At 68.9% G+C, this 112,299-nt stretch carries 109 protein-coding genes, 2 tRNA genes and 2 CRISPR repeat arrays (2 of these 113 only partly in view); of the genes, 60 read left to right on the top strand and 51 right to left on the bottom strand.

Annotation, left to right across the window (positions count from 1 at the left end; all coding sequences use genetic code 11):
* A protein-coding gene (metZ, locus tag RIC31_RS23695) for an O-succinylhomoserine sulfhydrylase (RefSeq protein ID WP_350113951.1) crosses the window boundary here: on the top strand, nt 1-860 show its 3' portion. 331 nt of this gene lie to the left of the window's left edge; 860 of the gene's 1,191 nt are visible here — the last part of the coding sequence; its start codon lies off the left edge, out of view; its stop codon occupies nt 858-860.
* A gap of 24 nt (nt 861-884) precedes the next feature.
* On the opposite strand, the gene RIC31_RS23700 is transcribed toward metZ, so the two are convergent.
* From RIC31_RS23700 to RIC31_RS23720, 5 genes are read right to left on the bottom strand one after another with little or no spacing between them, the layout of a single operon-like run.
* Entirely contained in the window at nt 885-1,325 is a 441-nt protein-coding gene (locus tag RIC31_RS23700) for an RT0821/Lpp0805 family surface protein (RefSeq protein ID WP_350113954.1), read from the bottom strand.
* A 27-nt stretch (nt 1,326-1,352) separates the two neighbouring features.
* On the bottom strand, nt 1,353-1,832 hold the full coding sequence (locus RIC31_RS23705; RefSeq protein WP_350113957.1) for a periplasmic heavy metal sensor: 480 nt from the start codon (nt 1,830-1,832) through the stop codon (nt 1,353-1,355).
* Entirely contained in the window at nt 1,829-2,293 is a 465-nt protein-coding gene (locus RIC31_RS23710; RefSeq protein ID WP_350113960.1) for a hypothetical protein, read from the bottom strand. The genes RIC31_RS23705 and RIC31_RS23710 overlap by 4 nt, the downstream gene beginning before the upstream one ends.
* Nucleotides 2,290-2,862, bottom strand: coding sequence for an RNA polymerase sigma factor (locus tag RIC31_RS23715; protein WP_350113963.1), 573 nt, complete (start codon nt 2,860-2,862; stop codon nt 2,290-2,292). Before RIC31_RS23715 ends, RIC31_RS23710 begins: the two co-directional genes overlap by 4 nt.
* 18 nt (nt 2,863-2,880) lie before the next feature.
* Nucleotides 2,881-3,393, bottom strand: coding sequence for an EF-hand domain-containing protein (locus tag RIC31_RS23720; protein ID WP_350113966.1), 513 nt, complete (start codon nt 3,391-3,393; stop codon nt 2,881-2,883).
* Nucleotides 3,394-3,789: 396 nt separating this feature from the next.
* On the opposite strand from RIC31_RS23720, the gene kce reads away from it, so the two are divergent.
* The 12 genes from kce (at nt 3,790) to RIC31_RS23780 (ending at nt 15,474) form a co-directional block, all read left to right on the top strand.
* Complete coding sequence (kce, locus tag RIC31_RS23725; RefSeq protein ID WP_350113969.1) at nt 3,790-4,725, top strand: 3,5-dioxohexanoate:acetyl-CoA acetone transferase; 936 nt, start codon at nt 3,790-3,792, stop codon at nt 4,723-4,725.
* Between the two features lie 4 nt (nt 4,726-4,729).
* Nucleotides 4,730-5,575, top strand: a complete 846-nt coding sequence (locus tag RIC31_RS23730; protein WP_350113972.1) for a shikimate dehydrogenase family protein — start codon at nt 4,730-4,732, stop codon at nt 5,573-5,575.
* An 89-nt stretch (nt 5,576-5,664) separates the two neighbouring features.
* Nucleotides 5,665-6,075: a GNAT family N-acetyltransferase gene (locus tag RIC31_RS23735; RefSeq protein ID WP_350113975.1), complete on the top strand. Its 411-nt coding sequence runs from the start codon at nt 5,665-5,667 to the stop codon at nt 6,073-6,075.
* Between the two features lie 103 nt (nt 6,076-6,178).
* Nucleotides 6,179-7,087, top strand: a complete 909-nt coding sequence (locus RIC31_RS23740) for a penicillin-binding transpeptidase domain-containing protein (protein WP_350113978.1) — start codon at nt 6,179-6,181, stop codon at nt 7,085-7,087.
* Between the two features lie 197 nt (nt 7,088-7,284).
* On the top strand, nt 7,285-7,677 hold the full coding sequence (locus RIC31_RS23745; protein ID WP_350113981.1) for a GcrA family cell cycle regulator: 393 nt from the start codon (nt 7,285-7,287) through the stop codon (nt 7,675-7,677).
* Nucleotides 7,678-7,690: 13 nt separating this feature from the next.
* Nucleotides 7,691-8,461, top strand: coding sequence for an SDR family NAD(P)-dependent oxidoreductase (locus tag RIC31_RS23750; protein ID WP_350113984.1), 771 nt, complete (start codon nt 7,691-7,693; stop codon nt 8,459-8,461).
* Between the two features lie 36 nt (nt 8,462-8,497).
* Complete coding sequence (pepN, locus tag RIC31_RS23755; RefSeq protein ID WP_350113987.1) at nt 8,498-11,194, top strand: aminopeptidase N; 2,697 nt, start codon at nt 8,498-8,500, stop codon at nt 11,192-11,194.
* A 10-nt stretch (nt 11,195-11,204) separates the two neighbouring features.
* Nucleotides 11,205-11,888, top strand: a complete 684-nt coding sequence (locus tag RIC31_RS23760; RefSeq protein ID WP_350113990.1) for an aspartate/glutamate racemase family protein — start codon at nt 11,205-11,207, stop codon at nt 11,886-11,888.
* Nucleotides 11,889-11,908: 20 nt separating this feature from the next.
* Nucleotides 11,909-12,787, top strand: a complete 879-nt coding sequence (locus RIC31_RS23765) for a polysaccharide deacetylase family protein (RefSeq protein ID WP_350113992.1) — start codon at nt 11,909-11,911, stop codon at nt 12,785-12,787.
* A 102-nt stretch (nt 12,788-12,889) separates the two neighbouring features.
* A complete protein-coding gene (locus RIC31_RS23770; RefSeq protein ID WP_350113994.1) occupies nt 12,890-13,492 on the top strand; it encodes a PAS domain-containing protein in 603 nt (200 codons plus the stop codon).
* 97 nt (nt 13,493-13,589) lie between these two features.
* Nucleotides 13,590-15,251: an FAD-dependent oxidoreductase gene (locus RIC31_RS23775; protein ID WP_350113997.1), complete on the top strand. Its 1,662-nt coding sequence runs from the start codon at nt 13,590-13,592 to the stop codon at nt 15,249-15,251.
* Between the two features lie 4 nt (nt 15,252-15,255).
* Nucleotides 15,256-15,474, top strand: coding sequence for a DUF2783 domain-containing protein (locus RIC31_RS23780; RefSeq protein ID WP_350114000.1), 219 nt, complete (start codon nt 15,256-15,258; stop codon nt 15,472-15,474).
* Here RIC31_RS23780 and RIC31_RS23785 read toward each other — a convergent pair.
* The 3 genes from RIC31_RS23785 to RIC31_RS23795 all read right to left on the bottom strand — a co-directional run bounded on the left by RIC31_RS23785 (nt 15,458) and on the right by RIC31_RS23795 (nt 18,632).
* On the bottom strand, nt 15,458-15,700 hold the full coding sequence (locus RIC31_RS23785; protein ID WP_350114003.1) for an Lrp/AsnC ligand binding domain-containing protein: 243 nt from the start codon (nt 15,698-15,700) through the stop codon (nt 15,458-15,460). The genes RIC31_RS23780 and RIC31_RS23785 overlap by 17 nt on opposite strands.
* 101 nt (nt 15,701-15,801) lie before the next feature.
* Nucleotides 15,802-17,361 carry a DEAD/DEAH box helicase gene (locus tag RIC31_RS23790; RefSeq protein ID WP_350114006.1) on the bottom strand — a complete coding sequence of 520 codons (1,560 nt, stop codon included), beginning with the start codon at nt 17,359-17,361 and terminating at the stop codon, nt 15,802-15,804.
* 191 nt (nt 17,362-17,552) lie between these two features.
* Nucleotides 17,553-18,632, bottom strand: a complete 1,080-nt coding sequence (locus RIC31_RS23795) for a mandelate racemase/muconate lactonizing enzyme family protein (protein ID WP_350114009.1) — start codon at nt 18,630-18,632, stop codon at nt 17,553-17,555.
* Between the two features lie 93 nt (nt 18,633-18,725).
* On the opposite strand from RIC31_RS23795, the gene RIC31_RS23800 reads away from it, so the two are divergent.
* Nucleotides 18,726-19,424, top strand: coding sequence for an alpha/beta fold hydrolase (locus RIC31_RS23800; protein WP_350114012.1), 699 nt, complete (start codon nt 18,726-18,728; stop codon nt 19,422-19,424).
* 2 nt (nt 19,425-19,426) lie between these two features.
* On the top strand, nt 19,427-20,353 hold the full coding sequence (locus RIC31_RS23805; protein WP_350114016.1) for a glycosyltransferase family 4 protein: 927 nt from the start codon (nt 19,427-19,429) through the stop codon (nt 20,351-20,353).
* Nucleotides 20,354-20,370: 17 nt separating this feature from the next.
* On the opposite strand, the gene parE is transcribed toward RIC31_RS23805, so the two are convergent.
* Complete coding sequence (gene parE / locus RIC31_RS23810; RefSeq protein WP_350114019.1) at nt 20,371-22,380, bottom strand: DNA topoisomerase IV subunit B; 2,010 nt, start codon at nt 22,378-22,380, stop codon at nt 20,371-20,373.
* Nucleotides 22,381-22,477: 97 nt separating this feature from the next.
* Here parE and RIC31_RS23815 point away from each other — a divergent pair, with 97 nt between their 5' ends.
* Together RIC31_RS23815 and RIC31_RS23820 are read left to right on the top strand one after the other, a co-directional pair.
* A complete protein-coding gene (locus RIC31_RS23815; RefSeq protein WP_350114022.1) occupies nt 22,478-22,885 on the top strand; it encodes an acyl-CoA thioesterase in 408 nt (135 codons plus the stop codon).
* A gap of 106 nt (nt 22,886-22,991) precedes the next feature.
* Entirely contained in the window at nt 22,992-23,372 is a 381-nt protein-coding gene (locus RIC31_RS23820) for a hypothetical protein (protein WP_350114025.1), read from the top strand.
* 84 nt (nt 23,373-23,456) lie between these two features.
* Here the strand turns inward: RIC31_RS23820 and glnA are convergent, their stop codons facing one another.
* The 3 genes from glnA to RIC31_RS23835 all read right to left on the bottom strand — a co-directional run bounded on the left by glnA (nt 23,457) and on the right by RIC31_RS23835 (nt 26,695).
* Nucleotides 23,457-24,869 (bottom strand): type I glutamate--ammonia ligase, encoded by a 1,413-nt coding sequence (glnA, locus tag RIC31_RS23825; RefSeq protein ID WP_350114028.1) that lies wholly within the window; start codon nt 24,867-24,869, stop codon nt 23,457-23,459.
* Nucleotides 24,870-24,988: 119 nt separating this feature from the next.
* The gene (locus RIC31_RS23830) at nt 24,989-25,327 is read right to left on the bottom strand and encodes a P-II family nitrogen regulator (protein WP_350114031.1); all 339 of its coding nucleotides are present in this window, start codon (nt 25,325-25,327) and stop codon (nt 24,989-24,991) included.
* A 201-nt stretch (nt 25,328-25,528) separates the two neighbouring features.
* Nucleotides 25,529-26,695, bottom strand: coding sequence for a pyridoxal phosphate-dependent aminotransferase (locus RIC31_RS23835; protein ID WP_350114034.1), 1,167 nt, complete (start codon nt 26,693-26,695; stop codon nt 25,529-25,531).
* A 212-nt stretch (nt 26,696-26,907) separates the two neighbouring features.
* Between RIC31_RS23835 and RIC31_RS23840 the strand changes: the two genes are divergently transcribed.
* Entirely contained in the window at nt 26,908-28,074 is a 1,167-nt protein-coding gene (locus tag RIC31_RS23840) for an aminotransferase (protein ID WP_350114037.1), read from the top strand.
* Between the two features lie 98 nt (nt 28,075-28,172).
* Nucleotides 28,173-28,249: transfer RNA gene (locus RIC31_RS23845), tRNA-His, on the top strand.
* Between the two features lie 54 nt (nt 28,250-28,303).
* Here the strand turns inward: RIC31_RS23845 and RIC31_RS23850 are convergent.
* Nucleotides 28,304-29,635: a DUF1186 domain-containing protein gene (locus RIC31_RS23850; protein ID WP_350114040.1), complete on the bottom strand. Its 1,332-nt coding sequence runs from the start codon at nt 29,633-29,635 to the stop codon at nt 28,304-28,306.
* A 152-nt stretch (nt 29,636-29,787) separates the two neighbouring features.
* Between RIC31_RS23850 and RIC31_RS23855 the strand changes: the two genes are divergently transcribed.
* Together RIC31_RS23855 and RIC31_RS23860 are read left to right on the top strand one after the other, a co-directional pair.
* Nucleotides 29,788-31,335, top strand: a complete 1,548-nt coding sequence (locus tag RIC31_RS23855) for an NAD(P)H-hydrate dehydratase (protein ID WP_350114043.1) — start codon at nt 29,788-29,790, stop codon at nt 31,333-31,335.
* Nucleotides 31,336-31,586: 251 nt separating this feature from the next.
* Nucleotides 31,587-32,063 carry a PAS domain-containing protein gene (locus tag RIC31_RS23860; protein ID WP_350114046.1) on the top strand — a complete coding sequence of 159 codons (477 nt, stop codon included), beginning with the start codon at nt 31,587-31,589 and terminating at the stop codon, nt 32,061-32,063.
* Between the two features lie 24 nt (nt 32,064-32,087).
* Here RIC31_RS23860 and RIC31_RS23865 read toward each other — a convergent pair whose 3' ends face one another.
* The 5 genes from RIC31_RS23865 to RIC31_RS23885 are packed head-to-tail and all read right to left on the bottom strand — an operon-like array spanning nt 32,088 to nt 38,740.
* Complete coding sequence (locus RIC31_RS23865) at nt 32,088-32,597, bottom strand: gluconokinase (protein ID WP_350114049.1); 510 nt, start codon at nt 32,595-32,597, stop codon at nt 32,088-32,090.
* Complete coding sequence (gene gnd, locus RIC31_RS23870) at nt 32,594-33,985, bottom strand: NADP-dependent phosphogluconate dehydrogenase (RefSeq protein WP_350114052.1); 1,392 nt, start codon at nt 33,983-33,985, stop codon at nt 32,594-32,596. Before gnd ends, RIC31_RS23865 begins: the two co-directional genes overlap by 4 nt.
* The gene (locus RIC31_RS23875) at nt 33,972-35,975 is read right to left on the bottom strand and encodes a CocE/NonD family hydrolase (protein ID WP_350114055.1); all 2,004 of its coding nucleotides are present in this window, start codon (nt 35,973-35,975) and stop codon (nt 33,972-33,974) included. The genes gnd and RIC31_RS23875 overlap by 14 nt, the downstream gene beginning before the upstream one ends.
* Entirely contained in the window at nt 35,975-37,261 is a 1,287-nt protein-coding gene (locus tag RIC31_RS23880) for an NAD(P)/FAD-dependent oxidoreductase (RefSeq protein WP_350114058.1), read from the bottom strand. The genes RIC31_RS23875 and RIC31_RS23880 overlap by 1 nt, the downstream gene beginning before the upstream one ends.
* Before the next feature lie 12 nt (nt 37,262-37,273).
* Nucleotides 37,274-38,740, bottom strand: coding sequence for an NAD(P)-binding domain-containing protein (locus RIC31_RS23885; protein WP_350114061.1), 1,467 nt, complete (start codon nt 38,738-38,740; stop codon nt 37,274-37,276).
* 230 nt (nt 38,741-38,970) lie between these two features.
* On the opposite strand from RIC31_RS23885, the gene RIC31_RS23890 reads away from it, so the two are divergent.
* The gene (locus RIC31_RS23890) at nt 38,971-40,215 is read left to right on the top strand and encodes a pentapeptide repeat-containing protein (protein WP_350114064.1); all 1,245 of its coding nucleotides are present in this window, start codon (nt 38,971-38,973) and stop codon (nt 40,213-40,215) included.
* A 124-nt stretch (nt 40,216-40,339) separates the two neighbouring features.
* Here the strand turns inward: RIC31_RS23890 and RIC31_RS23895 are convergent, their stop codons facing one another.
* Nucleotides 40,340-40,993 (bottom strand): tetratricopeptide repeat protein, encoded by a 654-nt coding sequence (locus RIC31_RS23895; RefSeq protein WP_350114066.1) that lies wholly within the window; start codon nt 40,991-40,993, stop codon nt 40,340-40,342.
* 209 nt (nt 40,994-41,202) lie between these two features.
* On the opposite strand from RIC31_RS23895, the gene RIC31_RS23900 reads away from it, so the two are divergent.
* Both RIC31_RS23900 and RIC31_RS23905 read left to right on the top strand, forming a co-directional pair.
* The gene (locus tag RIC31_RS23900; protein WP_350114069.1) at nt 41,203-42,123 is read left to right on the top strand and encodes a ketopantoate reductase family protein; all 921 of its coding nucleotides are present in this window, start codon (nt 41,203-41,205) and stop codon (nt 42,121-42,123) included.
* Between the two features lie 82 nt (nt 42,124-42,205).
* Entirely contained in the window at nt 42,206-42,400 is a 195-nt protein-coding gene (locus tag RIC31_RS23905) for a hypothetical protein (protein ID WP_350114072.1), read from the top strand.
* Nucleotides 42,401-42,406: 6 nt separating this feature from the next.
* Here RIC31_RS23905 and RIC31_RS23910 read toward each other — a convergent pair whose 3' ends face one another.
* The gene (locus RIC31_RS23910) at nt 42,407-42,592 is read right to left on the bottom strand and encodes a hypothetical protein (protein ID WP_350114075.1); all 186 of its coding nucleotides are present in this window, start codon (nt 42,590-42,592) and stop codon (nt 42,407-42,409) included.
* 178 nt (nt 42,593-42,770) lie between these two features.
* On the opposite strand from RIC31_RS23910, the gene RIC31_RS23915 reads away from it, so the two are divergent.
* A complete protein-coding gene (locus tag RIC31_RS23915; RefSeq protein WP_350114078.1) occupies nt 42,771-44,333 on the top strand; it encodes an OpgD/OpgG family glucan biosynthesis protein in 1,563 nt (520 codons plus the stop codon).
* Nucleotides 44,334-44,445: 112 nt separating this feature from the next.
* Here the strand turns inward: RIC31_RS23915 and RIC31_RS23920 are convergent, their stop codons facing one another.
* Nucleotides 44,446-45,321 (bottom strand): DUF6655 family protein, encoded by an 876-nt coding sequence (locus tag RIC31_RS23920; RefSeq protein ID WP_350114081.1) that lies wholly within the window; start codon nt 45,319-45,321, stop codon nt 44,446-44,448.
* On the opposite strand from RIC31_RS23920, the gene mdoH reads away from it, so the two are divergent.
* Nucleotides 45,272-47,110, top strand: a complete 1,839-nt coding sequence (gene mdoH, locus RIC31_RS23925) for a glucans biosynthesis glucosyltransferase MdoH (RefSeq protein ID WP_350114084.1) — start codon at nt 45,272-45,274, stop codon at nt 47,108-47,110. The genes RIC31_RS23920 and mdoH overlap by 50 nt on opposite strands.
* Before the next feature lie 15 nt (nt 47,111-47,125).
* Here the strand turns inward: mdoH and RIC31_RS23930 are convergent, their stop codons facing one another.
* From RIC31_RS23930 to RIC31_RS23975, 10 genes are all read right to left on the bottom strand, one after another.
* Nucleotides 47,126-47,680, bottom strand: a complete 555-nt coding sequence (locus RIC31_RS23930; protein WP_350114086.1) for a hypothetical protein — start codon at nt 47,678-47,680, stop codon at nt 47,126-47,128.
* A gap of 45 nt (nt 47,681-47,725) precedes the next feature.
* Nucleotides 47,726-48,307, bottom strand: a complete 582-nt coding sequence (locus RIC31_RS23935) for a hypothetical protein (protein ID WP_350114089.1) — start codon at nt 48,305-48,307, stop codon at nt 47,726-47,728.
* An 83-nt stretch (nt 48,308-48,390) separates the two neighbouring features.
* Nucleotides 48,391-49,278 carry a YghX family hydrolase gene (gene yghX / locus RIC31_RS23940; protein WP_350114092.1) on the bottom strand — a complete coding sequence of 296 codons (888 nt, stop codon included), beginning with the start codon at nt 49,276-49,278 and terminating at the stop codon, nt 48,391-48,393.
* A gap of 162 nt (nt 49,279-49,440) precedes the next feature.
* On the bottom strand, nt 49,441-49,938 hold the full coding sequence (locus tag RIC31_RS23945) for a PAS domain-containing protein (RefSeq protein WP_350114095.1): 498 nt from the start codon (nt 49,936-49,938) through the stop codon (nt 49,441-49,443).
* Nucleotides 49,939-50,067: 129 nt separating this feature from the next.
* Nucleotides 50,068-50,460 carry a carboxymuconolactone decarboxylase family protein gene (locus RIC31_RS23950; protein WP_350114098.1) on the bottom strand — a complete coding sequence of 131 codons (393 nt, stop codon included), beginning with the start codon at nt 50,458-50,460 and terminating at the stop codon, nt 50,068-50,070.
* Nucleotides 50,461-50,896: 436 nt separating this feature from the next.
* Nucleotides 50,897-51,997 carry an isocitrate/isopropylmalate dehydrogenase family protein gene (locus RIC31_RS23955; RefSeq protein WP_350114101.1) on the bottom strand — a complete coding sequence of 367 codons (1,101 nt, stop codon included), beginning with the start codon at nt 51,995-51,997 and terminating at the stop codon, nt 50,897-50,899.
* 112 nt (nt 51,998-52,109) lie between these two features.
* Entirely contained in the window at nt 52,110-53,045 is a 936-nt protein-coding gene (locus RIC31_RS23960) for a carbohydrate ABC transporter permease (RefSeq protein WP_350114104.1), read from the bottom strand.
* Nucleotides 53,038-53,997 carry a carbohydrate ABC transporter permease gene (locus RIC31_RS23965; RefSeq protein WP_350114107.1) on the bottom strand — a complete coding sequence of 320 codons (960 nt, stop codon included), beginning with the start codon at nt 53,995-53,997 and terminating at the stop codon, nt 53,038-53,040. The genes RIC31_RS23960 and RIC31_RS23965 overlap by 8 nt, the downstream gene beginning before the upstream one ends.
* Before the next feature lie 123 nt (nt 53,998-54,120).
* A complete protein-coding gene (locus RIC31_RS23970; RefSeq protein WP_350114110.1) occupies nt 54,121-55,449 on the bottom strand; it encodes an ABC transporter substrate-binding protein in 1,329 nt (442 codons plus the stop codon).
* A 69-nt stretch (nt 55,450-55,518) separates the two neighbouring features.
* A complete protein-coding gene (locus RIC31_RS23975) occupies nt 55,519-56,580 on the bottom strand; it encodes an ABC transporter ATP-binding protein (protein WP_350114113.1) in 1,062 nt (353 codons plus the stop codon).
* A gap of 311 nt (nt 56,581-56,891) precedes the next feature.
* Between RIC31_RS23975 and RIC31_RS23980 the strand changes: the two genes are divergently transcribed.
* The 5 genes from RIC31_RS23980 (at nt 56,892) to RIC31_RS24000 (ending at nt 61,577) form a co-directional block, all read left to right on the top strand.
* Nucleotides 56,892-57,557 carry a GntR family transcriptional regulator gene (locus tag RIC31_RS23980; RefSeq protein WP_350114116.1) on the top strand — a complete coding sequence of 222 codons (666 nt, stop codon included), beginning with the start codon at nt 56,892-56,894 and terminating at the stop codon, nt 57,555-57,557.
* A 423-nt stretch (nt 57,558-57,980) separates the two neighbouring features.
* Nucleotides 57,981-59,141, top strand: a complete 1,161-nt coding sequence (locus RIC31_RS23985) for a tyrosine-type recombinase/integrase (RefSeq protein ID WP_350114119.1) — start codon at nt 57,981-57,983, stop codon at nt 59,139-59,141.
* Between the two features lie 98 nt (nt 59,142-59,239).
* Complete coding sequence (locus RIC31_RS23990) at nt 59,240-60,469, top strand: hypothetical protein (protein WP_350114122.1); 1,230 nt, start codon at nt 59,240-59,242, stop codon at nt 60,467-60,469.
* Nucleotides 60,466-61,353: a hypothetical protein gene (locus RIC31_RS23995; RefSeq protein WP_350114125.1), complete on the top strand. Its 888-nt coding sequence runs from the start codon at nt 60,466-60,468 to the stop codon at nt 61,351-61,353. Before RIC31_RS23990 ends, RIC31_RS23995 begins: the two co-directional genes overlap by 4 nt.
* Before the next feature lie 41 nt (nt 61,354-61,394).
* Complete coding sequence (locus tag RIC31_RS24000) at nt 61,395-61,577, top strand: hypothetical protein (RefSeq protein WP_350114128.1); 183 nt, start codon at nt 61,395-61,397, stop codon at nt 61,575-61,577.
* A gap of 161 nt (nt 61,578-61,738) precedes the next feature.
* Here RIC31_RS24000 and qhpG read toward each other — a convergent pair whose 3' ends face one another.
* From qhpG to RIC31_RS24020, 4 genes are all read right to left on the bottom strand, one after another.
* Nucleotides 61,739-63,193: a flavin-dependent monooxygenase QhpG gene (gene qhpG / locus RIC31_RS24005; RefSeq protein ID WP_350114131.1), complete on the bottom strand. Its 1,455-nt coding sequence runs from the start codon at nt 63,191-63,193 to the stop codon at nt 61,739-61,741.
* Entirely contained in the window at nt 63,183-64,595 is a 1,413-nt protein-coding gene (locus RIC31_RS24010; RefSeq protein WP_350114134.1) for a radical SAM/SPASM domain-containing protein, read from the bottom strand. Before RIC31_RS24010 ends, qhpG begins: the two co-directional genes overlap by 11 nt.
* 29 nt (nt 64,596-64,624) lie before the next feature.
* Nucleotides 64,625-65,803, bottom strand: a complete 1,179-nt coding sequence (locus tag RIC31_RS24015; RefSeq protein ID WP_350114138.1) for a LodA/GoxA family CTQ-dependent oxidase — start codon at nt 65,801-65,803, stop codon at nt 64,625-64,627.
* Nucleotides 65,804-65,893: 90 nt separating this feature from the next.
* The gene (locus RIC31_RS24020) at nt 65,894-66,931 is read right to left on the bottom strand and encodes a hypothetical protein (RefSeq protein ID WP_350114141.1); all 1,038 of its coding nucleotides are present in this window, start codon (nt 66,929-66,931) and stop codon (nt 65,894-65,896) included.
* A 290-nt stretch (nt 66,932-67,221) separates the two neighbouring features.
* On the opposite strand from RIC31_RS24020, the gene RIC31_RS24025 reads away from it, so the two are divergent.
* Complete coding sequence (locus RIC31_RS24025; protein ID WP_350114144.1) at nt 67,222-67,764, top strand: I78 family peptidase inhibitor; 543 nt, start codon at nt 67,222-67,224, stop codon at nt 67,762-67,764.
* Here the strand turns inward: RIC31_RS24025 and RIC31_RS24030 are convergent.
* On the bottom strand, nt 67,724-68,062 hold the full coding sequence (locus tag RIC31_RS24030) for an integrase core domain-containing protein (RefSeq protein WP_350114147.1): 339 nt from the start codon (nt 68,060-68,062) through the stop codon (nt 67,724-67,726). The two genes, RIC31_RS24025 and RIC31_RS24030, sit on opposite strands and share 41 nt — an antisense overlap.
* A gap of 201 nt (nt 68,063-68,263) precedes the next feature.
* Nucleotides 68,264-68,455, bottom strand: a complete 192-nt coding sequence (locus tag RIC31_RS24035; RefSeq protein ID WP_350114150.1) for a hypothetical protein — start codon at nt 68,453-68,455, stop codon at nt 68,264-68,266.
* Nucleotides 68,456-68,577: 122 nt separating this feature from the next.
* Here RIC31_RS24035 and RIC31_RS24040 point away from each other — a divergent pair, with 122 nt between their 5' ends.
* From RIC31_RS24040 to RIC31_RS24065, 6 genes are read left to right on the top strand one after another with little or no spacing between them, the layout of a single operon-like run.
* On the top strand, nt 68,578-68,787 hold the full coding sequence (locus RIC31_RS24040; RefSeq protein ID WP_350114153.1) for a helix-turn-helix domain-containing protein: 210 nt from the start codon (nt 68,578-68,580) through the stop codon (nt 68,785-68,787).
* Entirely contained in the window at nt 68,787-69,677 is an 891-nt protein-coding gene (locus RIC31_RS24045) for a DUF7146 domain-containing protein (RefSeq protein WP_350114156.1), read from the top strand. Before RIC31_RS24040 ends, RIC31_RS24045 begins: the two co-directional genes overlap by 1 nt.
* A complete protein-coding gene (locus RIC31_RS24050) occupies nt 69,674-71,434 on the top strand; it encodes a hypothetical protein (protein ID WP_350114159.1) in 1,761 nt (586 codons plus the stop codon). Before RIC31_RS24045 ends, RIC31_RS24050 begins: the two co-directional genes overlap by 4 nt.
* Entirely contained in the window at nt 71,431-71,979 is a 549-nt protein-coding gene (locus RIC31_RS24055; protein WP_350114162.1) for a hypothetical protein, read from the top strand. Before RIC31_RS24050 ends, RIC31_RS24055 begins: the two co-directional genes overlap by 4 nt.
* Nucleotides 71,979-72,659 (top strand): hypothetical protein, encoded by a 681-nt coding sequence (locus RIC31_RS24060; RefSeq protein ID WP_350114164.1) that lies wholly within the window; start codon nt 71,979-71,981, stop codon nt 72,657-72,659. The genes RIC31_RS24055 and RIC31_RS24060 overlap by 1 nt, the downstream gene beginning before the upstream one ends.
* The gene (locus RIC31_RS24065; protein WP_350114167.1) at nt 72,656-73,465 is read left to right on the top strand and encodes a hypothetical protein; all 810 of its coding nucleotides are present in this window, start codon (nt 72,656-72,658) and stop codon (nt 73,463-73,465) included. Before RIC31_RS24060 ends, RIC31_RS24065 begins: the two co-directional genes overlap by 4 nt.
* A 260-nt stretch (nt 73,466-73,725) precedes the next feature.
* Nucleotides 73,726-74,529: direct repeats of the CRISPR family, unit length 37 nt; unit sequence GTTGTTGCCGGTCCCGCTGAAGGAAGCGGATTGAGAC.
* 8 nt (nt 74,530-74,537) lie between these two features.
* Here RIC31_RS24065 and cas6 read toward each other — a convergent pair.
* From cas6 to cas1, 3 genes are read right to left on the bottom strand one after another with little or no spacing between them, the layout of a single operon-like run.
* Entirely contained in the window at nt 74,538-75,440 is a 903-nt protein-coding gene (gene cas6, locus RIC31_RS24070; RefSeq protein WP_350114170.1) for a CRISPR system precrRNA processing endoribonuclease RAMP protein Cas6, read from the bottom strand.
* Between the two features lie 20 nt (nt 75,441-75,460).
* Nucleotides 75,461-75,748 carry a CRISPR-associated endonuclease Cas2 gene (cas2, locus tag RIC31_RS24075; protein WP_350114173.1) on the bottom strand — a complete coding sequence of 96 codons (288 nt, stop codon included), beginning with the start codon at nt 75,746-75,748 and terminating at the stop codon, nt 75,461-75,463.
* A 2-nt stretch (nt 75,749-75,750) separates the two neighbouring features.
* Nucleotides 75,751-77,820: a CRISPR-associated endonuclease Cas1 gene (gene cas1, locus RIC31_RS24080; RefSeq protein WP_350114176.1), complete on the bottom strand. Its 2,070-nt coding sequence runs from the start codon at nt 77,818-77,820 to the stop codon at nt 75,751-75,753.
* A gap of 170 nt (nt 77,821-77,990) precedes the next feature.
* Nucleotides 77,991-78,824: direct repeats of the CRISPR family, unit length 37 nt; unit sequence GTCGACCGTGCTGCCGCTGAAGGAAGCGGATTGAGAC.
* Nucleotides 78,825-78,959: 135 nt separating this feature from the next.
* On the opposite strand from cas1, the gene RIC31_RS24085 reads away from it, so the two are divergent.
* Nucleotides 78,960-79,895 (top strand): hypothetical protein, encoded by a 936-nt coding sequence (locus RIC31_RS24085; RefSeq protein ID WP_350114179.1) that lies wholly within the window; start codon nt 78,960-78,962, stop codon nt 79,893-79,895.
* A gap of 481 nt (nt 79,896-80,376) precedes the next feature.
* On the opposite strand, the gene csx16 is transcribed toward RIC31_RS24085, so the two are convergent.
* Nucleotides 80,377-80,724: a CRISPR-associated protein Csx16 gene (gene csx16 / locus RIC31_RS24090; RefSeq protein WP_350114182.1), complete on the bottom strand. Its 348-nt coding sequence runs from the start codon at nt 80,722-80,724 to the stop codon at nt 80,377-80,379.
* Nucleotides 80,725-80,858: 134 nt separating this feature from the next.
* Here csx16 and RIC31_RS24095 point away from each other — a divergent pair, with 134 nt between their 5' ends.
* From RIC31_RS24095 to RIC31_RS24125, 7 genes are all read left to right on the top strand, one after another.
* A complete protein-coding gene (locus tag RIC31_RS24095) occupies nt 80,859-82,610 on the top strand; it encodes a Cas10/Cmr2 second palm domain-containing protein (protein ID WP_350114185.1) in 1,752 nt (583 codons plus the stop codon).
* Entirely contained in the window at nt 82,607-83,257 is a 651-nt protein-coding gene (locus RIC31_RS24100) for an RAMP superfamily CRISPR-associated protein (protein ID WP_350114188.1), read from the top strand. The genes RIC31_RS24095 and RIC31_RS24100 overlap by 4 nt, the downstream gene beginning before the upstream one ends.
* Nucleotides 83,258-83,274: 17 nt before the next feature.
* On the top strand, nt 83,275-84,816 hold the full coding sequence (locus RIC31_RS24105; RefSeq protein ID WP_350114191.1) for a hypothetical protein: 1,542 nt from the start codon (nt 83,275-83,277) through the stop codon (nt 84,814-84,816).
* Entirely contained in the window at nt 84,813-86,312 is a 1,500-nt protein-coding gene (locus tag RIC31_RS24110; protein WP_350114194.1) for an RAMP superfamily CRISPR-associated protein, read from the top strand. The genes RIC31_RS24105 and RIC31_RS24110 overlap by 4 nt, the downstream gene beginning before the upstream one ends.
* On the top strand, nt 86,309-86,827 hold the full coding sequence (locus RIC31_RS24115) for a hypothetical protein (protein WP_350114197.1): 519 nt from the start codon (nt 86,309-86,311) through the stop codon (nt 86,825-86,827). The genes RIC31_RS24110 and RIC31_RS24115 overlap by 4 nt, the downstream gene beginning before the upstream one ends.
* Nucleotides 86,817-89,129 carry a TIGR03986 family type III CRISPR-associated RAMP protein gene (locus RIC31_RS24120; RefSeq protein WP_350114199.1) on the top strand — a complete coding sequence of 771 codons (2,313 nt, stop codon included), beginning with the start codon at nt 86,817-86,819 and terminating at the stop codon, nt 89,127-89,129. The genes RIC31_RS24115 and RIC31_RS24120 overlap by 11 nt, the downstream gene beginning before the upstream one ends.
* A 67-nt stretch (nt 89,130-89,196) precedes the next feature.
* Nucleotides 89,197-90,552 carry a pentapeptide repeat-containing protein gene (locus RIC31_RS24125; protein WP_350114202.1) on the top strand — a complete coding sequence of 452 codons (1,356 nt, stop codon included), beginning with the start codon at nt 89,197-89,199 and terminating at the stop codon, nt 90,550-90,552.
* A 171-nt stretch (nt 90,553-90,723) separates the two neighbouring features.
* Here RIC31_RS24125 and RIC31_RS24130 read toward each other — a convergent pair.
* A tRNA-Ser gene (locus RIC31_RS24130) sits at nt 90,724-90,813 on the bottom strand.
* Nucleotides 90,814-91,047: 234 nt separating this feature from the next.
* Here RIC31_RS24130 and RIC31_RS24135 point away from each other — a divergent pair.
* The 10 genes from RIC31_RS24135 to RIC31_RS24180 all read left to right on the top strand — a co-directional run bounded on the left by RIC31_RS24135 (nt 91,048) and on the right by RIC31_RS24180 (nt 100,397).
* Nucleotides 91,048-91,524 (top strand): PAS domain-containing protein, encoded by a 477-nt coding sequence (locus tag RIC31_RS24135; protein WP_350114205.1) that lies wholly within the window; start codon nt 91,048-91,050, stop codon nt 91,522-91,524.
* Between the two features lie 96 nt (nt 91,525-91,620).
* Complete coding sequence (locus RIC31_RS24140; protein ID WP_350114208.1) at nt 91,621-92,625, top strand: lytic murein transglycosylase; 1,005 nt, start codon at nt 91,621-91,623, stop codon at nt 92,623-92,625.
* A 61-nt stretch (nt 92,626-92,686) separates the two neighbouring features.
* A complete protein-coding gene (locus RIC31_RS24145; protein WP_350114211.1) occupies nt 92,687-93,682 on the top strand; it encodes a septal ring lytic transglycosylase RlpA family protein in 996 nt (331 codons plus the stop codon).
* Nucleotides 93,683-93,762: 80 nt separating this feature from the next.
* Nucleotides 93,763-94,908: a D-alanyl-D-alanine carboxypeptidase family protein gene (locus RIC31_RS24150; protein ID WP_350114214.1), complete on the top strand. Its 1,146-nt coding sequence runs from the start codon at nt 93,763-93,765 to the stop codon at nt 94,906-94,908.
* A complete protein-coding gene (gene tmk / locus RIC31_RS24155) occupies nt 94,901-95,551 on the top strand; it encodes a dTMP kinase (RefSeq protein ID WP_350114217.1) in 651 nt (216 codons plus the stop codon). Before RIC31_RS24150 ends, tmk begins: the two co-directional genes overlap by 8 nt.
* The gene (locus RIC31_RS24160) at nt 95,548-96,699 is read left to right on the top strand and encodes a DNA polymerase III subunit delta' (RefSeq protein ID WP_350114219.1); all 1,152 of its coding nucleotides are present in this window, start codon (nt 95,548-95,550) and stop codon (nt 96,697-96,699) included. Before tmk ends, RIC31_RS24160 begins: the two co-directional genes overlap by 4 nt.
* Before the next feature lie 29 nt (nt 96,700-96,728).
* On the top strand, nt 96,729-98,288 hold the full coding sequence (metG, locus tag RIC31_RS24165) for a methionine--tRNA ligase (protein WP_350114221.1): 1,560 nt from the start codon (nt 96,729-96,731) through the stop codon (nt 98,286-98,288).
* Nucleotides 98,285-99,106 (top strand): TatD family hydrolase, encoded by an 822-nt coding sequence (locus RIC31_RS24170; RefSeq protein ID WP_350114224.1) that lies wholly within the window; start codon nt 98,285-98,287, stop codon nt 99,104-99,106. The genes metG and RIC31_RS24170 overlap by 4 nt, the downstream gene beginning before the upstream one ends.
* A gap of 11 nt (nt 99,107-99,117) precedes the next feature.
* The gene (locus tag RIC31_RS24175) at nt 99,118-99,903 is read left to right on the top strand and encodes an MBL fold metallo-hydrolase (RefSeq protein ID WP_350114227.1); all 786 of its coding nucleotides are present in this window, start codon (nt 99,118-99,120) and stop codon (nt 99,901-99,903) included.
* Nucleotides 99,900-100,397, top strand: coding sequence for a GNAT family N-acetyltransferase (locus RIC31_RS24180; protein ID WP_350114229.1), 498 nt, complete (start codon nt 99,900-99,902; stop codon nt 100,395-100,397). Before RIC31_RS24175 ends, RIC31_RS24180 begins: the two co-directional genes overlap by 4 nt.
* A 458-nt stretch (nt 100,398-100,855) precedes the next feature.
* Here RIC31_RS24180 and RIC31_RS24185 read toward each other — a convergent pair whose 3' ends face one another.
* A complete protein-coding gene (locus tag RIC31_RS24185; protein ID WP_350114232.1) occupies nt 100,856-101,644 on the bottom strand; it encodes a hypothetical protein in 789 nt (262 codons plus the stop codon).
* Nucleotides 101,645-101,758: 114 nt separating this feature from the next.
* The gene (locus RIC31_RS24190) at nt 101,759-102,367 is read right to left on the bottom strand and encodes a hypothetical protein (protein WP_350114235.1); all 609 of its coding nucleotides are present in this window, start codon (nt 102,365-102,367) and stop codon (nt 101,759-101,761) included.
* 33 nt (nt 102,368-102,400) lie between these two features.
* Between RIC31_RS24190 and RIC31_RS24195 the strand changes: the two genes are divergently transcribed.
* Together RIC31_RS24195 and RIC31_RS24200 are read left to right on the top strand one after the other, a co-directional pair.
* Nucleotides 102,401-102,649, top strand: a complete 249-nt coding sequence (locus tag RIC31_RS24195) for a hypothetical protein (RefSeq protein ID WP_350114237.1) — start codon at nt 102,401-102,403, stop codon at nt 102,647-102,649.
* Nucleotides 102,646-103,134, top strand: a complete 489-nt coding sequence (locus RIC31_RS24200; RefSeq protein WP_350114240.1) for a GNAT family N-acetyltransferase — start codon at nt 102,646-102,648, stop codon at nt 103,132-103,134. The genes RIC31_RS24195 and RIC31_RS24200 overlap by 4 nt, the downstream gene beginning before the upstream one ends.
* A 78-nt stretch (nt 103,135-103,212) precedes the next feature.
* Here RIC31_RS24200 and RIC31_RS24205 read toward each other — a convergent pair whose 3' ends face one another.
* A complete protein-coding gene (locus RIC31_RS24205) occupies nt 103,213-104,475 on the bottom strand; it encodes an OmpA family protein (RefSeq protein ID WP_350114243.1) in 1,263 nt (420 codons plus the stop codon).
* A 483-nt stretch (nt 104,476-104,958) separates the two neighbouring features.
* Between RIC31_RS24205 and mazG the strand changes: the two genes are divergently transcribed.
* Both mazG and argC read left to right on the top strand, forming a co-directional pair.
* Complete coding sequence (mazG, locus tag RIC31_RS24210; RefSeq protein WP_502990146.1) at nt 104,959-105,813, top strand: nucleoside triphosphate pyrophosphohydrolase; 855 nt, start codon at nt 104,959-104,961, stop codon at nt 105,811-105,813.
* Nucleotides 105,814-105,987: 174 nt separating this feature from the next.
* On the top strand, nt 105,988-106,953 hold the full coding sequence (gene argC, locus RIC31_RS24215; RefSeq protein ID WP_350114246.1) for an N-acetyl-gamma-glutamyl-phosphate reductase: 966 nt from the start codon (nt 105,988-105,990) through the stop codon (nt 106,951-106,953).
* Between the two features lie 9 nt (nt 106,954-106,962).
* On the opposite strand, the gene RIC31_RS24220 is transcribed toward argC, so the two are convergent.
* The 6 genes from RIC31_RS24220 to RIC31_RS24245 all read right to left on the bottom strand — a co-directional run.
* On the bottom strand, nt 106,963-107,799 hold the full coding sequence (locus tag RIC31_RS24220) for an inositol monophosphatase family protein (protein ID WP_350114249.1): 837 nt from the start codon (nt 107,797-107,799) through the stop codon (nt 106,963-106,965).
* A gap of 97 nt (nt 107,800-107,896) precedes the next feature.
* Complete coding sequence (gene groL / locus RIC31_RS24225) at nt 107,897-109,555, bottom strand: chaperonin GroEL (protein WP_350114252.1); 1,659 nt, start codon at nt 109,553-109,555, stop codon at nt 107,897-107,899.
* Between the two features lie 51 nt (nt 109,556-109,606).
* Nucleotides 109,607-109,894, bottom strand: coding sequence for a co-chaperone GroES (locus RIC31_RS24230; protein ID WP_350114255.1), 288 nt, complete (start codon nt 109,892-109,894; stop codon nt 109,607-109,609).
* 158 nt (nt 109,895-110,052) lie between these two features.
* On the bottom strand, nt 110,053-111,363 hold the full coding sequence (gene hflX / locus RIC31_RS24235; protein ID WP_350114258.1) for a GTPase HflX: 1,311 nt from the start codon (nt 111,361-111,363) through the stop codon (nt 110,053-110,055).
* A gap of 10 nt (nt 111,364-111,373) precedes the next feature.
* On the bottom strand, nt 111,374-111,622 hold the full coding sequence (hfq, locus tag RIC31_RS24240) for an RNA chaperone Hfq (RefSeq protein ID WP_350114261.1): 249 nt from the start codon (nt 111,620-111,622) through the stop codon (nt 111,374-111,376).
* A 122-nt stretch (nt 111,623-111,744) separates the two neighbouring features.
* Nucleotides 111,745-112,299: the 3' portion of an HAD family hydrolase gene (locus RIC31_RS24245; protein ID WP_350114264.1), read on the bottom strand. 99 nt of this gene lie beyond the right edge of the window; only the last 555 of its 654 coding nucleotides appear in the window; the start codon falls outside the window, past its right edge; the stop codon is at nt 111,745-111,747.

The raw sequence follows: 112,299 nt of genomic DNA on the forward strand, positions 1-112,299 counted from the left end.
TGTTCGGCTCCTGCCACTACATCGTCTCGAAGCTGCTGCCGCGCTGGGGCGTGGAGATCGAGTTCGTGAAGGGTACCGACCTCGGCGCCTGGGACAAGGCGCTGTCGCGGCCGGCGACGGTGACCTTCCTGGAGAGCCCGTCGAACCCGATGCTCGACCTGGTCGACATCCAGGCGGTCGCCGAGCTGTCGCACCGGGCCGGCGCCCGGCTGATGGTCGACAACGTGTTCTCGACGCCGATGTACCAGCGGCCGCTGGAACTCGGCGCCGATATCGTCGTGTATTCGGCGACCAAGCACATCGACGGGCAGGGGCGCTGCCTGGGCGGCGCGGTGCTGGGGTCCAAGGACTTCATCGACGAGGTGTTCCAGCCGTTCTACCGGAACACCGGACCGTCGATGAGCCCGTTCAACGCCTGGGTCATGCTGAAGTCGCTGGAGACCCTGGAGCTGCGGGTCGAGCGCCACACCCGCAACGCCGCCGGGATCGCCGAGTGGCTGCAGGGGCGGCGCGACGTCAGCCAGGTCCGCTATCCCGGCCTGCCGAGCCACCCGCAGCACGCGCTGGCGAAGCGCCAGATGTCCGGCTACGGCAGTCTGGTTACCCTGGAGTTGCCGGGCGGCAAGGCGGCGGCGTTCCGGTTCCTCGACGCCCTGCAGCTGATCGACATCTCCAACAACCTCGGGGACGCCAAGTCGCTGGTCTGCCATCCGGCGACCACCACCCATTCGCGGCTGACCGAGCAGGAGCGCGCCGCCATCGGCGTGACGCCCGGCGTGGTCCGGCTGTCGATCGGCCTGGAGGATCCCCAGGACCTGCTGGAGGACATCGAGCGGGCGCTGGCGGCGGCCGCCGGCTGACCGGCCGGCGCCGCCACGGCCCCGTCAGTTCATGCTGACGATCCGCCAGGACCCGTCCGGCTGCATGCAGGCGGTGCCGTAGGTCTCGACCGGCCGGCCGCCGACCATCATCGTCGTGGTGTATTCGCGGCAGTATGCCTGCGGCGGGGCCCGGTACACCACCGGCGGCGGCGCCTGGTACAGCACGGGCGGCGGCGCCTGGTAGATCACCGGTGGCGGCTGCACGTAGACCCGTCGTGGCGGTGGGGGCGGCGGGCCGAAATCGAAGACGAACAGCCCGGAAAGTCCGCTCCCGTGATACCGGCGGTGACGGTGATGGCGGTCGTAGTGGCGATGGTGGTCGTGACGGCGGCCGTACCAGTCGTCGTGCCGTCGGCCGGCCGCCGCCGGATCGGCCGCGACGACCAGCGGGCCCGACAGCGCAGCGGCAAGGATCAGGCGGCAGAACCACCCAAGGCGTGACATCGGTCTCTCCTTCGCACCGGGCCCGCTCTATTCACGACCGGCCTTGCGGCGCTCCCATTCCCGACCGCGTTCGACCACCTGCCGGCGCTGTTCGGGCGTCAGCCGCGTGACCACCTCGGTCATAACCTCGTTGATGATCGGATAAAGGCGGCTGCGCAGGTCCTGCATCTCCTGCAGCGCCACGGCATAGGCCTGGGGGTCGAACGGCTCGGCCTCCATCGCCGCCCCGACCGCGTCGCGCGAGCGGTCGAGGGCCTCGCGGATCGGCTCGATCTCGGCGGCGCGCGACCGCCAGGTCTCGTCCAGCATCGGGCCGGCCTCCGGGCCGAGGGCCCGCCGCATCCAGCCCGGCGCCGCGCCCTCGCGCTCGGCACGCTCCATGTGCGGGCGCGGTCCGTGCGGCGGCGGGTGGTCGAGCAGGCGGCCGGCCATCAGACCGCCGAGGAACAGGTTGAGCGCCAGCGAGGCGAACAGCAGGAGCGACACCAGTCGCAGGCGGTTGCTCATCGCAGGGTCTCCAGCGAACCGGCCCCGGACGCCACGGCGGCGACGGATGCGATCGGGTCGTCGTCATAGGTGAAGGCGGTCGCGACCGCGGAATCGGCGGTGGTCGGCTCCGGGGTGGCGATGCCGACGACGATGCCCAGCACCGCCGCCGCCACCAGCCCGGCGGCCGGGCGCCAGGGCGCGCCAAACGGCCACAGCCACGCCAGCGGCGCCGACCAGTCGAACCGCGCGCGGTCCGGGATATCCTTCAGCGCGACCCGCAGGGCCCGGCTCGGGGCCGGGGCCGGCAGTTCGTCGAGCAGGTTGTCGAAGGCGCGCGCCTCGGCGAGTTCGGCGGCCAGCGCCTGATCCTCGGCCAGCAGGCGTTCGGCCGCCGCCCGCTCGGCCGCCGGCCAGCGCCCGGTATCGGCGCCGTAGGCTGCGAGCAGGGCGCGCACCCGGTCCGTGGTCATGTCAGTCATGGCTCACCTCCGATCAGATCGGCGCGCCGGCCCTCCAGGGCTGCACGCAGGGCCCGCCGACCACGGGCCAGCAGCGATTCCAGCGCCTCGACCGAGACGCCGAGGATGTCTGCCGCCTCGCTGCCGGAGCGCCGCTCATAATGCACCAGCACGATCGCGGCCCGCTGCCGTTCCGGCAAGGCGTCGATGGCCCGGCGGACGGCGGCGCTGGTCTGGCTGCGCGACAGGCCGCGTTCCGGGCCGTCGGCGGGATCGATCAGGGTCACCATCTCCGGGTCCACGGTCGGTCGTCGGCGGCGCAGCCGGTCGAGCGCGGCGTTGCGGGCGATCCGGTACAGCCAGGTCGAGACCTTGGCGGCCGGGGTCCAGCGCGCCGCCGTGCGCCAGACCGCCAGATAGGCGTCCTGCACCACGTCCTCGGCGCTGGCCCGGTCGCCGACCAGTCGCTCGGCGAAAGCGAGCAACCGGTCGGCGTGACGGTCCACCAGCGCCCGGTAGGCGAGCGGGTCGCCCTCGGCGATGCGCGGCATGAGCGACGCATCCGGGTCGTCCTCGGGCGTTCCCGTCATCGGCTGGCCTGGGGCCGGTCAGTTCTTCGGCCGGTCCTGGTCCGGGGCGCCGTGGCCGCCGTGATGGCCGCCCTTGCCGTGGCGGTAGCGCTTGCCGGCCTCACGCATCTCCTCCTGCGACAGGGCGCCGTCGCCGTCGCGGTCCATGCGCGAGAGCATGTGGCCCCGGCGCGGATCGAACTCGTCGACCGACAGCATGCCGTCGCCGTCGGCGTCGAGCCAGACCACCATGCGGTTCAGGCGCTCCATGCGCTCGGCCTTGCGGGCCTCGTCGAGTTCGTCGACCGACAGCTTGCCGTCGCCGTTGGCGTCGGCCTTGGCGAAACGGGCCTTGTGGGCCGCCTGCATCTCGGCGGCGGTCAGCTTGCCGTCGCCGTCGGCGTCGGCGGCGGCGAAACGCTGCTCCATGCGCTCGCCGCGCATCGTCATGCCGTCCTTGCCGTGGGCGAAGGCGCCCTCGCTGGCGGCGACGGCGATGCCGGCGGCGGCCAGGGTCAGGGCGGCGGCCAGGGTGACTCGGGTACGGGTCATTTCGGAAGTCTCCGTTGGGGGGCGGAAGCGGCCGGCACCTGCCGACCTCATCAGCTTCAACGGGGCACCGGGGGAGTTCCGTCGCGGCTTTCATCAGAATGGTGTTGAGGTCGGCAGCCCGTCGCTTCGTGGCTCCCGGAGCCGCCCGCTGACGCGGACTCTCCGGGATGACGATGGAAAGGGCGGAGCAAGTCACTGCAGTCGGCGGGTTCCCCCCACTCTCGTCATTCCGGAGGGGGCGCGGGAGCGCCCGGCTCCGAAACCCACCCGCCGCTCCTATGCTTCACCCGATTGCCTTGCGGTTTTATTCCCGCCGTCTTTTCATCCTGTCGCCGAACCGGCTAGGCTCACGCCGACGGCAAATCGGCGAACAAGCCCATCCGGAGGAAACGAGTCATGGCTGCCCCCCAGAACAAGGTCATCATCACCTGCGCGGTCACCGGCTCGATCCATACGCCGACCATGAGCCCGTACCTGCCGATCACCGGCGACGAGGTCGCCGAGCAGGCGATCGGCGCGGCCGAGGCGGGCGCGTCGATCCTGCACCTGCACGCCCGCAATCCCGACGGCAGCCCGACGCCGGACCCCAAGGCGTTCATGGAGTTCCTGCCGCGCATCAAGCAGAACACCGACGCGGTGGTGAACATCACCACCGGCGGCGGCCACGGCATGAGCCTGGAGGAGCGGCTGGCGGCGGCGGTCGCGGCCAGCCCGGAGATGACCTCGCTGAACATGGGGTCGATGAACTTCGGGCTGTTCCCGATCCTGGACAAGATGAAGGACTTCCAGCACGACTGGGAGCCGAAGTTCCTGGAAAACTCCCGCGATTTCATTTTCCGCAACACGTTCAAGGATATCGAGTACGTCCTTAAGGAGTTGGGCGAGGGTCATGGCGTGCGCTTCGAGTACGAGTGCTACGACGTCGGCCACCTCTACACCCTGGCGCACTTCCTGGAACGCGGCCTGGTGAAGCCGCCGCTGTTCGTGCAGACCATCTTCGGGATCCTCGGCGGCATCGGCGCCGACACCGAGAACCTGATGCACATGAAGCGGATCGCCGACAAGCTGTTCGGCGACAAGTACCACTGGAGCGTCCTGGCGGCCGGCCGCCACCAGATGGCGTTCACCACCATGGCCGCGCTGAACGGCGGCAACGTCCGGGTCGGGCTCGAGGACAGCCTGTTCCTCGGCAAGGGCCAGCTGGCCAAGAGCAACGCCGAGCAGGTCTCGAAGATCCGCCGGATCATCGAGGACATGAGCCTGGAGGTCGCGTCGCCGACCGAGGCCCGCCAGATGCTGGCCCTCAAGGGCGGCGACCTGGTGAAGTTCTGAGCCGATGCCCAGCCTGACGATCACCGGCACGACCCGCGTGTTCGGCACGCTGGCGCACCCGATCGACCATGTCCGGGTGCCCAGCGTGATGAACCCGCTGTACGAGAAGCACGGGATCGACGCCGTCATGGTGCCGATCCACGTGCTGCCGGAGGATCTGGAGGATGCGGTCCGCGGCATGCGGGCCAACCGCAGCCTGGGCGGGCTGTGCGTGACCGTGCCGCACAAGGTGACGATCGCCGCGTTCTGCGAGGAGGTCGGGGCCAGCGGGCGGCGGGTCGGGGCGGTCAACGCCGTGCGCTTCGACGCGGAGCGCCGCATGCACGGCGACAACTTCGACGGCCAGGGCTATGTCGCCGGCATGAGGGCAGGCGGCTTCGATTTCGCCGGCAAGCACGTCCTGCAGCTCGGTGCAGGCGGTGCCGGCATGGCGATCGCCTTCGCGGTCGCCGAGGCCGGGGCCGCCAGCCTCAGCATCGCCAACCGCACGCTCGCCCGCGGCGAGGAACTGGCGCACCGGGTGCACAAGGCGTTCCCCGGCTGCATCACCCGCGGGGTCGCGGCCGACGCCGACCCGGCCGGCTACGACGTGGCGATCAACACCACGTCGCTCGGCCTGCACGCCGGCGACCCGCTGCCGGTCGACGTCGGGCGCCTGGACCCGGCCACCGTGGTCAGCGAGATCATCATGATCCCGGAGGAGACCGCGCTGCTGAAGGCCGCCCGGGCGCGCGGCCATGCGGTGCATTACGGCCGGCCGATGCTGGAGGAGCAGATCAAGCTGATCGCGGCCTTCATCGGCACCCCGTTTCCCTCCTTCGAGGCCTGCTCCGCAGGCACCTCAGGATGATGGCCGGGGCGGCACGGTCGCCCCATTCTCTATCGCCCTGAGGTGCCGCGCGGCGCGCGGCCGCGAAGGGCCGGCAAGGATTGGACCAGGTGACCGACTTCGTGCTCCGCGAGACCAAGGACCTGGCGCGCGCCGACGTGCTGGGGCTTTACCGGGCCAACAAGTGGTCGTCGGCGGCCAAGCCGGACCTGCTGATGACCGCGCTTGCCAACAGCGACACCGTGGTGACGGCCTGGGCCGACGACGCCCTCGTCGGCCTCGGCAACGCGCTGTCTGACGGCGCCCTGGTGGTCTACTACCCGCATCTGCTGGTGCACCCGGACTGGCACGGCAAGGGGGTGGGGCGGGCGATCATCCGGCACCTGCAGGCGCGCTACGCCGGCTTCCACCAGCACGCCCTGATCGCCGACGCGCCGGCGGTCGGCTTCTACGAGCGCTGCGGCTTCACCCGGGCCGGCGACTGCCAGCCCATGTGGATCTACGCCGGCGGCGACGGATAGCGCCGCCGCCCCGTTCATTCCCGGATCCTGCCCTTTCCCGACCGTAATTCCCGGCCAGCGTCGCCTCCGTAGCGTGTGGAAGTGGACGCAGGAGGTCGAGACGATGACGGTGCATCGCAACCCGGCGGAACGCCGGCGGGCCCGCTGGATGGGGCCGGTGATGGTGGTGCTCGCCGGGATGGCCGCGGGAACGCCGGCCGCCGCCGACGTCGTGGAGATCCCGGAGTGGCGCAATGCCTTCGCCGCCCAGGGCGTGTCCGGCACCGTCGCGGTGCGGCGCCTGGGCGACGCGCGCAGCTTCGTGTCCGACCTGGACGGCGCCGGGCGCGGGCTGACCCCGGCCTCGACCTTCAAGATTCCGCATCTGCTGATCGCGCTGGAGACCGGGGTGGTGCGCGACCTGGGCCAGGTCTACCGCTGGGACGGGCAGCCGCGGCCGATCGCCGCCTGGAACGGCGACCACAGCGTGCGCCGGGCGGTCGAGATCTCGTCGGTGCCGGTGTTCCAGACGATCGCCCGCGAGATCGGCGAAGAGCGCATGGCGACGTGGCTCGGCAGGCTGGGCTACGGCAACGCCTCGGTCGCCGGCGGGATCGACCGGTTCTGGCTGGACGGCGGGCTCAAGGTGTCCCCGGTCCAGCAGATCGACTTCGTCGAGCGCCTGCTGCTCGGCACCCTGCCGGCCAGCACCCGGGCGCAGACGGTGGCGCGCGACGCGGTGCCGGCCGAGCGGCTGGGCTGCGGCGTCGTGCTGCGCGGCAAGTCGGGCTGGGCGCACCCGCATGGCGACGAGGGCCCGGACGTCGGCTGGTGGGTCGGGTGGATCGAGCGGCCGCGCGAAGTCTGGCTGTTCGCGGCGGCGGTCGAGGGACACCCCGAACGGATCCGCGAGGCCCGGCGCGCCGTCACCCTGAACGTGCTGGACCGGCTGGCGATCGGCCACGACGCGTCCCGCGGGGCGATCGCCGCGGCGCTGCCGGTCACCCGTGTGGCGGTGTCCCGACCGGAATAGGCCCGGCGGCGACTCGCGGTGCCCGCGCGAGTCGCAGGGATCCGGGGGCTTGTTGTGTTATCCACAACAAAATCCGCGACATGTTGTGGTGCGACTTGCCGGTTCGGTCCATATCCCGTAGCCTCTTGCCATCCGAACACTAGATGTGGGTGACAACGAGTCGGTCGCCCACCGAACCGGATCGATGGAGGCTAACCATGTCGGACATCCAGCCGAGCGTGTGGACCGAAGATCGCCTGACCGACCTGACCAGGCTGTGGGGCGAAGGGCTTTCGATCACCCAGATCGGCCTGGTGCTCGGGGTATCGCGGAACGCGGTGGTCGGCAAGGTGCATCGCATGGGTCTGCCGAAGCGGCAGTCGCCGATCGTCAAGTCGGACAAGCCGCGGATGCCCAAGGCGCCGATCCAGCGCCGCCGTGCCGTGCCGCTGTCGCTCGAGCAGTGGGACCGCAACACCTGCAGCTGGCCGACCGGCGACCCGAAGACCGACAACTTCAGCTTCTGCGGCGACACCGTGGAGCCGGGCCGGCCGTACTGCACCGCGCATTGCGCCAAGGCCTACACCACCCAGCGCGAGCACGCCGCCTGAACGGCCGCGGTTCGTGCGCCTGAAGGGCCGGACCGCGGTCGTCACCGGAGCCGCGTCGGGCATCGGCAAGGCGATCGCGCTCCGGCTGGCCGCCGAGGGCGCCTTCGTCGTGGTGGCCGACCTGACCGAGACCCCGCGCGAGGGCGGCACCGGCACGGTCGAGGCCATCCGTGCGGCCGGCGGGGCGGCGGTGTTCCGGTCCTGCGACGTCACCCGGGCCGACGACCTGGCGGCCGCCGTCGCGGCGGCGGCCGAGCCGACCGGCCGGCTCGACGTCATGGTCAACAACGCCGCCATCGGCACCGACACCCCCCTGCACGAGACCTCCGAGGCCGACTGGGACCGGGTCATGGCGGTCAACGCCAAGGGCGTGTTCCTGGGCTGTCGCGAGGCGGTGCGCCGGATGCTGGGGCAGGACCCGCTCGGCGAGGTACGGGGGCGGATCGTCAACATCTCGTCGCAGCACGGCATGATCCGGGCGCCGAACGACTTCGCCTACGGCGTCGGCAAGGCGGCGGTGGTCTACATGACCCGGCAGATCGCCGGCGACTATGCGGCCGATGGAATCGTCTGCAACGCGGTGGCGCCCGGGAAGGTTCTCACCGGCAAGACCGGCCGCGCGGTCGATCCGGAGATGCTGGCCTACTCGCGGGCCAGGACCCCCTGGCCACGCCTCGGCAGGCCCGAGGACGTCGCCAACGCAGTGTTGTTTCTCGCCAGCGACGAGGCGAGCTATATCACGGGCGAGAATCTGATGGTCGACGGCGGCTGGATGGCCAACTGACACCGTCAGGACCCGCGACTTGAAAGGACTTCCCCGATGGACCGCGCCGCCGCAGAGGCCTTGCCGCAGCCCGTCCGCCTGCAGGACTACGCGCCGCCCGCCCACCTGATCGACACCGTCGACCTGACGGTCGAACTGGGCGACGACTGGACCAGGGTGACCGCCGTGCTGTCCGGCCGTCGCAATCCGGCCGCCGGCTCCGGCCCGGCGCCGATCGTGCTGGACGGCCAGGACCAGCAACTGCTGTCGGTCACCCTGGACGGTCGCCGGCTCTCCGAGGCGGACTACCGGCTGGAGGCCGAGCGGCTGGTCCTGCCGGCGGTCGACGGCGAGTTCGTGGCGGTGATCGAGGGCCGGATCCGGCCGCAGGACAACACCGCGCTCGAGGGGCTCTACCGGTCCGGCGACCTGTACTGCACCCAGTGCGAGGCCGAGGGCTTCCGGCGCATCACCTATTATCCGGACCGGCCGGACGTGATGGCCGTGTTCACGGTCCGCATCGAGGCCGAGAAGGAGCGGTTCCCGGTGCTGCTGGCGAACGGCAACTGCGTCGAGACCGGGGACCTGCCGTTCGACCGGCACTTCGCGGTCTGGCACGACCCGTTCCGCAAGCCGGCCTACCTGTTCGCCATGGTCGCCGGCAACCTCGGCTGGCGCGAGGACAGCTTCACGACCCGCTCCGGCCGCGAGGTCGCGCTGCGGATCTACGTCGATCCCGGCAACGAGGACCGCACCGGTCACGCCATGGAGTCGCTCAAGCGCTCGATGCGCTGGGACGAGGAGGTGTACGGCTTCGAGTACGACCTGGACATCTTCATGATCGTCGCGGTCTCGGCGTTCAACATGGGGGCGATGGAGAACAAGGGCCTCAACATCTTCAACGACAAGTTCATCCTGGCCGACCCGGCGAGCGCCACCGACGGCGATTTCCAGCGCATCGAGGGCATCGTCGCGCACGAGTACTTCCACAACTGGACCGGCAACCGCATCACCTGCCGCGACTGGTTCCAGCTGTCGCTGAAGGAGGGCCTGACGGTCTTCCGCGACCAGGAGTTCTCGGCCGACATGCACGATCGCGGGGTCAAGCGGGTGGCCGACGCCCGGCTGCTGCGCACCGTGCAGTTTCCGGAGGACGCCGGCCCGACCGCGCATCCGGTCCGCCCCGAGACCTATATCGAGATCAACAACTTCTACACCGTCACGGTCTATGAGAAGGGCTCCGAGGTGGTGCGGATGATCCACACCCTTCTTGGCCCGGAGAACTACCGCAAGGGCATCGACCTGTATGTCGAGCGCCATGACGGCCAGGCGGTGACCTGCGACGACTTCGTGGCCGCCATGGAGGATGCCTCGGGCGTCGACCTGACGCGCTTCCGGCTGTGGTACTCGCAGGCCGGCACGCCGACCGTGAAGGCGCGCTGGCAGCACGATCCGGCCAGCCGGCGCCTGGAGCTGACGCTGTCGCAGTCCGTGCCGTCGACCCCGGGGCAGGCGTCCAAGCTGCCGATGCCGATCCCGGTGCGAACCGCGCTGATCGGCCGGAACGGCGAGCCGGTGCCGCTGCGGCTGGACGGCGAGGCCGGGGCCGGCGACACCGAGCGCGTGCTGCTGCTCGAGCAGGCGTCCGAGACCGTGACCTTCGCCGATGTGCCGCCGGGAACCGTGCCGTCGCTGCTGCGCGGCTTCAGCGCCCCGGTGAAGCTCGACGCGAGCTGGAGCGAGGCGGACCTGGCGTTCCTGGCCGGCGCCGACAGCGACCCGTTCGGCCGCTGGGAGGCGCTGCAGTCGCTGTCGACGCGGGCCCTGCTGGCCATGGTCTCCGCGTTGCGCGAGGGCAGGGCGGCCGGGTTCGACCCGCGGGTGGTCGCGGCCTTCCGGACGAGCCTGGCCGACGACCGGCTGGAGCCGGCATTCCTGGCCGAGCTGCTGTCGCTGCCCGGCGAGTCGCTGCTCGGCCAGGCGCTCGACACCTGGCATGTCGACGAAGTCCATGCGGCCCGCCGGGAGGCGCGCCGAACCCTCGGCGAGGCCCTGTTCGACCTGTGGACCGGGCTTTACGACCGGCTGTCGGCGGCCGAGCCGGCCGGCGGCGAGGTCGACCTGTCGACCGCCGCGATGGGGCGCCGGGCGCTCGCCAACGCGGCACTCGGCTACCTGGTCGCCAGCGGCCGCGAGGCGGGGATCGCACGGGCGGTCGCCCAGGCCCGCCCGGACGGCACCATGACCCGGGTGATGGGGGCGCTGGTCGCGCTCAACGACCTGGAGCGCGGCGAGCGCGACCAGGCGCTGGCGGCCTTCCACGACCGCTGGCAGCACGACCCGCTGGTGCTCGACAAGTGGTTCGCGCTGAAGGCCGGCTCGTCGCGGCGCGGGACGCTCGACGAGGTCAGGGCGCTGTTCGACCACCCGGGCTTCAGCCTGCGCAACCCGAACCGGGTGCGGGCCCTGATCGGCGGCTTCACCGCCGGCAACCCGGTGCGGTTCCACGAGGCCGACGGGTCCGGCTATGCCTTCCTGGCCGACCAGGTGCTGGCGCTCGACCCGATCAACCCGCAGGTGGCGGCGCGGATGACCCAGCCGCTGGTGCGCTGGCGCAAGTTCGACCGCGGCCGTGCCCAGGCGATGACGGACGCCTTGCGCCGGATCGTGGCCCAGCCCACTCTGTCGAAGGACGTCTACGAGATCGCGTCCAAGGCGCTGTCATCGGCGCCGGACAGCCCGCAGTCAGGCTAAGGAGACCGCGTTGACCGGCCGTATCGTCGTCATCAATCCGAACTCGACCGAGGCGGTGACCGCCGCCATGGACCGGGCGCTCGACCCGCTGCGCATCCCCGGCGGGCCGGAGATCGTCAGCGTGACCAACCCGGACGGCCCGCCGGGCATCGAATGCCAGGCGCATGTCGACGACGTCTCGGCGCATATCCGCGGAATCGTCCGGGCGCACGACGCCTCCGCCTCGGCCTATGTGATCGCCTGTTTCTCCGATCCCGGCATCCACGCCGCGCGCGAGAGCACGACCAGGCCGGTGTTCGGGATCGCCGAGAGCGGCCTGCTGACCGCGCTGGCGCTCGGCAACAAGGCCGGGATCATCGCGATCCTCAGCCGGTCGGTGCCGCGCCACCTGCGCTACGTCCGTTCCCTCGGCCTGGAGGCCCGGCTGGCCGGCGACCGGGCGATCGAGCTGGGGGTGGTCGAGCTGTCGGACGAGGCCAAGACCTTCGGCCGCATGGTCGAGGTCGGCAAGACCCTGCGCGACCGCGACGGCGCCGACGTGCTGGTGATGGGCTGCGCCGGCATGGCCCGCTACCGCGACCGCCTGGCTGACGCCGTCGGCGCGCCGGTGGTCGATCCGACCCAGGCGGCGGTCGGCATGGCGATCACGGCGATCCGCCTGGCGCGCCCGGCGCAGCAGATGGCGGCGGAATGAGCCGGTGAGGGGGTGACCCTGTGAGCCTGGCCGGTCACGGGCGCTACCCGTACAGCCCGATCGAGGACCGGTCGGCCGGCGAGTGGCCGGGCGGCAGGCGGCTGGCGGTGTATATCGCGCTGAACGTCGAGGTGTTCGCCTTCGGCGAGGGGCTGGGGGCCGAGCTGGCGCCGGGCGGCCCGCAGCCCGACGTGCTGAACTACGCGTGGCGCGACTACGGCAACCGGGTCGGGGTGTGGCGGCTGCTCGAGGAGTTCTACCGGCTCGAGCTGCCGGTCACGGTGCTGGCCAACGCCGCTGCCTATGACGAGTGCCCGGCGGTGATGGAGGCGTTCCGCCGGCGCGGCGACGAGGTCGTCGGGCACGGCCGGACCAACTCGGAGCGCCAGGGCATGCTCGACGAGGCCGGCGAGCGGGCGCTGATCGCCGAGACCACGGACGTCATCGCGCAGGCAGAGGGACGCCGGCCGCAGGGCTGGCTCGGGCCCTGGATCTCGCAGAGCCGGCACACGCCGGACCTGCTGGCCGAGGCCGGCTACGGCTACCTGCTCGACTGGTGCCACGACGACCAGCCGGTCCGGATGGCCACGCGCGGCGGCGGCGGCATCCTGTCGGTACCGTATCCCCAGGAACTCAACGACATTCCGGCGGTGATCGCGCGCAAGGTCGAGGGCCGGGCGTTCGCCGAGATGATCGTCGACGGCTTCGACGAGCAGCTGGCGCAGGCGACCCGGCAGCCCCTGGTGTTCGGCATCGCCCTGCATCCCTACATCGTCGGCCAGCCGCACCGCCTCAGGCCGCTGCGGCAGGCGCTGGAGCATATCGCGGCGCACCGCGACCAGGTGTGGCTTTGCCATGCCGGCGAGATTGCCCGGCACTGGACCGGCAGCGACTCTTAACGGTTCGTTAAGAGGCTCCGTCTACGGTTTCTCGATGTGGCGCGCGATCGCAGATTCGCTGTCTGCTCTCCCGCAAGCGTTCCGAAATTGTCGGCGAGAGCGATGGCGCGTGAGTCCGAACCAGGGATCGTCGGTCGGCTCGCCGAGAGCCTGATCGCTGCCGATCTGGATCCGGTCCATCAGTTCTTCCAAATCAACGGGGTGGCGCCACCGCTGGTGACCTGGGACCCGACCGGCGGCGACATGAGCTCGAAGTCGTTCGACTTCCTCATCGACCACTGGCGCCGGACTCTCGGTGACCGTTCCTGGCCGTCGGAAGACTGCATCGACCCGGTCGATCTGCGACCGGCCCTCGGCAACCTGCTGGTCTGCGAGCCGCTCGAGGACCTGAGCGACTTCCGGATCCGGCTGTATGGCAGTCGTCTGGCCCTCGAGATGGGCCGCGACCTCACCGGCTCCTATATCTCCGACGTCGACCCCGGATCCTATGTCACTACCTTCTACCTGGCCTGCTATCGGGCCGTGGCGATCCGGGGACGGCCGCTGTTCACCCGGCATCTCCCATCCTCGAGATCATTTGCGACGGACATCAGGCGGCTGCTGCTGCCGTTCGGGTCCGGATCGAGGGTGACCCGGATCCTGGTCGGCGTGGAATCGATTCCCCGGCGCCCGCTTGGGCGCCCGAACTGGACCCGCAGAAACTGAGGCGGGTCGCGGGCGTCCCCGGCGCTTGCTTTTGGTTTCACTTGAAACTAATTTCCGCCTGGACGATGGTCCGAGGAGCTGAGTGGGGACTGAGACGATGTCCGAGGCGCGCCCCCGGTTTCGCTACCGCCGGCCGGTGGAGTTGGACCGGACCGAGATCCGCCGGGTGCCGATCGTCATCGTCGGTGCCGGGCCGGTGGGGCTGACCGCCGCCGCCGAACTCGCCGTCCTCGGGCACGAGAGCGTCCTGCTGGACGAGGACGACACCGTCTCGGTCGGCAGCCGGGCGATCTGCTGGGCCAAGCGCACGCTGGAGATCTTCGACCGGATCGGCGCCGGTGACCGCATGGTTGCCAAGGGCGTGGTGTGGAACCGCGGCCGCCTGTTCCATCGCGACCGCGAGGTCTACGGCTTCGACCTGCTGCCGGAGCCGGGGCACCAGCGCCCGGCCTTCATCAACCTCCAGCAGTACTATGTCGAGGAATACCTGGTCGACCGGGTGGTCGCGCTCGGCCGCACCGACCTGCGCTGGCGCAACCGGGTGACCGGCATCGAGGTGCTGCCCGGCGGCGGCGCCCGGCTGACGGTGGAGACTCCCGACGGGAGCTATCGCCTGGACGCCGACCACGTACTGGCGGCCGACGGGGTGCGCAGCCCGATCCGCCGGATGATGGGGCTCGACTTCAAGGGCAAGGTGTTCGAGGACCGTTTCCTGATCGCCGACGTCGTCATGAAGGCGGATTTCCCGAGCGAGCGCTGGTTCTGGTTCGAGCCGCCGTTCCACACCGGCCAGTCGGTGCTGCTGCACCGCCAGCCGGACGACGTGTACCGCATCGACTTCCAGCTCGACCCGAGCGCCGATCCGGACGAAGAGCGCAAGCCCGCCAACGTGATCCCGCGGCTGCAGCAGATGCTCGGCCCGGATGCCGAATTCGACCTGGAATGGGTCAGTGTCTACACCTTCACCTGCCGGCGGATGGACCGTTTCCGGCACGGCCCGGTGTTCTTCGTCGGCGACAGCGCCCATGTGGTCAGCCCGTTCGGCGCGCGCGGCGGCAACGGCGGCATCCAGGACGTCGACGCGCTGTGCTGGAAGCTGGCCGCCGTGCTCGACGGTACGGCCCCGGCAACACTGCTGGACAGCTACGACGCCGAACGGGTGCCGGCGGCCGACGAGAACCTGCTGAACTCGACCCGGTCGACCGACTTCATGACCCCCAAGACCGAGGCCAGCATCGCGTTCCGCGAAGCCGCCCTCGACATGGCCGCCGACCTGCCGTTCGCGCGGCGTATCGTGAATTCCGGGCGCCTGTCGCTGCCGCACCGCTATGCCGCTACCCCGCTGTCCACGCCGGACTGCGATGCCTGGCCGGGCGGCCCGCCGCCGGGCGCGCCGGCGATCGACGCGCCGGTCCGGGTTGCGGATGGCGAACCGTGGCTGCTGCGGCGGCTGGGAGGCGGCTTCACCCTGCTGCGGTTCGAAGCGGATGCCGGTGCTGCCACGATCGGTCTGCCCGCCGGGATCGCGACGCTGACCGTCATGCGGCGGGGAGAGCCCGGCGCCGACACCGTGGTCGACCCGGACGGCACGGCATTCCGACGCTGGGCGGCCGAGCCGGGCGCCGCCTACCTGATCCGGCCGGACCAGCATGTGGCGGCGCGCTGGATGGCGCCGCAGGCGTCGGCGGTGCGTGCCGCGCATGCCCGCGCTCTCGGTTGCGCGCCGGGGGCGGATGAGCTTCGCGCGGCGGGAGGGTGAGGCGATGAGCGTTCTGAACACCGAGCCGAACCTGGCCGACGCCGACGGCTTCTACGAGCGGCTGATCGAGGCGCATCGCGGGCTCGACGGACCGGCCAGCCGGCGCCTGAACGCCAAGCTGATCCTGCTGCTGGCCAACCATGTCGGCGATCCGCAGGTACTGGAGGAGGCGCTCCGGATCGCCCGCGGGGACACCGCGGGCGAGGCTATCCGAACGCCTTGAACGTTATCAGGGTGAAGGTGTCCTTGACGCCCGGCAGGGTCTGCACGCGCTCGGTCACGAAATGGCCGATGTCGGCGGCGTCCGGCAGGTAGCACTTCATCAGCAGGTCGTACTGGCCCGAGGTCGAGTAGACCTCGGAGACTTCCTCGACCCCCAGGACCGCCTGGTCGGCGACCTCGTAGGCCTTGCCGAGATCGCATTTGACCTGGATGAAGATGGTCTGCATGGCCTCACCGGGGGTGTCGTCGGAGCGTCCGCATGGTCCCGCACAGGGCGCCGGAAATCAACCGGCCGGAATGCGGCCGGTCCGAACTCCGTTGACGGAAGTCAGCCGGTCGCCTTCTTCGGAACCGGACGCAGCAGGAAGGCAGGCACCTCGTCGCCGAACCCGGTCACCCGCGGTCCGCCGTCGTCGCGATCGCGCCGGCCGCGTCCGCGGCGGTTCTCGTCGCGATCCGGGAAGCGCTCGACCACGCCACCGCCGGTCAGCGAAGGCTCGCGCTCGACGGCCTCGGCGATCGGCTCGGCGCTATCGGCCTCGACCGGGCGCTTCTCGCCCCGCTTGCGCTCGGGGCGGCGCGACCGCTCGGCCGGCGCTGCGGCGGGTTCCTCGGAACGTGCCGGCTTGTCGGCTGGCTTGTCGGCCGGCTTCGGCCCCCGGCCACGGCCGCCACGGCGCCCGCGCTTCTCGCCGGCATCCGCTTCGACCTCGGCCTTCTCGGGGGCCGCGGACTCGACTGGGTCGCCGTCGATCCTCCCGCTCAGGTCCAGGACCGGGATCTTCTTGCCGATCAGCCGCTCGACGGCGGCCACCAGCTTCGAATCTTCGGGTGTCGACAGGGTGAAGGCGCGACCGCTCAGCCCGGCGCGGCCGGTGCGGCCGATACGGTGCACGTAGTCCTCGGCATGGCTCGGCACGTCGAAATTGAAGACGTGGCTGAGCCCCTTGATGTCGAGGCCCCGGGCGGCGACGTCGCTGCACACCACCATGCGCGCCTCGCCATTCTTGAACTTCTGCAGGGTCTCGGTACGGGCCGGCTGCGACATGTCGCCGTGCAACTGGACGGCATCGAAACCGTGGCGCTGCAGCGACCGGTGCAGCACGCCGATGTCGCGCTTGCGGTTGCAGAAGATCAGCGCGCTGTCGACGGTCTCGCTGTTCAGCAGCGAGCGCAGCGCCGCGCGCTTGTCCTTGCCGGAGCAGCGGATGAGGTGCTGGGCGACGGTCTCGGCCGGCGACGCCGGCGGCGCCACCGAGACCTCTTTCGGGTTCATCAGGAACTTCTCGGCCAGCCGCCGGATCTCCGGCGCCATGGTGGCCGAGAAGAACAGGGTCTGCCGGATGGTCGGGAGCAGCGACACGATGCGCTCAACGTCGGGGATGAACCCCATGTCGAGCATCCGGTCGGCCTCGTCGATCACCAGGATCTTGACGTCGTTCAGCAGCACCTTGCCGCGCTCGATATGGTCGAGCAGGCGGCCGGGCGTGGCGATCAGGACGTCGACGCCGCGGTCCAGCTTGGTCTCCTGATCGTCGAACGACACGCCGCCGATCAGCAGCGCCATCGTCAGCCGGGTGTTCTTCCCGTAGGTGACGAAGTTCTCGGAGACCTGTGCGGCGAGTTCGCGGGTCGGCGCGATGATCAGCGACCGGGGCATGCGCGCCTTGGCGCGCCCGGCCGACAGGATATCGATCATCGGCAGCGTGAAGGACGCGGTCTTGCCGGTCCCGGTCTGCGCGCAGCCGAGCACGTCGCGCCCCATCAGGACGTACGGGATCGCCTTTTCCTGGATCGGTGTCGGCTTCGTGTAGCCGGCCGAGGAGACGGCGGTGACGACCTCGTCAGAGAGACCAAGGTCGACGAAAGTTACTTGTGTATCAGCCATGTCTTCTTGAGTTGTACAGCCCTCGCGATCGGCGACCGCCAAGTGGCGCGCGGACTATAGGCATTCATTCTGAACTGTCAATCGCAGACGGCCCGAAAGCCCCGGAATCTCTGGTGTTTTGACAATACGGTCACATTTCCTGCGCCGATACTGCCGGATTTGCCGCGGCACCGGTGGCGACGATGACCGGACTACGCCCGCAACCGCTCCAGTCCGGCCCAGTCGAGAGCGACGCCGTGACCGGGCCGATCCGGTGCGGTGACCAGGCCGTTCTCGATCGTCAGCGGCTGCTCGAGGAACGCGTCCAGCCCGAATCCGTGCCACTCCAGATAGGAGGCGTTGGGAACGGCGGCCAGCAGGTGGACGTGCAGGTCGTGGACGCCGTGCGAGGTGACCGGCAGGTGATGGGCCTCGGCAAGGCGGGCGATCTTCATCCACGGCGTGATGCCCCCGCAGCAGGCCAGGTCCGGTTCCGGGAACTGCACCCCGCCGGCCTCGATCAGCGGCTTGAACTCGGCCGGGTTGTGGAAGTTCTCGCCGGCGGCGATCGGAATGCCCTGAGCCGCGACCAGGGCGTGGCCGGCGACGTCCTCCGGTTCCAGCGGCTCCTCCAGCCAGCCGAGGTCGTAGGGCCGCAGCGCCCGGGCGGCGGCGACCGCCCGGTCGCGGTTCCAGCCCATGTTGGCGTCGACCATCAGCGGGAAGCCGTCGCCGAGGGTCCGGCGCATGGCGGCGACCCGTTCGACGTCCTCGGCCAGCGAAGCCCGTCCGACCTTCATCTTGATCGCCCGGAAGCCGCGCTCGAGGTTGTTCCGGGTCTGTTCCATCAGCTCGTCGAGCGGGAAATAGAGGTCGATCCCGCCGGCATAGACCGGCACCTGCGGTTTGTTGCCGCCGAGCAGGCGCCAGAGCGGCCGGCCCGCGCGCTTGCCCTGGATGTCCCAGAGCGCCACGTCGATCGCCGCCATGGCGAAGGCGGCCGCGCCGCCGCGGCCGACCCAGTGCAGGGCCCACCACATGCGCTGCCAGCATGCCTCGATCCGGCCTTCGTCGGCTCCGGAGAGGACCTCCGCTAGCTCGTCGACCAGCGCACAGATCGCCCTGCCGCCGCGGCCGACGGTGTAGGTGTAGCCCAGGCCCTCGATGCCGTCGGCCGTCGTCACGCGGACGGTGATCAGCTCGAACCCGGCGATCTCATGGTGGGTGGAGTCCGACAGCGGGCGCGGCAGCGGAATGCGGTAGTGATCGGTCTGGATGCGCTCGATTGCCATGGCGTCCTCTTTCCCCGCGGGCCCGGGCATTGTAGAGCAGGGCCGATACCGGCGTCATCCGCCGCCCCCGCCGGCACCGCGAGGAGATCGAACTTGCCCGATACCCTGGTCCTCTTGCCGGGTCTGCTGAACGATGCCGCGCTGTGGAGCCATCAGCTCCGTCACCTGGACGACCTGGTCGAGCGGATCGTGGTCCCCGACATCACCCGTCACGCCGACATCGGCGAGATCGCCGGGGCGGTGCTGGCGGAGGTTCCGGGGACCTTCGCCCTGGCGGGGCTGTCGATGGGCGGTTACGTCGCGCTGGAGATGTTGCGGCAGGCGCCGGACCGGGTCGAGCGGCTGGCGTTGCTCGACACCTCGGCGCGGGCCGACAGCGACGAGCAGCGCCGCCGCCGCACCGGACTGCTGCAACTGGCGGACATGGGACGGTTCAAGGGCGTGACGCCACGGCTGCTGCCGATGCTGGTGCATCCGGACCGGCTCGACGATCCGGCGGTGACCGGGCCGATCTTCGAGATGGCCGCCCGGGTCGGGCGCGACGGCTTCATCCGGCAGCAGAGGGCGATCCTGTCGCGCGCCGACAGCCGGGAGCTGCTGCCGCGGATCGCCTGTCCGACCCTGGTCGTCTGCGGTCGCCAGGACCAGCTGACGCCGCCGTCGCTATCCGAGGAGATGGCCGCGGCCGTTCCCGGAGCCACGCTGGAGTTCGTGGAGCACTGCGGCCATCTTCCGGCGCTGGAGCATCCGGAGGCGACCACCGCGCTGCTGCGCCGCTGGCTGACGGCCTGACGATGGCGCGCGTGCTCTTCGGCATGATCGACAACCACACCCGCCCGATCGGCGGTGTCAAGGTCGTCTATCAGGCGGTCGGCGGGCTGCGGCGACGCGGCATCGACGCCTATGTCGCAACCGCCAGGCCGCGTCCGACGTGGCTGGCCGGCAGCCGGGCATTGGAGGACGTGGAACTCGTCGACATGAGCCAGCCGCAGCGGCTCTCGCCGATGGATCTCTACATCGCGACCGACGCGATCGGCCCGCACCGGATGCCGTTGCTGCTGAACCGACCGGACCGGCGGGTCATCTTCGTCCAGAACCACCATGCGCTGACGCAGCAGCCGCTCGTCGACTGGTCCCAGCTCAGCCACATCCGGTGCCTGACCGTCTCCGAGTACAGCCGGCGTGTCCTGCTGGAGGGCGGCTGGTTCAGTGACGTGGCGATGGTGCCGCCCGGCGTCGACACCTCGATGTTCCGGCCCTCCACGGGGCCTCGCCATCACCGCATCGCCTACATGCCGCGCAAGTGGCCGGCACTCGCCGAGCGTTTGCGTGCGCACCATGAGGGCATCGTCGACTGGATCGCCATCGACGGTGCGACAGAGACTGAAACTGCTGAAATATTAGCGGGTTCCACGATTTTTTTGAACCTTGGACGAAATGAGGGCTTCGGCCTTCCGCCGCTTGAGGCGATGGCGTCCGGCTGCCTGGTCTGCGGGTTTGCCGGGCAGGGCACCGGCGACTACGCGACATCGGAGAACGGCTTCTGGGCCGCCGAGGGCGACATCGCGGGATGCCTCGACGCGATCGCGGCTGCGGTGGCGGCGATCGCCGAACCCGACCGGGCGGAGCGGATGATCCGGGCCGGTATCGCGACCGCGCAACGGTACTCGCTGACCGCCTTCGAGGGCGCAATGGCGGCCTATGTCCGCAGTGTGCTGTAGGCGGGCCGTCCTGCCGCTCAGACGTCCACGTCGCGGACGAACCGGGCGTTCTCCTGGATGAAGGCGAAGCGCAGTTCCGGCTTCTTTCCCATCAGGGTCTCGACGGTCTCGCGGGTGCGCCGGGTCTCGGCCTCCAGCTCCGGCTCGACCATCAACTCGGGCCCGCCGGCCGGCGGGATCTTCACCCGCAGCATCTGCCGGGTCGCCCGGTTCATGGTGGTCTCCTTGAGCTGCATCGGCGGCATCTCGCCGAGGCCCTTGAAGCGGCTGATCTCGACCTTCCCCTTGCCGCCGAAGGCGGTGGTCATCAGCTCGTCCTTGTGGGCGTCGTCGCGGGCGTAGACGGTCTTGCCGCCCTGGGTGAGGCGGTACAGCGGCGGCATCGCCAGGAACAGGTGGCCGTCCTCGATCAGCCGCGGCATCTCGCGATAGAAGAATGTCATCAGCAGCGAGGCGATGTGGGCGCCGTCGACGTCGGCGTCGGTCATGATCACGACCTTCTCGTAACGCAGCTGGTCGACCTTGAAGGACGAGCCGGTGCCGCAGCCGAGCGCCTGCACCAGGTCGCTCAGTTCCTGGTTCTGCCGCAGCTTGTCGGCGGAGGCGCTGGCGACGTTCAGGATCTTGCCGCGCAGCGGCAGCACCGCCTGGGTCGCCCGGTCGCGGGCCTGCTTGGCGGAGCCGCCGGCGCTGTCGCCCTCGACCAGGAAGATCTCGGTGTCCTCGGCGCCGGAGCGCGAGCAGTCGGCCAGCTTGCCGGGCAGCCGCAGCTTGCGGGTCGCGGTCTTGCGGCTGACCTCCTTCTGCTGGCGCCGGCGCAGCCGGTCCTCGGCGCGCTCGATCAGCCGTTCCAGCAGCAGGTTGGAGGTTTCGGGCGCGCCCGACAGCCAGTGGTCGAAGTGGTCCTTGACCGCCTGGTCGACCATCCGGGTGGCGTGCGCGCTGACCAGCCGTTCCTTGGTCTGGCCCTGGAACTGCGGATCGCGGATGAACACCGACAGCATGATGCAGGCGCCGACCATCAGGTCGTCGGCGGTGATCTGCGCGGCCTTCTTGTTCCCGACCATCTCGCCATAGGCCTTGACCCCGCGCAGCAGGGCGGTGCGCAGCCCGGCCTCGTGGGTGCCGCCGAGCGGCGTCGGGATGGTGTTGCAGTAGGCGTGCAAAAAGCCGTCGTCCTGGTCGTCCGGCCAGGTCAGCGCCCATTCCACCCGGCCCTGGCCGTCCGGCGCCTCGACGTCGCCGGCGAACGGTCGGCCGGAGACCGTGCGGCGGCCCTCGATCGCGCTCGCCAGGAAGTCGGCGAGGCCGCCGGGATAGTGCAGCACCGCCTCGGCCGGAGTCTGGTCGCCGTCGCGCAGCAGTTCCGGGTCGACCTTCCAGCGGATCTCGACGCCCTTGAACAGATAGGCCTTGGAGCGCGCCATCCGATACAGGGTGGCCGGCCGGAAGCGGGTGTTCTGGCCGAAGATCTCGGCGTCCGGGTGGAACCGCACGGTGGTGCCGCGGCGGTTCGGGGCGGCCCCGATGGTCTGGATCGGGCCCTGCGGAGCGCCGCGCACGAAGCTCTGGGCGTACAGCCGGCGGTCGCGCGCGACCTCGACCTCCAGCAGGTCGGACAGTGCGTTCACCACCGAGACGCCGACGCCGTGCAGGCCACCGGCGGTGGCGTAGACCTTGTCGGAGAACTTGCCGCCCGAGTGCAGGGTGGTGAGAATCACCTCGAGCGCCGACTTGTTCGGGAACTTCGGATGCGGGTCGACCGGGATGCCGCGGCCGTTGTCGCGCACGGTCACGGTGTGGTCGGCCGCCAGTTCGAGCTCGATGCGGCTGGCATGGCCGGCGACCGCCTCGTCCATCGCATTGTCGAGCACCTCGGCGACCAGGTGGTGCAGGGCGCGCTCGTCCACGCCGCCGATATACATGCCGGGCCGGCGGCGCACCGGCTCGAGCCCCTCCAGGACCTCGATGTCCTTGGCGGAATAGTCGTCGGCGCGCGCGGCGGAGCTTGCGAAGAGGTCGGCCATGTCCGGTCGTCTGTGGGTGTCGGAAGGGCTATCGGCCCATGAATCGTGAGTTTATCCTGTGGGTGCGTTCAACGCGAGTGCAAGATATGGTGTTCAGATGGTGACCTCCCGACAGGCCGACACGGACCGCGCGCCGCGCGGCGAGATGCAGATCCGCACCATTGCCATGCCGGCCGATACCAACCCGAACGGCGACATCTTCGGCGGCTGGGTGCTCAGCCAGATGGACATCGCCGGCGGCCTGGCCGCCGCCCGCCGGGCCCGCGGCCGGGTCGCGACCGTCGCCATCGACGCCATGACCTTCGTGCGGCCGGTCGGGGTCGGCGACGTGCTGTGCTGCTACGGCGACATCGAGCGGGTCGGCACCACCTCCATATCCGTGGCGATCGAGGCCTGGAAGATCCGCTGGTTCGACCGCCGCGAGGAACGCCTGCTGGTGACCGAGGGCCGGTTCACCTACGTGGCGATCGACGACTCGGGACGCAAGCGGCCGGTCGAGGGATAGCGTCGAGCGGCTCCGTGGCCGTCACGATCGCGTGCGGCCGGATGCGGGGGGCGCGGGATCGGGCTACACCGGCCGGGTCCGCTCCGTCAGCACGCGAGGTTCGACCATGCCTGTGAGGGTAGCCACCGTCGTCCTGTGGGCGGCGATCGCGGCCTCCGCGCCGATGGCCGCGGCCACGGCCGGCGAGGCCGACGTGGTCGGCGTCGAGATCCGTGCCGAGGGCCCGGGGCTGTGGCGCTTCGACGTCGCGGTGCGGCACGACGACACCGGCTGGGACCACTACGCCGACAGGTGGGACGTGGTCGGGCCGGACGGCGCCGTGCTGGGCACCCGGGTGTTGCTGCATCCGCACGAGACCGAGCAGCCCTTCACCCGGAGCCTGTCCGGGGTGGCGGTGCCGGACGGCGTCGCCGAGGTGACGGTCCGCGCCCACGACAAGGTGCACGGCTACGGCGGCAAGGTGATGACGGTCAGGCTGCCGCGGTGAGCCTCGGATGGCTCGAATGCAGGTCCCGAAACGGCAACGGGCCGTCCCGAGGGACGGCCCGCGCCATGTCCGATCCCGGAAGGATCAGCTCGAGTAGTACATCTGGAACTCGACCGGATGCGGGGTGTGCTCGAACCGGTACACCTCCTCCATCTTGAGCTCGATGTAGGCGTCGATCTGGTCGTCGGTGAACACGCCGCCCTGGGTCAGGAACGCGCGGTCCTTGTCCAGGTTCTCGAGCGCGTCGCGCAGCGAGCCGCAGACGGTCGGGATGTCGGCCAACTCTTCCGGCGGCAGGTCGTACAGGTTCTTGTCCATCGGGTCGCCCGGATGGATCTTGTTCTGGATGCCGTCCAGGCCGGCCATCAGCATCGCCGAGAAGCCGAGATAGGGGTTGCCCGCCGGATCCGGGAACCGGACCTCGACGCGCTTGCCCTTCGGGCTGTTGACATGCGGGATGCGGCACGACGCCGAGCGGTTGCGCGACGAGTAGGCAAGCAGCACCGGCGCCTCGAAACCCGGGATCAACCGCTTGTAGCTGTTGGTCGTCGAGTTGGTGAAGGCGTTCAGCGCGCGGGCGTGCTTGATGATGCCGCCGATGTAGTACAGCGCCATGTCCGACAGGTCGGCATAGCCCGAGCCGGCGAACAGCGGCTTGCCGTCCTTCCAGATCGACTGGTGCACGTGCATGCCCGAGCCGTTGTCGCCGGAGATCGGCTTCGGCATGAAGGTCGCGGTCTTGCCGTAGGCGGCGGCGACCTGATGGATCACGTACTTGTAGATCTGCAGGTGGTCGGCGGTCTGGATCAGGGTGCCGAACTCCATGCCGAGCTCGTGCTGCGAGGGCGCCACCTCGTGGTGGTGCTTCTCGACCTTGACGCCCATCTCCTCCATGACCGACAGCATCTCGCCGCGGATGTCCTGGCCGGAGTCGACCGGCGGCACCGGGAAGTAGCCGCCCTTCACGCCCGGGCGGTGGCCGAGGTTGCCTTCCTCGTAGGCCCGCGCGGTGTTGTACGAGCCTTCCTCGCTGTCGAGCTCGTAGTAGCCCTTGTTGCCCTTGACGTCGTACTTGACGTCGTCGAACACGAAGAACTCGGCTTCCGGGCCGAAGAAGGCGGTGTCGCCGACGCCCAGGCTCTGCATGTACTTCAGCGCCGCCTTGGCGGTCGACCGCGGATCGCGCTCGTAGGGCTGGCCGGTGGAGGGCTCCACGATGTCGCAGATGATGGCCAGCGTCGGCTGTGCGAAGAACGGATCCATGACGGCAGTCGACAGGTCCAGCTTCAGGCCCATGTCCGACTCGTTGATCGCCTTCCAGCCGGCGATGGACGACCCGTCGAACATGAAGCCCTCAACGAGCGAGTCCTCGTCGATGGTGCGCACGTGCTGTGTCACGTGCTGCATCTTGCCCCGCGGATCGGTGAACCGGAGATCGACGTACTTCACGTCGTTCTCCTCGATCATTTCCATTACGCGCTTAACGTCGTCCGACATGGTTTCCTTCCTGTCTGCCAGTTGCCGGGACGGGTAAACCCCTCGGCACCCGTCTCGTGCGCCCCATCCCGGATGGTCCGGGAAATCCCTGCGAACCGGGGCGGTGCCCGGCCGCGCCTTCAGATCGCGTCCGAGCCGGTCTCGCCGGTTCGGATGCGGATGATCTCGTCCACGCTGGACACGAAGATCTTGCCGTCACCGATGCGGCCGGTATGCGCCGCCGTCTGGATCGCCTCGACCGCGCGCGCGACCTGGCTGTCCTCCATGACGATCTCGACCTTCACCTTGGGCAGGAAGTCCACGACGTATTCGGCGCCGCGATACAGTTCCGTGTGCCCCTTCTGCCGGCCGAAGCCCTTCGCCTCCGTGACCGTGATCCCCTGGATCCCGACCTCGTGCAGCGCTTCCTTCACCTCGTCCAGCTTGAACGGCTTGATGATCGCTTCGACCTTCTTCATTGGGCCCGTGCCTTCGGATTGCGTACGGATGGGTGGCCGCGCGGCCTGATCCCCGGGCGGCATAGCACGCGATATGCCAACCGACCGGGAGCCCGCTCGACCGCGGAAACCCTCGGTTTCGCCGAAGTGTCCCCGAGGGGGGTCTCCATCAGGATGCTCATTTTATGGGCTGATGGGCAAGTTATGTGCACCGTCCCGCCTTCAAGACAGGCAGGCCTTGATGCGCTTGATCGCCTCGCGGATGTTCTCGGTCGAGTTGGCGTAGGAGAACCGCAGGTAGCCCTCGCCATAGGCGCCGAAGCTGGTGCCGGCGATCACCGCCACGCCGGCCTCCTCCAGCAGCCTGGTCTGCAGCGCCTTCGAGGTCATGCCGGTGCCCTCGATGTTCGGGAAGGCGTAGAACGCGCCGCCCGGCTCGACGCAGCGGAAGCCCGGGATCTGGTTCAGCTCCGATACGATCACCCGGCGCCGCTCGTCGAACGCCCTGACCATCGCGTGCACCGCGTCCTGCGGGCCGGTGAGGGCGGCCAGGCCGGCGAACTGGGTCGGCGCATTGACGCAGGAGTGGCAGTTCACCGCGAGCTTCTCGGCATGGCCGAACACGCTCTTCGGCCACAGCGAGTAGCCGAGCCGCCAGCCGGTCATGGCGTAGGTCTTCGACCAGCCGTCCAGCAGGATCAGCCGGTCGCGGATCTCCGGATAGGACAGCAGCGTGGTGTGCTCGCGGCCGTCGTACAGCATCTGGCCGTAGATCTCGTCGGACATGACCATCACGTCGGGCCAGTCGGCGAGGCCGGCGACCAGGGCGTCGAATTCTTCCTTCGGGACGGCGCCGCCGGTCGGGTTGGCCGGGCTGTTCAGGATGATCAGCCGGGTGTTCGCTGTGATCTTCGACAGCAGCTCCGTCGCCGAGAACGCGAAGCCGTTCGCCTCGCTCAGGCGATAGGGCACCGGGGTGGCGCCGGAGAACTTCACCGAGCTCTCGTAGATCGGGAAGCCCGGGTTCGGGTACAGGATCTCGGCACCCGGCTGCCCGAACATCAGGCAGGCGAAGAACATGGTCGGCTTGCCACCCGGCATGATCATGATCAGGCTCGGGTCGACCTCGGCGCCGTGCCGCTTCTTCAGGTCGGCCGCCACGCCCTCGCGCAGCTGCGGGATGCCGGCCGCCGGGGTGTAGCCGTGATGGCCGTCGCGCATCGCCTTGATGCCGGCCTCGACGATGTGCTCCGGGGTTTTGAAGTCGGGCTGGCCGATGCCGAGGTTGATGATGCTCTTGCCGGCCGCCGCCAGGGCGTTGGCACGGGCCAGCACCTCGAACGCGGTCTCGGTGCCGAGTTGGGACATCCGGTCGGCCAGGATGGGCATGGTGATTTCCTCTCGCGTGACGGCCCGCGCCATTCGGTCGGCGCGTCGTTAGGGCGGCGGCATTCTAGCGATGCGCGGCGGCGGTGAAAGGGACTCCTGATGCGATATCCCGGTGCCTGGCCCGGCACCGGGCTTGCCTACGCTTCTGCACCGCGCTAATCGAGCCGTCCCCAGGTCCCCGCGTCGAGGGACCGGGACCGGAGGATCCGCCCATGAAGCCCGCGAATTCCCTGCTGTCGAGCTACGGCACCACGGTGTTCGAGGTGATGTCGCGGCTGGCGATCCAGCACCAGGCGATCAACCTCGGCCAGGGGTTCCCGGACGACCGCGGCCCGGACCCGGTGCTCGATGCCGCGTCCAGGGCGCTGTACGACCCGCCGAACCAGTATCCGCCGATGCTCGGCGTGCCGGAGCTGCGCCAGGCGGTGGCCGCCCACAACAGGCGGTTCTACGGCATCGAGGTCGACTGGCAGACCGAGACCATGGTGTCGACCGGCGCCACCGAGGGCCTGGCCGCCTGCTTCCTGGCGCTGATCGAGCCGGGCGACGAGGTAGTGGTCATCGAGCCGCTGTACGACTGCTACCTGCCGATGATCCGCCGCGCCGGTGGCATCCCGCGCACCGTGCGCCTGACCCCGCCGCACTGGAAACTCGATCTGGATGCGCTGGCGGCGGCGTTCAGCGACCGGACCAAGCTGATCGTCCTGAACAACCCGCAGAACCCGGCCTCCAAGGTTTTCGACCGCGCCGAGCTGGAGGCGATCGCCGAGCTGGTCCGGAAGCACGACGCCTATGCGGTGTGCGACGAGGTGTACGAGCACCTGGCGTTCGACGGCCGGGCCCACATCCCGCTGACGACCTTGCCGGGCATGCGCGAGCGCTGCGTGCGGATCGGCTCGGCCGGCAAGACCTTCTCGCTGACCGGCTGGAAGGTCGGGTACCTGACCGGTCCGGAGCACCTGCTGCAGCCGATCTCCAAGGCCCACCAGTTCCTGGTGTTCACCACCGCGCCGAACCTGCAGCGCGCCGTGGCCTTCGGGCTCGGCCAGGACGACTCGTATTTCGACGGCCTACGCGACTCGATGCAGGCCAAGCGCGACCGGCTGTCCGGGGCGCTCGCCGGGATCGGGCTGGAGCCGGCGGTCTGCCAGGGCAGCTACTTCCTGTTCGTCGACGCCAGGCGGTTCCTGAAGCCGGGCGAGGACGACGAGGGCTTCTGCCGGCGGCTGGTCACCGAGGCCGGGGTGGCGGCGGTGCCGGTGTCGGCGTTCTACCTGGACCGGGCGACCGCGCCGACCGACTTCATCCGGTTCTGCTTCGCCAAGCGCGACGAGGTGCTCGACGGCGCCGTCGAGCGGCTGGCGGGCTATCTCGGCTGATACCGAGTTTCCGTCGGCGCACGGCATTTCTGTTGACGGGGCCGGGACGCTGGGATAGCAAACCGGCCTCGCGTGGCTGCGGCCGCGCCGAGGGTATGGCGGGTGTAGCTCAGTTGGTTAGAGCGCCAGATTGTGGCTCTGGAGGTCGCCGGTTCGAGACCGGTCACTCGCCCCATCCCTCCCTTTCGCGCACGGGCCGAGGATCGAATTTCGACCCTGGTCGCGGCGATCAGCGCAGGCAACACTTCTTGTACTTCTTGCCGCTGCCGCACGGGCAGGGGTCGTTGCGCCCGACATGCCGCATGGGATCGACATAAGGCTGGTCGGTCGCCCGCCAGGGCGGGAGGCCGTCGTCGAACCCGTCCTCGCCCGGATACCCGTCGTCCTCGCCCGAGAAGCTCGCCCAGGACGACAGCGTGCCGATGGCGTCCTCGAACGGCCCGATATGGTCTTCGGCGAAGCCGGCGAGGCCTTCCGGGTCGCCGCGCACGAGGCGCACCCGTTCGCGGAACCAATCCATGTCCGTCGCGATGGGCTCGATGTAGCCCTGCTCCAGCAGAGTCGCGACTTCAGCCTCGAATTCCGCATAGCCGAGATTGGCGACGGCGCCGGCCCACCCGTCCCACACCGGGCTGTCGGCCCGCGGTTCCATGACCTGGCGCAGATGTCCTAGATAGGCGCGGGTCTCGTCTTCCGGAATCCGTCCGGTCCGGGTCAGGTATGCCATCGCATCGAGTGCGGCATAGCGGACGAACGGCTCGGCATCGGCAGCCTCGACGACCCGCCGCAGCGCCAACCGGTCGCCGTCGAAGGTGGAGACCAGGATGCGGCTCAGGTTCTCGGTGATGGCATCGCCGAGCAAATCTTCCGCGACGTCGGGCTCCATCAGCACTCTGCACAGCGATGGGAACGCCGCGGTTTCCTGCTTCTCCCCCAGGAGATGGACGGCCAGGAACAGGGCGTTGACCGTGCCGTCCGTCCGATCCGCGCCTGCGACGTAGTCCTCCAGCATCCGGAGGAAGCGGGGGGCAGCCTGGTCCCAGTTGTCCAGCGCCCACTGCATGGAACCCGTGGGCAAGCGGTCGCTGTCTCGACCTAGCTCGGCGATGGCGGCGTCGATATTCGGCGGACGCGTCTCGTCATCGCTGTCGCCATCGTCGAAGGAGGCGCGCCAGCCGTCCGCGGTGAGCCTCTCGACCGCCGCCTTGTACCGGGCCAGCGCGACCGCCTCCTGGTGTCCGTCGGCCTTCGGATGCGCCTGGTCGGCGGATCGCATGAGATCCTGAATGTACTGCAGAGCCTCACCGCCGACGGCGTGGAGGGCTTCGTGCCGGTCCAGCCCCTCCCGCATCAGGCGTTCGACCGTCCGCCGCACCGGCAGTTCGTTCCCCGCCGCGATCTGGTTCTCGACGGTCGTGTGGATGGCGGCGTGAAGCGGCAGATCGGGTACCCGGATACGCGCTCGTCGGTGATAGGCCTCGACGAGATCCGTTCGCAGGACCTCGTCCAGCGCCAGCCAGACTTCCGGCTTCGGTGCCGAGTGCGGGTCGTAGCGTTCCATCGGAGGCTCCGCTTCCGTTCGTAGCGACGATGCGAAACGCCCGAACCTAAGGCCGAACGGAGCGGCCCGCCAAGCCCGGCGTTCACGGCCCCGCGCTTTCGCGGCCGGGCGTGCCGGGCTAGGGTCGCGGTCATGCGACGAGGTCCATTTTGATGGCGTTCCCCGACGGTACCGAACACCTGCTGACCTGCGCCGAGATGGGCCGGGCCGATCGCCATGCCATCGACGGCGGGGTGCCGGGCGCGACTCTCATGGCGGCGGCCGGCGCGGCGGTGGCGACCGCGATCCGCCGGCGCTACCGGCCGCGGCCGGTGCTGGTGCTGGCCGGCCCCGGCAACAACGGCGGCGACGGCTGGGTGGTGGTGCGCGACCTCGCCGACCACGGCTGGGACGTCCGGGTGGCGGCACTGGGCGACCCGGCGGCCCTGAAGGGCGACGCCGCCTGGGCGCGGACGCTCTGGACCGGCCCGGTCGAATCGGCCCGGCCGGAGGCGCTCGACGGCGCCGGCCTGGTAGTCGACGCGCTGTTCGGCGCCGGACTGGCCCGCGACCTGGACGGGGTCGCCGCCGACACGGTCGCGGGCCTGGCGGCCCGGGTCGCCGCCGGAACCACGCTCTCCGTCGCGGTCGACGTACCGAGCGGGGTCGACGGCGACACCGGCCGGGTGCGGGGCGTCGCCGCGCCGGCCGACCTGACCGTCACCTTCTTCCGGCGCAAGCCCGGGCACCTGCTGATGCCGGGCCGGGCGCTGTGCGGCAGCGTGCGGGTCGCCGACATCGGCATCCCGGCCTCGGCCCTGGACGCCATCGCCCCGGCCGCGACGGTCGACGCGCCGGCGCTGTGGCGCGATGCCGTCGGCGGCCGCAGGACATCGGACCACAAGTACCGGCGCGGCCATGTGGTTGTGGTCGGCGGGCCGATGAGCGGGGCGGCCCGGCTGGCGCTCGCCGCCGCCCGCCGCTCCGGGGTCGGGCTGGCGACCGCGGCGGTGCCGCCGGGCGCCGTCGCGCTGTTCGCCGGCGACGCGCCCGGTGCCATCGTGCGCGAGGTCGACGGCGCAGACGGCCTGGCACGGCTGCTGGGCGATCCGCGCTACTCAGCGGTGGTGGTCGGGCCCGGCCTCGGCGGCCCCGACTTCGGCGGCAACGGCGCGCGCGGCCTGGTGGAGGCGGCGCTGGCGGCCGGGCGGCCGGTGCTGCTCGACGCCGACGGCCTGAACGCCTTCGCCGGCGCCGCCGAAGACCTCGCCCGGCAGATATCGGCGGCGACGGTCCTGACCCCGCACGAGGGCGAGTTCAAGCGGCTGTTCCCGGACATCGACCCGGCCGCTCTCGGCAAGCTGGCGGCGGCCCGCGCCGCGGCATCGGCGGTCGGCGCGACGGTGCTGCTGAAGGGGGCCGACTCCGTTATCGCCGCCCCCGACGGCCGGGCCGCGATCGCCGAGAACGCGCCGCCGACCCTGGCGACCGCCGGCTCCGGCGACGTCCTGGCGGGCCTGATCGGCGGGCTGCTGGCGCGCGGCGTGCCGGCCTTCGAGGCGGCCGCCGCCGGTGCCTGGATCCACGGCGAGGCGGGCAGGGCGGCGGGCGTCAGCGTGCTGGCCGAGGACATCGTCGGCCACATCGGACCGGTGGTCGAGCGCCGGTCCCCGGTGCCCCGGAATCTGCTGTTCCGCGGATTGTTCGGAGATGGCGGGTGAACCGCTCCCGCGGGCTCGGCGGGCGTTGCGGAACGATAACGACGGCATTTCGGCGCTCGCGGCGGGGAACCGATCGTGGGGAACTGTCGCGACGGCCAACCATTCCTTAAGCAATCGGTGCTACTGCACTCCCTGCCGGAAGCAATCACCGTCGCTGCCGACCGGTGGCTACCCGGCGTCAAGGTGTCCCGTCCAGGGCGCAATTCCAGACCACCAGACCAATAGGCCAGGCCCGGATGCTCAAGCCGGAGATGTTCGTATCTGTCAATCAGCCTCTCGATCTCTCGTCGGTCGGTGAATACCCGATCCTTTCGGAGGTTCTGCTCCACTGGCGGTGCGTGGGGGACGGCCGGCCGCCGCAGCGGATCGATCCCCTGAATCTGCCGCCCAAGGCGCTGCCATTCCTGATGCTGGTCGACCTCGAGGGAACCACCGACGCGGTGATCAGGCTGGCCGGCACCGCTGCCTGCGACATCCACGGCCGGGAACTGAAGGGGACGTCGGTCCACGACTTCTTCGGCGAACGGGACGCGCGTCTGGTCCTGAACGACCTTCATGCGGTCGCCGAGTCCGAACGTCCGACGCTGGCGCGCCGCTCCTACGTCTCGATCAACGGCAAGCCCTGGAGCTATATCCGGCTGCTGCTGCCGCTGCGCCCCGACGGCGGCGCGGTGACCCGGATACTGAAGGCGCTGGAGCCGAGCCGCTTCGTGGCCGTGGCCGCCTGAAGCCGGCGGCGGCGCTGCGTCGCCCTAACTCGGCCGCACTTCCTCCAGCGCGCCCAGGATCTGCGCCACGCAGGTCTCCGGCGCACCGCGCACGTCGACCACGATCGGCCGCTCGTCGGCGGCCGGCGGTTCCAGGGTCGCGAGTTGGCTGATCAGCAGCGAGGCCGGCATGTATTCGTGCTTGCGGGCCGCGATCCGGCTGCGGATCAGCGCCTCCTCGCCGGTCAGCTGCACCAGCCGCACGTCCTGCCGGTCGCCGATCAGGATGTCGCGGTAGGCGCGCTTCAGCGCGGAGCAGGCCAGCACCATGCCCTTGCCCTCGGCCCGCCAGCGGTCGATGTCGGCGGCCATGGCGTGCAGCCAGGGCCAGCGGTCGGCATCCTCCAGCGGCGTGCCGGTACGCATCTTCTCGACGTTGGCGGCCGGGTGGTAGCTGTCGCCCTCGGCATAGCCGCAGCCGAGCGCTTCGGCCAGCCGCCGGCCGACGGTGGTCTTGCCGACCCCGGAGACGCCCATCATCACGACGACCGTCATTCGCCCCTCCAGTCGGCGTGGAAGCTGCCGGGCCGATCGGTTCGCTCGAACCGGTGCGCGCCGAACCGGTCGCGCAGCCCCTGCAGGAAGTCGGCCGGCACCCGGTCGCGCGACATGCCGTCGACCCAGGCCAGCGCCGAGCCCATGGCCGGCACCGCGAACCGGCTCAGCGCCGCGGCGGCGACGGTGTTGCGCAGCCCCGGCAGCACCGAATGCATCTCGGCGGCCAGCGCGTCGGCCCGCAGCAGCAGCGCGCCGGCCGGCACCGTGCGGGCGGCGTCGGCCAGCCGGTCGAGCAGCGAGGCGCGCAGGATGCAGCCGGCCCGCCAGACCCCGGCGACGGCGGCGCGGTCGACCGACCAGCCCTCGGCGGCGTCGGCGGCGGCGATCAGGTCGAAGCCCTGCACGAAGGCCGCAAGGGTGGCCGCGTGGACCGCCGCCTCCAGGTCGTCGACGTCGAGTTCGACCGGTGAGGGCCGGGCGCCCGCCAGCTGCCGGCGCTCGTCGTCGCGCGACGACACCGCCCGGGCGAACACCGCCTCGGCGATGGTCGGCGCCGGCACACCGTAGTCGAGCGCCGCCAGCGAGGCCCAGCGCCCGGTGCCCTTCTGGCCGGCCCGGTCGGCGACCTTGTCCAGCAGCGGTGCGCCGTCGTCGTCGCGGGTGCGTACCACGTCGGCCGCGATCTCGACCAGGTAGCCTTCCAGCGGCCCGGCATTCCAGGCCGCGAACACGTCGCCGATCGCGTCCGGCGTCATGGCCAGGCCGTGGCGCATCAGGTCGTAGGCCTCGGCCAGGATCTGCATGACGGCGTATTCGATGCCGTTGTGCACGGTCTTCACGAAATGGCCCGCAGCACCCGTCCCGAGCAGGGCGCAGCACGGCTCGCCGGCCGGGGTGCGGGCGGCGATCGCGGTCAGGGCCGGGGCCACCCGGTCCCAGGCGTCGGGGTTGCCGCCGGCCATCAGCGCCGGGCCGAAGCGGGCACCTTCCTCGCCGCCGGAGACGCCGAGGCCGATCAGCTCGATCCCGGTTCCAGCCAGGGCGGCCTGCCGGCGGGCGGTGTCGCGGGCGTCGGCGTTGCCGCCGTCCAGGATCACGTCCCCCGGCTCGAGGCGGGGGCACAGGGCGTCGATCACCGCGTCGACCGCCGGGCCGGCGGTCACCATCAGCAGGATCGCGCGGGGGGCGGGCAGGGCGGCCGCCAGGGCACCCGGCCCGTCGGTCCAGACCGTCGCCGCCGGCAGTGCCACGCGGGCGGTCGCCGCCAGCTCGGCATCGCGCTCCCAGACCGCCAGCGGCGTGTCGTGGTCGGCGAGGTTGAGGGCCAGGTTGCGGCCCATGGTCCCGAGCCCGATCAGCCCGAGGCGCGCTTCAGACGACGTCACGGTCGATCTCGTCCTGCCATTGGTGCGAGGCGACGGGTGTACCGTGCTCGCTCGCCTCCAGGCAAGACTCGACCCGGAACCGGCCGGCGTCCGCGGTGACGGTCTGCCGGGTCACGGTCTCGACCGCCGGGCCGCCGTCCCAGGCCAGCGAAATGCGCCACGTCGACTCATAACGGGCCGAAGCCGGGTCGCCGGGCCGCAGCCGCCAGGTCTCCTCACTGACCGTGCGCTTCACCACGCCGACATCGTGAAGCCGCACGCGCCCGTGGTCGTCATAGGCCGCGATCCGCTCCTCGCCGTCGCTGCCGGTGCCGGCGGACCGGGTCGAGATCGGGGTCGACAGCGTGGTGGTGGACAGCGGGGGCGAGCCCTCCGGAGCCTCGAACTCCCAGGAGCCGCCGGCCGGGGCGGTCGGTAGTGCCAGCCGGCAGCGGGCCAGCCGCACGGTCAGCCGCACCGGCTCCGGCGACGGCCACAGCAGCGGCCAGTAGGACGACGACAGCACCAGGCGCAGCCGTTCGCCGATCCCGACGGTCTCGCCCAGGCCGTCGAGCCTGAACGCGACCTCGTACAATCGGTCGGGCTCGAGCCGGGCCGGCGCGCCGGGGTCGTCGCGGTGGGCCAGGTTGAGGCAGCCCCAGGACAGCCGCCGGACGCTGCCGTCGGGCGCCACCGCGCACAGCCGGGCCGCGACCTGGGCGAGCGGCCGGTCGGACGCCAGGGCCAGCCGCAGCTCCGGGCGGCCGAGCAGCGCCATCGGCTCGATCATCTCCCGGCTCTCGAACAGCACGGCCCCGGCATCGTCGGCGCCCTGGTCGAGCGGCAGCTCCGGCCCGTCGCCGAACGCCAGCCAGCGTCCGGCGGCAAAGGCTGTGCGGACCCGGTCGCCGATCTCGATCGTCTCGTCGGCCGGTCCCGGGTCCGGCGCCAGCCGGCCGGCGGTCGGGTACAGCACCCGGGTCAGGGTGCCCGGCGCCGGCCAGGCCGGCACCGCCAGCCAGTCGCCGTCGCGCCGCGCCGCCGACGGGCCCGGCACCCAGGGCCGCTGGACATAGGCGCGCAGGGCCGGGTCGGCCTCGACCCCGGTCGGCCGGTCCTTTAGCCAGCGGTCCCACCAGCGCAGCACCTCCTGCAGGAAGCCGATGGCCGGGCCGGGCCGGCCGAGATGCGGGTAGCGGTGGCCCCAGGGCCCGAGCAGCGCCTTGACCGGCGCACGGGCGTTCTCCAGCAGCTCGAACACTGGGTTCACGTAGCCGTCGACCCAGCCGCTGACCGACAGCACCGGGACCCGGACCGCGCCCCAGTCCTCGCAGATCGAGCCGTGGCGCCAATAGGCGTCGCGGGACTGGTGGCGCATCCATTCGGCGGTCAGCGGCTTGCGGGCCATGCGCTCCAGCCAGATCGCCCGCCAGCGCTCGCCGACCATCGCCGGTTCCGGCGGCCGGGCCTGGTAGGCGAACATCCAGGACGCCCAGGACGGGTTCTCGGTCAGCAGGCAGCCGCCCTTGAAGTGGACGTCCTCGGCGAACCGGTCGTGGGTGTGGCCGACCGCCACCACCGCGCCCAGGCTGGGCGGCCTGAGCGCCGCGATCTGCAGGCCGGCGAAACCGCCCCAGGAGATCCCGTAGATCCCGGTCCGGCCGCTGCACCAGGGCTGCGCCGCCGCCCATTCCAGCACCGCCAGGCCGTCGGCCTGCTCCTGCGCTAGGTACTCGTCCTGCAGCACCCCGTCGCTGTCGCCGCTGCCGCGCAGGTCGACCCGGATCACCGCATAGCCGTGGCCGGCCATCCAGGGATGCGAGACGGCGTCGCGCTCGGCGGTGAAGTCGCGCCGGCGGTAGGGAATCGGCTCCAGGATCGCCGGCACCGGGTCGGCTGCGGCATCGGCCGGCATCCAGATCTTCGCCGCCAGCCGGACGCCGTCCGGCATCGCGATCCAGACCGGGTCGTGCTCGACGACCTGGCGCGGGAAGCGGTCGACGATCCGCATCAGCCCTTGCCCTGGCGCCACAGGTTCCAGGCGTCGCGCGCCTGGTAGCTCCAGTATACGGCCTGGGCGTACCAGGTCCCGAGCCGGCCGCCGGCCGGGATCAGCCCGAACGGCGCGAACAGCTTCCAGCGCTCGTCGCCCTCGCCGATCGCCGAGGCCACCAGCTCGCCGCCCATGGTCGTGCTCGCCATCCCGTGCCCGCCATAGGCCTGACTGTACCAGACCCCGGGCCGCAGCTGGCCGATCTGCGGCATCTTGTGGACCGCGTAGCCCATGGTGCCGGGCCAGGCGACCTCGGCCTTCAGGTCGGCAAGCTGGGGATATACCCGGCGCAGGTCACCCATCATGGTGTCGACCAGCCCCTTGGGATCGGTCCAGCGGCTGATCCGCCCGCCCCACAGCAGGCGGGTGTCCGGCAGCGGGCGGTAGTAGTCGTTGGCGTAGCGGTCGTCGGAGACCCCGTTCGGCGCTCCGACGATATCCTTCAGGCGCTCGCCGACCGGCTCTGTCAGCACCACATAGGTGCCGATCGGCAGGATCGCGCGCGACAGCGGCCCGACCAGCCCCTCGATGTAGCCCGAGCAGCAGAACACCACCTGGTCGGCGGTCAGGGTGCCGTTCGCGGTGCGGATCCGCTTCGGCTCGGCCTGCAGGTCGACCGACAGCACAGGAGTGTCCTCGTGCACCGTGCCGCCCAGGGCCTCGATCATCGCCGCATTGCCGCGGGTGAAGTTCAGCGAGTGGAACGAGAAGGCGTCGGGGTTGAAGCTGGCGTCGTAGTAGCGCGGGCTGCGCCAGATCGAGCGCACCCTGTCGCGGTCCCAGACCTCGCGGCGCTCGCCGAAGGTCTCGTTCATGAAGTCGACCCGGCGCCGGACCGTGTCCCGGTCGTCGAACCAGGAACAGCCGGCGATGCCGTCGACGATCGGCATGACCCCGCCAGCGATGGCTTCGGCGCGCTTGCGCACCACCGATACGCCCATCTGGCTGAGCGCGTAGAGCTCCCGGGCCCGCGGCTTGCCGAGCTTGCGCACCAGGTCGCCGGGACCGAGCGCGAAGCCGGCCGACACGAAGCCGCCGTTGCGCCCGGATGCGCCCCAGCCGACCCGCCGGGCCTCCAGCACCGTCACCCTGCGGACGCGCTCGGCGAGGCCGAGGGCGGTGGCGAGCCCGGCCATGCCGCCGCCGACCACCGCGACCTCGGTGTGCGCCTCGCCCTCCAGCGGCGGTCGGCGGGCGTCGTCGGCGCGGGTGCGGGCGTAGTAGCTGTCGACGTAGTCGGTCATCGCGTGTCCTGGTCAGTCGGCGACGTCGGAGATCGACGCCGGGGGCGGGCGCAGGCGGGCGACGTCCTCGATCGAGAGCTCCGGGTCGTCGAAGGTCCGCAGAACCTGCTCGTGATGGGAGAGCTCCTCGCGGAACTCGGCGGCGGCGACCGCGTCGGCCAGGCGGTTGGCGCCGTCGCTGACCGCCGGGATGTCGCCCGAGACGCTGCCGTGGCTGAGGGCGGCGGCGAAGGTGAAGGCGTGGATCCGCCGCAGCCAGGGCAGGTCGCCCTCGACCCGCGGCTGCAGCTCGAAGCCGGGGCCGAGGTCCGGGAAGTCCAGGAACTCGTGATCGGCCTGGTGCGGTGGCGGGGTCACCAGCCGTCGCCAGGTGGCGATCCGGTCGGCCACCGGGGCCAGCAGCGGCGAGCCGGCCAGGTCGATCTTGAAGCCGGTTCCCAGAATGAGGTGGTCGACCTCGAACCGGCCGGCCGCGGACCGCAGCACGATCCTGTCGTCATGCCAGTCGGCGGCGGTCACGTCGGCCGAGGTTGCGGCGGCGAAGCGCGGGTCGTCGCACACCCGCAGGACCGCGGCCCTGGGCGGTGCGATCTTGGCGTCGAACAGATAGGTCATCACCCGCCAGCGGTCGGCCGGCGCCAGGGTCGGATAGCCGAGGGTGAAGCCCGGAAAAACGATACCCTTGAACTTGTTGACCCGTGGCATCTCGGGCTGGCGGGCCAGCAGCACCACCGAGGCGGCCCCGGCCTCCAGCGCCTCGGCGGCGTTGTCGAAGGCGGAAGCGCCGTAGCCGATCACCGCCACCGCCCTGCCGGCCATCGCCGGGAAGTCGACCGGCTCGGAGGTGTGCCAGACCCGTTCGGTGGGCAGGGTCTCGCTCCAGGCCGGCCGTCTCGGCACGGCGATGCCCTCGCGCCCGGTCGCCAGGATCAGGCGACGGGTATGCACGGTCTCGCGCCTGACCGGGCCCTTCAGCCGGATCGCCAAGCCGCCGGGCACCGGCTCGACCGCAATTGCCGACACCCGGTTCTCGACCGGCAGGTCCAGGACCCGGCGGTACCAGCGCAGGTAGTCCATCCACTGGGTCCGCGGGATCCGGTCGAGCGCTTCCCAGGCCCGTTCGCCCCACTGTGCCTCGAACCAGGCGCGGAAGGTGAGGGCGGGCAGGCCGAGCGCCGGTCCCGCCAGATGCTTCGGCGACCGCAAGGTGCGCATCCGGGCGTAGGTCACCCACGGGCCCTCGGTGCCCTCGGCGCTGCGGTCGACGATGCGCAGCCGGGTCAGGCCGCGTCGCCGCAGGGCGGCCGCGGCCACCAGGCCGCACATGCCGCCGCCCACCACCAGCGCGTCGAGCATCGGGAACCCGTCGGGGCCGTCCAGCGTTCTCGGCCAGGAGCCCGGCGGCTCGTTCAGGCAGGCGAGATCGTAGGCGAGGCGCCGTTCGAGGTCGGCGAGGGTGCGGGAGGGCGACGGGATCATCGGAGGCGGGGATTTCATTGGGACGCGTGGGAGCTTAACCGCGGACCGGACCGACGGCCAGCGGGACGCCGCGCGGCCGGGCAGAACGCGTCACCGCAATGCCAGCGGGCCGTCCGGGCCGGTTGCCGTCGGTCCGGCTGTCGAATCCGACCCGCTTGCTCCCGGCCGATTCCTGGCCGATTTCGCGCAATTTGCGTTAAACTGATCGGATCGGTTGTGGAAAGATGGCCATGGCGCCCTTGAAGCAGCAGGAACGTCGCCTGAAACGGCTCGGTCAGGCCGAGCTCGACGACATGCTTGTGCGCCACGCCCGGTTCCGAAGCGGCAAGCTCGGCGGCGCCCGGGCGGTGCTGTCCTTCCTCGACCTCAGCTGGCTGGATCTGCGCGGCGCCGACCTGACCGACGCTGACCTCACCGGTTCGGTCCTGGCGCGCGCCGTCCTCGACGGGGCCGCGCTGAACCATGCCTCGCTGTTTGCGGCCGATCTCAGCGGTGCCAGCCTGAACGGCGCGACCCTGACCAAAGCCGACCTGCGCGGCGCGCTGCTGCGTGGCGCCAGTCTGGTCGAGGCGAACCTGGTCGACGCCGATCTGCGCGAAAGCAACCTGGCGGAACGCGGAGAGCTCGACCGCGACCTGCACTGGCTGGAAATCGGGCCGACGGTTTCGCACCTCCAGCAGGCGGACTTCACGGCGGCGAACCTGTCGCGGGCCCGCTGCGCAGGCGCGATCTGCGTCAACGCGAACTTCTCCGACGCGATCCTGTGCGACACCCAGCTCGTGCGCTGCAACCTGCGCGGAGCCAACTTCAGCGGCGCGAACATGGCCGGCGCCGACCTCAGCTGGTCGAGTCTCGAGAAGGCCAACCTGCGCAATGCCCTGCTGTCGGGGATCACGCTCCGGATGACCGAACTCGGCGGCGCCGATACCCGCGGCGTCCTGACCGACAATCCGGTCGGCCGGTCGCTGGAGGACCTCGACGATCCGCTGAACGCCAAGATCGTGGAGCACGCCGTCTGGGTGGAGAGCGGTAGCGCCGCCGGCCGGCAGCTCGACATAACCGGCTGCGACATGCGCCCGGCCGGCGCCCTGGCGCGGGTCGATCTGACGGCCGCGATCGCCCCCGGCACGACGTGGTGCGCCATGGACCTGACCGGCGCGCGGCTCGGTGCCAGCCGGCTGCACGACGCCGACTTCCGGTTCGCGGTGCTGCGCGACGCCGACCTGCGGGGCGCCGACCTGCGCCGCTGCAAGCTGCGCAACGCCTGTCTGGCCGGTGCCAATCTGCGGGCCCTGGTTCTGGGCAGCGGCCGGACGCTGGCGACGCGGCTGGGCGGTGCGGATCTCACCTATGCCGACCTGCGGGGCGCCGATCTCCGGGGCGCCGACCTGAGTGCCGCGGACCTGGCGCATGCGGAACTCGACGGCTGCGACCTGCGCGGTGCCGACCTGACGGCGGCGACCCTCCCGGACTGACGGGCCGTCCGGGCTCCGGCAATGCCAAAGAGAGAGGGCCGGCCTTGGCGGGCCGGCCCTTGAGGTTACTGCAGGGAGCTCGGGAGATAAGCCCGGCGTGCCGGGCAGAAGCCGTCCGACGCGATCAGGGATTGCGGCGGGCGGAAACGGGTTGCACGGGCAGGGGCGCGGCGCCGTCATTCAGCGCCAGCGTGACTCCAGCCTGGCTCGCCGGGGACTCGGCGGGCGCCGCCGCGAGCGACCGGGACACCTCCAGGTTGGCACGAATCCCGTCATTGCCGGGCGACAGGGCGAGGGCCGCGCGATAGGCCAACTGGGCCTCGTCGTTCCGGCCCGCCAGGTCGAGGGCCAGCCCCTTGCCGTTCCACGCACGGTGGTCGGCGGCATCTTGCGCCAGCAGGGCATCGTACAGGGCCAGCGCCTCGACGGCCCGGTCCAGATCCAGGAGTGCGTCAGCCAGGCCGTGACGGGCATCGTCGTGGCGCGGGTCGATGGCCAGGACGGCCCGGAAGAACGCGGCGGCCTCGTCCGTTTCGCCGTTGCGGAGCGCCAGGCTCCCGAGCGCGGACAGCGGCGCCGGATCGTAGGGGTCGACCTCATGCGCCTCGCGGTAGAGTTCGGCCGCACGGACATCGCGGTTCCCGGCCTCTGCCTGTCCGGCCAGCGCGAGCAGGGCGGTCGACGTGGACGGCCCCTCGGCGCGGGCATGGTTGCCCAGGAGGGGGGCGGCGAGAACGCCGGCGATCAGCGCGGCAACGGCCAGGGTGTTCCGGTTCATCCGACTCTCGTTCTGTAAAGGCGGATTGATCGATAGACACGTCACTTCGAAGGTGAATATAGCATTTCTATTACTATTCGGTAAACAAATATCCGATTCGTGAGGCCGACTCGCCCGCCGCCGATCCGAGGGTGCCTTGCGGTGCCCGGCTTGGCGCAGGGCCGCCGGTCGCCTAACGTGCCGGCATCGCGAAGCACGAGAGGATTGCCATGCGGATCGTGGTCATGGGCGCGGGCGGTGTCGGCGGGTATTTCGGGGCGTATCTGGCGCAGGCCGGACACGAGGTGACCTTCGTGGCGCGCGGCGCGCATCTGGAGGCGATCCGGCGAAACGGCTTCCGCCTGGAAGGGTCGCGCGGCGACATCGTGCTGGACCGGGTCGGGGCGACCGACGACCCGGCGACGCTCGGCGGCCCGGCCGACGTGGTGCTGTTCGCGGTCAAGCTGTACGACACCGAGGCGGCCGGCGAGGCGATCCGGCCGGTGGTCGGCGACGGCACCATGGTCGTCAACCTGCAGAACGGGGTGGACGGGCCGGACCGGCTGGCGAGCGTGGTCGGGGCCGACGCGGTGCTCGGCGGCGCCGCCTACGTCTCCGCCCTGATCGCCGAGCCCGGCGTCGTGCGCTACACCTCGGACATGTCGCGGATCGTGTTCGGGGAGCTCGACGGGCGCCTGTCGGAGCGGGCGACCGGGTTCCGGGACGCCTGCCGGGAGGCCGGCTTCGAAGCCGACCTGTCGGCCGACATCCGCGGCACGCTGTGGGACAAGTTCGTGCTGCTGGCGACCAATGCCGGCCTGACGACCCTGCTGCGCAAGCCGGCCGGCGAGGTCTACACCGATCCGGAGATCATGGACCTGGCCCAGGCGATGATGCGCGAGGTTGTGGCGGTCGCCGCGGCCGAGGGTGTGCGGACCTCGCCCGATGTCGTCGAGCGGGCGGTCGCGCTCTCCAAGAGCTTTCCGCCGGGGATGTACGCGTCGATGTACTACGACCTGGCGCGCGGCCGTCGGATCGAGGTCGCCAGCCTGTCCGGCCTGGTCGCCCGGCGCGGGGCAGCGCTCGGCGTCCCGGTGCCGCATCACACCACCGTCTGGTGCGCGCTCAAGCCCTATGTCGAAGGCGCCTGAGCGCTCGTCGCGGTTGCGATCTTCGGTTGGCGCAGGACTTGCTTCCCGTTCGTTGGATGGCAACAGCCGCAAGGAGGCGGCAATGAACGGGAACACAGCGGGGCTGGTCGCGCGCGAGGCAGTGATGTCGATGGCCGTGCTGAAGGCACGACAGGCCGGCAGCGATCCCTACGCACCGGTTTTCATGGGATCCGGACGTCGTGGCGGCCTGGTCGATCCGGTCGAACGGGAATGCCCGGCCTGGATGCTGTTCGCCGACGAGGCGGCGGCCCGCTGACGCGCTTCAGCCGGCCCGCTGGTCGTGCGGGTCGGTGGCGAGCGCAACGGGTCGCGGCAGCAGGCGCGAGAGGTCCAGCGGGAACCGGCGGATCCGGCGGCGCGGCATGTCGAGCGGCGCCGGTTCCGGCACGCCGACCGGCGGGTCGAGCAGGAACGCTTCCGGGGGCGGGCGGAACTGATCGTCGGGCATGCCAATCTCCACAGCTTTGCAGCGCAAACCAACGGAGCCGGCCCGGGTTCCCGCCGGCGCTGCGGAACTTGCGGCCATCGGCTCCTGAGCCGGCAGCTGCGGAACCGGCAACGGCCGGGTTCGTTGACGCACCGCAGCGCAAGCGGCGGCAGGAACGGACCGGGGAGCACGGCAGAGAATGGCGATCACCAGGCGAGACGCCCTGCTGGGGGCGTTGTTCGGGGTCGCGGCCACGGCCTTGCCGCGTGGCGCCGTGACCGCCGAGACCGGGTCGCCGGCCGCGGCCTACGCCCGGGTGCGCGGCTACGCCGACGTCCGGGCGCTCGCCGAGGGGCTGGCGCGCTCCGAATTCCGCAGCCCGCCGACGGTTCCCGAGCGGTTCGCCGGGCTCGACAGCAAGGGCTACTTCGCCATCCAGTCGGACCGCAGCGCCCGCCTGTGGTCGGGGGGCGACCTGCCGTTCGAGGTCGGCCTGTTCCATGCCGGCGGGATGTTCCGCTACCCGGTGCGGATCTTCGAACTGGCCGATGACGAGACCCGGGCGATCGGCTTCGATCCCGGCCGCTTTCGCTATGGCGAGATCCATCCGACCGACGACGAGGAGCAGGCGCTGGGCTATGCCGGCTTCCGACTTTACGACCGCCTGAACTGGGACCGTGACGTCGCGTCGTTTCTTGGCGCCAGCTACTTTCGGGCAGTCGGCGGCGAACTGCAGTACGGGCTCTCGTCGCGCGGCCTGGCGGTCGACACCACCCGGTTCGGCAGCGAGGAGTTCCCGATGTTCCGGGCGTTCTGGCTGCGCCGTCCGGCGGCCGGCGACACGGCGCTGACCGTGCTGGCCCTGCTGGACAGCGCCAGCACCGCCGGCGCCTATCGCTTCGTCATCCGGCCCGGCCGGACCACCACGATCGACGTCGAGGCCGCGGTGTTCCCGCGGACCCGCCTGGACGGGGCCGGGATCGCGCCGGTCACCTCCATGTATCTGCACGGCGAGAACGACTACCGGGCGCGCGACGACTACCGCCCGGAGGTTCACGACTCCGACGGCCTGTGCATGCTGACCGGGGCCGGCGAATGGCTATGGCGCCCGCTCCGCAATCCCGCCGGTGGCCGGGTCAATTCGTTCACCGACGAGAATCCGCGCGGCTTCGGCCTGCTGCAGCGCGACCGCGACTTCGACCACTACCAGGACGACCGCGCCTTCTACGACCGCCGGCCCAACCTGTGGATCGAGCCGCGCGGCGAGTGGGGGAAGGGGCGGGTCGAACTGGTCGAGCTGCCGGCTCGCGACGAGACTTCCGACAACGTCGTCGCCTACTGGCGTCCGGAGCGGCCGCCGCAGCCGGACCGGCCGCTGGAGTTCGGCTACCGCATGCACTGGGGCACGGTCGTGCCGGCGGAACTGCCCGGACCGGCGCGCGCGATCGCCACCCGGATCGGGATCGCGGGATCGCCGGGCGCCGAGCGGAACCCCCGCGACCGGCGCTTCGTGGTCGATTTCGCGGGCGGCGACCTGATGATGCTCGACGCCGCCGCGCCGGTCCGCCCGGTGGTCACGACGAACGGCGGCAAGGTCGGGCGCGCATCGGCCCACAGGCTGGCGGCCGGCGGCGTCTGGCGCGTCGAGTTCGATCTGCAGACCGGCGACGCAGCGGCGGTCGACCTGCGGCTGTTCCTGGAGCACCGCGGCGGCGCGCTCAGCGAGACCTGGACCTACCAGTGGCATGCCGATGACCTGTGACGTTCGACGGAATAACCCGGGCCGGGCGCGGTCATTGGTTCCGGGACCGCATATTGCGTCCCGCATCCCGGGGACCCGAATCCAACTCCGGAGTGAACGTCCGCCCTGTGCCTCAAGGGTCCGCTTCGGCGGACCCGCTTTTTTCCGGAAGCCCGCCTTTTTCCGGACGTTCGTCCCGGCGTCGCCCGGCCTCCGGGGGGAGATCGGAAGGAATCACATCGCCGTCATGCCAGCCGAGACCGAGGAACTTCCAGTCGTCGTAACCGGCGATCCCGATGATCGGGTCGGTCCGGTCGGCGAGCGCGCCGCTGGCGGTCCAGTAGGCGGTGAAGGCGATCTTGGCGATGCCGCGCCGGCGGTTCTGTTTCAGGAGCGCCAGTTCCGGCGTGTCGAAGTCGCCGGCCAGCGGGATCGGGATCGAGAAGGACGGGATCCCGACCAGCGCGTCGCTCTCGTCGGTGGACAGGGCGCCCGAACGGATCTCGACGACGGCCTCGGCCTCGCCGCGGTTGCCCGCGATGCGACAGCCCGCCGCCAGGAAGCGGTCGCGGACCGCGGCGATCGCATAGTCCTCGTCATAGGCTTCGAAACGGCCGGCGTCGATGTAGACGGCGGTCCCGGCCGGCAATCCCACCTGCAGCCGCTGGACCGCACGGTCGACGGCGGTCGACAGCAGGATCTGCTCGGTGGCGGTCCGTTCGGGGGTGCTGCGGCGGGTGCTGGTGCAGGCGGCGACCTGGGTGGCGATCAGGATCGCCGCGACGGTGGAGCCAACGGGGAAAGCGGGCATGACCGGGGATTTCGTTGGGGCAGCGGACGGGCGAGGCGCCGGCCGGCCGGCGCAGTTGTCGCCCGCCGGCTCGACCTGAACGACCGGCCGGCCAGCGCCGTTATTCCGTGGCGCGCAATCGGCGGCGGTTCGAGCATGAGGGACACGAATGCCTAGATCGGAACCGCCACCGTCGCGCCGCGTCGTCTCGCCCGGCACGGTCTTCGTCCGCGTAGCGCTTACCCTCCTGGTGACGGCGACCACCGGGGCGGCGCTGCTGGAGTTCCGCGAGCTGTTCCCGTCGAGCCGGCTGAACGCGGCCGAGATCGCGCTGCTGGTAGTGTTCCCGGTCCTGATCGCCTGGCTGGCGGCGAATTTCTGGATCGCGGCCCTGGGCGCGGCCTCGCTGCTCCGGCGGCGGATCGCGGAGCGCGGCGGGCCGCCCCCCGGCGATGCCGAGACGGTCGGGCGCCGGCTGGTCGTGCTGATGCCGATCTACAACGAGGACACCGACCGGGTATTCGCCGGGCTGCGCGCCATGGTCCGTTCCCTGGACGCCGAGGCCCGGCTGGCCGGCTTCCACCTGTTCGTGCTGAGCGACACCCGCGACCCCGTGCTCGGGCGGCGCGAGGAACTGGCCTGCAGCGACCTGATCCGCGCGGTCGGCGGCGAGTCCCGCATCTTCTACCGCCGGCGCGCGCGCAACACCGGCCGCAAGGCCGGCAACATCCAGGACTTCTGCGAACGCTGGGGCGGACACTACGACTACATGCTGGTGCTCGATGCCGACAGCCTGATGGACGGCGCCACGGTGCTGCGCATGGCCGACCGGATGGACGCCGACCCGCGGCTCGGGCTGCTGCAGACCTGGCCGCGCAGCGTGCGCGCCCGGTCGCTGTTCGGTCGGCTGCAGCAGTTCGCCACCTCGGTCCAGGGCCAGCCGATCGCCGAGGGTCTGGCCGTGCTGATGGGCGACACCTGCACCTACTGGGGCCACAACGCGATGATCCGGGTGCGGGCCTTCGCCGCCAGCTGCGGCCTGCCGGTGCTGCCGGGCAGCCCGCCGATCGGCGGCGAGATCCTCAGCCACGACTTCGTCGAGGCGGCGCTGCTGGTCGCCGACGGCTGGAAGGTGAAGATCATGTCGGATCGGGCGGGCAGCTTCGAGGAGCCGCCGCCCAGCCTGATCGCCAGCGCGGTGCGCGACCGGCGCTGGGCCCAGGGCAACCTGCAGCACCTGCAGCTGGTCGCCGCCCAGGGGCTGGCCGGGATGAGCCGCTACCACTTCCTGATGGGGGTGATGGCCTATCTGGCGTCGCCGATCTGGCTGCTGTTCCTGGTGCTGGGCACCGTGCAGATCCTGTGGGCGGCCGACGTGCTGCACGCCTTCGACGTGCTGCGGCCGATCCCGTTCGTGATCCCGCGCAGCGCCGACCTGCGGATCCTGATCGGCCTGCCGCTGATCCTGCTGCTGCTGCCGCGCGCCTTCGGGATGGCGCTGATCCTGGCCGACCGCGACCTGCGGCGCGGCCACGGCGGGGTGCTCTGCCTGACGGTCGGCACGCTGCTGGAGATCGTCGTCACCACCCTGGTGGCGCCGGTCATGATGCTGCTGCACAGCCGGTTCGTGGCCGAGATCCTGGCCGGCCGCAACTCCGGCTGGGGCCCGCAGCGCCGCGACGGCGACGGCGAGCCGTTCGGCCAGGTGCTGCGGGTACACGCCGTCCACACCCTGGTCGGCATCGCCGCCGCCCTGGCGGTCGCCTTCGTTTCGCTCGAGGCCCTGGCCTGGCTGGCGCCGATCGTGGTTGGCCTGACCCTGGCGGTCCCGGTGTCCTGGCTCAGCGGCCGCGAGTCCGCGGGGCAATGGCTGCACCGCCTCGGCCTGTTCCGGGTGCCGGAAGAGGCGGACCCGCCGGCCGTGGTGGCGGCGGTCGACCGGGAACTGGGCGAGGGAGCGTGGGCGGCGGCGCCGGTCTGCGAGGAGGCCGCTCGGCTGGCGGGGTGACGGTGACCGCCCGCGTCAGGGGCGGGGACCGAGAAGGCCGCGTTCGCGCATGTCCTGAACGATTGCCTCGGCCGTGTCGTATTTGACCTTGGCAACGGGCCAGGACGGGTCGTTCCGGGTTCGGAACTGACCGGTCCATACGACCGTCTCGGTATTGGAATCGTACAGGGTCGCCACCTGGGTCGGACGGCTCGACGGCAAGAAGAAGACGAAGCCGGCGATCGGCCCGGTCGCCTTCTGGGTGCGCTCGGACCCGTTGGTGATGACCAGCACACTGTCGAAGCCGTTCTGCCGTGCCAGTTGAAGGCGACCGCTCCGCGACAGGCGCTCCCCGGCCGGACGTTCCAGATCGCCGCTGTCGACCGCGTCGACATGATGTCCGCGGAGACGGTCGACGACCGCGAATGCGGCCTCCTGGCGGTCGGAGGTCTCGTAGCGGCCGCCGAACACCAGGACCCGGCCGAGCCGGTACTCGGGCGTGAGGCCGGGCCCGGCGTTCGACGCCGCCCCCGTGGTTTCCAGGCAACCACTCAGCAGCACCGTCGCGGCCAGGATCATCAGCAGGCGCATGGGCACGACTCCCGTCGGGAACATTCAGTGGACCGGCCGCCGCGTTCAGCCCTTCGGGGCGATCACCCGGTCGTCGATCATCTGCTCGACCGCGGTGTCGGCGGCCTCGCGGCCGAACTTCTCCATCGAGGCCAGCCCGGCCTTGGTGCCATTGGCCGAGGCGGTCCAGACCGTCCGCCATCTCGGCACGTCGATCAGGGCGACCCGATAGCTGTAGAACGGCCCGAACACCCGCTGCTCGGGCCGGAAGCTGGTGAAGCCGTAGAGCGTCTGGCTGACATAGACGGTGCGAGTCTCGGTGCGCGCCGAGTAGCCGTTCATGTGCAGGACGCTCGAATACCCGCCGTTGCCGGCGACCCGCTGGATCTCGTCGGACGCCGCCGCCTTGGCGATCTGCACGGCGGCCTCGAGCGCGCCGACCGCGTCGACCCCGGCCGCCCTCAGGCGCTCGGCGAAGGCGGTCTCGAACGGCGCGCGGGCGTCGTCCGGGAACGACCCGGCGAACACCAGCACGCGGCCCGCCCGGAAGTCGCTCGGGATGTCGGCCGCCCGGACCGCCTCGACCCTGGTGTTGGTGCACCCGGCCAGCATCGCGGCCGCCACAAGCAGGCATAGTATCCGGACCATCGAATCCCCCTCGTCGATGGTCGAACTCTACCGCCCGGGCGGGAACCGGGGAAGCGCGGTCGCGCCTGGGGCGGGCGGTCGCCCTATGACAGGTGCTGCCCGAAGAACGCCAGGGTCCGCTCCCAGGCCAGCCTGGCCGCCGCCTCGTCGTAGCGCGGCGTGGTGTCGTTGTGGAAGCCGTGGTTGACGCCCGGATACATGTGGGCGGTGTAGGTCTTGCCGTGCTCCTTCAGCGCCGCCTCGTAGGCCGGCCAGCCGGCGTTGATGCGCTCGTCCAGTTCGGCGTAGTGCAGCAGCAGCGGGGCCCGGATCGCCGGTACGTCCTCGGCCCTGGCCTGGCGGCCGTAGAACGGCACCGACGCGCCCAGGTTCGGGTAGGCGACCGCCAGGGCGTTGCACACCCCGCCGCCGTAGCAGAAGCCGACGCAGCCGACCTTGCCGGTCGAGTCCTTGTGGCCGGCCAGGTGCTCGAAGCCGGCGAAGAAGTCCTCCATCAGCTTCACCGGGTCGAGCTTGCGCTGCATCTCGCGGCCCTCGTCGTCGGTCCCGGGATAGCCGCCGAGCGAGGTCAGGCCGTCGGGCCCGAGCGCCAGGTAGCCGGCCTTGGCGGTGCGCCGGACCACGTCCTCGATATACGGGTTCAGCCCGCGGTTCTCGTGCACCACCAGCACGGCGGGAAGCCTGCCGGTCGCGCCGGACGGCCGCGCCATCAGGCCGCGCACCGTGCCGTGTCCCTTGGGCGACGCGTACTCGACCGTCTCGGTGACGATCGCCGGGTCGTCGGGCGCCACCTGGGCGGCCAGCGCGTAGTTCGGCTGCAACGCCTCCAGGGCCGCCGCCGCGGCGGCGGTGCCGACGGTGAACTGGGCCGCCCGGTCGACGAACTGCCGCCGGTTCATGGTGCCGTGCACGTAGCCGTCGTACAGTTCCAGCAGGCGCGGGTCGAAATCGCTGGCTCGCTTGCGTTGCATGGCTCGTCGCTCCCTTGCCGTTTCCGTCGTTTCCCGGCGCTACTCTAGGGCAATCGCGGCGGTCGGCGGTGCAACGATCTCGTGAGCAACGCGGGCTTGCCGGCCGCGTGCCGGGCTCGAATCCCTGCTTCAGGGAAGCCGGCGGTCCGGCTTGGTCGCCGCTTACATCTGGCTCGGGAGCTCGCGCCAGTCCTCGATGATCAGGCCGAGCAGCATGTCGACGGTTTTGCCGTCGGCGGCCAGCGGCAGCACCAGCCGGCGGGTGGCGGCGTATTCGGCGCTCTCGACCATCATCGGCCGGCGCCAGAAGAACGGCCGGGCCTCCAGCGTGCAGGCGCTGAGCGCCGCCTCGATGTCGGCCAGGGTGCCGGGCGCGGCGATCTCCTCGAGCCAGTGGCCGGTGTGGTCGTGCCCGAAGATGCCGCGGATCCGGCTGCCCCACAGCCGGAACCAGAACCGCAGCCGGCCTCCCTCGCGCACCACCTCGACAAGGTAGAGGCGGCCCAGCAGCTGCGGGAAGTCCAGCGGGTCGATGTGCTCGCGGCCGGGCAGCTTCCCGTCGCGGTGCCGGGCCCGCCAGTAGTCGAACAGCCAGCGGAACCGCTCGTCGTCGAGATCCCCCGGAACCGGGTAGGCGGGCTCGCGGATTTCGGACGGCACGGCTCCCCCCGGCGCGATGCAAGTCGCTGTCGGCGCCGTCGCCCTCAGGCAGCGCCCCTGACCGGCGGAAGTTGATCCGCCAGCTCCCCACGCCACCATAGGCCAGGACGCCGGCGGCGGCAAAACCCGTTACTGTTCCTCCTTGCACGCGGCGATGACGTCGACGCCGACGGTGTTCCAGGTCGGGATGCCGCCGACGATCAGGACCTGCACCAGCCCCTCGGTCAGCTCCGGCAGGGTCAGCCCGTGCTTCATGGCCTGCTTCGCGTGGGCGATGGCGCCGTTCTTCTCCCCGGTGAGGGTGTCGAGCAGAGCGAAGATGAGTTCCTTGGTCTTGAGGTCGAGCGCGCCGCCGTTCTCGGGCGTCCGCATGACGAAGTCCCGGATCAGGCCGTAGCCCGCAAAGGCCTGCGGGGCGTGCTCGATCAGGACCTCGTAGGACGGCGGGACCCGTCCCGACGTCGCCATGAAGCTGGCGATGCCTTTGTCGACCGCGGCCTTGGTGATGTCGGACTCGGACATGGAGGGACCCCTTCGGTTCTGGAGATGATGAAAGTCGGAGAGCCGCGCCGGCCCGCCGCGCGCCGAGGGCGGGTCGGGTTCGGCAGGGCCGGGGAAGACGTGAAACGCGGGAACCTCGATACGCAGGCTCGGCGACAGCGTAGCCGAATGCGCGCGGCCGTCCACTGGTCCACGAGTGGCGACGGGAGGGAGCGGCCGGGGGCGCTTCGGGGAGCTGGCGGTGGCGGACGGGGTGAGACTAATCGAACTGAGCCGGATGCGCAGAAAGCCTGCAATCCTTGCGTCTCCGGTTGTCGGTTCCTGCAAACGATCTCACAAAGTTTCCTCCACGATGATCGTTCGCATGAAGTCCCTCACGACCGACCGTAAGACCGGAAACGATGTTTGCGGGTGCGCTGTCCCGCCGGAACTGCGCAGGTGCTGGTGCACCGTGAGATCAACAAGAGCATGGGCACCGTGCGATCCGTTCGACGACAGCCGCCGTGAACGCCTCGGTGCCGGTCGAACCGCCGAGTTCGTAGGGCAGCACCGCTGCATCGGCGTAGGCCTGGGTCACTGCCTCATCAAGAGCCCTCGCTGCCCGCACGAGGACATCATCGCCGCGGCGCTCGCCCAGCCAATCGAGCATCATTGCCGTCGACACCAGCATTGCCGTCGGGTTGGCCTTGCCCTGACCGGCGATATCGGGCGCGGAACCATGGGCCGGCTGGAACAGCGCATGCTCGAGACCGATCTCCGCGCAGGGAGCCATTCCCATGCCCCCGACGAGCCCGCCCCCCAGATCCGAGAGGATGTCCGCGAGCATGTTCTCCATGACCAGCACATCGAACTCCCACGGCTTGCGGACCAGATCGAGAGCCGCGGCATCCACATAGGCGTAGTCGTGTTTGACGTCCGCGTGCTCGCGGGCCTTTTCGGAGAAGATCTTCCTGAAGAAGGCCATGGACACGAACACGTTCGATTTGTCGACGCACGTTACCCGGTTCTTGCCGACACCTTGAGTGCGCCGCCGCCGCGCAAGCGAGAACGCGACGTCGAAGAGCTTCTCCGACGTCGCGCGCGTGATCACCATCGTATCGCGTGCGACCGCATCGTCTTCGACGGTGCCGCGCCCCCGCGAGGCGAACAGGCCTTCCGTCGACTCCCGAAGCACGATCAGATCAACCTGGTCGCCACGCGCATCGGCCAGCACCCGCGGTGTGTTCGGATACTTCTTCACGGGCCGAACGCCGGCGAAGAGACCGAATGACTCGCGCATCCGCAGGTGTGGCGCGACCTCGGTGCCGTCCGGCAAGCGCACGTCCGGCAAGCCCATCGCCCCGAACAGGATCGCATCGGCCGCCCGCGCCGCCTCGAACGCCCCGTCGGGCAGGTCCTTGCCCGACTTGCGGTAGTACGCGGCTCCCCCCTCGTAGACGGTCCTCGACAGCCGGAAATTGAAGCGCCGTTCCAGGGCGTCGAGCGTCGTCAGGGCCGAGGCCATCACCTCATGCCCGATACCGTCCCCTGGAAAGACAGCGACTTCCGGATTGCCCATGGTGGAATCCTCTGCGAGTGAAAGCTCCGCTGGCCCGGCGGACACCGTGCTCTTCGCCCGGTCCGGCCGCGAGCAGGGCACCTTCAAGCCAGGTCATGCGCAACAGCCCGGCCTACTCCTTCACCGCCCCCGTCATCGCCGAGACGTAGTGCTCGACGAAGAACGCATAGAGGATCACGAGTGGCAGCGAGCCGAACAACGCGCCCGCCATGATCGATCCCCAGCGATACGCGTCGCCATCGGTGAACGACGTCACGATCGCCACCGGGACAGTCTTGTTCTCAGCGGAAGAAATGAAAGTCAGCGCGTAGATATATTCGTTCCAACACAACGTGAAGCAGAAGATGAACGCGGAGATCAGGCCCGGAACGGCGAGTGGCAGGATGATCTGTGTGAGGATCTGCCAGCGCGTCGCGCCATCGATCAGCGCACATTCCTCGAGTTCGAACGGGATGGTGCGGAAATAGCCCATCAGCAGCCACGTCGAGAACGGGATCAGGATCGTCGGATAGGTCAGGATCAGCGCGAATGGCGTGTCGAACAGCCCGTACTGAAACACCACGGTCGACAGCGGGATGAACAGGATCGACGGCGGGACCAAGTATGCGAGGAAGATCAACCCCCCGACCGTGTCGGCGCCCTTGTAGCGGATCCGCACGATGGCATACGCGGCAAGGACGCTGGCGACCAGGGAGAGGATCGTCGCCGAGATCGCGACGAACATCGTGTTCCAGAGCCAGGTCGGGTACTCCGTCTCGACCAGCAGCACATAGTAGTGCTTGAGCGTCGGCGACCAGGTCCAGAACGGGTTGACGCCTTCGAGATCGAGCAGTTCGGCGTCGGGCTTCACCGAGGTCAGCGCCATCCAGTAGAACGGGAACAGAAGCACGAAGACGATCAACCCGAGCGGAGCGTACAGCTTGACGACGCGGCCGAAGCCGGTGTCCAGGTAGGACATGCCCTCCGTGTCGTCGCCGCGGGCGACGGTATCCTGAGAGCTGACCCGTCCCGGCGTCCGCCCCTGGGCCGGCTGCGTTCCCTCACCCATCCCGGCCTCCGTGCTGCCACTTGCGGCGCTGCAGTCCAAACCAGCTGATCATGATGCAGGCGAGGAGGAACGGGATCATCGCGACCGCGACCGCGGCTCCCTCGCCGAGCTTGCCGCCCAGGATCCCCCACTGGTAGCTGAGCGTCGCCATCAGGTGGGTGGCGTTGACCGGTCCGCCGCGCGTGAGCACCCAGATCAGCTGGAAATCGGTGAACGTGAACAGGACCGAGAACGTCATCACGACGGCGATGATCGGGGTCAGGAGCGGGTAGGTGATGTAGCGGAACATCTGCCAGCGCGTCGCGCCGTCGAGCGTGGACGCCTCGTAGAGCGACGGGGGCACCGTCTGGAGTCCGGCGAGCAGCGTGATCGCGATGAAGGGAACCCCGCGCCAGACGTTCGCGAACACGACCGACCAGCGCGCGTTCCACGGATCGCCCAGAAAGTCGATGTTGGTGTCGATCAGGCCGAGCTGGCGCGCCGACCATGAGACGATCGAGAACTGCGGATCGTAGATCCACCAGAAGGCGATGGCCGACAGAACCGTCGGAACGATGAAAGGGATCAGCACGACCGCGCGGACCATCGCCTTGAAGGGCATGTGCTGGTTCAGCAGCAATGCGAGGTAGAGCCCGATCGCGAACTTCGCGATGCTTGCGACGACGGTGTAGAAGATGGTGAAGAACACCGACCCCCAGAATACGGTGTCCTCACTGATCCATTCATAGTTCTCGAGCCCGACGAACTCGCCGGGCCGCCCGATCCGGGTGTCGGTGAAGCTGAGCCAGATTCCGAGCACCAGCGGATAGGCGAGAAACAGCAGCAGGAAGGCCATGGCCGGCGCCATGAACCAGAAGCCGAGCCAGTTGCGGTTCGTCCTCAGGCGCTCCCAGAGCCTTCGATCGTCCTTCGGTGCCGAGGCAGCGGGCCGGCCAGCGGAGAGTTCGGCCATCGGGGCTCCTTCGCGGAAGTCAGTCGATCGGCGGGAACGCCTGAGAGGGGCACGGAAGCTCCGCAAGCGGGCTCGCAAGAGCCCTCCGCGCCCCTCTGCTGGTGGTTCATGCCAAGCGGTCGCTCATCGGTAGATGCGGCTCGCCGAGCGTGCGGCAGACTTGATCGCATCGTCCGCCGATGCGCGGCCCGTGACGTAGTTCGCGAACATGTCCAGAACGACGAAGTCGGCGATGGCCGACGCGGCGCGTTCACCGATCGAACCCGGATAGCCCGCGGTCAGCGTCCGCGTCGCGGAATCCCGGAACACTTTGCGCTTCGGGTCCGCGTCCCAGACCGTGTTGGCATCGTAGGCCTTCAGCGTGTGGGTCATGTACCCCTGGGAACCAGTCAGCCACTTGTTGTACTGGTCGGCCTCCATCCAGTAGGCGAAGAACGCCTTCACGGCGTTCGGGAACTTCGTGTAGTTCATGGCCATGATCGGGAAGCACACCTGGAACTCGGTCGGCCGCCCGACCGGACCGATCGGGTAGTAGGCATGATCCATGTCCGCGGCGATCGCCTTCTGCTTGTCGTCGCCGTTCTGGCCCGCCACATAGATCGAGATGCCGTTGTTGGTCAGGTGCACCTCGCCGGCCAGGAACGCCTTGTTGTTGAAGCTGTCGTTCCAGGACACGGTGCCGGGCGCGAAGGTCTCGTACAGCGCCTTGCAGTATTCGAGAGCCGCGCGCGTCTCCGGACTGTCGAGCGCGACCTTGTCGTTCTCGTCGACCAGCCGCCCGCCGTGGGCCCACAGGAGCCAGTGCACCCAGGCATTGCCGTCTCCGGTGGCGCGACCGAGCGCAAATCCACCGGGAGTCCCTTTTGCCTTGAGCGCCTTCATCAACTCAAGGAAGCCGGCCGTATCACCGGGCACCGAGTCGAACCCGGCGGCCTTGATCGAAGAGATACGGTAGTTGATGTAGTTCCCGGAAATCGTCACCGGCAGACAGATCCAGCGGTTGCCGTTCTTGCCGTAGACCTGAGCCGCATCGACCCAGCCGCCGTACTTCTTGCCGAGATATTCGGCGACGTCGGTGATCTCCAGCGCCTTCTGCGGAAACAGCTGCGGCATCGAGTAGGTGCCCCAGAACATGTCCGAGCCCTGGCCGGTGTTCGCCGCAACCGACGCCTTAGGCTGCACGTCGTCCATGCCTTCCTCGACGACGCTGACCGCGCACCCGGTCGCATCCTCGAACGACTTGCAGATTGCGCGGAACGCGTCGTCCTCCGACTGAACGAAACGGCGCCAGCGCGTCAGCGACAGCGACGCGCCCGCCTCCGGCTTGAAGGGGCTGTCCGCAGCCCACGCCTTCGCGAAGCCCAAGAGGTCGCTGTAGGAGCCTGCCGCGCCCAGGGCGGCGACGGCAGTGGTTCCCTTGAGCAGTGAGCGACGATTGATCTTGGCCGACATCTGTTTGTTCCTCCTCGGTTAGCCTGCTGGTTCTTGTTGCAGCTATGGTTCTGGAACCCCGGCCGACGGCTAGAGCCTGTGGCCGGTCTCGGGATCGAATATTTTGGCGGCATCGGCGCGCGGCCGGAGCCGCACCTTCTGGCCTGGTCTGAGCTCGTGGCGTTCTCTGAAGACGGCACAGACTTCCTGGTCGGCGAGACGAACGAACACCTGCGTTTCGGATCCGGTCGGCTCGATCACCACCACCTCTGCCTCGACGCCCTCGTCGGACAGCTCGAGATGCTCCGGTCGCACGCCATACGTCACCGGCCGGCCGTCGGACGATGCCGGCGCCTGGGCGAGCGGAAGCAGCGCGCCGCCGGCGACCTCGACCGAGAGACTTCCGTTCGCCTTGATCCTGCCGGGTATGAAGTTCATCGCCGGCGACCCGATGAACCCGGCAACGAACGTATTCTGGGGATGATCATAGAGATCCAGCGGCGCGCCCATCTGCTCGACGATGCCGTCGTGCATGACGACGATCTTGTCGGCCATGGTCATCGCCTCGATCTGGTCGTGCGTGACGTATACCGTCGTCGTCCTCAGTCGCTGGTGCAGTTCCTTGATCTCGGTACGCATAGCGACGCGCAATTTGGCGTCGAGGTTGGACAGCGGTTCGTCGAAAAGGAAGACCTGGGGATCGCGCACGATCGCCCGGCCCATCGCGACGCGCTGGCGTTGACCGCCGGACAGCTGCCGCGGGAAGCGTTCGAGAAGCGGTTTCAATCCGAGGATTTCGGCCGCACGGTCGACACGTTCGCCTATCGTGGCCTTGTCGGTGCCGCGCAGCTTCAGGGAGAAGCCCATGTTCTGGGCGACTGTCATGTGCGGATAGAGCGCGTAGTTCTGGAAGACCATCGCGATGTCGCGTTCCTTCGGATGGACGTGGTTCACCACCCGCCCGCTGATCGCGATCTCTCCCGACGTGATGTTCTCCAGACCCGCGAGCATCCGAAGAAGCGTGGACTTGCCGCACCCAGAGGGCCCGACCAGGACGACGAACTCACCGTCGCTGATCGGCACACTGACCCCGTGCAGAACTTCGACCGGGCCAAACGACTTCCGTACTTCGCGGATGTCCACGGACGCCATGCGGTGTTCTCCCCAACGAGCATCTTGTAGTTCGGCAGTGCGATCTGCTTGTCCTTCGACGGGTCAGCGTCGGTGGTGTCGATGCACGTGTGGCGGCACCGCGACGTCGGGCTCTCAGATGCACAATCTACTATCTTGCATGCAACAATGTATGCAATAATTTGAGGTGTCAATGCGCCACGGATCTCCGCCGAACATGTCAGTCTCGCGGGTCAGTTGGACTGCGACGAGTGCGCCGGTATGTTGTCGGGTGGAGAGCCCACCAATTGAGGACCAGTACGATCACTATCGCCATTCGCAGAGATCGCAGCGTGCAAGACCGAGCAAGCCTCACAGAGTCTGCCTACAACCGGATCAAGTCAGAGATCATGGAAAACCGCATCCCATCCGGTTTTCAGTGCACGGAGACTGAACTCGCCGAGCGGTTTGACATCAGCCGGACACCTATTCACGAGGCACTCGTTCGGCTCGCGCAGGAGCGGCTGATCGAAGTCAAGCCGCGGCATGGCATGCGCGTGTTGCCCATTTCCGTCGACGATCTGCGCGATATCTATGGTCTGCTATTCGTCCTGGAACCGGAGTGCGCGTCGGCACTGGCGCGACAGGGACTTTCCGGCAATCAGATCGCGCAGTTGCGTGCGGCGGCTGATGCGATGCGTGACGCAATCGTGACCGGTAATCTTGATGCCTGGGCTGCAGCGGATAACCAGTTCCATCGGCTTCAGCTTGCATACCTTAGGAATCGCCGGCTCGCGGACATCATTGGATTGCTGCTCGATCAGGCGCATCGGGTTCGCATGTTCACGCTTAGATTTCGAGCACTGCCCGTTCGTTCGACCGAGGAACATGCCGAAATGGTATCGTTGCTTGAGGAGGGCGACGCCGATGGTCTTGCATCTTTGTTTCGTCGCCACCGCGAAACAGCCGCTCGAGAGCTGTTCGACATCCTCGAGCGTTATGACCTGAAATACCTGTGATATCTTCGAACTGGAAGCCCGCCGGGTAGTTGCTCTGCATGCGGATTCCGACACAAATCGGCCAGGGTTCACGAAGACTTCGAACACCGAAGCCCGCCATCCGTAGCAAGCACCAAAAGCCGCCGGAAACTCAGCGCCGTTTCGAGCACTCGAAGACACCGACCATTCATCCTTGACCGGGCATGCACCGTCGCATGCCTCAAGACAGGGATGGACGGATGCTCAAGCAGCAGCAGATTGTGCCGGAGGATACTGGCGGACGGGGTGTCCGCCAAAGGTCCGTCCAGTTACATCCCGCTGCGTTCATCAACGTCCAGATCTTCCTTTACATCACAATGCATTAAATTCACGCCTGTCCATTGACGTTCGGGATCGGTCGCCCCAAATCGTTCCATAGTGTGGGAACGATCGTGGGAACCGATGATGCCTCTTACCGCGCGCAAGGTCGAGACGGCGGGTCCCGGCAAATACGTCGACGGCCGGGGCCTGATGCTCGTCGTGAAGGAAACCGGCGCCAAGTCCTGGGTGCTCCGGTATCAGCACGACGGACGCAGGCGGGACGTCGGCCTGGGACCGTGGCCCGAGGTGACGCTGGCGGCGGCCAGGGAGAGGACGATCGAGATCCGGCGCCTGGTTCGCGAGGGCGGAGATCCGGTCGCCGCGAAGCGCCGCGCGAAAGCAACCCGGTTCCGGGATGCCGCCGACGAGCTGGTCGCGTCGAAGCGGGATGGCTGGCGAAATGCGAAGCACGCAGCGCAATGGATGGCGACGCTGGAAACCTACGCGCACCCGAAGATCGGGACCATGGATGTCCGCGCGGTGGGTGTCGACGATGTGCTCGCCGTGCTGAAGCCGATCTGGTCGGAAAAGCCCGAGACCGCGAGCCGCGTACGGCAGCGGATCGAGGCGGTTCTAGACTATGCCGCGGCCAAGGGATTGCGGGACGGTGACAACCCGGCACGCTGGCGCGGCCATTTGGATCACCTTCTCCCGCGGCCGTCCAAGGTGAAGGCTGTTGAGCATCACGCCGCGGTCGATTGGCGGGAGATCGGCGCGTTCATGACGGCGCTCGCCGGCCGGGAAGGTATCGCGGCTCGTGCGCTCGCGTTTGCCATCCTCACGGCCGCGCGGTCCGGCGAGGTTCGCGGTCTGCGCTGGTCCGAGATCGACATCGACGCGGGCATTTGGACGGTGCCGGCGGCGCGCATGAAGGCCGAGAAGGAGCACAGGGTGCCGTTGACGCCGCAGGCCCTCGCAATGCTCGGCGACAAGGGCGAGCCCGGCGATCTCGTCTTTCCGGGCGAGCGCAAGGGCAAGCCGCTCTCCGATATGTCCCTGTCCGCGGTATTGCGGCGAATGGGCCGAGCCGAGACCGTCCACGGGTTCCGGTCGACGTTCCGCGACTGGGCCGGCGAGGCGTCGTCGTTTCCGCGCGAGGTGATCGAAGCTGCCTTGGCCCACCGGCTGAAGGACAAGGCCGAGGCTGCCTATGCGCGGGGAGACTTGTTCTCAAAGCGTCGGGCTTTGATGGAGGCGTGGGCCAACATTGTGTATGGAGCAGAGAGTCCGAACACGAGCGGATGATTGTGGAAGACCACATCTTGTGTCGAACATTGTGGGTGCGTAAATATGTTGCGCTAGGGAGGGGCCTTCTCGCGGAATGAGAAAGGAGCCGCTCCGCCATGTCCGTCCACCTTTCCACGATTCTTCGTAGGACCCCGACCGGCAGCTTGAGGGCCTATTTCGACACGATCTCGCCCGAGAATTTCGCTGATATCGACTGGACGACAAAGCGCAACACGCTCGTCGACAATCTCGCACAGCTGATCAACGAAATCGGCGACAAGGCCCGTGGCCGGGTCTACCAGGACTTCGACCGGGTCGGACAACTGATGACTGACCACGGCCGCGGCATGTTGCGCGCAGTTCTGGCTGCCGGCGGTGGCGATCTCTCGAAATTCGATGCGATGGAAGCCGCAACAGCCTGCGCATTTCACGTATTGATTCACGATAGTGACGCCTTCGAGAAGGCGCTGTCGGCCGTGTTCGCTGACCGCCTCCTAAATGGCCGGGACTGGACGGGGCTGGACTTCGAGCCTGGCGGCAAGCCAGCGATGCGGCCTGATCCGGACGTCCACGGTTTCACGGAACGCCTGCGGGAGATTTTTGCGTCCGACGGCCCGGTGCCGCGGATCCACTTGGAGAGATTCAGCCGCCAGGATCCCGATCCGGGTGGGGCGGGAGCCCTGGAGCGAGAGCAATTCACCTTCTATGTCGAGGACGCCCCCGAGAGCGCGCTCGTCTTTCCGGATGGCGAGAGATCGGACCTCGAGACGAGGTTCTTCCGTCGCGCGCGCGAGGCCGCGCTGCTTTTCGATGCTACGGATCGAACGCTCGACGTGGTCGTGAAAGGCGGCGGTACGGCGAGGCGCCAACAGATCGCAGCGGCCTTCGTCGAGCACATGCTCAAGCCTGGCGCGAAGACAGCCGCCCGACCACGCCGGACACTTGCCCTGGATATGCTGAAGGTGCGTCAGTCGTTCGAGGTTCGCCCTGGCGACCGTGTCCGCACGGTCGAGATGGTCAGCCTCAAGCTCGGCGCACCCGACCGCGGATCCATCGTCACATTCGAAACGCCTGCACGTAGCACAAACCCGGCGAACGGTGATTTCTACGAACGGGCGGGGCGGGTGCTTGGGCCGCGCGGACCGCTTTCCTGGCAGGGCTGGAGGGTTCTCGCCGCCAAGATCCGCATCACCTTCGAGCCCGAGGCGTCCAAGAAGCGGGAGAAGCGTGTGGCGGTCGAACTGAAAGTGCCTGACCGCACGAATTTGCGGGACCAGATTGAACTGCACCGCCGGATTGCGGACCAACTGCTCTCTCGATGGGGCCTGTACGAGGGCAGCGCATGACAGGCGTCCGATCGACGGACCCCGTTGGCCTGCTGTGCGAACTTGTCCTTCAAGGCGATCAGCGAATTGCGGCCCTCAACAACGTCGACGGTGACGCGTCGCCGGTCGCGACGCTGGTCCGCGCGGGACTCCTCGTGCCCGACGGCGTGGTCGAGACGACGATCTGCGACGCCTGCGGCGAGCCGCATGTCGTCAATGTGGAGTTCGACCCGGATCGCCAGACGCATGGCTGGCGGTGCCCGGACGCAGGGTTTGTGGCGGCGAGCGAGGAGAGCGTGGCCGCGCTTGCTTTCAGCGTTGGCCGGGTGGTCGAGAGCCTCTCCGAGGCGTTTTCGGACGCGTTCGGCCGCCGACCTCCAACCGCACGTCTGTTGGAAGGCACCACCGCTTGGCTCGTCGGCATGTGGACGATCGGCGGCTCTGCCACGCGGATCGTGCTTGCGTGCGGATTTGATGACGTCCGGGCTGCCCGGCGTACGCGCGAGATGCTTCTCGCGCTCTCGCCTCTCGAGGCAGGTCTGGTATTGAGCGTCGACGCAGACGTCGAGTTCGAGCCGGTGCGGGAGTTTGCCGCGGTGGCGTTCGACGAAGTGGTTTCGATCGACGGGCAGGATCGAGTGTCGCTGAACGCCGGGCTGCTGCAGTTTGCTGTTGCTGCTTTCGCAGCACAACGACATGCGGTTCACGTTGGACGGCCGAGCGTCGGTCCCGCAATTCACGCTGTCCTCGACCAGCTTGCTGCGCGGGGTGAGATTGAAAGAGGTTCGGAAGGCATCTTTCGTCTGGCGAAGCAGGAGTGGCTTCGTCTGCATCCGACGGCGCCATTGCCGAAGGATTCAACCATCCGCAAGCATGTCAGGATCTGGCGCAGGACTGGCTTCTGAGCATCCTGAGGGATTTTTCAGGGGCAGGTCACGACCGCCGAGTGTCGTGGGTCGACGCCAACAACCCGCGGTTCGATCCGGCCGCCCCGCACTGCCGCACCCTGCACGTCCACATCCTCGGCTTCGCCGGCGCGGTGCCGGACTGGATCGCCGGCCAGCGCGGCGTCTGGCTGGTGGCATCGGCCGCCGAGTTCGACGCGCTGAGGGGCGCAAGTACATGCTGACCGACGGGCCGGCGGGGCGACGCCAGCGGCGGGGTCGGCGGTTCTGGTCTGCCGCGTCTCGCTTGCGCCGAGTGCCTGCGCAAGCACGAACGCGCCACGCCTTGTCCGCCAACAAGCAGCAACCACGGCCATTCTTGTAGACGATCCTGGACACGGCTCGCTCAACCGGCTGCTCGGGCCTCCCACGCGACACCGGCCATCGGCTCCGGCGGCGGGTCCGCCGTGAGGATCCGCTGCCGCCACAGGCTTTGGACCGAGGCGATCGCCGCCGTTTCCCCCATCAGCGGAATCAGGGCGGCCGCGATCCGATAGGCTGGGCCCGGCGCGAGCAGTCGGCCGATGACCGCCTGCACCGGGACCCCGGCAAGCAGGGCCACCGGGCGGTCCAGTCCCGGACGGGTTAGGCCGGTCACTTCGTCGATGCGGTCGCCGCTCAGAATGCCGACGCCGACCAGCCGCGCCTCCGGCGACAGCCGCAGCGGCGTCTCAGGATCGAGCGTCGCCGCGGGCTCGTCCGGTCGCTCGTCGGATTCGTCTGGACCAGCCCGGTCCGCCCAGAAGGTGGACGGGTCCAGGGCGGCGCGCTCCCGGTAGAACTGCGCCGAGACCTCGGCATAATGGCGCGACCAGCCGGCCACCTGGTCGCGGTAGAAGCGCTCTGCAACCGCCTGCTTCGCCGGATCCGCCAGCACGGTGTTCGCGACGGCCGCCCCCTGAACGCCCATGACCAGAGCCAGATGCGTACCCTGCGCCGACAGCGGATCCACGCTCAGCGCCGCGTCGCCGACGCAGGCGAAGCCCTGGCCGATCGGCTCGCGCTGCATGTCGGCGGCGGCGTTGCAACCGGCGACTCTGGTAATCATCCGGCCGTGCAGGCAGCTGCTCAGCAAAGCCGACCCGGCCAGCCGAGACCGGTAGAAGCATGGCAGGTCGGCCGATGCGACACCCAGTGCACCGGGGTCGAGGAACACCGCGATGTTCGCCTTACGGTCGGACAACGGCGCTGCCCACAACCAGCAGTCTGCCAGGGCCTCAACCCTTGTCTCGGATCCGCTCAGACCGTGATCCGCCCAATAGGCGTGGAGCGCAAGCGTGGCCGGCATGACCCGGTCCCGGCGACCCGAACGAACGGCGCCGTGCCGGCCGGCCGCATCGAGCAGGTACCGGCAGCCGATTTCCACCGGCCCGGCCGGGCTCTGCGCGGCGACACTCCAGCCCTCCTCCGACCGCCGCGGGGTGGCCCGCGCCGGCATCAGCACGCGGGCGCCGTCGCGGGCTGCCCGGCGCAACAGTATCTGGTCGAATACCGCGCGGTCGGCCTGCATTCCGAGCGCGCCCGGTTGGCCGACCGGCGGTGCCAAACCCGGTTCGTCGCGCCACCTGATCCATGCCCCGGCGGGACGCGGAAAACCGGCGTCTTCAACCTCGCCGCGAAGACCCAAGCTCTCCAGCAGCGGCAGCACGGCCGGTGTTAACGACTCGCCGATTTTGGGTCGCGGGAAAAGTGCCGCCTCGACGATGATTACGTCGAGGCCGATTTGCCGCAGCCGGATTGCAGCCGCGCTGCCTGCGGGCCCACCGCCGATTATCACGACATCACAGTGTTCACGCCGCATCGGGCCGCCCGGCGCGGGGATCGAAGAAGTCCGGACGCAGCCGGATCAGCCGCAGATAGGCCTGTAGCGTGTAGTGCAACCATCCGCGAATGTAGTCGCAGCCGATGCGGCCGCGGTGGATAACCTCGTGGTGGCAACCGCCGCCGCACATGTAGCGCGCCCAGCAGCGGTTGCATGGGTCCTGCCGATGGACGTGGCGCTCGTCCAGCCAGCGCGCCTGGGCCGCGGTGTCGACACCGGCATCGATGTGCCCCATCTGCCCGGACTGACCCTCGACGAAGCGATGGCACGCCGAGAGATCACCGTCCGCGGACACCCCGAAATAGCCACCGCCGGCGCCGCAGGCGTACGGGCGGTGGGTGCCCCGGTGGATCTCGTGCAGGGCCGCGGCCATGTTGCTGAACGGATAGCGCAGCCCGGTGATCGTGCGGTGCTCGAACTCCAGGCCGCAGGCGATCATCTCGTCGAGCATCACGCTGAAATCCGACACCTGCATTTGGTCGCGACCCGAGGGCGCGCTGACCATTGGCGAGAACCCGACGCTGTGAAAGCCCATCGCGATCAGCCGGTCGAGGGTGTACCGCAGGTTCAGGTTGCGTGGCGTGACCGTGACCCGGGCCGAGACCTGCATGGTGCGCTGCATCGCCAGCACCGGTCGCACCCGCTCGACCACCCGCTCGAACGAGCCGCGGCCGGACTTGAACGAGCGCAGCGCGTCGTGATCGGCGCCGACCCCGTCGAGACTGATGGTCAGGGCGAAGCCGTGCCGCTCGAAGAAGGCGCCATCCTCGGGGATGAGCAGCGTACCGTTGGTTGTCATGGAGAAGCCGATTGCCACGCCGCGTCGGGCCGCCTGCTCGGCGGCGTATTCGGTAGCGCCAACAACGACCGCCCGGTTGACCAGCGGCTCGCCGCCAAGGAACGCCAGGTTGATGCGGTCCCCTGGACCGGCCCCCTCGAGCAGCCGGTCGATCGAACGGACGGCGACCTCGTAGGACATGCTCTTGGCGGCACCGCCGAAATCGCCGCCGCTAGCATAGCAATAGGTGCAGCCGAGATTGCACGTCTGGGCCACCGCCAGGGAGAACGCGCGCGGCGGCGGAGCCTCTGGCGCCGCGTCGTCGATCAGTGGCTCGGTGTGGAAGCCGAGCTCCGCCAGGATACCGGTGACTTGGTCGCGTCGCCCGCGTCGCGACGCATCCTCCAGGGCGGCGGCAAGCGGCTCGGCGACCAAATGGATGCGAGTTCCGTTCACCAGAACCAAGCCGATGCCGAGCTCGCTGCCGAACAGGTAGAAGTCCTGGTCGGCGTAGTAGTCGCTGCGGTGGCCGCCGCCGGGGCCGAGCGCCCGGTAACGCTCCAGCCCGGGCGCGTGCGGCGCGGGATTGGATATCAGGGTCATCTGCAGGCTCCGTCGACCGGCCGCATCCGTCAGCTGGTGCGGGCTGGAATGTCGTCGCTGCGCTCGGTCTCGGCGCGTCGGTCGGGGTCGTTGGTCGCTCGCTTGATGATGCCCAGCTCGTCGACATGCCGAATGAAGTCTGTGTTGGTCTGCAGAGTGCCGCCCGGCGGCCGCCGGCCGTCCTCGGCGGCGATCCTCCGCAACCAGTCGACTTCTGCGCCGGCCCCGCCGTTCTTGAATGCCACGTCCGGCCGCTGATTCGGCCACCAGGCGCAGGTGCAGGCCTGGAAGTCGAACTGCCACGGGCTGCACAGGCTCTCGGTCAAGCCACCCGGGATGACGCCGGCGCCGCCGCGGCCGGGCATGAACCGGATTTCGTCGGGATCACCGGTGACCTCCGATGGGTAGAACTGGCCTCGGTTGAATGGCCCACTGAACTCGATGCCGGGTCCGAACACCGCTGTACCGCGCTCCAGGGTATTGCGGTCGAGCGCTCGGGCCTGGGCATTGACCGGGTTAGCCAGTGGGGCGTCGGGGGTCTGCAGCAGGCTCTGGAGATACTTCGAGAGGTTGTTGTTGCCGACGTCGTTCCAGGATGGCGCATAGTCCTGCGGGCCGACCGAGACCCAGGCCGGCAGCACTGCGATACCGGCGTCGTCGCCATTGGCGTCGACGATCCGGGCGCCAATCGATCCATCCGACGCGTTGTCGGACACGTCGCTCGAGTACATGCCGCCGTCGGGCACCGGCGTATTCGCGGTGCGGCGGAAGATTCCGGCGACCGGCGGGACGAACAGCCCGCCGGTGGTGAGCTCGCCCATCGGAATCCGGCTGCCCTCGGCGAAGGTCGCGAGATTGCCGACCAGCCGCAGATTGCCACCGCCGGTGTCGCCGCGCGCGTGGAAGCGATCCGACGGGTTCCGGGTCTGCATCTCGATCTTGCCGTTGGCCAGCTCCGCCGACCAGACCGCCCGCAGCCCCATTTCCTGCAGCCTCGCCGCCGTCAGTTCGTACAGCCCGGCATTGTTGTCGCCATAGGCGAACAGCCGGAACTGCACCGCCTGGCGCATGACCCGTCCGCCGGACTTATAGGTCGGGCGGACAGGGTTGGCGGGGTCGAAGACATAGTGGTCCGGGCTGATCGTCATGCGGGCCAGGCCGATCGCCGGATGCACCTTTATTTGCCTGATGTTCGGATCTAGGGCCATCTCTCCCTCCCGTCGTGAGATTGCGGGCCTGCCGGACAGGCGACGCCGCGGCGCCGATGTCCTGGCCGGGTCGTCAGTCGGTTATCGGCGTCATGGTGGGCCGAAGGGCTGGCGGTTGCAGTCCGGCGCCGATGCCATGGTGCCCCGTGATCCACAAGCAAGAATCTGGTCGACCGCCGCCCCATAGAGGCGCTCGAAGATCGCCTCCGGCATCTGCGCGGCCTGGTCCGGGGGCATCCAGTGGCTCCTCGGGTATTCGGTGTAGCGTGGGGTGATCCTGGTGGGGTCTGACCGGCCCACCGAGTATTTCGTGTAGCTGTCGCTCGACGCGTGCACACCGAACACGTGGCATTCGGCGCAGCGGTTGCCCAGTGGTTTGATCATCTCCGGGATGCCCCAGGCCTGAAATGGCGCACCGACAAAGCGATAGTTGTTCGGCTCGTTGTCACGAACGCTCGGGAACGGGAACACGATCGTCTTGTCCGGATTCCCTGGCACCTTCACCTGGTCGATATGCGGCGAATGGATGAACGGCCCGGCGTCGTGGCAACTGTTGCAGTTGATGTTCGCGCTCTCCTGCGGCGTCAGCCAGAAGCTCTCGGCCGTGGGCTTGCCCGGCGGAGTCTGCGACGCCGACTCGCTGGGCGGCGGGACCCGGGTGGAATCGGTGTAAGGCCCAAGATGCTGGAAGAAGCACGTGTCGCCGGTCGACTTGCGGTGCTGGATGATGGCCACGTCCCAGAATGCCGGGTCGTTCGGGTCGGACACGTCGTTGTAACGCCGGCAGATGAACATGGCCTGGACATCGCTGTCCGGGTTGCCATTCGGCCCCAGGCTGGGCAACCGGCCGACCCGTGCGAACGGCTTGCAGTAGGCCGGTGACAGGAAGCTCGGGCGGTCGCAAACGGTCGGGCTCGGGTCGCCCGAATTCACCGGCTGATCGTTGACCGTGATCGGAATGAGCTCACCGTCGAGACAGTTAAACGGCTCGATGACGCCGATCTTCTGCGTGCACTCCCGCCCCATCGCGCGGATGTCGTACTGCTGAGCCGTTGCCACGCCTGCGGACGTCATGCCCGCGGCAAATACAACCGACGCGGCGATCCAGCGGCAATTGTTCCGTCTCATCGTCCGCCTCCCCCCTTGGCCTTAACCAATAACCATTTGAACTGGCTCTGCTATTACCCGCAAAAATTATCATAGATTTATTTATAATAGACATGGTAGAAAATTCTAAAATAAAATGCAAGACACCCGGCAAATGTGCGGCCAGAGGTTGCTGATGACGCGAAATTCGGACACTGCAGGCGGAATCTGACAAGCGATCTGAGGTCTTCCGTCGAAGTGCATGGGTTCAAACGGTTTAATGCGGCAGCGCGGATGGACCGGCGGTCGCGGTGATCGACAGGGAGGGGATGATGACCTGGGTCTACAAGGAAGACGGGACGCGGCAGTGCGGCATGGGTCAGGAGGTGACCCTCGAGGAGATGCGTACCGAGCTGGAGGGCCTGATCGGCGCGAACAATGTCCTGGAGGCGGAGAAGCGGATCCTGCCGCTCATGTTCCCGTCGGTTTGCGGTGGCCCCAACGGGTCGGTGAACGCCTACCGCATCACCGACGACGGCGTCGACATTCTGTTTCACGGGATTGTCGGGCAGAACGGCTTCCAGCTCTGGATCTGGCCGGACCCAGTCGCGGTTGCCGGAGATCCGGACGTCCCGCTGCCGCTGCGCCGGGCGATCAGCGCCGCCAATGACGACGCCAGCGTCGCCGAACTGCTGCAGGGCTTCCTGTCGCGCATGACCGCCGTCGGGCAGCAACCGACGCAGATCAGTGAACTGATTGGCCGGCGGTCGCGCCACTATCGGACTGGCGACGCCCTGACCATGGATTTCCGGCCCGATCGCGTGAACATCGAGGTCAACGCGGCGCACGAGATCGTGCGTATCTGGTTCGGCTGAAGCCCGGCCTCGAGGCTCCGGGCCGGACAGGGTTGAGATGGCGTCCCCGGCAGGATTCGAATGTCGAGCCCTCTTGGTTTGGGCCAGTGATCTGCGGTTTCTCTAATAGGGCTTCTGGGACGTGTGGCCGCATGTTCAGGGCTTGGTGTGGCCGGACTTGGCGGTACTGCTTCAGCCAGATGTTGATGGCGGCTTGGGCTTGGCCAGTGGTCGAGAACCACTCAGCGTTCAACACTTCGTGGCGGAGCGTGCCATTGAAGCACTCGTTATAGTGACCTGCTCCCCGTCGGTCCCTCACGGATAGGCACCCGTCCGGTGAAGATGGAGTGCTTGATCATGAAGTCGCAGAAGGAGAGGGCGGCGCGGTCTCGCCCTCGACGGCGAGCCCGGCCAGGCGCCCCGCGGCGATCACGGGATTGCGGAAGGAAATGGCGAGCAGGTCCGAGCGTTGGCGGTTGCGGCCGCCGATCGCGCGGACCCGGCGTTCCAGCAATTCGAGCTACAGGCTGACACGTCGTGGGCCCTGGCGGCTGCGCTCGGCACCCTCCGCGACCGCTGTGGCGAACCAGGTGAGTGCCGCCGCGTCGCTGTCGCCCGCCAACGGCGTGAGGCGCAGCAACCGGCCCAGGGAGGGTCTGCGGTTGTCGAGGGTCGCTCTCGATGGGCTGTTCAGCTCGGTTGTCCTGTTCATCAACGATCGCAGAGCGCTACAAACCGCCATAAACCTGCTGCTGTTTCGAGCGTCCCATCCCGGTGACCATCCGTTCGTCAACGAGCGTGCCATCTGGCGCGCAGCAGAACGGAGACGGACGCATGATCAGACACCAGGACACGACACCTGAACGCGTCGCGGTTTCGGTAGAAGATGCAGCCGCCATGGTGGGCATCGGACGCACGACGCTCTATGCGGCAATGGGCAGTGGAAGCTTGCCCAGCCTGAAAATCGGCAAGCGGCGCCTGATCCGGGTCGACGCGCTCAAGGCCTGGATCGCGTCACACGAGATCGAAAGGGATGTTGCCTGATGGACGCCGCGTCGCTCGCGGCTGCCCTCGGTGGTCGCAAGGCCGGGTGCGGGTGGATTGCCCGGTGCCCCGCGCATGAAGACCGAACGCCCAGCCTTTCGATCAGAGAGGATGATGGCAACCTGTTGGTCCACTGCCATGCTGGCTGCGATCAGGTGCGCGTGATCGAACAGCTCCGGTCGCGTGAACTCTGGCCGGGACGCCAAGGACGATCGGCTCCGTGTCCGCGAAGTGCGTTGGCTGATCGACAGCAGACGATCCAATACGACGCGGCTCGCGCGAAGGCTGCCCTGTCGATCTGGGAGGCGGCGATGCCGCTGGATGGATCCCCGGTCGCGGCCTATCTGGCATCGCGCGGCTTGCGTATCCCGCCGACCGCCCGAATTCGGTTCCATCCTGGGCTCAAGCATCTCTCCGGAAGTATCTGGCCGGCGATGGTCGCTCTGGTGACGCGCGGGACCGATGATGCGCCGCTCGCCATCCATCGCACGTTCCTGGCCCGTGACGGCTCAGGCAAGGCGCCCGTCGATCCACCGAAGATGATGCTCGGACCGTGTCGCGGCGGCGCTGTGCGCCTCGCTGAGCTCCGCGAACCGCTGATGGTCGGCGAGGGCATCGAGACCTGCCTCGCCGCCATGCAGGCCACCGGCAACGTCGCATGGGCGGCGCTATCGACATCCGGACTGCGCGCCCTCGACCTGCCGGATAGCATTCGGGACGTCATCGTCCTGGCCGACGGCGACGAACCCGGGGAGGCTGCTGCACTGGATTGCGCCCGACGCTGGAAGCGGGAAGGCCGCAAGGTCCGCATCGCCCGTCCGCCGAGGGGCTGCGACTTCAACGACCTTCTCATGGGCTGCGCCGACGCCAGCACTGGCGGTGCAGCGTGACCGGCGCCGCCGTGAACCGGGTCGCCGCCGCGATCGACGCCGCGGCCGAGATCGAGGATCCGGTGACAGAGCCGCTGGACGCTGGCAAGCCCCGGATCCTCATCGAGCACTGCGATCCCGACCGGACGGTTGCGGCACTCCGGGACATCCTGTCGAGTGCCGGGGGACTATACGATCGCGGCGTGCCTGTCCGTCTCGCGTTCGATCAGCTTCAGGGAGCTGCTGTTGCCCGGGTAATCACAGCGGATTCCCTGGTACGGATCGCGCATGAGGTCTGTCGACCGTTCGCATTGAAGGAACTGAGGGACGGGACGGTTGTCGAGAAGAACGCCCGGCTGCCCCGCTCGCTCGCCGTCATGTACCTGGACTGGCGCGGCGATTGGCGCCTGCCGCCGTTGAACGGCATTGCCTCGGCGCCGGTGCTGGAGAACGACGGCACGATCCACTGCGACGAGGGTTACGACCGCGGTTCGGGCCTGTGGCGCGAGAACGTACCGGCGCTGGCTGGGCTGGTTCCGGATCGCCCGACACTTGGCGATGCGACCGCGGCACTGCGCCTGATCCGCGAGACCTTCAAGACCTTCTGCTTCGCCGATGCCAGCACGGTGCGAGACGAGGCAACCGGAATCGAGTTCGTGGACACGAGCGTGCCGCCGGGGCAGGACGAGAGCGGGTTCATTGCCGGTCTTCTGACCGCTGTGTGCCGGCCGAGCCTGCATCTGGCGCCGGCGATACTGATCCACGCTGCGCCAATGTCCGGTGCCGGCGCCGGCAAGGGGCTTCTGGCCCGCTGCATGTCGATCATCGCCTTTGGGCGGGAACCGCATGCGGTTACCAGTGGGTCGACCGCGGAGGAACTGGAGAAGCGCATATCGGCCGAGCTGATGGAGGGCAGCCCGGTGCTGTTCCTCGACAACCTGAACAACAAGGCGTTCAAGTCGGACCTGCTGGCGAGCGCGATCACGGAACGTCCTGCCCGGGTCCGGGTACTGGGGCGGTCGCAGATGGTCCAGTTGAACGCGTCGGCGCTGGTGATCCTGACCGGCAATGGCCTGAGCGTGGCCGAGGACCTCGCCCGCCGCTTCATTGCCATTGAGCTCGATCCGAGAACCGAGAACCCGGAAGCCCGGGCATTCCCGAACGATATCCAGGCAGAGGTAACGGCACGACGACCCGAACTGCTCGCCGCGCTGCTGACGATCTGGCGTTGGGGGCGTCTTGCTCGCGACCTACCCAAGGGCCGCACCCTCGGAAGCTTTCCGCAATGGTGCCCCTGGGTTCGCGATCCTCTGCTGGCCTTGGGCTGCTGCGACCCAGCGGAACGGGTCAGCGAGGCGAAGGAGCGGGACGGGCGGCGGCAGGCGATTGGCGAGTTCTTCAGCGCCTGGTGGGACAGTTACCGCGACCGACCGATGCCGGCCCGTGACCTGGGCGACGAATTAACCCGGATCGTCAATCCGCAGGGTCGGGACCGCCAGTACGTGTCGTCACTGCTCGAGAAACTCGCCGGAACGCGCATGTCCGGGTTCGTCCTCACGCGGCAACCGGCCGCCGGCAAATGGGGCGTCGCTACCTACGCACTCAAAATGACGGGCGAGCAGCAAAGGCATAGGGACCATAGGGGGCATAGGGCGGATGAGGCTCCGCAGACCGATGCGGAAGGTCCGATGCCCCCTATGACCCCTATGCCATCGGGGACCGGCGAAAAATCCGAACTGCACGACCCTGGCCGTCAGCAGTGGAAGGCTCGGGTATGAGTGCCGCGGACGTCATGCGCCTGGTGCAGGCCACCGGCATCCGTGTCGAGGCCGAGGGGGACGACCTGATCCTTGAGGCTGATCGAGAGCCGCCCGCGGCGGTGCTGGAGGCGATCAGGCGGCACAAGTTCGAGATCCTCGACCTGCTCGCGGCGAACGGAGGAAGGACGGCCGGGGACTGGCAGGCGTTCTTCGCCGAGCGCGCTCGTGCCGCTCAATCGCCCGGCCGGCGCTCCATTGGTGAAGCCGAGGCCTGTGCGTACGAATGTTGCGTGGTCGAATGGCTCAACCGGCATCCCGCAATTTCCGATCCCGACCGCTGCGCGGGGTGCGGCAGGCCCGACCGGGAGAGCGTCGCGGTGGTCCCGTTCGGGGCTGAAGGGTACGGGCACACCTGGCTGCACCCCGAGTGCTGGCGTGACTGGCACGACGACCGGCGGCAGCGGGCGCGGGCGTTCCTGGCAACCATGGGCGTGACTGTGCCAACCAAAACGCATGAAAACGCCAACTTCCCAGAAGATTTCGGGAAAACCGGAGGCCTGTGATGGGCGGTTTCGGATCCGGACGCACCGCCGGCTTCGGGCGGGACAAGGTCGAGCACAGCCGGTCGATCGACGTGAACCGGCTGCACCGCGACGGGTGCCTCGTGCCCGGGTGGCAAGGCGCCTGGCAATGGACCCGCTACGGCGAGCGGATCGCCTGGATCGGGATGCGCACCGAAGAGGCGAACCGGCTTCACCTGTCCTACCGCGTGCGTGCCCCCGGCGCCGACTGGCAGGACGTCGAGCAGCCCGTCCAGATCGTCCGCGTACCCTGCCGCTACGGCGGTACCCGACCGTATTTCATCTGCCCCGGTGTCGTGAACGGCACCATTTGCGGCCGGCGCGTCGCCAAGCTGCAAGGGGCCGGTCGGTACTTCCTGTGCCGGCACTGCTACCGCCTGGCCTACGCCAGCCAGAGCGAAAGCGAATGGGACCGGGCACTCCGGAAAGCCAACACGATCCGCACGCGTCTCGGAGGCAAGGCGGGCATGGATGGAGTTTTCGCACAGCGCCCCAAGGGCATGTGGCAACGCACCTACGACCGTCTCGTCGACGCTGCCGTCCAGGCTGAGAGCCAAGCCAACGAGGCGTTCGAGTTTCATGCCGCCCGACTGCTGGCGCGACTCCAAGAGCCGAAGCGCAACCGCGGCAGACCGTCACGCAACAGGAGTTTCTGGTCATGACCGACATCGACACGACTCCCGCCACGGCGAACGACGGCACCGCCCTGACCCGCTTCAACGCCGTGCGGCACGGCATCCTGTCCCGCTACACGGTTCTGCCGTGGGAGGATGCGGGCGAGTACCGCACCCTCCTGTCGGCACTCGTCGCCGAGCACGTGCCGGAAGGACCGACCGAGGAACACCTGGTCGAGGAACTGGCCGGCATCCTGTGGCGCAAGCGCCGCCTGCGCATGGCCGAAGGGGCGGCCTACCGGCACGGGCTGGCGAAGAGCCTCGGGCGGCAGAGCGAGACGACCAGCGCCGCGCTGACGCACCTCAACAACGAGGGGCAGTCCGAGGGAGTTGCCGAAGCCGTCCGGGCAACGCCTGCCGACACTGATGCGGAGCTGGCCGACCTCCAGGACGACGAGCGCATGACGCAACGCGCCCTGAAGCTGCTCAGGTCCCGCCGGAACGACGCATACGAGGCGGGGCTCACCGAAATGCGGGACGACACACGGGAATGGTGGGAGGACCAGCTTGGCCGGGATACCGACGAGTTGGTCGAGGGAGAGGAGCCCGCCAGGCATGACGCCGAGAGCCTGGCCCGGTTCCTGGACGACGAAGTCCTGCCGTGGTTCGCGAACCGCCGACAGGAGATCGCGAACCGATCCCTGATCCGCGAGCAGGCGTACGGCGAGGCGCTCGACCCGTACAAGCTGGAGCGGCTCGGGCGCTACGAGGTCCATCTCGACCGCAAGCTCGAACGGACCCTGACGATGCTGATCCGGCTCCGGGATCTGCGGCGCAGTTCAGTTGCGGGCTGATCTGTTTGGCAGAAAGCCCGGCATGATTGACGCGGATAAGGGCCGGCGGCAGGCTCAAGATATCCTGTTTGACGTATTCCGCGGTGACAATTGGACGCTCGACCCCGTGGAAACGGTAGCAGGATCCTGAAATTGTTGATCGAAACAACCGAAGTTGGCTGGCACCGAGAGGAAGGACGCGCAGGTGATCCGTCGAATTGGCTCACCATGTGGAATGAGGCGGAATTTTGCATGATGCAGCAAAGCATTGTAGAGGATGGGTTGTTGCCGGTCCCGCTGAAGGAAGCGGATTGAGACGAGCCGGCGCCGAGACGGCGATGGCGATGGCGGTTGTTGCCGGTCCCGCTGAAGGAAGCGGATTGAGACGGGCCGTAGCAGACCCCCTCACAAATTTTGAGTTGTTGCCGGTCCCGCTGAAGGAAGCGGATTGAGACGTTTGAGTTTATACTGGGAGTTCACAAGAAGTGTTGTTGCCGGTCCCGCTGAAGGAAGCGGATTGAGACTCAACAAGACGCTGCGAGGCGTGATCGGGGTCCCGTTGTTGCCGGTCCCGCTGAAGGAAGCGGATTGAGACGCGACGATGGTGGCGCTGAGCAACTTCGAAGTTGTTGCCGGTCCCGCTGAAGGAAGCGGATTGAGACCTGTCGACGCTGTCGTAGACGAACTCGACGGAGTTGTTGCCGGTCCCGCTGAAGGAAGCGGATTGAGACGCGATAGACAGCCAGGAAGTACTGGTCGGCATTGTTGTTGCCGGTCCCGCTGAAGGAAGCGGATTGAGACATGTCGCCTTCGCCGGATCAATTTGCCTCTGGGTTGTTGCCGGCCCCGCTGAAGGAAGCGGATTGAGACATCTCGTCAGTCGGCATGGTCGGTCTCCTTCTCCGCCGGTTGTTGCCGGTCCCGCTGAAGGAAGCGGATTGAGACGCACTGGTCTGCATGTGCGCCAGCACGGCGGCCGTTGTTGCCGGTCCCGCTGAAGGAAACGGATTGAGACGGCACACCCACCAGGATGGTGATGCTCTTGGCAGTTGTTGCCGGTCCCGCTAAAGGAAGCGGATTGAACGGCCTCGCCTTATGTCGGCAGCAGCAGCCGGTAGCGGCCCATCCCGAGGGCGGCGTGGCTGCCGACGTGAACGGCGGCACCGATGGCGAGCCACGGCAGGAACGGTTCGAGGTCGCCCTCCAGGACCAGGGTCGGTCGCTCGCCCTGCATGGGGATCCAGCGCCTTTGCCGGTTCGAGTGCCGGTCCCAGTGCTCCCGGTCGTTCGAGACGACGTGCGCCGCAATTCCCCTGGCGGCTTCCTTGAGCCGCGGCCAATCGGCGTCGACCGTGGCGTCCTGCCAGCGGGCGAGGCCGCTCACACGGTTGCCGAGGCTGGCGAGCAGGCTGCCCACCGCGGCGCCGGCATCGCTCGGCGGGCCCTCGCGAAACCGCAGCTCGACCGGGGTCTCAAACGCCAGTACCGCACGATGTACGCCGCGCGGCACGGCGACCGTCTCGGTGCTGCCGAGCCTGCGATCGACGATCTGGCTGCCGCGCGCGTCGGGCAGGTGGTGCCGCCATGCCAGGGTCAGGGCTGCCGCCGCGTCCTCCATCCACTCGCTTGCGAAACCGACCAGGCCGAGATCGACGTGCAGGAACTCCGCCTCGCGCGACAGGGCGAGGACATAGGGCTTGGGGATCTCCAGGCCCGGCGTGATGTTGCCCTGGCTGCGGTACAGGACGTCGAGCGCGCAGGGCGGCTGCCACGGGCAGGCGGTGCCCGCCACTGCTTCCGGAGAGGCCGCCAGACGCAGGACCGCTCCGAGCGCGCCGCGGACCCGGCCGGCCAACCGGGCGAGCGGCACGTCGGCGGTAAAGCCGGCCACGGTCAGGCGCACCTGGCCCATGAACCACGCGGCCGCCAGGTCCTGCGGCGACCTGCGGTGACCCGGTGCCGACAGCCGTTGCTCCAGGGCGCTTCGTTCACTCAATGCACATCCCCTGGTCCCGGTCAGAGCAGCCAATAGTCTTCATCGGTCATGATCGGTGCGCCGCCGCGCTGATGGCACCGGTCCAGACCGTCGGCCGCCACGGCATAGACCCGCAGGGAGTCGTCTCGATCGAGCGCGGCTTCGACCGCACCGATCAGTTGCCGCGCCCCGGAGCGCGTGAGACGCCCTTCGAACACGCTCTCCTGCACGCGGACCAGGGTGCCCTCGAGAATCCTGGCGGCACGCCTGCGCCGGCGGTCGTCGGTGATGTCGTAGGTGAAGATTGTCAGCATCTCGACGCCGGCCATCGTCAGTAGTCCATGCGGTACGGCAGCCAGTCGGCGTCGCCGCGGCAGTGCCGGCCATAGGCGACGATGTCTTCCTCGATCATGCGCCGCCAGGTCAGCCGATGTCCGCTGCGCGGACTGACGACCACGTCGGTGAGCCGCTTCTGGTAGCCGCCGATGATGGCGGCATGGCCCGGGCGGGCAAGGCGGATGCCGTCCTCGGTGCGCGCGAACATCGCCTCGTTGAGAATCCGGTTGTTGAACAGGTAGACCGCGAGCCCCTCCGCCAGCGGTGCGCGGAAGATCTCCATGAGGTCGTAGACGCAGGCATCGCCGCCGTCCCGGGCGCTGTGCAGCGCCCCGAATCCGGGATGCAGGCCGTGACGCAGTGCCAGGGCCTCGACGTCGCGGGCCAGCAGCCAGGCCAGGTAGTTGAGCACCACGTTCGCCGGGTCGGGGCACGGCCGGCGCAGGCGCCGCAATGGCTTCTCCGGACAGGCCCAGGTCGGCTTGACGAGACCGCCGAGGGCCGGCCAGTACAGCGCGCCCGCAGCACCTTCATGGCCGAGCAACGCCGGCACGTCGCCGGCTGTCGGTAGTTTGCGGATCAATCCGTTCAACTGCTTCAGCGGTTGCAGCAGCGAGCGATCGTCGGCTCGGCGGTTGAGCCGGTGCAGCACGGCGCGCTGGTTGCGCAAGCGGCCGTCGACCAATCGCCGAGCCAGATCGGTCCGCCGTTCGGGGTCGAGCGTGGTCCGCGCCTGGGCGATGTGCAGCCCGGCGTGATCGCTCAAGGCGGGCGCTGTGATGCCGACCGTCGCACCCTGGCCGTTCACGTGGTGAATCACCGTACCGGTGAGCAGGGCGAGCCGCAGTGCCTCCGGCTCCAGTGCACAGGCGGGACCGACCTCGATCCGGTCGATGCGCTGGGCCGGCACCGCCAGCAGTTCCCGTGACGCGCCGGCACTGTCGGGTTCTTCGACGGTGAACGCCGTCTGCCGGGTCGCGAGGATGCGGCCGGGCTCCAGCAGGTAGAGGATGCGCAGGCCGGCGTCCAGGCCCGCGGCGCGGTCGCGCTCCGCAGCCGCTTCGGCTTCCGCGGCCGATGCATCTTCCCCGGCAATCCAGCGCATGATCTGACCGGCTTCGTCGCCGGGCCCGGCGACCTCCTGCTCCACCGACTGGAGGACCATCGACCGCACGAACAGATGGCCGAGGAAGCGGAAGCCGCGGTTGAAATCGACGATGCTGGTCTTGTCCGGATGCAGCGACAGGCCGTGTTCCGCGAGCAGGGTCCGCATGTTCGCGAGGGCGGTTTCGGCGGCCTGCTCGCGCCGGCACAGAATCACGAAGTCGTCGCCGTAGCGCACCAGCCGGAGCGCGCGCCGTCCTTCGGCGAAGGCTTCGTCGACGCTGTCAAGATACAGGTTGGACAGCAGCGGCGACAGCGGCGAGCCCTGGGGGATGCCGATACCGGGTGTATCGAGGTCATGCCCGGACGCCTCGAGCCACAGGGCGATCAAGTCGAGCAGCAAGTCGCCGCCGCGATGGCCGGACAGCAGGATTTCCAGTTTCTCCAGCAATGTGGCGTGCGGCACCCGGTCGAAGTAGCGCTCGATGTCGCCTTCCACGACATGGGTGAAGCCGTCCTGCCGGTACCGGGCGATCGCCTGGACGGCCTGCTTCACCGACCGTCCCGGTCGGTAGGCATAGCTGGCATCGTCGAGTTCGGGCTCGACGATCGGCGTCAGCGTCTGCGTCACCGCCGTCTGGGCGATCCGGTCGACGACCGCCGGCACCGCCAGGCGGCGCTGGCTGCCGTCGGGCTTGGGAATATCGAACAACCGCAGCTCGAGCGGTTCGTAGCTGCCGTCGCGCAGGCGGCGCATGAGCCCGAGCAATCGTTGTCCGGCCCGCTCGCCGAAACGTTCCACGGTGACCCCGTCGCTGCCGGCACACCCGGCATTGTCCGCGACCTTCCGCCAGGCGCGTTCAAGGGTCTCGAGTCGTGTCGCCGTCTCGAACAGATTGACCTGCGAGCCCGGCACCGGCAGGCTCTCGGGCGTATCCCAGGGCGGTGGAATCCGCGGCATTGGCCGGTTCACCCCGTGGAAACGACGCTAATATGTTGAGCATGCTAAGGGAAATGACGGTTCGTGACTACCGGTGGGAGGTAGGGAGCTTGCGCAGTGACCAAGCATGTTCTCACCGAGTGGAAACCGGCTCATTGATGTCATGTGGAACAATGGGTTGCAGAGGGTGTGTCGACCGTGCTGCCGCTGAAGGAAGCGGATTGAGACTCAGCGGGGTATAGCGGGCGGCCCTCGGGATCGGGTCGACCGTGCTGCCGCTGAAGGAAGCGGATTGAGACGTCGTTTGAATAAGCCATGTGCACGTTCTCGTCGACCGTGCTGCCGCTGAAGGAAGCGGATTGAGACAGCACCTGCTGGGCGATGGCGGCATTGCCGACCTGTCGACCGTGCTGCCGCTGAAGGAAGCGGATTGAGACCCAGGAAGAAAATCCCCCCGACGTTAATGTCGTGCGTCGACCGTGCTGCCGCTGAAGGAAGCGGATTGAGACTCGGGGTTGTTTCCGTCAGGAGCGTAGCATGTCGACCGTGCTGCCGCTGAAGGAAGCGGATTGAGACGTCCTCCGGGATCGCCTCCCAGAAGAAATAGGACGGGTCGACCGTGCTGCCGCTGAAGGAAGCGGATTGAGACGTCCTTGCGGATGACGAGGGCGCAGGTAGTCACGGTCGACCGTGCTGCCGCTGAAGGAAATTGTCGACCGTGCTGCCGCTGAAGGAAGCGGATTGAGACTGCCTCGATGAAGGCACGGATTACGCCAACTGCGGTCGACCGTGCTGCCGCTGAAGGAAGCGGATTGAGACGCGTGCTTCGGCAGACGGTACTCCGACAGGGCGTCGACCGTGCTGCCGCTGAAGGAAGCGGATTGAGACTTCATCGGGTCGTCGTAGGACGCCAGCAGGACGGTCGACCGTGCTGCCGCTGAAGGAAGCGGATTGAGACCGCACTCCCACGCCTGGACGGCAGGGTGGGGTCGACCGTGCTGCCGCTGAAGGAAGCGGATCGATGCGTGCCCCGCGGAAAGGAAGTTGAGCGAGAAGCCGGTGCAGCCAGGTCGAATGCCGCGCTGCTCGCACACTGAATAGTAGATTCCTCGCCGAATATGTGGTGACTGGATCTCGGTTGGACGGCGAGGGGCGGTGCGATGCTGGATGACGACTCCGGGGCTCTGCAGACCGGGCGCAACTGGCGGCGCTTGTGGGCCGGCGTGTTCGCGGCCCTGGGCGGACTCAGCCTGTCAGTGGCCGCCGACCAGTTGCAGGAAGCCATCGACCTCTGGGTCCGTGCTTCGCAACCGGCGGGTGGGTGTGCCGGCTTCATTTGCGCGCTCGTCGGGTTCTTCTCGACGGCCATGGGCAAGCTGCTGGCGGCGGTCGTGCTGTCGCTGCTGTTCGTGCTGTTCGCCTGGGGCGTCGTGCAGCGACGCGATGCGTTCCTGCGGTCCCGCGCGCGCATCCAGCGCGATCGGGGCGTGCCGTCCCTGCCGGTCGTCGTCACCACGCTCTCGCCGCTGCGATCCGGCGCCGACGGATTGCCGGACCGGCTGGCGGCGGCGGAGGCGAAGCTCGCTGCGCTGCAGGCCGGCGATCCGGGTGCGGCGGTTCCCGACGACGCACGCCAGCGGCTGCTCGCCGAAATCTGCGATCCGGATGCCGGCAACGCCTTCGCACTGTGGCCGTGGCAACAGACCCTGCGCATGCTGGCCCATCATCGCTCCGCCCTGTCCTGCGTCGTCGTCATCCTGTCGCCCGAGGCGGAACCGCTGTTCGAGCGCTTCAAGCGGCTGGCCGACGGGCTGATGCGGCCGGGCTGCCGGATCGCGGCGGCGGGCGATCCGGTGGCGCTATGGGACTACAATGCCGTCGAAGACGCGGTCAGGCGGGCCATCATGCAAGGGATCGCCGCCGCCGGCGTGCCGGCGAGCAAGGTGTGCGTCGACATCACCGGCGGCACCAAGGTGTACAGCGCAGCCGCCACCGTGGTGACCCTCAACAGCCCGTGCGCCTTCGGCTACGTCGAGACCCACGGCAGCCCCGAGGTCGGCCGCGTGATCCTGTACGACGCGAAGATCCAGGGTTGAACCGATCGCCGGCGGGGCGATTGGTCCGGCCGGCTTGACCCGCGCATCGACCGTCTGCAGGATTCTGGGGTGGGCATCCTGCGTCGTGAACTCGATGGACTTGGTGCCCTAACCCCGTGGAAATGTAGTTAGGCGATTGAAATAAGAAATGAAATCACCTTTTCCGTACAATGGACCGGAGCATGGGAACAGGTCGTTGGCCGGATTGAGCCTCGCCGCGTGGAAACGCGGCACAGAATGTCATGCGTTGCAATGGGTTAACGCGGCACAGAATGTCATGCGTTGCAATGGGTTGCAGAGGGTAGGCTGGCCGGAGTCCCGCTGATGGAAGCGGGTTGAGACACGCCGTCCTGGTGCCAGTGGAGCAAGCGCTGCCGGCCGATGCCCGCTGATGAAAACGGTGGAAGGGCAGGCAAACCTGCCCGGCCTGCTCGGCCGAACCGCGATCCAGGCAGGGCGCAAGGATTTCGGCCGGCAGCCTTCAGCCAGCGTCCGGCTCGGTTTCCGGCTTGGCGGCGGCACCGAGGTATTCGACCCGGTATTCCTGGAGGCTGGCGCCGAGGCGCTGCATGTCGTCGGCCGTCAGGCTTACGCCGCGCAGGTCCGCCGGGAGGTCGATGACCAGGTGGAAGTAGCGGCCGCCGCGCCGACACACCTCGGCGGCGAGCTGGATGGGGAGGGTGCCCATCACCACGTCTCCGGCCTGCAGGTCGGCCGGATCGAGATGCGCGACGACCTCGGCATCCACTCCCAGGCGCCGGGCCCATTCCAGGGCGCCCGCGTGGCGGGTGACGAACCGTGTGCGCCCGGCGAAGCGCGTGCCGCCCATGAGCCTGCTCCCCAATGACTGTTGCCTCGTCGTCGTACTGTGCCATGCGCGCGCGTCCGGGGTGGTTCGGATGCACGGAGTGATGGTATGCTTGTCTCTTCGGGAGACGGAGCACGCTGACAGGGGGGCGAGCCGTGCCGATCGCCTATGCTTTCGAAGCGAAGTCGATCCAGGGCTATATTCTCGACGGCGGCAAACTGCGGGACATGGCCGGTGCCAGCGCGCTGGTCGATGGCCTTTGCAACTATCCGGAGGAGGGCGGCGAAGACCTGCTCGGCCAGGCCCTGAAGGCGAGCGGTTGGAGCGACGCCGGCATCGCCCGCAGGTCCGGCGGGGCGTTCATCCTGATCGGATCCGGCACCGACGGCCCACGGATCGCCGGGTTCCGGCGGTTGTGGACATTGCTGGTCCAGACGCGCGTTCCAGGTCTGGCGTTCGTCGAGGCGACCGGGCAGGGCGACGACGAAGCCGCCGCGATCCGCGCGGCCACGCTGGCGCTTCTGCCGGCCCGCAGCCGGTTGTCGGCGGTGATGCCTGCCACGCCGCCGCTTGCCCGGCGCAGCCCGCGGACCGGCACTGCGGCCACAGCAGTGTGGAGGCCCGACGGTGAGCTGATCGATGCCGCGACGGCGGTCAAGCGCGCCAACATTTCGTCCGGAGGGGGCGGTCTGACGCGCAAGTTCGCAGCGCCGGAAGGCGTCGAGTGGCCGATCCGCATGGACGAGGAAGAGGAGGCGGACGATCGGCGCGGAGCGGTATTCCCGCTGCTGGCCGACAATCGCTACGTCGCGGTCGTTCATGCCGACGGCAATCGGCTCGGCGAAACCTTGATCGGCCTTCAGGGAATGCTGGCCGGCGCGCCCGACTACGCCGGACATTTCCTGGCATTCTCGCAGGCGGTCGCCGCCGCCACACAACGGGCCGCCGCCGCCGCGACGGCTGACATGCTCGAGCGGTACCGCGAGACGCTCGACCCGTCCGCCGCGGTCGCGGTGATGCCGATGCGGCCGATTCTGCTCGGTGGCGACGACCTGACGGTCATCGTCCGCGGCGATCTGGCAATCGCCTTCACGGTCGGATTTCTGGAGGCGTTCGCGCGGGAGACAGGGGCAGCCTTCGACCGACTGCGGGCCGACTATCCGGCGATGAGGGACGCGCTGCCGAAGGCGCTCAGTGCCGGTGCCGGGATTGCATTCACGAAGGCTTCCCAGCCGTTTCACCTCGCCCACGATCTGGCCGCCAGTCTGGCCGATCATGCCAAGTCGGGAGCCAAGGAGGCTGCCGCGGCCGGACAGGTGCCTTCCTCCTGCCTGGCGTTCCACCGCGTCACGACGGCACTTATCGACGACTACGGCACGGTGCGGGAGCGCGAGTTGTCGGGTCACCTGCCGGTGCCGGCCGGAGCCGCGGTCACGCATGCGATCGAGGCGACGCTCAATCCCTATCTGGTGGTGCCCGGTGAGGTCGACGGGCCCGGGTTTCCGAAACTGTCGAACCTTCTGGAACTTGTCGACGTGCTGAACAAGCCCGAGGTTTCGCGCGGCCCGCTGCGCAGACTGGTCGGCCTGGCGCGATCCGATCCCGCCGAGGGGCGCCGCATCTATCGCCGGTGGCGGGAGGTAATGGGGAACTCGACGTTGCGCGGCTATCTGGATGAACTCGATGGGACGCTGAGCAAACTGGGGTGCGATCCGGATACGGCCGCTGTCCGCGAGGTGCGGGAGAATGGCCATTGGATGGTAGAGTTTGCGGGGAGCGCGGCGTCCCGGTCGAGCCTCGAAACCCGCGAGCGGTCACCGCTGCTGGACGCGCTGAGCGTATTGGCCGTGGCACGCGGCGGCGCGGCTGTAGTGAGTGACCGACCGGTCGGGGAGGTCGCGGCGTGACCGGATCGGCGACGATCGTGATCGACCTTGAAAGCTACTGGCACGTCGGGACCGGACGCGGGTCGAGCGGATTGATCGACTCGCTCTGCGCCCGCGACCGCGACGGGCTGCCCTATCTCCCGGGCCGCAGCCTCAAGGGCCTGCTGCGGGACGCGGTCGACCGGGCCGAGGCTTGGGGATGGTTTGCCGACCTGGGGCATCCGCCGACGGCAACCGGGACGGACGGTGCGCTGACGCGCCGGTTGTTCGGTCAGATCGGCTTCGAGCGGGAGGGTGACAGCCGCAGCGGCACACCGATCCGCGTGACCGAGCGAGGGTGCCTCGCCTTTACCAGCGCTCGGCTTGCCGCGCTGGAGCGTGCGGCTCTGACGGGACAATCGGCCTTGAAGGAACATCTGTTCGCCACTCTGGCGACGACGGCGGTCGATCCCACGACCGGTACCGCCAAGGAACAGTCGCTGCGAACCGACGAGGTCGCCGTTCCCGTGACGCTCGAAGCGACGGTCTCCGCCCTCGAGGATTCCGTTCCGCCGGACTGGCGGGCGATCCTCGCGCTGGCGATGCCGCTGGTCCGTGCGGTTGGCGGAAGCCGAAGCCGGGGACTCGGTCAGTGTCGGCTGTCGCTGGTGGGCGAGGGCAGCCCATGACACCCCGACGGATCTCCGTGCGTCTCGACCTGATCGACGATCTGGTGCTCAGCGTGCGGTCGGCGACGGCCGGCGGTCATCGCAGCCTCGACCACATTCCGGGGGCGACACTGCTCGGGGCCTTGGCCGGCCGCCTCTACGCCACGTTCGACGACGATCCAAGCGTACGAAGCCGAGCCTTCCGGGCCTTCCATTCCGGACGGGTGCGCTTCGGGAACGGCCTGCCGCTCGCCAAGGACGGCCGGGTTGGTTGGCCCGTACCGCTCCAACTCCACCGCCGGAAGGGAACGGTGCATCCTACTGGTGGCCGGTCCGTCGGAGGTGGCGATGTGGTCGTACTGGATCTCCCGACGTCGGATCGCGGGCCCCCGCAACGCGAAACCGCCCAGATGGTCCAGTTGCGCGGCGGCTACGTGACCAACGAACTCGCGATTGTCGAGCCCGAGACGAGCTATGCCATGAAGACGGCCGTCGACCCGATCCGGGGACGGGCCCAGGACGCACAGCTGTTCGGTTATGAATCGATTTCCGCCGGCCAGAGCTTCGTATGCGACATCGCCTGCGACAACAATCCCGGCGCGATCGAGGCCTTCGAGGCAATCGAGGCCTCCTTGAGAAGCGATCCGCTGCTCCGGCTCGGGCGTTCGCGCAGCGCAGAGTTCGGCCGGGTCGAGGCGCATGTGCTGGGGCCGGTCTCGATCGATCCACCAAGCGCTGCGGGCGAAGCCGGTACGCTGAGGCTGTGGGCGCTCAGTGACCTATGCCTGGTCGACGCTGACGGCAACCCGGGTCTCTCGGCCGCCGCACTCGGCTTTCCGCCGGGGGCGGACATCGACTGGTGCCGCACCTTCGTGCGCACACGGACCTACGCGCCATTCAATAGCCGCTGGGGCCGTCCGGGCATCGAGCGGACGGTCGTCGTCCAGGGCAGCGTAATCACCCTGACGGGCGCGGTGGACGACCCTGTAGCCCGCGCGGCGCTGGGAGCCGGCGTCGGGCTGCACCGCGACTGCGGTCTCGGCCGGGTCTCGCCCGATCCGTGGATCCTGGCGCACACGCACCCGGAGGTTGGCGCCCACGTCGGAGTCGATCCTCGGCAGAAATCGTCGGTTGCGCCGACACTGGGGTCCGCACTGATCCGCTGGCTGGAGGACAAGAGAAGCGCAGCCGTCGATGGCGCCGATTGGGAAGCCGCGATCAATGCCAGGATCGAGGAACTCGGTCGCTGCTATCATCTGGCAGAAAGCTGGGACCCGACCGCCCTGCGACCGGGCTCTTCGCAATGGAATGCCGTCCGCGATGCCGCCGAGCGGTCTGGCGATGACTTGGAAGCGTTGCGGGTTCGGCTCTTCGGCGGCAAGGGCGTCGCCCGTCGCGACGACGATATCTGGAACACGCGGTACGACGTCGACCGAAAGGCCGACGCTGAGGCCACATTCCACGGCTGGCTAGAGGGACTGGTTGGCCAACTGGCGGCGGAGCCAGACGGATTGTCCCGGAGACTGCCCGAAATCGCCCGTCGGGCCGCCGATCGGGCGCGGACAGGCTGGCGCCTATGAGCAAGGCTCTACCTGTACTGCACCTGGCGACGGTCACCCTCGAGACCACAACACCGATATCGGTGGGCTCGGGCGCCGAAGACGCGCTGTTCGACACATTGCTCGTGCGCGATGCGAACGGGTTGCCGATCATTCCCGGCACCAGCCTCGCGGGTGTCCTGCGTCATCTCTATCTGGCGCGAAACGGGCATGCGGCGACCAATGCGCTGTTTGGGCTCGACGCCGACGAAATCCGCCAGCGCGCCCGGGATCGCGATGCCGCCCCCGCAATCGGTTCGCCGACTTACGAGGCTTCACCCCTGCAGGTATCTCAGGGCTCGCTTCACGGCGAGACCGACCAGCCGCCTGCACCGGGCCTGCACCTCCCGGACGTACTGGCCAGGGATCCCGTGTACGCGCATGCGCTGCAGGTCCAGCCAGTGGCGCGAGACCATGTCAGGCTGACGCACCGCGGTGCCGCCGACGCGGCGGGGCACGGCAAGTTTACCCGGACCGCCCTCGCGCGCGGCAATCGCTTCAGTTTCGAGCTCGCGCTCTGGTCCTCGCAGGATCCTGATCCTCGGTGGACAGCGCTCGCCGATCTGCTTGCCGAACCGGCCTTCCGTATCGGTGGCGGCACCCGCCGCGGCTATGGCGGCGTCACGGTAATGCGCTGGCGCGAGCGGATCTTCGATCTCCGGGACGCCCTTGCCGCCAGGGCTTACCGAACGCATCGAGACGCAGCTGGGCCTAAGCGCCTTGTGGGGTTCGAAGATCGGATCGTCACCCCGATCGCAGCACCGGTCGTGGCTACCCTCCGGCTCTCGGCCGACGACCATTTCCGCTTCGGAGCGGGCCGGGCGTCGCTCGCCACGGCGACCGGCGCAAAGCCCGCGGATATGTTGCCGGTGAGCGAGGCCCGCGTTGTCTGGAACACCGGTACCGACGGCGGGACGGTCGCCAGTCTGGAGCGTGATCTGGCTCTTGTTCCCGCGACGGCAATCAAAGGCGCGTTGGCGCATCGCGTGGCGTTCCATCACAACTGCCTCGAAGGAAAATTCCTGGAGAACGGCACGGATCCGGAAGCGGAGAACAACGCCGTCATCGCGTTGTTCGGAGCCGTCCGGAGCGGTAGCGGCGGGACCGAGTCCGGTGAGGCCGGTCGCGTACTGGTCTCCGACCTGCTCCTGGATGACCTGGACCCGAGCCGGCAGCTCGGCCGGATGACTCACAATGGACTTGATCGTTTCAGCGGCGGGACACGGTCAGGCGTACTCTACACCGAAGAGCTTTTGTTCGATTGTGCGTTCACCGTTCAGGTCGAGGTCCTCGATCCGTCTGCTCCAGGACTCGCACCGGCCCACATTCGCCAGGCCTTTGGGGCCGCGCTGAGCGATCTGGCCGAAGGCCGGCTCGCGCTGGGCGGCGGCGGCAGCAAGGGCCATGGCCGGTTTCATGCTGCCGAAGGCGTGCAATGGAGCGACGGCGGTGCCTGGATCGCAGGAGGTGGGCAGTGACCCTCGACGATCCGCACCGCCTGTACGATGCGTATGCGGCGTTGGCGCAGACGCTGGCCCTGCCGGTCCTGGAACCCGTGCGGCTCGTCATCGCTCGCGACACCATCGACGTGTTCGATCGCGAGGCCGTCAAGAGCTTGATCGCTCGACAAAGGGCCGGATGGATCGCTTTCCGCTCTGGGGTCGAGTGGTTCTCGCCCGGGCGCGACCTACCGGTGAGCGCCGACCGACTGGGGCCGGTGTTGTCCGCGGAGTTCGCCGGCACAGGCGACGGTTCGAGGCTCTGGTTCGACGGGGTTGCCGGCGATGGTTGGCGACAACTCACCCTTCGGGAAGTTGCCGACGGCGGCGACTGGTACCTGGCGGAGGATCTCATGCTGCTGTCCGATATTCACGATCAGAAGTGTGGCGGCAATCTCCTCTACCGCCGCTATTGGGCCGCTGGCGAGGACGGCGCAATTCGCCCGAGATACGCCCGGTTTCTCGGGTTCGGAGGGGTGAGCGATGCCGGATGATGCAACACCTCGCCTGCATGCCCCGTACAACTTTGTACCGCTCGCGAAACAGGTGTGTACCGACTGGGGCCCGGATCCCAGCCACGACATGCCTTTCAAGGACGGCCTGAGCGGCACACTGGCGATTACCGTGACATCCGACACGCCGCTGCTGGTCAGCGGCAGCGACGGCGTCGAGGAGACCGCCGAGCGCGACGGTCCGGAGGACAATGCGCCACCGAAGCGGTTCTTTCGACTGCCGGACCGGACCCCGGCCATTCCCGGGTCGAGCCTGCGCGGGATGATCAGAAACGTGGTCGAGATCATCGGCTACGGGAAGTTTCAGATGGTCGATGACCGGCATTTCGGTCTCAGGGATCTGACGGCTGCTGCTCGGCTCGACTATGGATCGCAGTTCACGGAGACGGTTGGCAATCGGGTCTTTGCTGCCAGGTCGCGGGCCGGATGGCTGCAGCGACGGCTGGACGGTCGTTGGCAGATCTCGCCGTGCGAGTTCGCCCGGATCGACCATGGTCAGCTTGCACACTTGTCACCCCAGTTCGCCCGCAAGCTCTCCGACATCAAGAACAAGCGCAAGCAGGACGAGCGGACGGCCGTTGAGATCGTGAAGGCCTGGGAGGCCTTGCATGGCCGGCTTGCGCCGATGCGGTTTGCCGTCGAGGCCGAGGCGACCGACCACCGCCACAGTCCTGGCCATCTGCGGTATCGTGAGGCTTTCGAACCTCGACGCGCACCATCTGCCGTGTCGACCGTCGAAGCGGATGGCACGCTGGTCTTCACCGGGCAACCGAGCAAGAAGAAGCACCTGGAATTTGTCTTCCTCGAGGGCGACTTTGGGCCGGCATTGGACGTTCCGCCCGAGGTCTGGGGCGGGTTCGTAGACGTGCATGAGCATCAGGAGAAGCCCAGCCCAACCTGGACATTCTGGCGTGACAAATTGGCCGGCGGGGATGTCGACCGGATACCTGTGTTCTACCTGCTCGACACACGAGGGAGTCTGCGGGCCTTCGGCTTGGCGCTGATGTTCAAGCTCGCTCAGGACGCATCAACCCACGATCTCATTCGCGGCACCAGCTCCGACCACCTGCCTGCCCCTCGGACAGACGGCAGTGCGCCTCCGCTTGATCTCGCAGAGCGGATGTTCGGGCGGATCGACGATGTCGGAGCCTGGAGCCTGAAGGGCCGCGTCGACATCGGGCTCGCGCGCTTGGTCGACACGGAGCGTCTCGAGGAACCTGAATGCGTCACCACGATTCTCGCGGCGCCGAAGCCGGGATTCTTCCCGGCCTATATCCGTCAGATCGACTTCGCCGATGGCGAAGGCGCACAGCTCGCGAACCGGGAGCGGCCGGGTCGTTCGGACCGCGAGGTCGCACAATACCGGACCTACACACCTTGGCCGGGCGGAGCATCGGAGTTGCGGGGCTGGAAGCGCTATCCGGCGCGCGGGGCCGGCCGTCACGCGCCGCCCAGATTGAACGTGTCGCAGCAGGAGAGCCGAGGGAGCCAGGTCCGCCTGCAACCCCTCCAGCGTGAAGGCGGCTTGGTATTTGACGGCCTGGTGCATTTCCACAACCTTCGCCCGTTCGAACTCGGCGCCTTGGTCTGGGCGCTGGAGTGGGGCGGTAACCCTGATCTGCGACATGGACTCGGCATGGGCAAACCCTTCGGTTGGGGGCAGGTGTCGGTGCGGATCGAACGCGGGGACCGGCGACAGCGCGTCCTTCCGAATCTTGCCGCAGCCACAGTGCCGAGCCTGGAGAGTTGCCGTGACACCTTCGTCGCAGCGATGGAGACGTGGGCGCTCCAGCACAATATCGCCGGGGGCTGGGCGGCGGGCCTGCAGATGCGTCGCCTCCGTGCGATGGCCGACCCTTCCAATGCCAGCCTGAATGAGCCGCTGCAGTACCTCGAACTCGACCCTGAGCGCGGGATCAACAGGTTTCAGGCAGCCAAGAAGGCGGGGCTTGTGCTGCGCGAGTACTGGGATCGCGACGACGAGCAGGCGTTCGAGGAATGGCGAAAGGGGAAGGGTGCAATGCATCCGGTCGCGGTCCCCCCGATCTCCCAGGTCAAGGGATTTGCCCCCGACCGGGGATCGGCCACTACCTCTAGGACGGCCGGCAGTCAGGCCAAGCCCGTCAGGCAGCTACTGTTCAGGAAGAATGAGAAGGTCCTGAACATCGAGGAAAACGAACTCGTGACCGTCGTCGCCGATCAGGCCAGCCCCGTAGCGCCGGTACTGATCCGCTACGACGACGGCATTGAGGACGAGATCAATGCCCGGTTCCTTCAGCGGTGAATCGCCCAGGGGTACTTCGCCGACGAGGGCGCGAGGTTTCCGAGAGTGGCTCGGTCTTTGGCCTTTCATGTATTGCGCGATCGTCTGCGCCATCATCGCCGTTGTGGCGTACCAAGCCCTGGTCGAGTTGCCCGAGTTGGGGAGCATCAAACACTGGGCCGGTTCTGATCTGCGTATCCACGACGTTCTGATCTCCGTCGGAACATTCCTTGCTGTCCCTCTTCTGCTCTGGCGGATTCGGATCGCGGATCGACACGCCGAAGCAAGCCACGCCCAGGCCGAAGCGAGCCATGCCCTCGCGAGGAGCGCGGGCGAGCAAGTGGTGCTGGGGGTCGATCGACTGGCCAAGGAGTTGCTGCGTGACCAGAGTCGTCTGGTCGCTGAGCGGTTTGAACGGGCGGTGGAACTGTTCGGCCATGACAAGGCGTCGGTTCGGCTCGGTGCCGTTTTCGCATTCGAGCAAGTGGCTCGAGTCAGCCCGGAGCATGCCTCTGCGGTCCGCGCGATCGTCGCCGCTTGGTTGAGGGACAACATTCCGCCTTTCGTCCAGGGTCGGCCAAAGGAACCAGATCCCGATCGCATTGGCGACCGATCGCTGCTCGACATCCTGTACGCTCTGCTTCGCATTCCAGCGCCCCTTGAGCGGGGAACGCGGAGCTTTCTTGACCTGCGGGAGTTGAACTTCGTGAAGGCCGACCTCCAGGAAGCGCAGTTGGAAGGTGCTAGGCTCGACCGTGCAAGACTGCACCAGGCGAACCTACACCGGGCGGTCCTGATCGACGCGTGCCTGAAGGAAGCCGATTGTTGGGGATCGGACCTGTCCGGCGCGTCGCTGGTTGGAGCAGACCTTCAGGCTGTTCGCTTCAGGAAGGCCGACCTTGCGGGCGCGCAGCTAACCAATGCGAAGGCCGAAGGCGCCGATTTGAGCGAGGCGAACTTGACCGCCGCCAACCTGTCCGGCGCGGCGCTTCTCAATGCCGACCTGACAAGTGTCAGGGCGGAGCGCGCAGACATTTCGAAAGCCAAGCTGGATGGTGCCAGGCTTATTGACGCGGACCTTCGCAACAGCGATCTCCGCGGGGCAAGTCTCGTGGGAGCAAGTCTGGTTGAGGCGAGGTTGGCGGGGGTGAAGCTCAACGATGCGATCCTGCGTGACTGCATCCTGAGTAACGCCGACCTCAGCGGGGCCTGCATGGATGGGATCGATGCCGCAGGTGCGGGGTTCGACGGAGCCGTGCTGACCGGCGCCCGGCTGCACGGGGCAAAGCTGGGCGAGGCAATTGGCTTGGGATTCGACGTGTTGAAATATGCAGAAGGCGATGAGCGCACAGAACTCCCGGCCGATCTGTCTCGCCCTGATCACTGGCGCGGTTCCATATCAAATCCGGGCGATCCGTTAAGTAGTCGTCGGGATTGTGGTTGAGGCCGGAACCTGGGCGCATGGGGCTGAATGGGTTCGGGCGCTGTCCGAGACACCACATTCCTCAAAATGCCGGACGGAAGTGATGGGATTCAACGTGTGGGAACGATTGTGGGATCGAAACTCCGATATCGCTAATTTGTATATAATTAACAAGTTGTTATATAATAAGAGTGGCGGACGGGGTGGGATTCGAACCCACGGGAGGCTTGCACCCCCGGCGGTTTTCAAGACCGCTGCCTTAAACCACTCGGCCACCCGTCCTCGTCCAGCGACCCGGCTGGGCGATCGCGCATCGATACGCAACGGCGGGCGGTCCCGCAAGCCGGCACGTTGCGTCGCACGCTTGCGACCGGTGTCGGTTGCCTTCAGCATAGCCTGTGTTCCGTGGGCCGCACGCGCCGTCGCGACCGGCCGGGGAGCGGCGCACAGGACCCGAAGAGACGGGGGCAGGCATGACAGGGATGCTTGGTGCGCAGGCCCGCATGGAATGGGCGCATGCGTGAGCTCGACGGCGCCGGTATCCGCGACTCCCGGCTGCGCCGGCTCTACGACTACTGGCGGGAGCGGCATGTCGGCGACCGACCGCCGGGCCGGGCCGAGCTCGACCCCCTGGACTTCCCCTATGCCGTCGGGTTCGTCACCCTGATCGACGTCGCGCACGACCCGCTGCGGTTCCGGTTCCGGCTGGTCGCCTCGCCGGTGACCGAGCATCTCGGCTACGAGCTGACCGGCCGCTCGGTCGACGAGGTGCCGGAGCCCGCGATGCGCGCCTATCTCGACGAATCCTACCGTCGGCTGGTGGCCGAGCGCCGGCCGCTCTACGAGAGCGGCGAGCGGGTGCTGGACCATCGCATCTGGCGCCACGAGTCGATGCTGTTGCCGTGCTGCGGGCCGGACGGCGCGATCAATATGATCATCAGCGCCCGGGTCACCGAAACCCCGCAATCCCTGGCCGGGCACCGCGCGGGCTGATCGCGGCAACCGGCTTTCGCGGCCGCCGTTGATGGCGGACGCCCGGCATGCGAGACAGGGGGCGGGGGAGCGTTCGACCTGTCGCAGGAGTGGCCCGTGCTACGCAGTTTCGTCGACCGTCGTCTGACCGGTTTGCTCGCCGCAGCGATCCTGCTGGCCGTCGCCGGTCTTTCCGAGCCGGCGGCCGCGGCTTCCCAGAGCTTCGAGCAGTGGCTGGCGGGGGTGCGGACCGAGGCCAGGGCGCGCGGCGTCTCCGACCGGATCTTCGACGCGGCGTTCGACGGCGTGCAGCCGATCCCGCGGGTGATCGAGCTGGATCGCAACCAGCCGGAGTTCCGCCTGAAGTTCGACGAGTACCTCGGCAAGGTGGTGACGGCCGGCCGGATCGCGACCGCGCGCCGGCTGATGGCCGAGCACGCCGCCCTGCTCGACGAGGTGTCGGCCAAGTACAAGGTGCAGAAGCGGTTCATCGTGGCGCTGTGGGGCATCGAATCCGATTTCGGGCGGATCACCGGCGGCTTCCCGGTGGTCGCCGCGCTGGCGACCCTGGCGTTTGACGGCCGCCGCGGTGCGTTCTTCCGCAAGGAGCTGCTGCTGGCCCTCGACATCCTGCAGCAGGGCCACATCGCCCCGGCCGACATGAAGGGTTCCTGGGCCGGCGCCATGGGCCAGAACCAGTTCATGCCGTCCAGCTTCCATGCCTTCGCGGTCGACCACAACGGCGACGGGCACAAGGACATCTGGGGATCGCTGCCCGACGTATTCGCGTCGATCGCCCGTTACCTCGCCCGGTCCGGCTGGAACGACGACATCACCTGGGGCCGCGAGGTCGAGCTGCCGAAGGGGTTCGACGGCAAGCTGGTCGGCCTGGAGACCAAGAAGCCGCTGTCGGCCTGGCAGTCGCTGGGCGTGCGCAAGGCCGGCGGCGGCGACCTGCCGGGCCGGGACCTGCGGGCGGCGGTCGTGGAGGTCACCCAGCGCAACGCCGGCCCGCGGCACTTCGTCGCCTACGAGAATTTCGAGGTGATCCTGAAATGGAACCGGTCGACCTATTTCGCGATCGCCGTCGGTACGCTTGCCGATGCCCTGGATGCGCGGTAACCTGCGATATCTAGCGATTTGCGGCGACGGAACCACAATATCCATGGCTAAGGGCAGTTGCATGCGTCATCCGCGTGCCGGAATGGGCTTCGTGGTCGCGCTGGTCGGGGCGCTGGCGCTCGGCGGCTGCGCCGAGACCGAGTTCCTGGTGAACACCGCCAAGCAGGCCAAGGACGCCGGCCGGTCCGCGTCGACCGGACGCTACAAGGTCGGCAGTCCCTATCAGATCGCCGGGGTCTGGTACTACCCGAAGGAAGAATGGGACTACACCGAGACCGGGATCGCGTCCTGGTACGGGCCCGGCTTCCACGGGCGCAGCACCGCGAACGGCGAGGTGTTCGACGAGAACGACGTCACCGCGGCGCACCGCACCCTGCCGCTGCCGAGCGTCGTGCGGGTCACCAACCTCGGCAACGGCCGCTCGCTGGTGGTCCGGGTCAACGACCGCGGGCCGTTCGCCCACGGCCGGATCATCGACATGAGCCGCCGGTCGGCGCAGTTGCTCGGGTTCGAGACCCAGGGGACCGCCAAGGTGAAGGTCGAGATCCTGCCCCAGGAGAGCCAGCGCGAGAAGACGATCGCCTCGGGCGGCGCAGCCGGCCCGGTGCTGGCGTCGGTCTCGCCGGAAGTTCCGGCCCCGGCGCCGAGCGCGGTGCCGTCGCCACCGGTCCAGGTCACGCGGCTCGACGCGCCGTCCGGTGCCGCGCCGTCCCCCAGCCGTCGTCCCGTGCCAAGTCTCCAGCCGGCGCCGAGCGCGACCAGCGGAACCGCCGCGGTCGGGGCTGGCGGGCAGCCGCCGGGCAGCATCGAAACGGTACCGGTGAGCCCGACCGAGATCTGGATCCAGGTCGGCGCCTTCGAAAACGGCGAGAACGCGCAGCGTCTGTCGGTCCGGATGCGCAGCTTCGGCCCGGCCCTCGTGCAGCGCGCCGCCGTCGCCGGCCGAACCTTCCACAGGGTCCGGATCGGCCCGATGGCCGAGGTGGAGGCGGCCGATCGGGTCCTGGAGCAGGTCATTGCCGCCGGCTATCCGGGAGCCCGCATCATCGTCGACTGAGGCCGCGTCCGATGCCCCAGTTTCTCCGCAAACCGGGCATAGGAAGGTCGGACACCGCAAGCATCTGGAGGTTCGGGACCGTGTTGCGCCGCCATTCGCCGTTCGCCGCCTTGCTGATCGCTGCGACGGTCGTGTTCGCCCTCGCGCGTCCGGCCGCGGCGCTCGATACCAATGCCCGCGAAGCCATCCTGATGGACTTCGACACCGGTCAGATCCTGTTCGAGAAGGATGCCGACCAGCCGATGCCGCCGGCGTCGATGACCAAGATCATGACCATCTTCCTGGCGTTCGAACGCCTGAAGGACGGTCGGCTGAAGATGACCGACGAGATCCCGATATCCGAGAACGCCTGGCGCAAGGGCGGCTCGAAGATGTTCGTCGAGGTCGGCTCGCGGGTTCTGATGTCGGACATCCTGCACGGCATCATCGTGCAGTCCGGCAACGACGCCACGATCGCGCTGGCCGAGGCGATCTCCGGGTCGGAGGAGGCGTTCGCGGTGCTGATGACCGAGCGGGCCCGCGAACTGGGCCTGGAAGGCTCGACCTTCCGCAACTCGACCGGCTGGCCCGACCCCGAGCACCGGACCACCGCGCACGACCTGGCCCGGCTGGCGGCCGAGATCATCCGGCGGTTCCCCGAGCAGTACGCGTTGTTCTCCGAAACCTCCTTCACCTACAACAATATCCGGCAGGGCAACCGGAACCCATTGCTCTACAAGAACATGGGCGCCGACGGCCTGAAGACCGGCCATACCGAGAACGCCGGCTACGGGCTGACCGCCAGTGCCAAGCGCGGCGACCGCAGGTTGATCCTGGTGGTCAACGGCCTCGGCAGCGTGCGCGAGCGGGCCGACGAGTCCGAGCGCCTGCTGGAATGGGGGTTCCGGGAGTTCGACAACGTCACCCTGGCGAAGAAGGGCGTCGCCGTCGAGTCGGCGGAGGTCTGGCTCGGCGACCGCCCGAAGGTGCCGCTGGTCTCCGACCGGGACCTGGTGATGGCGGTCCGGCGGGCCGGTCGCAAGGACATGAACGTGACCGTCGAGTATGCCGGCCCGATCCCGGCGCCGATCGCCGCCGGTCAACCGATCGCCATGCTGCGGGTGTCCGCACCGGAGATGGAGGACAGGACGTTCCCGCTCTACGCCGGCGCCGACATCGGCCAGCTGGGGCCGCTCGGCCGCATCACCTCGGCGCTCGGCCATCTGATCTGGGGCGCCGGTGGCTGACCCGGCCGGGCCCGGGCGTTTCATCACCCTGGAAGGCGGCGAGGGGGCCGGCAAGTCGACCCAGGCGCGCCTGCTGGCGGACTGGCTCGGGGGGCGCGGCATCGACTGCCTGCTCACCCGCGAGCCCGGCGGCTCGCCAGGCGCGGAGGACATCCGCGCGCTGCTGGTCACCGGCGAACCCGGACGATGGGACGCGGTCACCGAGGCCCTGCTGATGAATGCGGCGCGGCGCGACCATGTGGTTCGGACCATCCGCCCGGCACTCTCGGCCGGTCGCTGGGTGATCTGCGACCGCTTTCTCCACTCGACCCTGGCGTATCAGGGATATGCCGGCGGCGTGCCGCTGCCGACCCTGGAGGCCCTGATCGACGCCGCCGTCGAGCGCACCCGGCCCGAGCTGACCCTGGTGCTCGACCTGCCGCCCGGTGACGGCCTGGCCCGCGCGCAGGGCGGCGGCAGCGGCCGCGAAACCCGGTTCGAGCGCAAGGGCGAGGCGTTCCATGCCGCGGTCCGGGACGGCTTCCGGCGGCTCGCCGCCGCCGACCCCGAGCGCTGCGCGGTGGTCGATGCCGGCGGACCGGCATCCGATGTGGCCGCCGCGATCGCCGCGGTGGTTTCCGCACGCCTGGGGATCGCGCCGTGAGCGACGCGGCCGACGAGACCGCCGGGCTGCCGGCGCCGGCGGCCAACCCGGACCTGTTCGGCCATGAGTGGGCGGAGCGGGTGGTGCTCGACGCTTGGAACGCCGGGCGGATGCCGCATGCCTGGCTGATCGCCGGCGCGCCCGGGATCGGCAAGGCGACGCTGGCGTACCGGATCGCGCGCTTCGTGCTGTCGGGCGGGGGCGAGGCGGCGGGCGGTCTGTTCGGCGCTGCCGAGGCGCCGCCCACCTCGCTCGCGATCGACCGGGACGGCCGGGTCGCCCGGCTGGTGGCCGCCGAGAGCCATCCCGACCTGAAGATCCTGCGCCGCCAGCTTACCGACCGCGGGACCATGAGCGCGGTCGTCCGGGTCGACGAGGTGCGGAGCTTCGAGGGATCTCTGCGGCTGCGCAGCGCCGAGGGCGGCTGGCGCGTGGCAATCGTGGACGAGGCCGACCGGATGAACCGGAACGCCGAGAATGCCCTTCTTAAAATACTTGAAGAACCGCCTGCCAAGACACTGATTATTCTTGTTTGTAACGCGCTGAACTCGATGCTGCCGACGACCCGGTCGCGGTGTCGGCGCCTGGTTCTGAAGCCGCTCGCCGACAGCATCGTGTCGGACCTGCTGCTGCGGGCCCGGCCGACGCTCTCCGGCGCCGACGCGACGATCCTGATCCGGCTGTCCGAGGGCAGCGTCGGACGTGCCCTGGTGCTGGCGGATGCCGGCGGGGCCGACCTCTATCGGATGGTCGCCGCGCTGATGGCGGCGCTGCCGGTCGACCGGCGCGGTTCGGTGCCGGGCGATGCGGTGCATGCGCTCGCCGCCGCCTGGGGCAAACGCCCCAAGGAAGGCGAGGCCGACGCCTTCGGGGCCGGCATGGAGCTGGTGCTGTGGTGGATCGACCGGGCGGTGCGGGCCGCCGCCGGCGCGACCGGCCTGCAGGAGATCCTGCCGGGCGATCTGGCGGCCGGGGCGCGCTGGGTCGCCGCGGTCGGGACCGAGACGGTGTTCCGGCGGCGTGCCGAGGTGGTGCGCCTTTCGCGGCTGGAGTCGGCATTGAATCTCGACCGCCGGCAGGTCGTGCTGGACTCGGTCAACTGCCTGGCGCTGGGCGACGGGCTTGATCGGGGACTGGCAGCGGAGTAGGCAAGGGGCCCGCCGGCCGGAGGTCTCTGATGAGCCGCAGCTACTACGTCACGACGCCGATCTACTACGTCAACGACAAGCCGCATATCGGGCATGCGTACACCACGCTGGCCTGCGACGCGCTGGCGCGCTTCAAGCGCCTGGACGGCTACGACGTGATGTTCCTGACCGGCACCGACGAGCACGGCCAGAAGGTCGAGGCCGCGGCGGCCGCCGCCGGCGTCGACCCGCAGAGCTTCACCGACCGGGTGTCGCAGAATTTCCGCGACCTGGTCGGCGTGATGGATTTCTCCAACGACGACTTCATCCGCACCACCGAGGAGCGCCACAAGCGCGCGGTCCAGGACCTGTGGCAGCGGCTGAAGGCCAAGGGCCACATCTATCTCGGCGCCTATGCCGGCTGGTACTCGGTGCGCGACGAGGCGTTCTACACCGAGACCGAGCTGACCACCGTCGCCGGCAAGAAGATCGCGCCGAGCGGCGCGCCGGTGGAATGGGTCGAGGAGCCGTCCTACTTCTTCGACCTGTCGAAGTGGCAGGAGCCGCTGCTGGCGTTCTACGAGGCCAATCCGGACTTCATCGCGCCGGAGAGCCGGCGCAACGAGGTGCTGTCCTTCGTGCGCGGCGGCCTGAAGGACCTGTCGGTCAGCCGGACCAGCTTCAAGTGGGGCATCCCGGTGCCGGACGACGACGCCCACATCATGTATGTCTGGCTCGACGCCCTGACCAACTACATCACTGCCGCCGGCTATCCCGACACCGCCGGCGAATACGCGAAGCGCTGGCCGGCCGACCTGCACATGGTCGGCAAGGACATCCTGCGCTTCCACGCGGTGTACTGGCCGGCCTTCCTGATGGCCGCCGACCTGGCGCCGCCCAGGCGAGTGTTCGCCCACGGCTGGTGGACCAACGAGGGCCAGAAGATCTCCAAGTCGCTCGGCAACGTCATCGACCCGCTGCAGCTGGTGGAGACCTACGGCCTCGACCAGGTCCGCTACTTCCTGCTGCGCGAGGTGCCGTTCGGCAACGACGGCGACTTCTCGCGGAAGACGATGGTCAACCGCATGAACTCCGAGCTCGCCAACGACCTCGGCAACCTGTCGCAGCGCGTGCTGTCGATGATCGCCAAGAACTGCGAGGCCACGGTTCCGCAGCCGGGCGCGTTCGCGCCGGCCGACGACGAGCTGCTGGGCGCCGCCGCGGCACTGCTCGACAACCAGCGCGCCGCCTACGACGCCCAGGCCTTCCACCGGGCGCTTGAGGCGGTGTTCGACGTGGTCGGCCGGGCCAACCGCTATGTCGACGAGCAGGCGCCCTGGGCGCTGCGGAAGACCGACCCGGCGCGTATGGCGACGGTGCTGTACGCGCTGGCCGAGACCATCCGGCACGTCGCGATCCTGCTGCAGCCGGTGATGCCGGGGTCGTGCGGTCGCATGCTCGACCAGCTTGCCGTGCCCGGGGACGCACGGACCTTCTCCTGCCTGACCGCGGAGCACCGGCTGGTGCCCGGCACGCCGCTGCCGAAGCCGCAGGGCGTGTTCCCGCGCTGGGTGGCGCCGGAGGGTGAAGAGGAGGGGGGCGCATCGTGAGCCCGCAGCCGCCCCTGGTCGATTCCCACTGCCATCTCGACTTCCCGGACTTCGCCGAGGAACTCGACGAGGTGGTGGCGCGCGCCCGCCGGGCCGGGCTGGTCCGCATGGTCACGATCGGCACCCGGGTCCGGCGCTTCGACGAGATCCTGGCGATCGCCCGGCGGTTCGACGACGTGTACTGCACGGTCGGCACCCATCCGCACAACGCCGGCGAGGAGCCGGACGTGACCGCCGACCAGCTGGTGGCGATCGCCGAGGCCCACCCGGAGGTCGTCGGGATCGGCGAATGCGGCCTGGACTATTTCTACGACAACAGCCCGCGCGAGGCGCAGGTCGCCGGGTTCCGTACCCATATCGAGGCGGCCCGCCGCACCGGGCTGCCGGTCATCGTGCACACCCGGGACGCCGACGAGGACACCTGGAAGATCCTGGAGAGCTGCTACGCCGAGGGCCCGTTCACCGGCGTGCTGCACTGCTTCAGCTCCGGTCGCGAGCTGGCGATGCGGGCGGTGAAGCTCGGCCTCTACGTCTCGCTGTCGGGGATCGTCACCTTCAAGAAGTCCGAGGAACTGCGCGCCATCGTCGCCGACCTGCCGGCCGACCGGCTGCTGGTCGAGACCGACGCCCCCTACCTGGCGCCGCCGCCGTATCGCGGCAAGCGCAACGAGCCGGCCTATGTGGTGCATACCCACGAGGTGGTGGCCGGGGTGAAGGGATTGAGCGTGGCGGAATCGGCCGAGCAGACGACCCGCAACTTCTTCCGGCTGTTCTCCAAGGTGCCGCCGCCGGGGCATCTGGCGCTCGACGCGGCATAAGGGGCCGGCGCATGCGGGTCACCATGCTGGGATGCGGCGCCTCGGTCGGCGTGCCCAGCCTGTCGGGCGGCTGGGGGCGGTGCGATCCGGCGGAGCCGCGCAATCGCCGCCGCCGCTGCTCAATCCTGGTCGAGAAGGCCGGGCGGCGGCTGCTGGTCGACGCGTCGCCGGATCTGCGCGAGCAACTGCTCGACGCCGGGGTCAGCTCGATCGACGCGGTGCTGTTCACGCATATCCACGCCGACCACACCCACGGCATCGACGATCTGCGGCCGCTGTACTGGTCGACCCGGGAGCGCATTCCCGCCTATGCCGACGCGGTCACCTTCGCCGATCTCGCCCGGCGCTTCGGCTACATGTACGAGCCGGCGCCGGAATCGCCGCCGCACCATGCCCCGCCGCTGATTGCCCGGGACTTCGGCGAGGGCCGGTACGAGATCGCCGGCGTCACCGTCGACGTGTTCCGGCAGGATCACGGCAACTCCGGCGACAGCCTCGGCCTGATCTTCGACGGCCGGATCGGCTACTCGACCGACGTCCACAGCCTGACCGACGCCCAGCTCGAGTACCTGGCGGGCCTGCGGCTGGACACCTGGATCGTCGACTGCCTGCGCGACGAGCCGACCTCGGCGCACGCCTCGCTGGACCAGGCGATCGGCTGGATCGCGCGGGTCGGCCCGCGGCGGGCCTACCTGACCCACATGGCCGCCGGCCTCGACTACCGGACGACGCTGGCCAAGTGCCCGCCAGGGGTCGAGCCGGGCTATGACGGCCTCGTCCTGGAGATTCCCGAATGAGCCGGCTCGACGAGATCTCCCCGCAGCGCTGGGAGCGCGACGGGCGGGTGGTGACGACCGATCCGGTGGCGATCGACGTCGATGCGCTGCAGCGCTACCTGGCGGCGGGTCGGCAGTCGCCCGGCATCCCGGTCGACGTGGTCCGCGCATTCGTCGCCAACAGCGTCAACTTCGGCCTGTTCGACGGCCGCCCGGAGGACGGCGCCGCGATGGTCGGTTACGCCCGCGTGGTCACGGACTTCGCGGCCTTCGCCTATATCGGCGACGTGTTCCTGGTCGACGAGACGGCGCGGGGGCAGGGCTGGGGCAGCTGGCTGATGGACTGCATCTTCGCGCATCCCGACCTGCAGGGCCTGCGGCGCTGGATGCTGATGTGCGGCGAGCGGCCGGTCGCCTGGTACAAGCGCTACGGTTTCGCGGAGCCGGGCCGGCCGGGGTTCGCGCTGCACCGGACCGACCGGGACATCTATCTGCGGGCGGCGGGCGAGACCTGAACGCTCCCGGAACGAAAGGAGTGTCCCGTCGGGCCGGCAATATCTATAATCCCGTCATGCATCCGAGCACCTCCTACCGGGACGGGACAGGCAGGGTCGTCGTTCACCACGCGGGTAACGGCTACATCGTCGGGCCCGACAATCCGCTGATCAGGATCCACCGGCTGGCCAGGGAGAAGGCCTTCGGACGCGTTCTGCGGCCGAGTGACATGTCCGTCAACCTGATCTCCCGCTCCGGCCTGGTCGGCACGGTTCACCTGGTCGACGTCCAGTCCGAGGACCCGGATCGGTTCTTCTTCACCTTCTACGGCAACCGTTCATGCCTCGAGGGCCGGCAGGACTTCCAGGGCCGCTGCGTGTCCGAGGCCCGCTGGGGTGCGCTGAGGCAGTTCGCGATGACCGAATACCTCCGGGCGAAGCGGGCCGGGGACATCGAGCTGACCCAGGTCGACGTGGCGTCAAGCGACGTCACGACGGTTTATCGCCGCCTGATCGTTCCGCTGCGACGCGATCGGTGCCAGGTCTCGCATCTGCTGGTCGCCGTCGTTCCCGATCAGCTCGGCATCGTGCCGAGCACGCTCGACGAGGAACGGCAGGGTGTATTCCAGGCTGGTGATGCGCTCGGGCCGGCCGGTCGGCGCGAAGTCCCCGTCGATCATTAGCCGGCTGACCTCCGAGCCGTAGTTCTTCTCGGGAATGCCGGTCTTCTTGAGCCCCTCGAACACCATGGCCGTGACGGAGTCCAGGTTCCAGCGCCGGACCGCGAAGCAGTGGTTGAACCGGGGCATCAGCCAGGACAGGCCGATCCCGCGGTAGTCCGGGTCGACCCACAGGCCGCCGGTATGGGCCAGCCGGCCGCCCGGACCGGCGTCACCGATCAGGATCTCGACGGTCGCCGAAGGGTCGCGGGACCACAGGGTGCCGGCCCGCACGAAGTCGTAGTAGGCGGGGCATTCGATGTAGCGGGCGGCGATGACCGCGGCAGTCCGGCTGCCGTGCCGGACGTGCAGCCAGTAGGCGTCGGCGTGGTCGGTCTTGGCCGGATTGAAGGTCGGGTTCACCCCGGCCGAGCGCGGGGCGCTCGCGATGACGTCGACCCAACCGGTCATGTCGGTCTCGGTCGTGACCCGCAGGTCGTCGCGCGACAGCATTTCGGTGGCGGCGAACAGATAGTCCTCGAGAACCGCGGAATCGCTCGCCGATCCGGTTGGTGCGGAAGTCGAGGGCTCGATCAGTTGGATGGACATTTCTCTCTCCACACGATCTTGGTGTGGAGAGAGAGTACACTACCAATTGGCGCAGGTTCATCAGCTGTTAACTATTGATGGTTCAGCCTGAACGATTTTGCGCCCGGAAACCCTTCAGGCGTGTGTGCCGGCTCGAATACGCTCGCTTCCCGGGCACGTTCGGGGCGACGGCTTCCGTCTCAGCATGCTTCGGAAGCCGTCGCGGACGGTCTCCAGATCGAGCATCAGGTCGTGCCGCCGGGCGACGTCGTCGCAACGGTCGAGCAGGTCGTCGAACGCCGTGGCGCAGCGCCCGGCGGACCGTACGTTCGGGCTCGCCAGGATCAGCCACCGGGGCTCCGGACTGCGGCGGAACGGGTCTGTCGGCGGGGCGGCGTGCTGGGTGACGTAGAACTCCAGGCAGCCCTGGAAGTAGCCGCGGATCTCGAACAGCACCGCACCCGCCGGCATCGCCGGAACCAGCGGGTCGTCGGCGTGCAGGGCGCGGAACTCGGCTTCCTCGATCGCCAGGTCGACCAGCATGTCGTCGAGGAACAGTTCCAGGACCTCGGGCTCGGTGGTGTCCGAGCCGAAGCGGTGCACGAAGCCGGCGAGCTCCGGCGGCAGCACCGTGTAGTAGTCCTCGCGGTCGGAGGACCGGTGCGAGCGGCAACCGGCACCGGCATGCCAGGTCAGGACCCGACCCGGTTTCTTCAGCGCCCGTTCCAGTGCTACCCTGGCCATGCTCGAATCCTACAGGTGCTGCGGACTTCCGTCATGATCGATCCGAAGCTGCTGGGCGATCTCGCCAGGGATCACCAGAAGAACCTGCTGACCCGCGACGAGGCCAAGGCGTTCCTGCGCGACCTCATGGAGGTGTGCCGCAGGCACCGCGTGTTCCTGCGGACCTCTGACCAGACCGTGCGGTTCTCCAAGGTGTTCGCCGACAGCGAGCAGAAGACGGTTCTGCGGGCCATGATCGACCGGGACGGCCGCTGCCCGGCGGCCCAGATCGACTACAAATGAGCCTGTCGCAGCGGCCGCCGGTCGGCTGGCGGCGGCCCGGTTTCGTGGTGTCGAGCGATCCCGGTCGTATCGACCGGCCGGCGGTGCTGGCGGCGTTGCGCGCGACCTACTGGGCGGAGGCGCTGACCGCCGAGGCGCTCGACCGGGCGATCGAGAATTCCATCAGCTTCGCGGTCTACGAGGAGGGTACCGGTGCGACCGTGGGCTTCGCCCGGGTGGTCAGCGACCTGGCGACCTTCGCATGGCTGGCGGACGTGGTGGTGTTCGACGGGTTCCGGGGCCGCGGTCTCGGACACTGGATGACGGCCTGCGTCCTGAACCATCCCGATCTGCAGGGGCTGCGGCGCTGGCAACTCGCCACGCGCGACGCGCACGCGATGTATCGGCGGTTCGGCTTCGAGGATCCGCCGGCGGGGCGCATCCTGACGCGGCCGGGAACGCTGCGGGCACCGGATTCTTCGGAGGTTCTTGATCTTCCTGGGTAATTCATTATTTCCCATAATATACATTATGCGCGATTACGTACGCGCCAGGAACGCTCCCTAACGCGGCCGTCGAGCCGCTCACTTGGTCGATGCGCTGCCCGGCTCGGCCGGCCCGGTTCCGGCGAACACGATCACGACCCGGTTTCCCGGCTCCGGCTTCTCGTCGGCGGTCCTGACCGGAAGCGCGTCCTCGCCGTATCCGTCGACGGAATGGAACTGCCAGGTCGGAACGCCCTGATCGATCAGCGCCAGCTGCACGGCGATCGCCCGACGCAATGAAAGCGCCTGGTTCAAGACCGGGTTCCCGACACGGTCGGCGTAGCCCCGGACGACGATCGGCCGACCCGTCTCGGCCGCCGCCCCGGCGATCTCGGAGATCCCGGCCACCGCCGAAGCGTCGAGCCCGAAACCGCCACTGCCGAAGCGGACCTGCCCGAGAACTGTCCAGCTTCCTTCCGCCGGTGCCCCCGGCCGCTGAACGGTCGGTTCGCTCTGCAGGGCCGTTGCTGCCGCAGTCTGGGCGGCGCGGCCGGCCTCGACCTCTGAAAGCCGGCCGGACAGTCCGGCCAGCCGGGATTCCAGTGCCGCAATCACGGCCGGATCGCTCCGCGGCAGCGCTTCCAGCGTCGCGACCCGCGCGACCGTCGCGTCCAGGCCGGCGGTCAGCATGTCCAGGGCGGCCGGATCGCCGGGCGGCCGGGTCGCCAGCGCATCCGCCCGGTCCGACAGCGCGCTCACCCGACTGCCGAGCGCCGCGACGGCGTCGGGATCGGCCCGCGGCGCCGCCTCCAGGGCGGCGATCCTTGCGCCGTGCGCATCCAGCCCGGCGGTCAGCGCCTTCAGGGCGGCAGGGTCGCCGGGTGGCAGGGATGCCAGCGCATCCGCCCGTTCCGACAGCGCCGTCACCCGGGAGTCGAGTGCTGCGACGGCGGCGGGATCGGCGCGCGGCGCCGCCTCCAGGGCGGCGATCCTTGCGCTCGAGGCACCCAGCCCGGCGGACAGTTCCTTCAGGGCGGCCGGATCGCCGGGCGGCCGGGCCTCCAGGGCCGCAATTCTCGCGGTGGAGGCGTTCAGTCCGGTGGCCAGGGCCTCCAGGGCCGCCGGATCCCCGGCCGGCCGGGCCTCCAAGGCCACGGTCCGCGCGATCGACGCCTCCAGCCGGACGGCCAGTTCCCGCATGGCCGCGGGATCGCCGGACGGCTGGGACTCGAGGGCCACGATGCGGCTCTGCAGGCCGGCCTGCCGATCGCGCAGCCCGTCGATCGTCGAACCCAGATAGACGACCGCGGCGAGCAGCAGGATCGCCATGGCCAACGCCAGGGCCGAGGCGGCCGTCTGCACCGGGACGCTCCGCCACGACGGCAGCACCGCCCTGCTCTTCCACCCGGGTCCGACGTCGTCCTTGGGCAATCTGGTTCCCGCCCTGAAACAGCCCTCCGTCAGATTGTAGACGATTCCCCGTGCTCGGTCTCTGCGTGCGAAACTGAGAATGGGGCTTCACCGCGCGACGGTTTTGCGCGATGATGCCTGGGCGCGATGCAGGTCATCGCAGCGATCCGGAGCCAGACACCAGGGAGGTGCGCAGGCATGAATCCACCGGAGCAGCACCGCCCCGTCCCGTCGACGTGACCGGACGGGGCTTCGAAGAACCTACAATCTGGAACCTTTCTCACTCTTGCGAGTGAATTGAGCGCATAGCCAATGCGCTGAGCGGCGCCCGAGCCACCGGTTCGCGGCGCCGCCATGCGTTGACCCGGCCTTTCCCCCGGGCTTCCGGCTGGGTAGTCTCCGCCGGTCCCGAGCGCCACCAGCCATCCCGGTCGCATGATGCCTCCCCCCGACGACACCCCGCGCGAAGACCTGCCCCCGGGTCCGCCGATCGCCCGCCTGCTGGCGGTGATGGCCCGCCTGCGCGATCCCGACGGCGGCTGCCCGTGGGATCTGGAGCAGAGCTTCGAGACCATCGCGCCCTACACCATCGAGGAGGCCTACGAGGTCGCCGAGGCGATCACGACCGGCGACCGCGCGGCGCTGAAGGACGAACTCGGCGACCTGCTGCTGCAGGTCGTCTATCACGCCCGCATGGCCGAGGAGGAAGGCAGCTTCGGCTTCGACGACGTCGCCGGCGCGATCGCCGAGAAGATGATCCGCCGTCATCCCCACGTGTTCGGCGACGCTACCGTAGCCGACGCCGAGGCGCAGACCGGTGCCTGGGAGCGCCAGAAGGCCGAGGAGCGCGCCCGCAAGGCGGCCGCCGAGGGCCGGACGGCGAGCGTGCTGGAAGGGGTGTCGGCCGCCCTGCCCGCGCTCATGCGATCGGTGAAGCTGCAGCGCCGGGCCGCCCGGGTCGGCTTCGACTGGCCCGATACCGGCCCGGTGCTGGCCAAGATCGAGGAGGAGATCGGCGAGCTGCGCGAGGAGATCGCCGCCGGCGATGCCGACCGTCTCGAGGACGAGATGGGCGACGTGCTGTTCGCCGTGGTCAACCTCGCGCGCCATCTGGGAGTCGACCCGGAAACCGCGCTCCGGCGCTGCAACGCCAAGTTCGAACGACGCTTTCGCGGGGTCGAGGACCGGCTGGCGGCGCAGGGCCGGACGCCCGATCAGTCCGGGCTCGACGCCATGGAGGAGATCTGGGTCGGCATCAAGCTCGAGGAAAAGCGTAAGAAAGTCCCGTAATACATTCGAACTGCACATGTCTGTATTGTCTCGAAGCCCGGATGACCCGCGCGGGATGCAATAGCCCCTTGCGCGCGCTGGAACGGCGAAGCGTGGATTTCCCTCAACAGCGGGGACGGATTGCAGTATCGTCCGCCCCCCTTAACCAACCTGATATTCGACCCGGAGGCGGTCATGGCGGCACGGATCTTCATCGACGGCGAGGCTGGAACCACGGGCCTGCAGATCCGTGAGCGTCTGGCCGTGCGCCGCGATGTCGAGCTGATCTCGCTGGACGACGCCAGCCGGAAGGATGCGAAGGCACGGCGCGACGCCCTGCACGCCGCCGACGTGGCGATCCTGTGCCTGCCGGACGACGCCGCCCGCGAGGCCGCGGCGCTGGCCGAGGGCTCGAAGGCCAGGCTGATCGATGCCTCGACCGCGCACCGGACCGCGGACGGCTGGGCCTACGGCTTCCCCGAGTTCCGGCCGGGCCAGCGCGAGGCGATCGCCGGCGCCACCCGGGTGTCGAACCCGGGCTGCTATCCGACCGGCGGTATCGCCATCCTGGCGCCGCTGGTGGCGGCGGGCGTGGTGCCGGCCGACTTCCCGGTCACGATCAACGCGGTGTCGGGATACACCGGCGGTGGCAAGGCGCTGATCCAGCGCTACGAGTCAGAGGGCCAGGACGGCTACAAGCCGGACCCCTACTGGAGCTACGGGCTGACCCTGACCCACAAGCACGTGCCGGAACTGACCCGGTGGTCGGCCCTCGCCCATCCGCCGATCTTCCAGCCGGCAGTGGCGCGCTACGCCCAGGGCATGCTGGTCAGCGTCCCGCTGGCGCTGTGGGCGCTGCCGAAGACGCCGACCGCCGCGGATCTCCACGCGGTGCTGGCCGAGCGCTACGCCGACGCCCGGTTCGTGCGGGTCGCCCCGCTCGGCGAGGCCCAGGGGCTGAAGGAACTGGACCCGCAGGCTCTGAACGGCACCAACCTGATGGAGCTGTTCGTGTTCACCGATGCCGCCACCGGCCGCGCGGTGGTCACCGCCCGGCTCGACAACCTCGGCAAGGGCGCGTCGGGGGCGGCGGTCCAGAGCATGAACCTGCTGCTCGGCCTGCCCGAGGACGCCGGGCTGGAGTTGCGGCGCGCGGCGTAGTCCCCCAGCCTACCCGATCGGCGCGAACACGCTGTCGCGCAGCGCGTGCCAGGAATCCTCGTCAGGCGCCACCAGCAGGCCGCCGGCCAGTTCGCTCGGGCGGTAGGCGCGGCCGTCCAGGCGGCGGGCGTAGCCGCCGGCCTCGGCGTGGATCAGCAGGCCGGGCGCGTGGTCCCAGGGCATGTTCTTCCAGTAGAAGGCGAAGTGCCACTCGGCGGTCGCCAGCATGCGGTAGTCGTAGGCCGCGCAGCCGCGCCGGTGGTGGCGCTTGGGAAGCACTTCGTCTGCGCGGGCGCGCACCGCCTTGCGGATGTCCTCGTCGGGGATGAAGCGGAAGTTCAGCGTGCCTTCCATGACGTCCAGGCCGGCCGGTGCCGCGACCCGCAGCCGGGTCCGGGTGCCGTCGCGCCCGACCATCTCGGCGCCGCCGCCGTGCTCGGCCAGCAGGACGCGGCCGGTGACCGGCTCGTAGATCGCCGCCGCCACCATGGCGTCGCGGTCGACCAGCGCCACCATGACGCCGAAGCGGTCGCTGCCCTCGGCGAAGTTCTTGGTGCCGTCGATCGGGTCGACGATCCACACCGGGCGGTGCTCGGTCAGCCGGTCCAGCAGAGACCGGTCGTGCTCCACCGATTCCTCGCCGATCACGATCGAGCCCGCCAGCAGCGCCGGCAGTCGCGCCACCAGCTGCCGCTCGGCGGCCTCGTCGGCCACTGTCACCAGGTCGTTCGGCCCGGTCTTCTCGCGGATGTCGCCGGAGGCTAGGTTGCGCCAGCGCGGCAGGATCTCCTGCTCCGCGACCTCGGCGAGCACCCGGGCCACGCGGTCGAGATCGACGGTCGTCATGGGAGGCTCCGGTTCCGGAAACGGCGAAGGGCCGCGGCGTTGCCGCGGCCCTTCCCTATCACGGCCCGTCGCGGGCCGGAAGCCAGTGCGGCCGGGATCAGAAATCCATCCCGCCCATGCCGCCCATTCCACCCATGCCGCCCATGTCGGGCATGCCGCCACCGGCGCCCTTCGGCTCCGGCTTCTCGGCGACCATGGCCTCGGTGGTGATCAGCAGGCCGGCGATCGAGGACGCATCCTGCAGAGCCGTGCGCACGACCTTGGTCGGGTCGATGACGCCGGCCTTGATCAGGTCCTCGAACGTGTTGGTCTGGGCGTTGTAGCCGAAGCTGCTCGACTTCTGCTCGAGCAGCTTGCCGACCACGATCGAGCCGTCGGCGCCGGCGTTGATGGCGATCTGGCGGGCCGGAACCTGGATCGCGCGGCGCACGATCTCGATGCCGGTACGCTGGTCGTCGTTCGCCGGCTTGACCTTCTCCAGCGCCTTGATGGCGTAGAGCAGGGCCGTGCCGCCGCCCGGGACGATGCCTTCCTCGACCGCGGCGCGGGTCGCGTGCATCGCGTCGTCGACGCGATCCTTGCGCTCCTTCACCTCGACCTCGGTGGCGCCGCCGACCCGGATCACCGCGACGCCGCCGGACAGCTTCGCCAGACGCTCCTGGAGCTTCTCGCGATCGTAGTCGGACGTGGTCTCCTCGACCTGCGCGCGGATCTGCGAGCAGCGGGCCTCGATGTCCTTCTTCTTGCCGGCGCCGTCGACGACCGTGGTCTCGTCCTTGGTGATGCCGACCTTCTTGGCCTTGCCCAGCATGTCGAGGGTGACGGTCTCGAGCTGGATGCCGAGATCCTCGGAGACGACGGTGCCGCCGGTCAGGATCGCGATGTCCTCGAGCATCGCCTTGCGGCGGTCGCCGAAGCCCGGGGCCTTGACGGCCGCGACCTTCAGGCCGCCGCGCAGCTTGTTCACGACCAGGGTCGCCAGGGCCTCGCCCTCGACGTCCTCGGCGATGATCAGCAGCGGCTGCTGGCCGCGCGCCACCTGCTCCAGCAGCGGCAGCATGGCCTGCAGGCTGGACAGCTTCTTCTCGTGGATGAGAATCAGCGGGTTCTCGAGGTCGCAGGTCATCTTGTCGGCATTGGTCACGAAGTACGGCGACAGGTAGCCGCGGTCGAACTGCATGCCCTCGACGACGTCGAGCTCGGTGTGCAGCGACTTGGCTTCCTCGACGGTGATCACACCCTCGCGGCCGACCTTCTCCATCGCCTCGGCGATCATGTCGCCGACATCCTTGTCGCCGTTCGCCGAGATGGTGCCGACCTGGGCGATCTCGCCGGAGGTCTTGATCTTCTTGGTCCGGCTCTGAACGTCGGCGACCACGGCCGCGACGGCCATGTCGATGCCGCGCTTCAGGTCCATCGGGTTCATGCCGGCAGCGACGGCGCGCACGCCCTCGCGGACGATGGCCTGGGCCAGCACGGTCGCGGTCGTGGTGCCGTCACCGGCCACGTCGGAGGTCTTGGAGGCGACCTCCTTGACCATCTGTGCGCCCATGTTCTCGAACCGGTCGGACAGCTCGATGTCCTTGGCGACGGTCACGCCGTCCTTGGTGATGCGCGGCGCGCCGAACGACTTCTGCAGGACCACGTTGCGGCCCTTGGGACCGAGCGTGACCTTGACGGCGTCGGCCAGGATGTCCACTCCGCGCAGCATGCGATTGCGCGCGTCGACGTCGAACTTAACGTCCTTGGCTGCCATGTCTTCCTCCGTTTCGTGTATCGCGGGTCGTGTATCGCGGGTTCCGTCGGCTCAGCCGACGATGCCCATGATGTCGCTCTCGCGCATGATCATGACGGTCTTGCCGTCGAGCTTGACCTCGGTGCCGGACCACTTGCCGTACAGCACGGTGTCGCCGGCCTTGACGTCGAGCTTGTGCACCTTGCCGGCCTCGTCGCGGCTGCCGGGTCCGACCGCGACGACCTTGCCCTGCGACGGCTTTTCCTTGGCGGTGTCCGGGATGATGATCCCGCCGGCGGTCTTGGTGTCGGATTCGATCGGCTCGACCACGACCCGATCGTGCAGCGGACGGAATTTCATGGGATGCCTCCGTTGGATTGACCCCCGGCGCATCGGCGCGGGGGTCGGTGGTGCCTTTGGCACTCACCGTTGTTGAGTGCCAAAGGGTATAGGAGGCCCCCCGGCCGGGTGTCAACCGCAGTATTCTGCCGATTCTCGTTTTGGCTGTCGGGACCGGCTCAGGACGCCGGCCGCCGGATCGATCCGGAGAAGCGTTTCTCGAAACGGGCGGCGTCGGCCTCGCTCAGTCGGACGGTGACCGACGTGGTCCCGTCGGCGTCATCGCTGCGCTCCACCACCTCGCCATGGGCGTAGAGCCAGGCGAAGGCGGCGCCGTCGGCGCCGTCGAGGACGAAGCCGCACAGCCGGTCGTCGACCCCCAGCAGCCGGGCGATCGCCGCGGTCAGCCGGTCGATGCCCTCGCCGCTGACGGCCGAGACCGCCACCACCGGCTCGTTGCCGGCCTGCGTCCGCTCCCGCAGGGCGATGCGCTGGTCCTCGGGCAGCCGGTCGATCTTGTTGAGCACCTCAAGCATCCGGCCCGGCCGCGTCGTCTCGTCGATGCCCAGGTCGGCCAGAACGGCCAGCACGTCGACCTTCTGGGCGGCGCTGTCCGGGTGGGCGATGTCGCGGACATGGACCACCACGTCGGCCTCGGTCACCTCTTCCAGGGTGGCCCGGAACGCCGCCACCAGATGGGTCGGCAGCTCGCTGATGAAGCCGACGGTGTCGGACAGGATGATGGTGCGCCCGCCCGGCAGCCCGATCCGGCGCATGGTGGGGTCGAGGGTGGCGAACAGCAGGTCCTCGGCCATTACCGTGGCGCCGGACAGCCGGTTGAACAGCGTCGACTTGCCGGCGTTGGTGTAGCCGACCAGCGCCACCACCGGATACGGCACCCGCTTGCGGGCGCCCCGGTGCAGCTCGCGGGTGCGCTTCACCTCCTCCAGCTCGCGCCGGATCCGGATGATGCGGTCGCCGATCAGCCGGCGGTCGATTTCCAGCTGGCTCTCGCCCGGGCCGCCCATGAATCCGGTGCCGCCGCGCTGGCGCTCCAGGTGGGTCCATGACCGCACCAGCCGGGAGCGCTGGAAGGTCAGCGACGCCAGGTCGACCTGCAGGCGGCCCTCGTGGGTCCGGGCCCGGGCGCCGAAGATCTCCAGGATCAGCTGGGTACGGTCGAGCACCTTGGCCTTGAGGGCCCGCTCCAGGTTGCGCTGCTGCACCGGGGTCAGCGGCCGGTCGACCACCACCACCTCGATCTCCAGCGTCTCGACCAGCTGTGCCAGCCGCTCGATCTGGCCGCTGCCGAGCAGCGAGCCCGGCCGCGGCCTGGCAACGGTGACGACCTCGGAATGCACGGTGATCAGGTCGATCGCCGATGTCAGCCCGACGGCCTCCTCGAGCCGTGCCTCGGGATCTCTGACGCCCTCCCCGGTCTCGTCTTCGGTCTTCAGCCGGGGGTGGACGACCAGGGCGCGCGTGCCCATGCGGGCCTCGTCAGCCGTCCGCCTCTTCCTTGGCGTCGAACAACTGGACCGGATGCTGCGGCATGATGGTCGACACCGCGTGCTTGTACACCAGCTGCGAATGCGCATCGCGGCGCAGCAGCAGGCAGAAATTGTCGAACCAGGTGACGATGCCCTGAAGCTTCACGCCGTTCACCAGGAACACGGTTACCGGAGTCTTGTCCTTGCGGATCTTGTTCAGAAACACGTCCTGAACGCTTTGGCTCTTCTCTGCGGCCATCTTGCATTCCTTATCGTTAGAGCCTGAGGCTCACCGGCCGGTACCGCAAGAGGCGGCCCTCGCCTGATTTATCTCGCACCTGCGAGATGCAAGCTAAACATATAACGCAGCGGAGCGCTCGCTCAATCGTCTAGCTGCTGCAAAAGCGCCAGGCATCCGGGAAGATGCACGGCCGGCGGATGCAGGCTCACATCCTCCGGGGGCGGGTTCTCCGGGTGCAGCAGCACCGCGGTGCACCCTGCGGCGTGCGCGCAGGCCAGGTCGACCGCCGAGTCGCCGACGAACCAGACGTCCGCTCCGGCGGCGATCCCGGTGCCCTCCAGGGCCATGTGGACCGGATCCGCCGCCGGCTTGTCGCGCGGCGCGTCGGTCGCGCCGACGATCCGGTGGAAGTACCGGTCCCAGCCGAGATGTGCGGCTTCGCGACGCAGGTAACCGCCGCTCTTGTTGCTGACCACCGCCGTCGGGACCGCCAGCGCCCGCAGCCGCTCCAGGATCTCCGGGGAGCCCTCCAGAATCCGCAGGGTCTCCAGGTGCACGGCCTCGAAGCCGTCGTAGAACAGGCGGGTGGCCTCGTCGGCGCGGTCGCCGAACAGCGCCGGAAAGGTGTCGCGCAGCGACTTCTTGGCGCGCGCCCTCACCTCGACCTCGGTCCATGGCACATGGCCCATGGTCAC

Origin of the sequence: Thalassobaculum sp. (assembly GCF_040219615.1) — a bacterium.
In the GTDB taxonomy this organism is placed as follows: Bacteria; Pseudomonadota; Alphaproteobacteria; order Thalassobaculales; family Thalassobaculaceae; genus Thalassobaculum_A.

Bases quoted from the DNA above. Each gene is read 5' to 3' on its own strand.
- RIC31_RS23700 (WP_350113954.1), bottom strand. From the start codon at position 1,325: ATGTCACGCCTTGGGTGGTTCTGCCGCCTGATCCTTGCCGCTGCGCTG.
- RIC31_RS23705 (WP_350113957.1), bottom strand. From the start codon at position 1,832: ATGAGCAACCGCCTGCGACTGGTGTCGCTCCTGCTGTTCGCCTCGCTG.
- RIC31_RS23710 (WP_350113960.1), bottom strand. From the start codon at position 2,293: ATGACTGACATGACCACGGACCGGGTGCGCGCCCTGCTCGCAGCCTAC.
- RIC31_RS23715 (WP_350113963.1), bottom strand. From the start codon at position 2,862: ATGACGGGAACGCCCGAGGACGACCCGGATGCGTCGCTCATGCCGCGC.
- RIC31_RS23720 (WP_350113966.1), bottom strand. From the start codon at position 3,393: ATGACCCGTACCCGAGTCACCCTGGCCGCCGCCCTGACCCTGGCCGCC.
- kce (WP_350113969.1), top strand. From the start codon at position 3,790: ATGGCTGCCCCCCAGAACAAGGTCATCATCACCTGCGCGGTCACCGGC.
- RIC31_RS23730 (WP_350113972.1), top strand. From the start codon at position 4,730: ATGCCCAGCCTGACGATCACCGGCACGACCCGCGTGTTCGGCACGCTG.
- RIC31_RS23740 (WP_350113978.1), top strand. From the start codon at position 6,179: ATGACGGTGCATCGCAACCCGGCGGAACGCCGGCGGGCCCGCTGGATG.
- RIC31_RS23745 (WP_350113981.1), top strand. From the start codon at position 7,285: ATGTCGGACATCCAGCCGAGCGTGTGGACCGAAGATCGCCTGACCGAC.
- pepN (WP_350113987.1), top strand. From the start codon at position 8,498: ATGGACCGCGCCGCCGCAGAGGCCTTGCCGCAGCCCGTCCGCCTGCAG.
- RIC31_RS23770 (WP_350113994.1), top strand. From the start codon at position 12,890: ATGGCGCGTGAGTCCGAACCAGGGATCGTCGGTCGGCTCGCCGAGAGC.
- RIC31_RS23775 (WP_350113997.1), top strand. From the start codon at position 13,590: ATGTCCGAGGCGCGCCCCCGGTTTCGCTACCGCCGGCCGGTGGAGTTG.
- RIC31_RS23780 (WP_350114000.1), top strand. From the start codon at position 15,256: ATGAGCGTTCTGAACACCGAGCCGAACCTGGCCGACGCCGACGGCTTC.
- RIC31_RS23785 (WP_350114003.1), bottom strand. From the start codon at position 15,700: ATGCAGACCATCTTCATCCAGGTCAAATGCGATCTCGGCAAGGCCTAC.
- RIC31_RS23790 (WP_350114006.1), bottom strand. From the start codon at position 17,361: ATGGCTGATACACAAGTAACTTTCGTCGACCTTGGTCTCTCTGACGAG.
- RIC31_RS23795 (WP_350114009.1), bottom strand. From the start codon at position 18,632: ATGGCAATCGAGCGCATCCAGACCGATCACTACCGCATTCCGCTGCCG.
- RIC31_RS23805 (WP_350114016.1), top strand. From the start codon at position 19,427: ATGGCGCGCGTGCTCTTCGGCATGATCGACAACCACACCCGCCCGATC.
- parE (WP_350114019.1), bottom strand. From the start codon at position 22,380: ATGGCCGACCTCTTCGCAAGCTCCGCCGCGCGCGCCGACGACTATTCC.
- RIC31_RS23815 (WP_350114022.1), top strand. From the start codon at position 22,478: ATGGTGACCTCCCGACAGGCCGACACGGACCGCGCGCCGCGCGGCGAG.
- RIC31_RS23820 (WP_350114025.1), top strand. From the start codon at position 22,992: ATGCCTGTGAGGGTAGCCACCGTCGTCCTGTGGGCGGCGATCGCGGCC.
- glnA (WP_350114028.1), bottom strand. From the start codon at position 24,869: ATGTCGGACGACGTTAAGCGCGTAATGGAAATGATCGAGGAGAACGAC.
- RIC31_RS23830 (WP_350114031.1), bottom strand. From the start codon at position 25,327: ATGAAGAAGGTCGAAGCGATCATCAAGCCGTTCAAGCTGGACGAGGTG.
- RIC31_RS23835 (WP_350114034.1), bottom strand. From the start codon at position 26,695: ATGCCCATCCTGGCCGACCGGATGTCCCAACTCGGCACCGAGACCGCG.
- RIC31_RS23840 (WP_350114037.1), top strand. From the start codon at position 26,908: ATGAAGCCCGCGAATTCCCTGCTGTCGAGCTACGGCACCACGGTGTTC.
- RIC31_RS23850 (WP_350114040.1), bottom strand. From the start codon at position 29,635: ATGGAACGCTACGACCCGCACTCGGCACCGAAGCCGGAAGTCTGGCTG.
- RIC31_RS23855 (WP_350114043.1), top strand. From the start codon at position 29,788: ATGGCGTTCCCCGACGGTACCGAACACCTGCTGACCTGCGCCGAGATG.
- RIC31_RS23860 (WP_350114046.1), top strand. From the start codon at position 31,587: ATGTTCGTATCTGTCAATCAGCCTCTCGATCTCTCGTCGGTCGGTGAA.
- RIC31_RS23865 (WP_350114049.1), bottom strand. From the start codon at position 32,597: ATGACGGTCGTCGTGATGATGGGCGTCTCCGGGGTCGGCAAGACCACC.
- RIC31_RS23875 (WP_350114055.1), bottom strand. From the start codon at position 35,975: ATGCGGATCGTCGACCGCTTCCCGCGCCAGGTCGTCGAGCACGACCCG.
- RIC31_RS23880 (WP_350114058.1), bottom strand. From the start codon at position 37,261: ATGACCGACTACGTCGACAGCTACTACGCCCGCACCCGCGCCGACGAC.
- RIC31_RS23885 (WP_350114061.1), bottom strand. From the start codon at position 38,740: ATGATCCCGTCGCCCTCCCGCACCCTCGCCGACCTCGAACGGCGCCTC.
- RIC31_RS23890 (WP_350114064.1), top strand. From the start codon at position 38,971: ATGGCGCCCTTGAAGCAGCAGGAACGTCGCCTGAAACGGCTCGGTCAG.
- RIC31_RS23895 (WP_350114066.1), bottom strand. From the start codon at position 40,993: ATGAACCGGAACACCCTGGCCGTTGCCGCGCTGATCGCCGGCGTTCTC.
- RIC31_RS23900 (WP_350114069.1), top strand. From the start codon at position 41,203: ATGCGGATCGTGGTCATGGGCGCGGGCGGTGTCGGCGGGTATTTCGGG.
- RIC31_RS23905 (WP_350114072.1), top strand. From the start codon at position 42,206: ATGAACGGGAACACAGCGGGGCTGGTCGCGCGCGAGGCAGTGATGTCG.
- RIC31_RS23910 (WP_350114075.1), bottom strand. From the start codon at position 42,592: ATGCCCGACGATCAGTTCCGCCCGCCCCCGGAAGCGTTCCTGCTCGAC.
- RIC31_RS23915 (WP_350114078.1), top strand. From the start codon at position 42,771: ATGGCGATCACCAGGCGAGACGCCCTGCTGGGGGCGTTGTTCGGGGTC.
- mdoH (WP_350114084.1), top strand. From the start codon at position 45,272: ATGCCTAGATCGGAACCGCCACCGTCGCGCCGCGTCGTCTCGCCCGGC.
- RIC31_RS23930 (WP_350114086.1), bottom strand. From the start codon at position 47,680: ATGCGCCTGCTGATGATCCTGGCCGCGACGGTGCTGCTGAGTGGTTGC.
- RIC31_RS23935 (WP_350114089.1), bottom strand. From the start codon at position 48,307: ATGGTCCGGATACTATGCCTGCTTGTGGCGGCCGCGATGCTGGCCGGG.
- yghX (WP_350114092.1), bottom strand. From the start codon at position 49,278: ATGCAACGCAAGCGAGCCAGCGATTTCGACCCGCGCCTGCTGGAACTG.
- RIC31_RS23950 (WP_350114098.1), bottom strand. From the start codon at position 50,460: ATGTCCGAGTCCGACATCACCAAGGCCGCGGTCGACAAAGGCATCGCC.
- RIC31_RS23955 (WP_350114101.1), bottom strand. From the start codon at position 51,997: ATGGGCAATCCGGAAGTCGCTGTCTTTCCAGGGGACGGTATCGGGCAT.
- RIC31_RS23960 (WP_350114104.1), bottom strand. From the start codon at position 53,045: ATGGGTGAGGGAACGCAGCCGGCCCAGGGGCGGACGCCGGGACGGGTC.
- RIC31_RS23965 (WP_350114107.1), bottom strand. From the start codon at position 53,997: ATGGCCGAACTCTCCGCTGGCCGGCCCGCTGCCTCGGCACCGAAGGAC.
- RIC31_RS23970 (WP_350114110.1), bottom strand. From the start codon at position 55,449: ATGTCGGCCAAGATCAATCGTCGCTCACTGCTCAAGGGAACCACTGCC.
- RIC31_RS23975 (WP_350114113.1), bottom strand. From the start codon at position 56,580: ATGGCGTCCGTGGACATCCGCGAAGTACGGAAGTCGTTTGGCCCGGTC.
- RIC31_RS23985 (WP_350114119.1), top strand. From the start codon at position 57,981: ATGCCTCTTACCGCGCGCAAGGTCGAGACGGCGGGTCCCGGCAAATAC.
- RIC31_RS23990 (WP_350114122.1), top strand. From the start codon at position 59,240: ATGTCCGTCCACCTTTCCACGATTCTTCGTAGGACCCCGACCGGCAGC.
- RIC31_RS23995 (WP_350114125.1), top strand. From the start codon at position 60,466: ATGACAGGCGTCCGATCGACGGACCCCGTTGGCCTGCTGTGCGAACTT.
- qhpG (WP_350114131.1), bottom strand. From the start codon at position 63,193: ATGCGGCGTGAACACTGTGATGTCGTGATAATCGGCGGTGGGCCCGCA.
- RIC31_RS24010 (WP_350114134.1), bottom strand. From the start codon at position 64,595: ATGACCCTGATATCCAATCCCGCGCCGCACGCGCCCGGGCTGGAGCGT.
- RIC31_RS24015 (WP_350114138.1), bottom strand. From the start codon at position 65,803: ATGGCCCTAGATCCGAACATCAGGCAAATAAAGGTGCATCCGGCGATC.
- RIC31_RS24020 (WP_350114141.1), bottom strand. From the start codon at position 66,931: ATGAGACGGAACAATTGCCGCTGGATCGCCGCGTCGGTTGTATTTGCC.
- RIC31_RS24025 (WP_350114144.1), top strand. From the start codon at position 67,222: ATGACCTGGGTCTACAAGGAAGACGGGACGCGGCAGTGCGGCATGGGT.
- RIC31_RS24035 (WP_350114150.1), bottom strand. From the start codon at position 68,455: ATGAACAGGACAACCGAGCTGAACAGCCCATCGAGAGCGACCCTCGAC.
- RIC31_RS24040 (WP_350114153.1), top strand. From the start codon at position 68,578: ATGATCAGACACCAGGACACGACACCTGAACGCGTCGCGGTTTCGGTA.
- RIC31_RS24045 (WP_350114156.1), top strand. From the start codon at position 68,787: ATGGACGCCGCGTCGCTCGCGGCTGCCCTCGGTGGTCGCAAGGCCGGG.
- RIC31_RS24055 (WP_350114162.1), top strand. From the start codon at position 71,431: ATGAGTGCCGCGGACGTCATGCGCCTGGTGCAGGCCACCGGCATCCGT.
- RIC31_RS24060 (WP_350114164.1), top strand. From the start codon at position 71,979: ATGGGCGGTTTCGGATCCGGACGCACCGCCGGCTTCGGGCGGGACAAG.
- RIC31_RS24065 (WP_350114167.1), top strand. From the start codon at position 72,656: ATGACCGACATCGACACGACTCCCGCCACGGCGAACGACGGCACCGCC.
- cas2 (WP_350114173.1), bottom strand. From the start codon at position 75,748: ATGGCCGGCGTCGAGATGCTGACAATCTTCACCTACGACATCACCGAC.
- cas1 (WP_350114176.1), bottom strand. From the start codon at position 77,820: ATGCCGCGGATTCCACCGCCCTGGGATACGCCCGAGAGCCTGCCGGTG.
- RIC31_RS24085 (WP_350114179.1), top strand. From the start codon at position 78,960: ATGCTGGATGACGACTCCGGGGCTCTGCAGACCGGGCGCAACTGGCGG.
- csx16 (WP_350114182.1), bottom strand. From the start codon at position 80,724: ATGGGCGGCACGCGCTTCGCCGGGCGCACACGGTTCGTCACCCGCCAC.
- RIC31_RS24110 (WP_350114194.1), top strand. From the start codon at position 84,813: ATGAGCAAGGCTCTACCTGTACTGCACCTGGCGACGGTCACCCTCGAG.
- RIC31_RS24120 (WP_350114199.1), top strand. From the start codon at position 86,817: ATGCCGGATGATGCAACACCTCGCCTGCATGCCCCGTACAACTTTGTA.
- RIC31_RS24125 (WP_350114202.1), top strand. From the start codon at position 89,197: ATGTATTGCGCGATCGTCTGCGCCATCATCGCCGTTGTGGCGTACCAA.
- RIC31_RS24135 (WP_350114205.1), top strand. From the start codon at position 91,048: ATGCGTGAGCTCGACGGCGCCGGTATCCGCGACTCCCGGCTGCGCCGG.
- RIC31_RS24145 (WP_350114211.1), top strand. From the start codon at position 92,687: ATGCGTCATCCGCGTGCCGGAATGGGCTTCGTGGTCGCGCTGGTCGGG.
- metG (WP_350114221.1), top strand. From the start codon at position 96,729: ATGAGCCGCAGCTACTACGTCACGACGCCGATCTACTACGTCAACGAC.
- RIC31_RS24175 (WP_350114227.1), top strand. From the start codon at position 99,118: ATGCGGGTCACCATGCTGGGATGCGGCGCCTCGGTCGGCGTGCCCAGC.
- RIC31_RS24180 (WP_350114229.1), top strand. From the start codon at position 99,900: ATGAGCCGGCTCGACGAGATCTCCCCGCAGCGCTGGGAGCGCGACGGG.
- RIC31_RS24185 (WP_350114232.1), bottom strand. From the start codon at position 101,644: ATGTCCATCCAACTGATCGAGCCCTCGACTTCCGCACCAACCGGATCG.
- RIC31_RS24190 (WP_350114235.1), bottom strand. From the start codon at position 102,367: ATGGCCAGGGTAGCACTGGAACGGGCGCTGAAGAAACCGGGTCGGGTC.
- RIC31_RS24195 (WP_350114237.1), top strand. From the start codon at position 102,401: ATGATCGATCCGAAGCTGCTGGGCGATCTCGCCAGGGATCACCAGAAG.
- RIC31_RS24200 (WP_350114240.1), top strand. From the start codon at position 102,646: ATGAGCCTGTCGCAGCGGCCGCCGGTCGGCTGGCGGCGGCCCGGTTTC.
- mazG (WP_502990146.1), top strand. From the start codon at position 104,959: ATGATGCCTCCCCCCGACGACACCCCGCGCGAAGACCTGCCCCCGGGT.
- argC (WP_350114246.1), top strand. From the start codon at position 105,988: ATGGCGGCACGGATCTTCATCGACGGCGAGGCTGGAACCACGGGCCTG.
- RIC31_RS24220 (WP_350114249.1), bottom strand. From the start codon at position 107,799: ATGACGACCGTCGATCTCGACCGCGTGGCCCGGGTGCTCGCCGAGGTC.
- groL (WP_350114252.1), bottom strand. From the start codon at position 109,555: ATGGCAGCCAAGGACGTTAAGTTCGACGTCGACGCGCGCAATCGCATG.
- RIC31_RS24230 (WP_350114255.1), bottom strand. From the start codon at position 109,894: ATGAAATTCCGTCCGCTGCACGATCGGGTCGTGGTCGAGCCGATCGAA.
- hflX (WP_350114258.1), bottom strand. From the start codon at position 111,363: ATGGGCACGCGCGCCCTGGTCGTCCACCCCCGGCTGAAGACCGAAGAC.
- hfq (WP_350114261.1), bottom strand. From the start codon at position 111,622: ATGGCCGCAGAGAAGAGCCAAAGCGTTCAGGACGTGTTTCTGAACAAG.